Source organism: Synechococcus sp. A10-1-5-9 (assembly GCF_047716785.1).
Classification (GTDB): domain Bacteria; phylum Cyanobacteriota; class Cyanobacteriia; order PCC-6307; family Cyanobiaceae; genus Synechococcus_C.
Genome location: NZ_CP180406.1, coordinates 1778527 through 1890208 on the forward strand (window position 1 = coordinate 1778527; position 111682 = coordinate 1890208).

The 111682-nt window shown below is 58.2% G+C and carries 109 protein-coding genes and 1 tRNA gene (2 of these 110 running past the window's edge); 46 read left to right on the forward strand and 64 right to left on the reverse strand.

The window, feature by feature from the left end; all coding sequences use genetic code 11:
* The 4 genes from ACLM45_RS09660 to ACLM45_RS09675 all read left to right on the forward strand — a co-directional run.
* Window positions 1–473, forward strand: the 3' end of a protein-coding gene (locus ACLM45_RS09660) for an aspartate/ornithine carbamoyltransferase family protein (RefSeq protein ID WP_415409028.1). The gene continues 643 nt to the left of window position 1, outside the view; the window shows 473 of its 1116 coding nt (coding positions 644–1116); its start codon lies beyond the left edge, outside the window; it ends in the stop codon at window positions 471–473.
* Window positions 474–482: 9 nt separating this feature from the next.
* Complete coding sequence (gene asnB / locus ACLM45_RS09665) at window positions 483–2507, forward strand: asparagine synthase (glutamine-hydrolyzing) (protein ID WP_415409029.1); 2025 nt, start codon at window positions 483–485, stop codon at window positions 2505–2507.
* Between the two features lie 104 nt (window positions 2508–2611).
* A complete protein-coding gene (locus tag ACLM45_RS09670) occupies window positions 2612–3892 on the forward strand; it encodes a Zn-dependent hydrolase (RefSeq protein ID WP_415411407.1) in 1281 nt (426 codons plus the stop codon).
* Window positions 3889–4563, forward strand: coding sequence for a DUF1028 domain-containing protein (locus ACLM45_RS09675; RefSeq protein ID WP_415409031.1), 675 nt, complete (start codon window positions 3889–3891; stop codon window positions 4561–4563). The genes ACLM45_RS09670 and ACLM45_RS09675 overlap by 4 nt, the downstream gene beginning before the upstream one ends.
* A gap of 711 nt (window positions 4564–5274) precedes the next feature.
* Here ACLM45_RS09675 and ureC read toward each other — a convergent pair.
* From ureC to ACLM45_RS09695, 4 genes are read right to left on the reverse strand one after another with little or no spacing between them, the layout of a single operon-like run.
* Window positions 5275–6984 carry an urease subunit alpha gene (gene ureC / locus ACLM45_RS09680; RefSeq protein WP_415409033.1) on the reverse strand — a complete coding sequence of 570 codons (1710 nt, stop codon included), beginning with the start codon at window positions 6982–6984 and terminating at the stop codon, window positions 5275–5277.
* A 3-nt stretch (window positions 6985–6987) separates the two neighbouring features.
* Entirely contained in the window at window positions 6988–7308 is a 321-nt protein-coding gene (locus ACLM45_RS09685) for an urease subunit beta (RefSeq protein ID WP_006042763.1), read from the reverse strand.
* Between the two features lie 10 nt (window positions 7309–7318).
* The gene (locus ACLM45_RS09690) at window positions 7319–7621 is read right to left on the reverse strand and encodes an urease subunit gamma (protein ID WP_006042764.1); all 303 of its coding nucleotides are present in this window, start codon (window positions 7619–7621) and stop codon (window positions 7319–7321) included.
* A gap of 18 nt (window positions 7622–7639) precedes the next feature.
* A complete protein-coding gene (locus tag ACLM45_RS09695; protein WP_415409035.1) occupies window positions 7640–8599 on the reverse strand; it encodes an urease accessory protein UreD in 960 nt (319 codons plus the stop codon).
* A gap of 112 nt (window positions 8600–8711) precedes the next feature.
* Here ACLM45_RS09695 and ureE point away from each other — a divergent pair, with 112 nt between their 5' ends.
* From ureE to urtE, 8 genes are all read left to right on the forward strand, one after another.
* Window positions 8712–9233 carry an urease accessory protein UreE gene (gene ureE, locus ACLM45_RS09700; RefSeq protein WP_415409037.1) on the forward strand — a complete coding sequence of 174 codons (522 nt, stop codon included), beginning with the start codon at window positions 8712–8714 and terminating at the stop codon, window positions 9231–9233.
* Window positions 9230–9901: an urease accessory protein UreF gene (locus tag ACLM45_RS09705; protein ID WP_415409039.1), complete on the forward strand. Its 672-nt coding sequence runs from the start codon at window positions 9230–9232 to the stop codon at window positions 9899–9901. Before ureE ends, ACLM45_RS09705 begins: the two co-directional genes overlap by 4 nt.
* Window positions 9901–10524: an urease accessory protein UreG gene (ureG, locus tag ACLM45_RS09710; RefSeq protein WP_415409041.1), complete on the forward strand. Its 624-nt coding sequence runs from the start codon at window positions 9901–9903 to the stop codon at window positions 10522–10524. The genes ACLM45_RS09705 and ureG overlap by 1 nt, the downstream gene beginning before the upstream one ends.
* A 100-nt stretch (window positions 10525–10624) precedes the next feature.
* Complete coding sequence (gene urtA / locus ACLM45_RS09715) at window positions 10625–11920, forward strand: urea ABC transporter substrate-binding protein (RefSeq protein ID WP_415409043.1); 1296 nt, start codon at window positions 10625–10627, stop codon at window positions 11918–11920.
* 98 nt (window positions 11921–12018) lie between these two features.
* Window positions 12019–13173 (forward strand): ABC transporter permease subunit, encoded by a 1155-nt coding sequence (locus tag ACLM45_RS09720; RefSeq protein ID WP_415409045.1) that lies wholly within the window; start codon window positions 12019–12021, stop codon window positions 13171–13173.
* A gap of 4 nt (window positions 13174–13177) precedes the next feature.
* Window positions 13178–14305 (forward strand): urea ABC transporter permease subunit UrtC, encoded by a 1128-nt coding sequence (gene urtC / locus ACLM45_RS09725; RefSeq protein ID WP_415409047.1) that lies wholly within the window; start codon window positions 13178–13180, stop codon window positions 14303–14305.
* Window positions 14302–15054, forward strand: a complete 753-nt coding sequence (gene urtD, locus ACLM45_RS09730) for an urea ABC transporter ATP-binding protein UrtD (protein WP_006042772.1) — start codon at window positions 14302–14304, stop codon at window positions 15052–15054. Before urtC ends, urtD begins: the two co-directional genes overlap by 4 nt.
* Window positions 15054–15764 carry an urea ABC transporter ATP-binding subunit UrtE gene (urtE, locus tag ACLM45_RS09735; protein WP_038004608.1) on the forward strand — a complete coding sequence of 237 codons (711 nt, stop codon included), beginning with the start codon at window positions 15054–15056 and terminating at the stop codon, window positions 15762–15764. Before urtD ends, urtE begins: the two co-directional genes overlap by 1 nt.
* A gap of 19 nt (window positions 15765–15783) precedes the next feature.
* Here urtE and ACLM45_RS09740 read toward each other — a convergent pair whose 3' ends face one another.
* Together ACLM45_RS09740 and ACLM45_RS09745 are read right to left on the reverse strand one after the other, a co-directional pair.
* Window positions 15784–16041, reverse strand: coding sequence for a DUF1830 domain-containing protein (locus tag ACLM45_RS09740; protein WP_415411408.1), 258 nt, complete (start codon window positions 16039–16041; stop codon window positions 15784–15786).
* 109 nt (window positions 16042–16150) lie between these two features.
* Window positions 16151–17446 carry a glycosyl transferase gene (locus ACLM45_RS09745; protein ID WP_415409049.1) on the reverse strand — a complete coding sequence of 432 codons (1296 nt, stop codon included), beginning with the start codon at window positions 17444–17446 and terminating at the stop codon, window positions 16151–16153.
* A 69-nt stretch (window positions 17447–17515) separates the two neighbouring features.
* On the opposite strand from ACLM45_RS09745, the gene ACLM45_RS09750 reads away from it, so the two are divergent.
* Window positions 17516–19246, forward strand: a complete 1731-nt coding sequence (locus ACLM45_RS09750) for an alpha-amylase family glycosyl hydrolase (RefSeq protein WP_415409051.1) — start codon at window positions 17516–17518, stop codon at window positions 19244–19246.
* On the forward strand, window positions 19243–20064 hold the full coding sequence (locus ACLM45_RS09755) for an HAD-IIB family hydrolase (protein ID WP_415409053.1): 822 nt from the start codon (window positions 19243–19245) through the stop codon (window positions 20062–20064). Before ACLM45_RS09750 ends, ACLM45_RS09755 begins: the two co-directional genes overlap by 4 nt.
* On the opposite strand, the gene ACLM45_RS09760 is transcribed toward ACLM45_RS09755, so the two are convergent.
* The 4 genes from ACLM45_RS09760 to queC all read right to left on the reverse strand — a co-directional run bounded on the left by ACLM45_RS09760 (window position 20052) and on the right by queC (window position 24576).
* On the reverse strand, window positions 20052–21629 hold the full coding sequence (locus ACLM45_RS09760; protein WP_415409055.1) for an APC family permease: 1578 nt from the start codon (window positions 21627–21629) through the stop codon (window positions 20052–20054). The genes ACLM45_RS09755 and ACLM45_RS09760 overlap by 13 nt on opposite strands.
* Before the next feature lie 129 nt (window positions 21630–21758).
* Window positions 21759–22595, reverse strand: coding sequence for an aminotransferase class IV (locus ACLM45_RS09765; protein ID WP_415409056.1), 837 nt, complete (start codon window positions 22593–22595; stop codon window positions 21759–21761).
* A complete protein-coding gene (locus ACLM45_RS09770; RefSeq protein WP_415409058.1) occupies window positions 22592–23899 on the reverse strand; it encodes an anthranilate synthase component I family protein in 1308 nt (435 codons plus the stop codon). Before ACLM45_RS09770 ends, ACLM45_RS09765 begins: the two co-directional genes overlap by 4 nt.
* Window positions 23896–24576 carry a 7-cyano-7-deazaguanine synthase QueC gene (queC, locus tag ACLM45_RS09775; RefSeq protein ID WP_038005315.1) on the reverse strand — a complete coding sequence of 227 codons (681 nt, stop codon included), beginning with the start codon at window positions 24574–24576 and terminating at the stop codon, window positions 23896–23898. The genes ACLM45_RS09770 and queC overlap by 4 nt, the downstream gene beginning before the upstream one ends.
* A 33-nt stretch (window positions 24577–24609) precedes the next feature.
* On the opposite strand from queC, the gene ACLM45_RS09780 reads away from it, so the two are divergent.
* Complete coding sequence (locus ACLM45_RS09780) at window positions 24610–25152, forward strand: ecotin family protein (protein WP_006042782.1); 543 nt, start codon at window positions 24610–24612, stop codon at window positions 25150–25152.
* A 16-nt stretch (window positions 25153–25168) separates the two neighbouring features.
* Here the strand turns inward: ACLM45_RS09780 and ACLM45_RS09785 are convergent, their stop codons facing one another.
* The 10 genes from ACLM45_RS09785 to gcvT all read right to left on the reverse strand — a co-directional run bounded on the left by ACLM45_RS09785 (window position 25169) and on the right by gcvT (window position 37865).
* Window positions 25169–26428, reverse strand: a complete 1260-nt coding sequence (locus tag ACLM45_RS09785; RefSeq protein WP_006042783.1) for an HlyD family secretion protein — start codon at window positions 26426–26428, stop codon at window positions 25169–25171.
* Between the two features lies 1 nt (window position 26429).
* Window positions 26430–29384, reverse strand: a complete 2955-nt coding sequence (locus ACLM45_RS09790) for an ABC transporter transmembrane domain-containing protein (protein WP_415409060.1) — start codon at window positions 29382–29384, stop codon at window positions 26430–26432.
* A complete protein-coding gene (locus tag ACLM45_RS09795) occupies window positions 29381–30145 on the reverse strand; it encodes a peptidylprolyl isomerase (RefSeq protein WP_415409062.1) in 765 nt (254 codons plus the stop codon). Before ACLM45_RS09795 ends, ACLM45_RS09790 begins: the two co-directional genes overlap by 4 nt.
* Window positions 30146–30211: 66 nt before the next feature.
* Complete coding sequence (locus ACLM45_RS09800) at window positions 30212–30796, reverse strand: M23 family metallopeptidase (RefSeq protein WP_415409064.1); 585 nt, start codon at window positions 30794–30796, stop codon at window positions 30212–30214.
* 39 nt (window positions 30797–30835) lie between these two features.
* Window positions 30836–31462: a 7-carboxy-7-deazaguanine synthase QueE gene (locus ACLM45_RS09805; protein ID WP_415409066.1), complete on the reverse strand. Its 627-nt coding sequence runs from the start codon at window positions 31460–31462 to the stop codon at window positions 30836–30838.
* The gene (locus tag ACLM45_RS09810; RefSeq protein ID WP_006042788.1) at window positions 31459–33090 is read right to left on the reverse strand and encodes a CTP synthase; all 1632 of its coding nucleotides are present in this window, start codon (window positions 33088–33090) and stop codon (window positions 31459–31461) included. Before ACLM45_RS09810 ends, ACLM45_RS09805 begins: the two co-directional genes overlap by 4 nt.
* 59 nt (window positions 33091–33149) lie before the next feature.
* Window positions 33150–33632, reverse strand: coding sequence for a Dps family protein (locus ACLM45_RS09815; RefSeq protein WP_006042789.1), 483 nt, complete (start codon window positions 33630–33632; stop codon window positions 33150–33152).
* A gap of 29 nt (window positions 33633–33661) precedes the next feature.
* The gene (locus tag ACLM45_RS09820; RefSeq protein ID WP_415409067.1) at window positions 33662–34792 is read right to left on the reverse strand and encodes an RNA polymerase sigma factor, RpoD/SigA family; all 1131 of its coding nucleotides are present in this window, start codon (window positions 34790–34792) and stop codon (window positions 33662–33664) included.
* Between the two features lie 80 nt (window positions 34793–34872).
* Entirely contained in the window at window positions 34873–36708 is a 1836-nt protein-coding gene (aspS, locus tag ACLM45_RS09825; protein WP_415409069.1) for an aspartate--tRNA ligase, read from the reverse strand.
* A gap of 47 nt (window positions 36709–36755) precedes the next feature.
* A complete protein-coding gene (gene gcvT, locus ACLM45_RS09830) occupies window positions 36756–37865 on the reverse strand; it encodes a glycine cleavage system aminomethyltransferase GcvT (protein ID WP_415409070.1) in 1110 nt (369 codons plus the stop codon).
* A gap of 244 nt (window positions 37866–38109) precedes the next feature.
* Here gcvT and ACLM45_RS09835 point away from each other — a divergent pair, with 244 nt between their 5' ends.
* Window positions 38110–38259 carry a hypothetical protein gene (locus tag ACLM45_RS09835; RefSeq protein ID WP_415409072.1) on the forward strand — a complete coding sequence of 50 codons (150 nt, stop codon included), beginning with the start codon at window positions 38110–38112 and terminating at the stop codon, window positions 38257–38259.
* A gap of 118 nt (window positions 38260–38377) precedes the next feature.
* Window positions 38378–38758, forward strand: coding sequence for a cyclic nucleotide-binding domain-containing protein (locus ACLM45_RS09840; RefSeq protein ID WP_415409073.1), 381 nt, complete (start codon window positions 38378–38380; stop codon window positions 38756–38758).
* Here the strand turns inward: ACLM45_RS09840 and speB are convergent.
* Window positions 38752–39636: an agmatinase gene (speB, locus tag ACLM45_RS09845; protein WP_415409074.1), complete on the reverse strand. Its 885-nt coding sequence runs from the start codon at window positions 39634–39636 to the stop codon at window positions 38752–38754. The genes ACLM45_RS09840 and speB overlap by 7 nt on opposite strands.
* The gene (gene speE, locus ACLM45_RS09850) at window positions 39633–40496 is read right to left on the reverse strand and encodes a polyamine aminopropyltransferase (RefSeq protein WP_006042796.1); all 864 of its coding nucleotides are present in this window, start codon (window positions 40494–40496) and stop codon (window positions 39633–39635) included. Before speE ends, speB begins: the two co-directional genes overlap by 4 nt.
* Before the next feature lie 132 nt (window positions 40497–40628).
* Between speE and arfB the strand changes: the two genes are divergently transcribed.
* The 3 genes from arfB to ACLM45_RS09865 all read left to right on the forward strand — a co-directional run bounded on the left by arfB (window position 40629) and on the right by ACLM45_RS09865 (window position 41965).
* The gene (arfB, locus tag ACLM45_RS09855; RefSeq protein WP_415409076.1) at window positions 40629–41063 is read left to right on the forward strand and encodes an alternative ribosome rescue aminoacyl-tRNA hydrolase ArfB; all 435 of its coding nucleotides are present in this window, start codon (window positions 40629–40631) and stop codon (window positions 41061–41063) included.
* A 294-nt stretch (window positions 41064–41357) separates the two neighbouring features.
* On the forward strand, window positions 41358–41516 hold the full coding sequence (locus tag ACLM45_RS09860) for a hypothetical protein (RefSeq protein ID WP_415409077.1): 159 nt from the start codon (window positions 41358–41360) through the stop codon (window positions 41514–41516).
* Window positions 41501–41965, forward strand: coding sequence for a dienelactone hydrolase family protein (locus ACLM45_RS09865; RefSeq protein ID WP_415409079.1), 465 nt, complete (start codon window positions 41501–41503; stop codon window positions 41963–41965). Before ACLM45_RS09860 ends, ACLM45_RS09865 begins: the two co-directional genes overlap by 16 nt.
* A 6-nt stretch (window positions 41966–41971) precedes the next feature.
* Here ACLM45_RS09865 and mazG read toward each other — a convergent pair whose 3' ends face one another.
* Window positions 41972–42817 (reverse strand): nucleoside triphosphate pyrophosphohydrolase, encoded by an 846-nt coding sequence (gene mazG, locus ACLM45_RS09870; RefSeq protein ID WP_415411409.1) that lies wholly within the window; start codon window positions 42815–42817, stop codon window positions 41972–41974.
* Between the two features lie 28 nt (window positions 42818–42845).
* Window positions 42846–43358, reverse strand: a complete 513-nt coding sequence (locus ACLM45_RS09875) for a metal-binding protein (protein ID WP_415409080.1) — start codon at window positions 43356–43358, stop codon at window positions 42846–42848.
* 54 nt (window positions 43359–43412) lie between these two features.
* Here ACLM45_RS09875 and ACLM45_RS09880 point away from each other — a divergent pair.
* Window positions 43413–43484 (forward strand) — tRNA-Val (locus ACLM45_RS09880).
* Window positions 43485–45189: 1705 nt separating this feature from the next.
* On the opposite strand, the gene ACLM45_RS09885 is transcribed toward ACLM45_RS09880, so the two are convergent.
* The 4 genes from ACLM45_RS09885 to ACLM45_RS09900 all read right to left on the reverse strand — a co-directional run bounded on the left by ACLM45_RS09885 (window position 45190) and on the right by ACLM45_RS09900 (window position 47585).
* Window positions 45190–45645 carry a hypothetical protein gene (locus ACLM45_RS09885; RefSeq protein ID WP_415409081.1) on the reverse strand — a complete coding sequence of 152 codons (456 nt, stop codon included), beginning with the start codon at window positions 45643–45645 and terminating at the stop codon, window positions 45190–45192.
* A gap of 315 nt (window positions 45646–45960) precedes the next feature.
* Window positions 45961–46353: a Fur family transcriptional regulator gene (locus ACLM45_RS09890; RefSeq protein ID WP_006042804.1), complete on the reverse strand. Its 393-nt coding sequence runs from the start codon at window positions 46351–46353 to the stop codon at window positions 45961–45963.
* Between the two features lie 11 nt (window positions 46354–46364).
* Window positions 46365–47285 (reverse strand): oxidoreductase, encoded by a 921-nt coding sequence (locus ACLM45_RS09895; protein WP_415409082.1) that lies wholly within the window; start codon window positions 47283–47285, stop codon window positions 46365–46367.
* A 42-nt stretch (window positions 47286–47327) separates the two neighbouring features.
* Complete coding sequence (locus ACLM45_RS09900; protein ID WP_006042806.1) at window positions 47328–47585, reverse strand: hypothetical protein; 258 nt, start codon at window positions 47583–47585, stop codon at window positions 47328–47330.
* A gap of 67 nt (window positions 47586–47652) precedes the next feature.
* On the opposite strand from ACLM45_RS09900, the gene ACLM45_RS09905 reads away from it, so the two are divergent.
* Window positions 47653–48111, forward strand: coding sequence for a hypothetical protein (locus ACLM45_RS09905; protein WP_006042807.1), 459 nt, complete (start codon window positions 47653–47655; stop codon window positions 48109–48111).
* Window positions 48112–48172: 61 nt separating this feature from the next.
* Entirely contained in the window at window positions 48173–48742 is a 570-nt protein-coding gene (locus ACLM45_RS09910; RefSeq protein ID WP_415411410.1) for a 2OG-Fe(II) oxygenase, read from the forward strand.
* Here ACLM45_RS09910 and ACLM45_RS09915 read toward each other — a convergent pair.
* Entirely contained in the window at window positions 48708–49967 is a 1260-nt protein-coding gene (locus tag ACLM45_RS09915) for a mechanosensitive ion channel family protein (RefSeq protein ID WP_415409084.1), read from the reverse strand. The genes ACLM45_RS09910 and ACLM45_RS09915 overlap by 35 nt on opposite strands.
* On the reverse strand, window positions 49964–51292 hold the full coding sequence (locus ACLM45_RS09920; protein WP_415409086.1) for an extracellular solute-binding protein: 1329 nt from the start codon (window positions 51290–51292) through the stop codon (window positions 49964–49966). The genes ACLM45_RS09915 and ACLM45_RS09920 overlap by 4 nt, the downstream gene beginning before the upstream one ends.
* Here ACLM45_RS09920 and ACLM45_RS09925 point away from each other — a divergent pair.
* A complete protein-coding gene (locus ACLM45_RS09925) occupies window positions 51276–54020 on the forward strand; it encodes a valine--tRNA ligase (RefSeq protein WP_415409087.1) in 2745 nt (914 codons plus the stop codon). The two genes, ACLM45_RS09920 and ACLM45_RS09925, sit on opposite strands and share 17 nt — an antisense overlap.
* 17 nt (window positions 54021–54037) lie before the next feature.
* Here ACLM45_RS09925 and ACLM45_RS09930 read toward each other — a convergent pair whose 3' ends face one another.
* A complete protein-coding gene (locus tag ACLM45_RS09930) occupies window positions 54038–55285 on the reverse strand; it encodes a mechanosensitive ion channel family protein (protein WP_415409089.1) in 1248 nt (415 codons plus the stop codon).
* 5 nt (window positions 55286–55290) lie between these two features.
* Entirely contained in the window at window positions 55291–56511 is a 1221-nt protein-coding gene (locus ACLM45_RS09935; protein ID WP_415409090.1) for an extracellular solute-binding protein, read from the reverse strand.
* Window positions 56512–56715: 204 nt separating this feature from the next.
* Here ACLM45_RS09935 and ACLM45_RS09940 point away from each other — a divergent pair, with 204 nt between their 5' ends.
* The 3 genes from ACLM45_RS09940 to ACLM45_RS09950 are packed head-to-tail and all read left to right on the forward strand — an operon-like array spanning window position 56716 to window position 59281.
* Window positions 56716–57696 (forward strand): ABC transporter ATP-binding protein, encoded by a 981-nt coding sequence (locus ACLM45_RS09940; protein ID WP_415409091.1) that lies wholly within the window; start codon window positions 56716–56718, stop codon window positions 57694–57696.
* Window positions 57696–58493 carry an ABC transporter permease gene (locus ACLM45_RS09945; protein ID WP_415409092.1) on the forward strand — a complete coding sequence of 266 codons (798 nt, stop codon included), beginning with the start codon at window positions 57696–57698 and terminating at the stop codon, window positions 58491–58493. Before ACLM45_RS09940 ends, ACLM45_RS09945 begins: the two co-directional genes overlap by 1 nt.
* Window positions 58493–59281, forward strand: coding sequence for an ABC transporter permease (locus tag ACLM45_RS09950; protein WP_415409094.1), 789 nt, complete (start codon window positions 58493–58495; stop codon window positions 59279–59281). The genes ACLM45_RS09945 and ACLM45_RS09950 overlap by 1 nt, the downstream gene beginning before the upstream one ends.
* 15 nt (window positions 59282–59296) lie before the next feature.
* Here the strand turns inward: ACLM45_RS09950 and ACLM45_RS09955 are convergent, their stop codons facing one another.
* From ACLM45_RS09955 to ACLM45_RS09965, 3 genes are all read right to left on the reverse strand, one after another.
* Window positions 59297–60319 (reverse strand): mechanosensitive ion channel family protein, encoded by a 1023-nt coding sequence (locus ACLM45_RS09955; protein ID WP_006042817.1) that lies wholly within the window; start codon window positions 60317–60319, stop codon window positions 59297–59299.
* A 102-nt stretch (window positions 60320–60421) separates the two neighbouring features.
* Window positions 60422–61774: a mechanosensitive ion channel family protein gene (locus ACLM45_RS09960; RefSeq protein WP_415409095.1), complete on the reverse strand. Its 1353-nt coding sequence runs from the start codon at window positions 61772–61774 to the stop codon at window positions 60422–60424.
* Window positions 61771–63039, reverse strand: a complete 1269-nt coding sequence (locus tag ACLM45_RS09965) for an extracellular solute-binding protein (protein WP_415409097.1) — start codon at window positions 63037–63039, stop codon at window positions 61771–61773. The genes ACLM45_RS09960 and ACLM45_RS09965 overlap by 4 nt, the downstream gene beginning before the upstream one ends.
* A gap of 142 nt (window positions 63040–63181) precedes the next feature.
* Here ACLM45_RS09965 and ACLM45_RS09970 point away from each other — a divergent pair, with 142 nt between their 5' ends.
* On the forward strand, window positions 63182–63817 hold the full coding sequence (locus tag ACLM45_RS09970; RefSeq protein WP_415411411.1) for a TVP38/TMEM64 family protein: 636 nt from the start codon (window positions 63182–63184) through the stop codon (window positions 63815–63817).
* On the opposite strand, the gene ACLM45_RS09975 is transcribed toward ACLM45_RS09970, so the two are convergent.
* The 4 genes from ACLM45_RS09975 to ACLM45_RS09990 are packed head-to-tail and all read right to left on the reverse strand — an operon-like array spanning window position 63799 to window position 67662.
* Window positions 63799–63987, reverse strand: a complete 189-nt coding sequence (locus ACLM45_RS09975; protein ID WP_006042821.1) for a hypothetical protein — start codon at window positions 63985–63987, stop codon at window positions 63799–63801. The two genes, ACLM45_RS09970 and ACLM45_RS09975, sit on opposite strands and share 19 nt — an antisense overlap.
* Window positions 63984–65099 (reverse strand): DUF389 domain-containing protein, encoded by a 1116-nt coding sequence (locus tag ACLM45_RS09980; protein ID WP_415409098.1) that lies wholly within the window; start codon window positions 65097–65099, stop codon window positions 63984–63986. The genes ACLM45_RS09975 and ACLM45_RS09980 overlap by 4 nt, the downstream gene beginning before the upstream one ends.
* An 18-nt stretch (window positions 65100–65117) precedes the next feature.
* Window positions 65118–67196 (reverse strand): NAD-dependent DNA ligase LigA, encoded by a 2079-nt coding sequence (gene ligA / locus ACLM45_RS09985; protein ID WP_415411412.1) that lies wholly within the window; start codon window positions 67194–67196, stop codon window positions 65118–65120.
* 34 nt (window positions 67197–67230) lie between these two features.
* On the reverse strand, window positions 67231–67662 hold the full coding sequence (locus ACLM45_RS09990) for a hypothetical protein (RefSeq protein WP_038005324.1): 432 nt from the start codon (window positions 67660–67662) through the stop codon (window positions 67231–67233).
* 91 nt (window positions 67663–67753) lie between these two features.
* On the opposite strand from ACLM45_RS09990, the gene ACLM45_RS09995 reads away from it, so the two are divergent.
* The 3 genes from ACLM45_RS09995 (at window position 67754) to ACLM45_RS10005 (ending at window position 69495) form a co-directional block, all read left to right on the forward strand.
* Window positions 67754–68302 carry a SprT family zinc-dependent metalloprotease gene (locus ACLM45_RS09995; RefSeq protein ID WP_006042825.1) on the forward strand — a complete coding sequence of 183 codons (549 nt, stop codon included), beginning with the start codon at window positions 67754–67756 and terminating at the stop codon, window positions 68300–68302.
* 110 nt (window positions 68303–68412) lie between these two features.
* On the forward strand, window positions 68413–68931 hold the full coding sequence (locus tag ACLM45_RS10000) for an RNA helicase (protein WP_415409100.1): 519 nt from the start codon (window positions 68413–68415) through the stop codon (window positions 68929–68931).
* 42 nt (window positions 68932–68973) lie between these two features.
* The gene (locus tag ACLM45_RS10005; RefSeq protein WP_006042828.1) at window positions 68974–69495 is read left to right on the forward strand and encodes a DUF1269 domain-containing protein; all 522 of its coding nucleotides are present in this window, start codon (window positions 68974–68976) and stop codon (window positions 69493–69495) included.
* Here ACLM45_RS10005 and ACLM45_RS10010 read toward each other — a convergent pair.
* From ACLM45_RS10010 to ACLM45_RS10030, 5 genes are all read right to left on the reverse strand, one after another.
* Window positions 69482–69910, reverse strand: a complete 429-nt coding sequence (locus tag ACLM45_RS10010; RefSeq protein ID WP_415409102.1) for a hypothetical protein — start codon at window positions 69908–69910, stop codon at window positions 69482–69484. The two genes, ACLM45_RS10005 and ACLM45_RS10010, sit on opposite strands and share 14 nt — an antisense overlap.
* An 87-nt stretch (window positions 69911–69997) precedes the next feature.
* Entirely contained in the window at window positions 69998–70558 is a 561-nt protein-coding gene (locus tag ACLM45_RS10015; RefSeq protein ID WP_415409103.1) for a chorismate lyase, read from the reverse strand.
* Window positions 70559–70590: 32 nt separating this feature from the next.
* Window positions 70591–71274, reverse strand: coding sequence for a hypothetical protein (locus ACLM45_RS10020; RefSeq protein WP_415409105.1), 684 nt, complete (start codon window positions 71272–71274; stop codon window positions 70591–70593).
* A 24-nt stretch (window positions 71275–71298) separates the two neighbouring features.
* The gene (gene mnmG, locus ACLM45_RS10025; RefSeq protein WP_415409106.1) at window positions 71299–73278 is read right to left on the reverse strand and encodes a tRNA uridine-5-carboxymethylaminomethyl(34) synthesis enzyme MnmG; all 1980 of its coding nucleotides are present in this window, start codon (window positions 73276–73278) and stop codon (window positions 71299–71301) included.
* A gap of 248 nt (window positions 73279–73526) precedes the next feature.
* Entirely contained in the window at window positions 73527–73775 is a 249-nt protein-coding gene (locus tag ACLM45_RS10030; protein WP_415409108.1) for a hypothetical protein, read from the reverse strand.
* A 176-nt stretch (window positions 73776–73951) separates the two neighbouring features.
* On the opposite strand from ACLM45_RS10030, the gene ACLM45_RS10035 reads away from it, so the two are divergent.
* From ACLM45_RS10035 to ACLM45_RS10060, 6 genes are all read left to right on the forward strand, one after another.
* The gene (locus tag ACLM45_RS10035; RefSeq protein WP_415409110.1) at window positions 73952–74434 is read left to right on the forward strand and encodes a hypothetical protein; all 483 of its coding nucleotides are present in this window, start codon (window positions 73952–73954) and stop codon (window positions 74432–74434) included.
* Window positions 74435–74654: 220 nt separating this feature from the next.
* Window positions 74655–75248, forward strand: coding sequence for a hypothetical protein (locus ACLM45_RS10040; protein ID WP_415409111.1), 594 nt, complete (start codon window positions 74655–74657; stop codon window positions 75246–75248).
* 71 nt (window positions 75249–75319) lie between these two features.
* Window positions 75320–75733 carry a hypothetical protein gene (locus ACLM45_RS10045; RefSeq protein ID WP_415409112.1) on the forward strand — a complete coding sequence of 138 codons (414 nt, stop codon included), beginning with the start codon at window positions 75320–75322 and terminating at the stop codon, window positions 75731–75733.
* Window positions 75685–76143, forward strand: a complete 459-nt coding sequence (locus ACLM45_RS10050) for a hypothetical protein (protein WP_415409114.1) — start codon at window positions 75685–75687, stop codon at window positions 76141–76143. The genes ACLM45_RS10045 and ACLM45_RS10050 overlap by 49 nt, the downstream gene beginning before the upstream one ends.
* A gap of 163 nt (window positions 76144–76306) precedes the next feature.
* The gene (locus ACLM45_RS10055; RefSeq protein ID WP_415409115.1) at window positions 76307–77278 is read left to right on the forward strand and encodes a helix-turn-helix domain-containing protein; all 972 of its coding nucleotides are present in this window, start codon (window positions 76307–76309) and stop codon (window positions 77276–77278) included.
* Between the two features lie 17 nt (window positions 77279–77295).
* On the forward strand, window positions 77296–78171 hold the full coding sequence (locus ACLM45_RS10060) for a neuromedin U (RefSeq protein WP_415409117.1): 876 nt from the start codon (window positions 77296–77298) through the stop codon (window positions 78169–78171).
* A 237-nt stretch (window positions 78172–78408) separates the two neighbouring features.
* Here ACLM45_RS10060 and dnaB read toward each other — a convergent pair whose 3' ends face one another.
* The 3 genes from dnaB to ACLM45_RS10075 all read right to left on the reverse strand — a co-directional run bounded on the left by dnaB (window position 78409) and on the right by ACLM45_RS10075 (window position 81357).
* Window positions 78409–79827 (reverse strand): replicative DNA helicase, encoded by a 1419-nt coding sequence (gene dnaB, locus ACLM45_RS10065; protein ID WP_415409119.1) that lies wholly within the window; start codon window positions 79825–79827, stop codon window positions 78409–78411.
* Window positions 79828–79924: 97 nt separating this feature from the next.
* Window positions 79925–80383, reverse strand: a complete 459-nt coding sequence (gene rplI, locus ACLM45_RS10070) for a 50S ribosomal protein L9 (RefSeq protein ID WP_415409120.1) — start codon at window positions 80381–80383, stop codon at window positions 79925–79927.
* A 41-nt stretch (window positions 80384–80424) separates the two neighbouring features.
* Entirely contained in the window at window positions 80425–81357 is a 933-nt protein-coding gene (locus ACLM45_RS10075; protein ID WP_415409122.1) for an acyl-CoA desaturase, read from the reverse strand.
* A gap of 56 nt (window positions 81358–81413) precedes the next feature.
* On the opposite strand from ACLM45_RS10075, the gene ACLM45_RS10080 reads away from it, so the two are divergent.
* Window positions 81414–82139 carry a hypothetical protein gene (locus ACLM45_RS10080; protein ID WP_415409123.1) on the forward strand — a complete coding sequence of 242 codons (726 nt, stop codon included), beginning with the start codon at window positions 81414–81416 and terminating at the stop codon, window positions 82137–82139.
* Here ACLM45_RS10080 and ACLM45_RS10085 read toward each other — a convergent pair.
* Entirely contained in the window at window positions 82127–83038 is a 912-nt protein-coding gene (locus tag ACLM45_RS10085; protein ID WP_415409124.1) for an acyl-CoA desaturase, read from the reverse strand. The two genes, ACLM45_RS10080 and ACLM45_RS10085, sit on opposite strands and share 13 nt — an antisense overlap.
* Before the next feature lie 120 nt (window positions 83039–83158).
* On the opposite strand from ACLM45_RS10085, the gene ACLM45_RS10090 reads away from it, so the two are divergent.
* The 4 genes from ACLM45_RS10090 to ACLM45_RS10105 all read left to right on the forward strand — a co-directional run bounded on the left by ACLM45_RS10090 (window position 83159) and on the right by ACLM45_RS10105 (window position 88239).
* Window positions 83159–84478 (forward strand): aminotransferase class I/II-fold pyridoxal phosphate-dependent enzyme, encoded by a 1320-nt coding sequence (locus ACLM45_RS10090; protein ID WP_415409126.1) that lies wholly within the window; start codon window positions 83159–83161, stop codon window positions 84476–84478.
* Window positions 84479–84499: 21 nt separating this feature from the next.
* The gene (gene gcvH, locus ACLM45_RS10095; RefSeq protein ID WP_006042841.1) at window positions 84500–84889 is read left to right on the forward strand and encodes a glycine cleavage system protein GcvH; all 390 of its coding nucleotides are present in this window, start codon (window positions 84500–84502) and stop codon (window positions 84887–84889) included.
* 55 nt (window positions 84890–84944) lie between these two features.
* Window positions 84945–87881 (forward strand): aminomethyl-transferring glycine dehydrogenase, encoded by a 2937-nt coding sequence (gcvP, locus tag ACLM45_RS10100; RefSeq protein WP_415409127.1) that lies wholly within the window; start codon window positions 84945–84947, stop codon window positions 87879–87881.
* A 97-nt stretch (window positions 87882–87978) separates the two neighbouring features.
* Entirely contained in the window at window positions 87979–88239 is a 261-nt protein-coding gene (locus ACLM45_RS10105; protein WP_006042843.1) for a hypothetical protein, read from the forward strand.
* Window positions 88240–88245: 6 nt separating this feature from the next.
* Here the strand turns inward: ACLM45_RS10105 and ACLM45_RS10110 are convergent, their stop codons facing one another.
* The 5 genes from ACLM45_RS10110 to ACLM45_RS10130 form a co-directional block, all read right to left on the reverse strand.
* Window positions 88246–88452, reverse strand: coding sequence for a hypothetical protein (locus ACLM45_RS10110; protein ID WP_415409129.1), 207 nt, complete (start codon window positions 88450–88452; stop codon window positions 88246–88248).
* A gap of 662 nt (window positions 88453–89114) precedes the next feature.
* The gene (locus tag ACLM45_RS10115; RefSeq protein WP_415409130.1) at window positions 89115–89864 is read right to left on the reverse strand and encodes a pirin family protein; all 750 of its coding nucleotides are present in this window, start codon (window positions 89862–89864) and stop codon (window positions 89115–89117) included.
* A 24-nt stretch (window positions 89865–89888) separates the two neighbouring features.
* Window positions 89889–90416, reverse strand: a complete 528-nt coding sequence (locus ACLM45_RS10120; RefSeq protein WP_006042848.1) for an NAD(P)H-dependent oxidoreductase — start codon at window positions 90414–90416, stop codon at window positions 89889–89891.
* Between the two features lie 74 nt (window positions 90417–90490).
* On the reverse strand, window positions 90491–92320 hold the full coding sequence (locus tag ACLM45_RS10125; protein ID WP_415409132.1) for a flavin reductase: 1830 nt from the start codon (window positions 92318–92320) through the stop codon (window positions 90491–90493).
* Window positions 92320–94074 carry a diflavin flavoprotein gene (locus ACLM45_RS10130; protein WP_415409133.1) on the reverse strand — a complete coding sequence of 585 codons (1755 nt, stop codon included), beginning with the start codon at window positions 94072–94074 and terminating at the stop codon, window positions 92320–92322. Before ACLM45_RS10130 ends, ACLM45_RS10125 begins: the two co-directional genes overlap by 1 nt.
* 72 nt (window positions 94075–94146) lie before the next feature.
* Here ACLM45_RS10130 and ACLM45_RS10135 point away from each other — a divergent pair, with 72 nt between their 5' ends.
* Complete coding sequence (locus tag ACLM45_RS10135; RefSeq protein ID WP_415409134.1) at window positions 94147–95451, forward strand: NRAMP family divalent metal transporter; 1305 nt, start codon at window positions 94147–94149, stop codon at window positions 95449–95451.
* A 74-nt stretch (window positions 95452–95525) separates the two neighbouring features.
* On the opposite strand, the gene ACLM45_RS10140 is transcribed toward ACLM45_RS10135, so the two are convergent.
* The 5 genes from ACLM45_RS10140 to ACLM45_RS10160 all read right to left on the reverse strand — a co-directional run bounded on the left by ACLM45_RS10140 (window position 95526) and on the right by ACLM45_RS10160 (window position 101119).
* Window positions 95526–95939: an Hsp20/alpha crystallin family protein gene (locus tag ACLM45_RS10140; RefSeq protein WP_006042852.1), complete on the reverse strand. Its 414-nt coding sequence runs from the start codon at window positions 95937–95939 to the stop codon at window positions 95526–95528.
* A 174-nt stretch (window positions 95940–96113) separates the two neighbouring features.
* Window positions 96114–96593 carry an MEKHLA domain-containing protein gene (locus tag ACLM45_RS10145; protein WP_415409136.1) on the reverse strand — a complete coding sequence of 160 codons (480 nt, stop codon included), beginning with the start codon at window positions 96591–96593 and terminating at the stop codon, window positions 96114–96116.
* Window positions 96586–97488, reverse strand: coding sequence for an SWIM zinc finger family protein (locus ACLM45_RS10150; protein ID WP_006042854.1), 903 nt, complete (start codon window positions 97486–97488; stop codon window positions 96586–96588). The genes ACLM45_RS10145 and ACLM45_RS10150 overlap by 8 nt, the downstream gene beginning before the upstream one ends.
* Entirely contained in the window at window positions 97485–100697 is a 3213-nt protein-coding gene (locus tag ACLM45_RS10155; RefSeq protein ID WP_415409138.1) for a DEAD/DEAH box helicase, read from the reverse strand. The genes ACLM45_RS10150 and ACLM45_RS10155 overlap by 4 nt, the downstream gene beginning before the upstream one ends.
* Window positions 100694–101119, reverse strand: a complete 426-nt coding sequence (locus tag ACLM45_RS10160) for a hypothetical protein (protein WP_006042856.1) — start codon at window positions 101117–101119, stop codon at window positions 100694–100696. The genes ACLM45_RS10155 and ACLM45_RS10160 overlap by 4 nt, the downstream gene beginning before the upstream one ends.
* Window positions 101120–101154: 35 nt before the next feature.
* Here ACLM45_RS10160 and alaS point away from each other — a divergent pair, with 35 nt between their 5' ends.
* The gene (gene alaS / locus ACLM45_RS10165) at window positions 101155–103842 is read left to right on the forward strand and encodes an alanine--tRNA ligase (protein WP_415409139.1); all 2688 of its coding nucleotides are present in this window, start codon (window positions 101155–101157) and stop codon (window positions 103840–103842) included.
* A gap of 169 nt (window positions 103843–104011) precedes the next feature.
* Here alaS and ACLM45_RS10170 read toward each other — a convergent pair whose 3' ends face one another.
* The 3 genes from ACLM45_RS10170 to ACLM45_RS10180 are packed head-to-tail and all read right to left on the reverse strand — an operon-like array spanning window position 104012 to window position 108422.
* The gene (locus ACLM45_RS10170) at window positions 104012–105862 is read right to left on the reverse strand and encodes a hypothetical protein (protein ID WP_415409141.1); all 1851 of its coding nucleotides are present in this window, start codon (window positions 105860–105862) and stop codon (window positions 104012–104014) included.
* A gap of 5 nt (window positions 105863–105867) precedes the next feature.
* Window positions 105868–107796: a CHASE2 domain-containing protein gene (locus ACLM45_RS10175; protein ID WP_415409143.1), complete on the reverse strand. Its 1929-nt coding sequence runs from the start codon at window positions 107794–107796 to the stop codon at window positions 105868–105870.
* Window positions 107793–108422 (reverse strand): cyclic nucleotide-binding domain-containing protein, encoded by a 630-nt coding sequence (locus ACLM45_RS10180; protein ID WP_415409144.1) that lies wholly within the window; start codon window positions 108420–108422, stop codon window positions 107793–107795. Before ACLM45_RS10180 ends, ACLM45_RS10175 begins: the two co-directional genes overlap by 4 nt.
* Here ACLM45_RS10180 and ACLM45_RS10185 point away from each other — a divergent pair.
* A complete protein-coding gene (locus ACLM45_RS10185) occupies window positions 108303–108791 on the forward strand; it encodes a DUF3307 domain-containing protein (protein ID WP_415409145.1) in 489 nt (162 codons plus the stop codon). The two genes, ACLM45_RS10180 and ACLM45_RS10185, sit on opposite strands and share 120 nt — an antisense overlap.
* Before the next feature lie 3 nt (window positions 108792–108794).
* Window positions 108795–109484, forward strand: coding sequence for a Crp/Fnr family transcriptional regulator (locus ACLM45_RS10190; protein WP_006042863.1), 690 nt, complete (start codon window positions 108795–108797; stop codon window positions 109482–109484).
* 254 nt (window positions 109485–109738) lie between these two features.
* Here the strand turns inward: ACLM45_RS10190 and ACLM45_RS10195 are convergent, their stop codons facing one another.
* From ACLM45_RS10195 to ACLM45_RS10205, 3 genes are all read right to left on the reverse strand, one after another.
* Window positions 109739–110149: a hypothetical protein gene (locus ACLM45_RS10195; protein ID WP_006042865.1), complete on the reverse strand. Its 411-nt coding sequence runs from the start codon at window positions 110147–110149 to the stop codon at window positions 109739–109741.
* Window positions 110150–110346: 197 nt separating this feature from the next.
* The gene (locus ACLM45_RS10200; protein ID WP_415409146.1) at window positions 110347–111165 is read right to left on the reverse strand and encodes a hypothetical protein; all 819 of its coding nucleotides are present in this window, start codon (window positions 111163–111165) and stop codon (window positions 110347–110349) included.
* A gap of 304 nt (window positions 111166–111469) precedes the next feature.
* Window positions 111470–111682: the 3' portion of a hypothetical protein gene (locus ACLM45_RS10205; protein WP_006042865.1), read on the reverse strand. 198 nt of this gene lie beyond the right edge of the window; only the last 213 of its 411 coding nucleotides appear in the window; the start codon falls outside the window, past its right edge — the gene reads right to left on this strand; it ends in the stop codon at window positions 111470–111472.

Below are 111682 nucleotides of genomic sequence, written 5' to 3' on the forward strand. Positions count from 1 at the left end.
TCGGTTTGCCGTCACGGATGCGCACTGTGCGTTCATTGCTGCGGATCCTCAGCAAATTCCCCCAGATCCTTGAGGAGGTGGTGGTGATTCATGCGGCCGGGGTTGAGTCAGAAGCGCCTCTGTTTGATCCGGGTCAACTGGAGGAGCTGGAAGCGAGCGGTGTGACCATCCGCTGCAGTTCAGATCTGGCGGCTGAGATTCCCGAGCTGGACGTTGTTTACATCAATGCGATCGCCTGGGTTGGCGATAGCTATGAGGTGCACGGCGGTGGATTTCGTCTCACCCGGGATCTGCCGTTCAAGCCTGAGGCGATCGTGCTGCACCCCCTGGCGAGGGGCCCCGAGCTGAGCACCTGTTTGGATGACACGCCGCACAACTGGTATTTCAGCCAGGCGCGTGGGGCGGTGTTTCTGCGCATGGCATTGCTCACCTGCATGGTGAATCGTGCCGAGCGGGTGATGGATGTGATCTGAGGCGAACTGATGTGCGGAATCGGAGGTGTATTTCTGGCGGATCGTCGTCAGACGTTGGATCGTCAGTTGTTGGTCAACATGGCGGCCATTCAGTCCCATCGCGGACCGGATGGCTTCGGTGTGGAATGCATCGACGCTGCCGGTGTCGGCTTCTGTCATGCCCGGTTGTCGATTATTGATCTGAACGAATCGCGGGCAAGGCAGCCATTCCTCAGCGACGACCGCCAGGTGCTGATGGCGCACAACGGCGAGTTCTACGACTTTCAGCGCATCCGGGCTGATCTCACTGCTCAGGGGGTGCGTTTCTGCACCAAGAGTGATTCCGAGATCCTGCTGCGTCTCTATCAACGGCAAGGTCTCGAATCCACGTTGCCCTTGCTGCGGGGGGAATTCGCCTTCGCCTTGTTTGATGCCGTGGATGACTGTCTGTATCTGGTGAGGGATCGCTTCGGTATCAAGCCCCAGTACTGGACGATGACGCCTGAGGGAGTGGTGTTCGGCTCCGAGTTGAAGGTGCTGTTTGCCCATCCATTGGTGGAGAGACGTTTCACCTCGGAGGGTCTGTTTCATCAATTGATGCAGACCATGGTTCCGGGAACGACCGCCTTTGCCGGGGTGCACCAGGTTCAGCCCGGTCATGTTCTGAAGGTGCAACGCAGGGGTGACCGGCTTGAGGTGTCGGAGTCCACCTATTGGGATGTTGATTTTCCCCGTTTGGATCAGCGGGACAGCACCCTCACCGAGGCCGATCACATTGCCAATGTGCGGGCTGCTCTGCTGGAAGCGGTGGAGATGCGGATGGTGGCGGATGTGCCGGTTGGTTGTTATCTCTCCGGCGGCATCGACAGTTGTTCGATCCTCGGTCTGGCGTCGGCGGTGAGTCAGGGTCCCGTCAAGGCCTTCACGATCGGATTTGATGATGCCCGCTACGACGAAACACCCATTGCTGCCGAGATGGCAGAGGCCACGGGTGCCGAACAGGACGTGATGCGTCTGTCGGGTCGTGAGTTGTATGGCCACATGGAACAGACGCTCTGGCACACCGAGCGCACGATCTACAACACCCTGGCTGTGGCCAAATATCTGATGAGTCGCCACGTCAACAACGTTGATTACAAGGTCGTGATGACCGGGGAAGGGTCAGATGAGCTGTTCGGTGGTTACCCAGCCTTTCGGCGCGACATGTTTCTCCATGGTTTGGATGATCTGCCGCAAAGCGACCGCCAAGATTGGGAATCTCTGCTTCAAACCAACAATTCCCTGGTGCAGGGAGCGATGCTGGCGGCTGATCAGGTGGATGATCCCGACCTTGATGCTGTGGTGGGTTTCACCCCCAGCTGTCTGCAGCCCTGGCTGGCCTGCGCGCCGCTTGTGCCTGATCTGCTGGCTGAAGAGCACCGCCAGGCGTTAGCGGAGTATTCGCCGGGTAAGGCCATTGCTGAGCAGTTGAATCCGCAGCAACTCGAGGGCCGCCATGCCCTCGACAAGGCTCAGTACGTCTGGATCAAAACGATGTTGGAAGGCCAGATCCTCACCTGGGGAGGTGATCGCGTCGACATGGCCAATTCCATGGAGGCTCGGCCGGCTTTCCTTGATCACCATCTAGCGGCCGCAGCGGTGCAGGTGCCTCCGGAGCTGCGGATCAAGGGCAAAACCGAGAAATACGTGCTTCGGGAGGCGATGGCTGGCTTGCTGCCGGAGGTGCTCTACAACCGCGAGAAATTTGCCTTCATGGCGCCTCCGGCCCACACCGAGCCTGAGAAGTGGGCGCAGATGAAGCAATTGGCCGATGACTACCTGAGTGATGAGGCGATTGATGCGGCTGGGTTGTTGAGCAAAGAGGGGGTGCGTGCCTTGTTTGCGCGCCATGACGACCCTGCCACCACCGACGCCGAGAGGGTTCAGATGGACGCTGTGATCAACCACCTCCTGGGTGTTCAGATGCTGCATCGGATGTTTGTGGCGGCCGATGTGCCAGCTCAGGCTCGCGAGCAGGCTGATCACCTCGGTTGGCGGGTATTGATGCCCGTTTGAATTCTTTGATGAGGGTTAAAACGTCGCATTGACGACAAGCTCAATTGGGTTCTAAAGCGAAGCTGGGTTTTGGTTTGAACTGAAGGTCACGATCCTTGCCCGAGCTGTTGATTCATCGCTCACAAATCGCTCCAGCTGGAGCCGATCGGGAGCGGTTAGGTGTCCAGCCTCGGCGAGACAGATTGATCGATTCGCTCGAGTCCATGGCGGCCATTGGCCTTCAAGCCGATGGAAGCGTTTGTCGCCGCGGGTTTAGTTCGGCCGATGTTCAAGGCCGGGACCAGCTTGCGTGCTGGATGCAAGAGGCCGGCATGCAGCTGCGTGTGGATGCCGCTGGCAATTTGATTGGCCGGCTCGAGGGGCAGGACCCCTCGTTGCCGGTGCTGATGACGGGTTCGCATTTGGATACCGTCCCAACAGGTGGTCGTTTTGATGGAGTCCTTGGCGTCTTGGCGGGCCTGGAATGCGTCCGTGCGCTGAATGATGCGGGGCAGCGTCTACGACACCCCTTCGAGGTCGTGGCTTTCGCTGATGAAGAGTCAACGATGGTCGGCTGCAAGGGCATGGCTGGCACGGCATCGATGGACCAATCGGCTTACGCCACCAGCAACGGGGATCCGATTGACATCAACCTGGAGCGAATCGGTGGTCACTGGCCATCCCTGCCCTCGGCGGCGCGATCTGATTCAGCCGTTGCAGCCTTTCTTGAACTGCATGTTGAGCAAGGTGCTGTGCTCGAGCAGCGGCGCGATGCCATTGGCATTGTTGAGGGCATCGTCGGGCAAAGACGTTTCCGCATTCATGTAAAGGGTCAGGCCAACCATGCCGGCACAACGCCGATGGGACTCCGACAGGATGCCCTCGCCGCTGCCTCCCGGATTGTGCTGGCGGTGGAAGAGATGGCTCGGTGTCATCCCGGTGATCCGGTGGCGACGGTGGGACGTCTTGAGGTTTGGCCCAATGCCGCCAACGTTGTACCAGGCTCCGTGTCGATGACGGTGGACATTCGTGATCTGGATCCCGCTGTTCTCGACCAATTGGTGTCCTGCTTGCAGGACGAGCTGGAATCCATCGGCTTGGCAACCGGCTGTGCAATCCGGTTGGAGCCGCAGTTTCAGGTGTCGCCCACACCCGCTGACGCGCTGGTGATGGCCACGATTGAATCGGTGGCTGAAGATTTGGGGTTGAGCATGAGTCGGCTTCCGAGCCGTGCCAGTCATGACGCCCAAGAGATTGGGCGGCGTTGGCCCATGGGAATGATCTTTGTGCCCAGCCGCGAAGGTTTGAGCCATTCAGCAGCTGAATTCACCAGTGACAGTCAGTGTCTTGCAGGAATCGCTGTTCTCTTGCACACCCTTGAACGATTGGATCGTGTGCTCTCATGACGTTCTCGATCGTTGCTCGTGATCCCAGCAATGGTCGTTTCGGTGTTGCCGTTGCCACCTGTCATCTCGCAGTGGGCTCCACGGTTCCGCACATCCGCTCTGGAGTGGGCGCAGTTGCGACACAAGCCCATACCAATCCATATCTAGGAATCTGCGGCCTGGAAAGGCTCGAACAGAGTGCTGATGCTGATGTGGTGCTGGCCAGCTTGCTTGCCGATGATCCACTCCGCGAACGCCGTCAGTTCCACCTGATTGATGCACAAGGTCGTACCGCTGCCTGGACGGGGGGGGATTGTGGATTCTGGGCTGGGCATCGCCATCGCATGAATCTCTCTGTTGCTGGCAACTATCTGGTCGGCGAGACGGTTCTCACATCCATGGAACAGGCCTTTCTGGCAAGTGATCCATGCTGGAAGTTGGGTCGCCGTTTGATGACGGCACTGATCGCGGGTGAGGCTGCCGGAGGTGATGGTCGCTCGATACATTCAACTTCGGCTGCGCTGCAAATTAGTGGTGAAGCAGCGTTTCCGTTGCTTGATTTAAGGGTTGATTTTCGGGATTTGGCAGTTTCTGAACTGATGAATGTCTATGAGCGAAGTCAAGAGCTCTGGGCCCAGCAATGGCGTGATTCATTTTCAGAATTGCCACAATTAAATCGTCTCATCGCTTGAGCGGTGATTACTGAGAGTGAATGGATGTTCTCCATTCCACAGAGACACCAGCGATGTCTGCATCGTGTGCAAGATGATGCATGCATTCAGTTGTAAAAGCTGCTTTTCCTCCTATCAGAGCATCCCACTGTTGTTGCGGAAAATGGCATTGAAGCCAAAACACGCCATGAATGCTTGCAGGCTGGAGTTGAACAAAGTTTGACTCCAGTGTTTGTGCGATCAGATCCATGTTGTGTGTGCAACATATTTCCATTACGCCCTAGATTTGATCGCTAAGTTGTTTTATTTGTTACCGAGTTGCGAATCGTTTGGCGGGTTAGGGCAATCTTGCAATCAGTAAGATGAATTGTCTTTTCGTGGCTGTTTGCCGCTCTTGTAAACCAGCTTAGAGGCGATAGCGATCGTTCAGTGGGGGTCGTGATTGTTTTCCGAAGCAAACTTCGTTCCACTTCTCATGGTCTGGCTTGTACTGCGCTTCGCATGAAGGGAAGTGGACGCTTATGGCTAAAAATGCAAGATGCGTTTGCGCTTAAGCCTGTTTTCCTATCATTCATATTGATGCAAATTCATGGCTTTAATTGTTGAGGGTTGGTTTTCAATTGCAATGAGCTCCAGCGCCCGTTGTTAACAGTTGCAGCGCAATATGAAAAAAAGTGTTGGCCCTTTCGGGCCCTTCGTGGTCAACGTGCTGGATGACCCGCAGGGTGGAGCTCAAAGCAGCAGGTAGCGCTGGGCGAGGGGCAGCACTTCGGCTGGTTCGCAGGTGAGCAGTTCACCGTCGGCGAACACCTCATAGGTCTGCGGATCCACGCTCACCTTGGGCAGGGCGGAATTGAGTTTGAGAGCGCTTTTGCCCACGCTGCGGGTGTCCTTCACGGCCATGCAGGTTCGTTCCAGGCCCAAGTGGCGTTGGATGTCGGCATCCATGGCTGCTTCGCTCACGAACGTGAGGCAGCTGGGAGCCAAGGCTTTCCCGAAGGCGCCGAACATCGGCCGGCCGTGCACAGGGCCGGGGGTGGGAATCGAGGCATTGGCATCGCCCATCTGGGCCCACACGATCGACCCCCCCTTGATCACCAGCTCCGGGCGAATGCCGAAGAAGCCCGGTTTCCACAGCACCAGATCGGCGAGCTTGCCGGTTTCGATCGAGCCCACCTCGCTGCTTATGCCATGGGCAAGAGCGGGGTTGATCGTCACCTTGGCGATGTAGCGCTTCAGGCGATGGTTGTCGTTGCGGCTGGAGTCTTGCGGGAGTGCACCGCGCTGCACCTTCATCTTGTGGGCGGTCTGGAAGGTGCGGGTGATCACTTCGCCAACGCGCCCCATGGCCTGGGAGTCACTGGCGATGATCGAGAAAGCGCCCAAGTCGTGAAGGATGTCTTCGGCAGCGATTGTTTCGCGGCGAATTCGCGATTCGGCGAAAGCCACGTCCTCGGGGATTCTGGGGTCGAGGTGGTGGCACACCATCAACATGTCGAGGTGCTCTTCGAGCGTGTTACGGGTGTAGGGCCGGGTGGGATTCGTGCTGCTGGGCAGCACATTCGCTTCGCCGCAGATCTTGATGATGTCCGGGGCATGGCCGCCGCCGGCACCTTCGGTGTGGAAGGTGTGGATCGTGCGTCCCTTGATGGCGGCAATCGTGTCTTCCACGAAGCCGGCCTCGTTGAGGGTGTCGGTGTGGATGCACACCTGCACATCCATCCGGTCGGCCACAGACAGGCAGGCATCGATGGTGGCCGGCGTGGTGCCCCAGTCTTCATGCAGCTTCAGGCCGCAGGCACCGGCGCGCACCTGTTCCTCCAGGGCTTCCGGAGTGCTGGCGTTGCCCTTGCCGAAGAAGCCCAGATTCACCGGCAGGCCTTCAGCGGCCTGAAGCATGCGGCCGATGTGAAAGGCCCCGGGGGTGCAGGTGGTGGCATTGGTGCCGGTGGCCGGTCCGGTGCCGCCGCCCATCAGCGTGGTCATGCCACTGGCCAGAGCGGTTTCAATCTGCTGCGGACAAATGAAATGGATGTGGGTGTCGATGCCCCCGGCCGTGAGGATGTGTCCTTCCCCGGCGATCGCTTCGGTGCCCGGGCCCACCACGATCGTCACCCCGGCCTGGGTGTCGGGGTTCCCGGCTTTGCCGATGCCGACGATGCGGCCGTCCTTCAGACCAACATCGGCTTTGACGATGCCCCACCAGTCGAGGATCAGGGCATTGGTGATCACTGTGTCGACGGCACCGCCGGCTCGAGGGGTCTGGGACTGGCCCATGCCGTCGCGGATCACCTTGCCGCCGCCGAACTTCACCTCGTCGCCGTAGATGGTGAAGTCTTTCTCCACTTCAAGAATCAGCTCGGTGTCGGCCAGGCGAAGCCTGTCGCCGGTGGTGGGGCCGTAGGTCTCGGCGTAGGCCTGGCGGGAAATGCGATAGGGCATGGGTCAGGCGTCGAGGGGTCCGTTGATCTGGCCGTTGAAACCGATCACGCGTCGGTCACCGGCAAAGGGAATCAGGTTCACGTCTCGGCTGTCACCCGGTTCGAAGCGGATGGCGGTGCCAGCGGGGATATCGAGCCGCTGACCGCGCGCGGCAGTGCGGTCGAACTGCAGGGCAGCGTTGGCTTCTGCAAAGTGGAAGTGGGACCCCACTTGCACGGGGCGGTCGCCGCTGTTGGCGACGTGGAGGCTGGTGACGGGCCGGCCTGCGTTGAGTTCGATCTCGCCGGGTTCGGGCAACAGCTCGCCGGGAATGAAGGGTGCCATCGGTTCAGCCTCAACGAATGGGGTCGTGCAAAGTGACGAGCTTGGTGCCGTCGGGGAAGACCGCTTCGATCTGCACCTCCTGAACCAGTTCGGGAATGCCGTCCATCACTTGATTGCGGCTCAGCCAGGTGGTGCCTTCCTGCATGAGTTCCGCCACGCTCTTGCCGTCGCGGGCACCCTCCAGCACAAGGAAGCTCAGCCAAGCCACCGCTTCGGGGTGGTTGAGCTTCAGGCCGCGGTTGAGCCTCCGTTCCGCCAGCAAGGCAGCGGTCACGATCAGGAGCTTGTCTTTTTCCTGGGGACTGAGATGCATGGACTGGCTCGGTCGTTATCAGTGTGTCCTTGCCGCGGGCACAGCAGTGTTCGTTTTGAACGATGATGGCTGCAAAGGCTGTTCCTGCAAAGGCCAGACCCGTGGGATCTGTGGAGCGCTCAAGGCGCGCAGGGCGCGGGTGCGAGCCCAGATGCGGCTGAACCAGAAGCGGGCATCGCGGCTGGACGGACCGGAATAACGGGCCACCAGGCCTTGGTCCAAGGCGCTGCAGTGCATTGTGCCGTTCAGGCCTCTGCGATCGCTGCGGACCAGCTCCAGTAATTGCGTCAGAGCTTCGCCGTTCAATGGCATCGGCGCAGCCCACACCAGCGACCCGAACACCGGCCTTTTGTTCAGCCCGTGCTGGTCGTTGAGGGCATCGCCCCCCAAGTCCAGCCGGTCCACCAGTTCCCAGCGACTGGCTTGATGAGGTTCAACACTGCGTCGGCAGAGGCTCAGGGCTGAGCGCCAGCGACCCTGCTGCAGGGTTTCTCCGGCGGCGGTGCGGCCTAGCCGCACGATTTCTGCGCTGAGAAAGGAGGCGTTGGCGGGTAGTTGCACTGTCAGATGCTGCTCAAAGAGGGCATTGGCATAGAGCACCAGCTCCTGGGGTAGCCATTCCAGATCGCTGCTGTTCGCCAGCTTGCAGTGCACCTGTTGACGGGCCCATTGGCCTTCGGGGTGCAGGCGGCTGCGACCGATGGATCCGTAGACCTTCTGGGCGGCGACGCTGGTGATCAGGCAGCGGCTGTTTGTGTTTAAGTCCAGCGCAATGCTGAGTTGATCGCCTCCCACGAGTCCTCCGGCTGTGTGAAGGATTGGCAGTTCACAGCGGCCGTTTTTGCCCTGTTCAGCCCGCAGAAGCTTGAACGGGGCGCTGCAGCCCCCTTGGTGAACTGTGCCTGCGTCGCCGTGCTCGGTCTGCCGGTGTTCAAACCGCAGCTCGCAGCGGCCATGCCAGGGATCGAGGCGTTGCATTCCCCCACGCTCGGTTCTCGAGCTGCGATGACCTGTAGCAATCAACACCAAATCAAGGCAGACGGCTGGGCAGGCTCAGGGTGAAAGGGGAGCAGCCTTGGACGACAACGCGATGAGTGACAACGTGAGCGATCACAAACCGATCGTGTTGGAGCATCGCCAAGTGGGTGAGGCCGTTGGAGATTTTCCGCCCGACCGCCGCCTGCAATTGCCGCTCACGGCTGAAGAACGCACGGTGCTTCGTGGGCGCCGCTGCAGCGATTGTGGGCGTTCTCTCTTGCTTCAGTTGCCTCGGGAGGGCCCCCTTCAGCCCGGTGATCGCTTGTTGGATCGTTCCCGGAGCTGGGAGGTGGTGGTGATTGCGGCGCCGGAACCGTTGCTGCGGGTGCAGGCGGATTCAGTCTTGGAGCTCCTGCAGGCGGCGTATCACCTCGGCAACCGTCATGTGGCGCTGGAGCTCCACGACGGGGAATTGTTGTTGCTAAAGGATTCGGTGCTGGAGGCGATGTTGCGCAGCCGTGGCTTGCGTGTGAGTCCCTGTGAGCGTCCGTTTCTTCCGGAGGGAGGCGCCTATGGAGGTAGTCCCAGCCATGCCCACAGCCACAGCCACAGCCACAGCCATGAAACGCCATGACCTCCCTGGCGTTGCTCCAGTTGGTGAGCCCGGCTTTGCCGGTGGGAGCGTTCAGTTACTCAGAAGGGTTGGAGGTCTTGATTCAGGCCGGAGCGCTGAAGAGCGAGGCTTGCCTTGAGCAGTGGTTGATCGCCGAGCTGGAGCGGGGAACGCTGCGGCTGGAGGCTGCATCTCTTTCCATTTTGATGACTGACTTGAATCGCTGGATGAACGGCGCTGATCAGTCGGCGCGTTTTCGTTTGCTGGAGCTGGATGGTTGGCTGCTGGCCACCCGTGAAGCTGCGGAGGTGCGGGCTCAACAACGTCAGATGGGGGGGTCTTTACTACAGCTGTTGGCCGATATGGGTCATCCACTGACAGAACCAACTCCCCTGGCCTGGCCGGGGGCATGGGCTTGGGCGGCACTGTCGCTGGGGGTGTCGGAGGCTGACACGGTGGAGGGCTACCTCTACAGCTGGGTCGCTAATCAGCTCAGTGCGGCCGTGCGTCTGTTGCCTTTGGGCCCGACCAGGGCTCAGGTGCTTCAGCACCGACTGTTGCCGCGGATCGCTGCCGAGGCCCAAGAGCTCCTCGCTGCTGATCCACGGACCTTGTGGTCAGCGGGCGTGGGGGCATCACTGGCGCAGCTGTCCCATGCTGAGTTGTATTCCCGTTTATTCCGAAGCTGATGGGGAGCAAATTGCGGCTGGGTGTGGCTGGACCGGTGGGGTCCGGCAAAACCGCTCTTGTGGAGGCGCTTTGCCGGCGACTGCGGGATCAACTGCAGTTGGCGGTGGTCACCAATGACATCTACACCCAGGAAGATGCTCAGTTCTTGACTCGTGCAGGAGCTTTGGATCCGTCGCGGATTCGCGGTGTGGAGACCGGTGGCTGTCCGCACACGGCCATCCGGGAGGACTGCTCCATCAACAGGGCGGCGGTGGCGGAGTTGGAAGCTCAGTTCCCAGCTCTGGATCTGGTGTTGGTTGAGAGCGGCGGCGACAATCTGGCGGCCAGTTTTAGTCCGGAGCTGGTTGATCTCTGTATTTACGTGATTGACGTGGCCGCAGGCGACAAGATCCCACGCAAGGGCGGCCCCGGGATCACGCGTTCGGATTTGCTGGTGATCAACAAGATCGACCTGGCGCCTCTGGTGGGAGCTGACCTGGCCGTGATGGAGCGCGACTCCCTACGCATGCGCGGCGATCGCCCCTGGTGTTTTACCAACCTGCACAGCGGTGAGGGGCTGGATTTTGTGGTGGCATTTGTGTTGCGACAACTACCGAATGTTGAGTCGATTTCCTCGTCTTGAGGGCTGATTGGTCTGTTTGGTAGTCAGCGCTACTAGTCAAGGTTTGCCTCGCTGAGAATGTTCTGAGTGCTAACGCAACTGTCAGCACTCTTAATTCACCATGTCTCAACCGTTGTCAAAACGCATCCTGATCAGCCTGGCGGCGGCCTCTCTTGGCTTGACAGTCACGGCTTGTGGTGGTGGTGATAAGGCCTCCAATGTCGAGTACGACGACACCGTGAAGGTTGGAATTCTTCATTCCCTCACAGGCACGATGGCTATCTCCGAGACCACCTTGGCGGAGACCGAGAAAATGGCGATCGCTGAGATCAATGCCGCCGGTGGCGTTGAAGTGGACGGCAAAAAATACAAGATCGAGTACATCGTCGAAGACGGTGCGTCTGATTGGCCCACCTTTGCCGAGAAGTCCAAGAAGCTGATCGACCAGGACCAGGTGCCTGTCGTTTTCGGTGGCTGGACCTCCGCCAGCCGCAAGGCCATGCTTCCCGTCTACGAATCGAAGGACGCCTTCCTCTACTACCCAATTCAGTACGAGGGCCAGGAGTGTTCCAACAACATCTTCTACACCGGTGCCACTCCGAACCAGCAGTCGGAGCCTGCCACCAAGTTCATGTACGAGAAGTCGCCTGCTGCTGGCAAGCCCTTCTTCCTTGTGGGTTCGGACTATGTCTTCCCCCGTACCTCCAACACCATCACCAAGGAACAGCTCAAGTCCCTGGGTGGCGAAGTGGTCGGTGAGGACTATCTGCCCCTCGGCAACACCGAGGTTGCTCCGATCATCGCCAAGATCAAGAAGGCCCTGCCCGACGGGGGTGTGATCATCAACACCCTGAATGGTGACCAGAACGTCGCCTTCTTCAAGCAGATTCAGGACGCCGGCATCACCCCCGATAACGGCTACTACGTGATGAGTTACTCCATCGCGGAAAGCGAGATTAAGGACATCGGAACTGAATTCCTTGAGGGCCATTACGGTGCTTGGAACTACATGATGTCGATCGACACACCTGCTTCCAAGACTTTCGCGGAGAACTATAAAAAGTTCACCAAGGATCCTGGAGCTGTTGTTGCTGACCCTCAGGAGTCGGCTTACAACATGGTCTATCTATGGAAGGCTGCTGTTGAGAAGGCAGGCACTTTTGATGACGACAAGGTTCGTGAGGCCCTGATTGGAATCGAGTTTGATGCCCCTCAGGGTCCTGTGAAAGTGATGCCTAACCATCACCTTTCTCAGACAGTTCTGATCGGAGAAATCGGTACCGATGGTCAGTTCAAGATTCTGGAATCCACTGATGGCCCTGTGGCTCCTCAGGCCTGGAACCAGTTCGAGCCCAGCTCCAAGGGTTTCGCTTGCGACTGGACCGACGCCTCCAAGGGCGAGAAGTACAAGCTCTGATGGCCCATTGAGGTCCTAACTGCTGAATGATTTCTGGAGGAATCCCAGCAGGGATTCCTCCTTATCTTTTGGTCTAATCGCTTAGTTAACCAATTTTCGTGCAACTGCTTTTTGAGAGCCTGTTCAACGGTGTAGCCATCGGCTCGGTGCTGCTGGTAGCTGCCCTCGGATTGGCGATCGTGTTTGGTTTGATGGGTGTGATCAATCTCGCGCATGGCGAGCTGATCATGCTTGGGGCTTACACCACTTATGTGGTTCAGCTGATCTTCAAGCTGCCTGTGTTTCAGCCTATTTATGACACCTATGTGTTGGTGGCGATTCCGCTGGCCTTCATCACAAGTGGCGTGGTGGGCATTCTTTTGGAACGCACCGTGATTCGCCGCCTCTACGGCAATCCTCTCGAAACACTGTTGGCAACCTGGGGCGTCAGCTTGATCCTGCAGCAGTTCGTGCGCAGTGTTCCACTGGCTCAGGCAGCTGGTGCGGTGCTTGCTCTGGTGCTTGGTTTTTCGTTTCCCTTGCTGCTTCCCAAGGCCCTGCTGCAAGGTTCCCGAGCTCGTTGGATTAGCGCCGGCAGCTGGGGTGTTTCGGCTCTTGTTGGTGTGGTGTTTGCCAATGGATTGGCATCTCAGGTCAGCCGGATCGCGCGTGCCACCTCTCGCAATGTGGATGTGACGGCACCCAAATGGATGCGCGGCGGGCTTGAGTTCGCCGATCTGACCTTCCCTGTGCCTCGTCTGGTGATCATCATGATCACGGTGGTGGCTGTTGTTGGCGTCACTTGGTTCCTCAACCGCAGCGTCTGGGGCATGCGCATTCGTGCCGTGACCCAGAACCGAGAGATGAGTGATTGCCTTGGTATCCCCACCGACACTGTCGACGTGCTCACCTTCGGTATCGGTTCGGGGTTGGCTGGCGTTGCTGGTGTGGCGGTGTCGTTGCTGGGTTCAGTTGGCCCCAATGTGGGGACGTCTTACATCGTGGGCTGCTTCATGGTGGTGGTGCTCGGCGGTGTGGGCAATCTGCTGGGCACGGTGCTCGCCTCTTTCGCCATCGGCTTGCTGACCGACCTCATTGGTGCAGGGCGGTTGCTTTCGATCTGGCCTGGTATGCCCGCCCCCCTGGAGGGAGTGGTGAAATTCTTCGCCACTACAAGCATGGCCCAAGTGATGGTCTTCGCTCTGATTGTCGTGTTCCTGCAGTTCCGTCCAGCGGGTCTGTTCCCGCAGAAGGGACGCATGGTGGAGGCCTGACGTCATGATCCAAGCCTTTCAACGCCGTCGCTGGTCCCTCGTTCTCGTCTGGGTTCTGATCGTTGCCGTGGTGGTGGCAGCACCAGCGGTGCTTCCTGTGTTTCGGCTCAACCTGTTAGGTCGTTTCCTTTCCCTGGCGATCGTGGCCCTCGGCATTGATCTGATCTGGGGTTTTACAGGATTGCTCAGCCTCGGTCAGGGCATCTTCTTCGCTCTTGGTGGATATGGGGCGGCGATGTATCTCCAGCTCAATAGCTCTGCCAGTCATCCCAACGGCATCCCGGAGTTCTTCAGCCTTTACGGCGTGGATCGACTGCCCTTTTTCTGGGAACCCTTCTACAACCCTCTGTTCACGCTGATTGCCATCTGGCTGGTGCCGGCGTTGCTGGCTGCGCTGCTCGGCAACATGGTCTTCCGCAACCGCATCAAGGGGGTCTACTTCTCGATCCTCACCCAGGCGGCTTTGCTGGTGTTTTTCAATTTTTTCAATGGCCAGCAGAAGCTGATCAACGGCACCAACGGTCTCAAAACCGATGTGACCAAGCTGTTCGGCCAGATGGTGGGTTCGCCCGAGATGCAGCGATGGTTCTTTTGGGTCACTGCTGTGATCGTGATCTTGGCCTGGCTGTTTGTGCGCTGGTTGGTTCGTGGTCGCTTCGGCGATGTGTTGATCGCGATCCGTGATGACGAGCCGCGGCTTCGGTTCACTGGCTATAACCCCACCCTCTTCAAGACAATTGTGTTTGCGATCGCCGGGGGGCTTGCGGGTATCGGCGGTGCCCTCTTCACGGTGCAGTCGGGGATCGTTTCGCCCCAGTACATGGCGGTTCCCTTTTCGATCGAAATGGTGATCTGGGTTGCAGTAGGTGGTCGCGGCACGCTGGTCGGTGCCATTCTCGGCGCCGTCTCGATCATGTATGCCAAGAGTCTGGTGAGCGAGGCGATGCCTCAGAGCTGGCTGTTTATCCAGGGTGGACTATTCATTTTGGTGGTCACGGCTCTACCGGAAGGCGTCATCGGTTGGTTCCGCACGGACGGCCCTCGCAACCTGCTGTCCCGCCTGGGTTTGGGTCGTCAAATTGCCACCTACCCCCAGTTGGAAATCGACGGTCAGGAGGAGGTGCAGCCATGAGTGCCCCCCTTTTGGAGTTACGCAAGATCACTGTCAGCTTTGACGGCTTTTTAGCCCTACGCGATCTCAATCTCAGTCTCCAGCCTGGTGAACTGAGGGCGGTGATTGGTCCCAATGGGGCTGGCAAAACCACCTTTTTGGATGTGATCTCCGGAAAGACGGCCCCTACTGAAGGCGAGGTGGTGTTCCAGGGTCGCTCACTTCTTGGTACTCAGGAGTACCGCATCGCTCGGCTCGGCATCGGTCGCAAATTTCAGAGTCCGCGTGTGTTCGAGAAGCTGAGTGTGGAAGAGAACCTGGCGCTGGCTGTCAGTCAGCCCAAACAGCCATGGTCGCTGTTATTTGGTGGCTTGAATGCCACACAGCGTGATCAGGTGCATCATTTGATGGGCATCGTCAATTTGCAAAATCGGGCTCACTGGATGGCAGGAGCTCTCTCCCATGGTCAGAAACAGTGGCTGGAGATCGCGATGTTGGTGGGTCAGGATCCTGACCTTCTTCTCGTTGATGAGCCGGTGGCTGGTCTCACCGATGAGGAGACGGATCTCACCGCTGATCTACTCAAATCGTTGGCAGGAGATCACACCGTGCTGGTGATTGAGCACGACATGGAATTCATCCGCCGCTTGGAGAGCCAGGTAACGGTGTTGCATGAGGGTCATGTGCTCTGTGAGGGAACGATGGATCAGGTTCAGGTTGATTCGCGTGTGATTGAGGTGTATCTCGGAACAACGGAGCAGCAGAAATGATGACAGAACTTCTTGAAATCCACGGTCTGAACACCTATTACGGCGAAAGCCACATCCTTCGGGATGTTGACCTCACTGTGAAGGCTGGTGAGATGGTTTGCTTGATCGGTCGTAATGGTGTGGGCAAGACCACGCTGTTGAAGTCGTTAATCGGTCTCTTGCGGCCTCGTCGAGGTGAGATTGTCTTCAACGGTGATTGCCTCGACCGCCAAGCTCCTTACCAACGTGCCCGCGCTGGACTGGGGTACGTGCCACAAGGGCGAGAAATTATTCCTCAGCTGACGGTCGAGGACAATTTGTCGCTTGGGATGGAAGCGTTGCCCGGGGGGCTCAGGGGAAACCGGAGTATTGATCCGTTTGTTTATGACCTTTTCCCTGTCTTGAAGGAATTTCTGCCAAGAAAAGGTGGAGACCTCAGTGGCGGCCAGCAGCAACAATTAGCCATCGCCCGAGCCCTGCTCGGTAAACCTAAGTTGTTGTTGCTCGATGAACCAACCGAAGGTATTCAGCCCAATATTGTGCAGGATATTGAAGTTGCAGTACGCCGAATCATCGCTGAAACCGGCACTGGTGTACTGCTTGTGGAGCAGCACCTGCATTTTGTCCGGCAAGCGGATCGCTATTACGCGATGCAGCGTGGAGGCATTGTGGCCAGTGGTCTAACCAGTGAATTAAGTCAGTCGGTGGTCGATCAATTTCTCAGTGTTTAATCCACTATCAAGTGATCGATCAGCATGCCCAGAGAGACGTGGTAGGAGACTCATCGACTGATTTTTTATTTAATGCATAATCAGATACATCGGCGCGAATGTGAAGCATTTGTCCTTGTGTCGACATCCGCCAAATCTCAAGTCTGCTGTCGAATGGTGCCTCGAACCAGAACAATTCTTTAGGCATTAAAACCTTTTCTCGATAGAATTGTCCTTCGCCAATGCACTTCAATATGACCATTCGGTCGGTGTCATTGTTGTACATGCATTCGATCATGAGCATCAAGAGGTTGGAGACAAGGATCGTATTTTTGAGCAGATAAAAGTGTTGGTTTGGCGACCGAACTTCACTTGCTTTAGCTTTTCTTCATGACTCATGCTTGCGCTCAGGCCGCAGTGCTGGCGGCTGAGCGGCGTTCAGCGGGGGAAGTCAAGGTGGGGCAATTGGGCCGACGTGGACGCCTTGCTCCCTGACTGCGCATGGTGGACGCTCGGTCGGCACGTCCTGCCAGGGCGAGGTCGGAGGCAAAGGACGGATTGCAACTCTGCAGCCTCGACCAGCTCGGCAGTTGATGGGCGATTGGCGATGCCATTAAAGACGTGAGGCCAGGCCTCAGGAGTTCGGAGAAGCGATGGACCGCCAGTTCTTCTCCATGTCGGTCGTAGGGCAACCGATTGATCGCTGAGTCGAGTCCGAACTGACGCACCCTGTCTTCGCCAACCCGTCGGTACAGCACTTCCAAGGTTGGCAGTTGATCCATGGACACCACGCATCCTTCGTGTTCCATCAGGCTGCGCAACACCGTGCAGAAGATTTCGCTGGCCATGCGTTGGAGTCCCTCATTTGGACGTTGACCCAGGCTCTTGTGCTTGTGGTCGAAAAGACCCAGGTCCACCTGGGCGATTCGGCTGGGTGCTACGTGTCGATACACCTCCGAGAGCAAGCCCATTTCCAGGCCCCAGTCCGATGGGATGCGCAGATTCATGGCGAGATCCCTTGTAAAAGCGAACTCCCCTGCCAGTGGGTAGCGAAATGTCTGGAGGTAACGGAGGTAGGGCAGTGGTCCGAAGATCTGCTCCAGGCTCGTCAGTAATGGGCCTACAAACAAACGGGTGGCTCGGCCCTGAAGGGCTTGGGTTTCCAGGGAAAGCCTGCTGTAGAAGGCTTTCACGTACGCCATTCCGTGGGATGGGTCGAGCAGGGGTCTGAGCATCCGTTCCGGATAGCCGGAGCCAAAGGTGCGAATGTCAGCGTCGAACAGGCCGATGACTTCAGCGTGCTGACAGGCAACGCCCAGGCCTTGCCATACCGCCCAACCCTTGCCGGGAGGACCAGTCAGATCGAGGCCATGCTGGTCCATCGACGTCAGGATCTCTTCCACGGCCGGACCGTTCGTCCAATGCACCTGCACTGGGAAAGGCATGTCGGCGAAAAACTCTTCTGCAGCCTTCACATCGGCTGCGCTGTCCGCTGACAGTGCGATCACCAGATTGGAGAGTCCCGTGAGCGAGGAGAGTGTGTCGCGGATCAGGCGCAGAGCGGGTCTGCTGAATTCCTCCATCAGGCAGGGAATCAGCAGAGCGGTTGGTCTCTGCTGAAGCTCCTTGTTGAAGGCGATGGCATTGAGATTGCCCAGGCTGTAGTCGTGAACCGTGGCGATCAGGCTCTGCTGAAAATCCATGCGGTGTTCGATGCAACAACGGAAAGAAGGCCGCTGCTCCATACCTGAAGAATGTTCAGGTGAAACAGAATGCAGCTTCAGAGCGAGCGAACGCTGCGAAATCTGCTGTCAGGCCTTTACTCAAGCCATCTTTCCTGGGATCTCGAGGCGTTGTCGTCGCAATTGCTGCAGATTCTTAGCTCCGCATCAGGAAATGGCGATATCCCCACCAAAGGCAATCCCTGGACTGTCGACGATGTTGTGCTGATTACCTACGCCGACACTGTCGTTGAGGCCGATCAGCCGGCTTTGGTGAGCCTTCGCACTTTTATCAACAGCCAGCTCTCCGATTTCGCAGGGGTCATCCACGTCTTGCCGTTCCTGGAAGCCTCGAGTGATGGCGGATTCGCCGTGGCTAGTCACGACTGTCTGGAGTCCCGCCATGGTGATTGGAATGACCTGGCTGATCTTGCTGAGGGGCGCAAGTTGATGGCTGATCTGGTGTTGAACCATGTCTCGGCATCCCATCCCTGGGTGCGTCAGTTCTTGCGTGATCAGGAGCCGGGTCGGTCCTGCGTTTTGGAGGCGTCTCCTGATCCTTGTTGGGACAACGTCGTCCGTCCCCGCAGTTCTGCCCTTTTTACCAAGCTTCAAGGCCCCATCAGCATGCGTCAGGTCTGGACCACCTTTGGACCTGACCAGGTGGATGTGGATTGGAGCCATCCCGAGGTTTTGCTTGGATTCACCCGTTTGCTTGCCCGCATGGTGGCCTATGGGGTGAGATGGATCCGTCTTGATGCGGTGGGGTTTGTCTGGAAAGAACCAAACACCAGTTGCATTCACCAACCTCAAGCCCACCAGCTTGTGGAAATCTTGCGTCAGTTGCTGACCATCGCTTGCCCCGACGGAGTGGTGGTCACGGAGACCAATGTTCCCGAACAGGAGAATCTGTCGTATCTGCGCACAGGGCGAGAGGCCCATCTGGCCTACAACTTTCCCCTGCCACCGCTGCTGCTTGAGGCGGCTGTCAGCGGCTCCGCTGATTTGCTCAATCGCTGGTTATCGCGCTGGCCATCGCTGCCGGAGTCGACGTCGTTGCTCAATTTCACCGCCTGTCATGACGGCGTTGGGTTGAGACCTCTCGAGGGATTGATGCCGCCCTCACGTCTCATGGACCTCTTGATCGCGTGTGAGCAGCGCGGGGGCTTGGTGAGCCATCGCCGGTTGGCAGATGGTAACGAGGTCCCCTATGAGATCAACATCAGTTGGTGGAGTGCCATGGCGGATGGGGGCCTCGACCCCAGCTACTGGCAGAGGGAACGCTTCCTGCTGACGCAATTGATGGTTCTGGCTCTGCCCGGGGTGCCTGCCTTGTATCTGCCGGCTCTGCTCGCCACTGCCAATGATCTTGGTCGCTTCAGGCGCACGGGTCACCGACGTGATCTCAACCGACCCCAGTTCAAAAAATCGTCGGTGGAACGGCGTCTGCAGGATCCTGACAGTGATGCTGCAGCCGTTTTGGTTGCGCTCAAGCAGGCGATTGCGGTGCGGGCGACGCAGCCGGCGCTGCATCCGGATGGCCAACTTCAGGTGCTGACCCCGGACCGGGTGGATCGCGTTGTGCTGCATCGATCCCATGCGGGTCATGACCTTGTGGCGGTTCATAACGTCACATCGACCCGTCTCACCCTGGATCCCTTTGGCTTGCTGGATTTGGAGGACACAGACCCATGGGTCGATTGCCTCAGTGGTCGCACCCTTGAACCTTGCAGACGACATCTGCTGAACCCTTATGAAGTGCTTTGGCTGGTGAGGTCATGACGACGGGACTGGAGCGTCAGTGGTGGGTGGTTACCGACCTCGATGGCACGTTGATGGACCATCGCTACGACTGGGCGCCGGCTTTGGACACGATTCGTCTCCTTCAGCGTCGAGGAATTCCCGTCATCCCCTGCACAAGCAAAACCGCCGAAGAAGTCCGTCGTTTTCGTGAACAAACCGGTCTCAGGGATCCGTTCATCGTCGAGAACGGGGGAGCCATTCATGGTGAGAACGCCGATGGCAGCCTCTGGCAGCAGATGCTCGGTCCGACGTGGAAGGAGCTGCGCCCGCAGCTCTCGCAGTTGTCACGGGATTTAGGACAACCTCTGCAGGCGCTTGATGATCTCAGTGATCAGGAGGCTGATCGCTTGCTGGGCCTCGGCGGGGAGGCATTGCGACAGGCCCAGCGTCGGGCCTGCAGCGTGCCGTTCGTGTCTCCAGTGGATTCCGAGTCCCGCAGGCGTCTGCAACAGCTTGCGAGGGCCCGTCAGCTTGCGATTGTGCAGGGAAATCGCTTGGGCCATCTGCTGGGAGCTGACGTCAGCAAAGGCCGGGCACTGGCGGTGCTGAAGCAGCGCCAGGGTGCATCTGAAGTCGCTGTTCTGGCTTTGGGAGATTCGCCCAATGACCTTCCTTTGCTGCATGCCGGCGACTGCTCGATCGTGGTGCCAGGGGTGGAGGGACCACACCCCGCTCTGCAAGACGGGCTGCACAACGGCTGCTTCCAGTTGGCACCAGCTCCCCATGCGCTGGGGTGGGCTGCAGCCGTTCAGCGCTGGCTTCCAGGACTTCTTGATGACCTGGATCAAGTGGATTGAGTGCTGCCGGTCGGTTCCGTCAGCGTGGTGATGGCATGGGGTGAGGCTTCCGTGAGCGCACTGTTCACCGCCAGTGGCATCACTGCCATAGCCAACCCTGCCAGCACGGTGAGGTGCCAGCCCATGGGCAATTCCAGGGGCTGGCCTGTGCTGAACAGTTCCATGTCGAGAATCAACAGACCGAGATACAGCGCCCACCACAATGCGCTTGTCAGCTCAATCGGTTGGCCTTTCCAGGCGTTGCTGAGGGCGTAGATCAGGCTGGGAACCGTAATCACCAGCACGGCTCCTTCCAAAGCCTCGCGCCCGCTCCAGCTCGTCGCCCAGGTGGCCATCACGAAGGCCATGCCGCTGAGCAGCCAGGGACAGGGAATCTGAAAGCGCCTGGGAGCATTGGGAAGTTGGCGGCGCAGGGCCAGCAGGCTCACCGGGCCCATGGCCAGGGCGATGATCAAAGTGGAGGTCAGAAAGCTGACCACTTTCTGCCAGCTCGGCGCCATCCATAGAAGGATCGTACTGATTACCAGACTGCTGATCAGCGACCAGTAGGGGACCCCCCGATTGTTTAACCGCCCGAGAGCGCCTGGAAGCAGTCGGCACTCTCCCATCATCCAGCTCACCCGTGCGGAAATCCCCAGGTAGGCCATGCCTGTGGCGCCGGGGGAGGCCACGGCATCGATGAGCAGCAGGGTGGCCACCCAGCCCAGGCCAAGACCTGTGGCCAGCGCCACGAGCGGCCCCCCATGAGCACTGAGGCTGAGACGGCTCCAACCCTGCTGCAAGGCCTCCGGCGGGACGCTGACGAGAAAGCCGAGCTGCAGTACGAGATAAATCAGCAGACACAGGCCAAGTCCGACCCCCATGGCCAGAGGGACATTGCGCTGGGGATTGCGCACTTCCCCGGCGAGGTCCATGGCGGTGCGGAAGCCCAGCAGGCTGAACAGGATGCCACCGCTGCCAATCGCATCCACCAGCGTGTCTTGCTGTCCTGGTGCAGGGATTTGAAGGTTGTCCCAGTGGCCTGCAATCAGCATCAGGCTGATGGATACCAGCAGGGGAACCACCAGCTTCCAAAGGGTGAGGCCATCAATCCAGCGCGCCAGTTGGCTGACGCCTGCAAGGTTGATCCAGGTAAACAGCACCAGCAGGGCCACCGCCACAAGCTGGCCGGCGCCAGTGAGGTACTGGGAGCTACCCACATCGCGGGTGAGCCAGGGGAGAACACTCGAGAGGTACTGGAGCAGGGCGAGCACTTCGATCGTGGGTAGCGATACGTAAGTGACCCAGGCACTCCATCCGCCGATGAAGCCGGATAAGCGACCGTGGCTGAGCAGGGGAAGCTGGGCCAGGGCCCCGGAGCTGTTCACCAGTGCGCCAAGTTCAGCGAACACCAGCGCCAGCAGAAAGGCCATGGCGCCGCCGATCACCCAGGCCAGCAGGCTTGCGGGGCCTGCGATCCGGGCGCAGAAGTAAGGAGCGAACAGCCAGCCTGAGCCGATGGTGCCGGTCACCACCGTGAGAATCAGGGATGTGACGCCCAGGTCGCGTTTAAGAGTCGCTGCCAAGGATCAGGATCTTTCGGTGGATCTGGGATGGGAGAAGGTTGGCAGATGCCATGGGGTGGCGCATGGAACAACCGCAAAAGCACGTTTTCGTGTTTTTTGGGTAACGAATTTAACGCTATTGCGTAACGCTTAGGCCTTCAAGAGTCCTCGCCAGAGTTGTTCTGGATTCGAGCACGGTCGCAGTGCCTGTTCATTCAGCATCTGCAGGGGCCGACAGCTCAGGCTGTTGATCAGCAGAGCTTGATCCCCGGTTTGAAGGTCGGGGCCAAGGTGCGCTTCCACGGCCAGACCCACCTCCAGAGCCCGGGCCCGCATCACCCCGGGCAAGCAGCCGCTGCTCAGAGGTGGTGTGAGCCACTCCTCCTGCCGCCGCACGAGCAGGTTGGCGCTGTCGCCGCAGCAGAGCTCTCCGCTGGTGTTGCGCAGCAGGGCCAGTTCAGCCCCGTGCGTTTGGGCTTCGCGGCGGGCCTGAATCGCCTGGCCGTAGGCAAAGGTTTTGCAACGGCTCAACCGGCTGGAGGCGTTGCGTTGCTCTTCAACGCTGATCCAGGCTTGGGCAGGTGTGAAGCAGGGGTGATGGCGCTGCAGGGTGAGCCAGAAGCAGTGTGCGTTGCGATCGGGTTGGCCAGGGGGCAGGCCAATGCCTCGGTTGGCTGCCTGGCCTCGGCTCCAGTTCAGCCGCAGGGTGCCGGCCCGGCCAGGCCTGTTGAGGTCTGCCTTGGCGATGCCCTCTTGAATCAGCGGTTGCAGCCAGGACTGGCATGGTGGCGCTGCCATGCCCAGAAGGGCTGCGCCGTGCTGCCAGCGCTGCAGATGAGCGCCTAGTAACTGGGCGTTCCCGTTGAGGATGAGCACGGTTTCGAACAGGCCGTCTGCGAGTTGCAATCCCCTGTCCGTCAAGGGGAGACCCAAGGTCTTGGCTTCGCGCCAGTGGCCGTTGATCCATCCCAGTACCGGAGCGCTCATGCCAGCGCCTCCAGCAGGGGCAGAAGTTTCCAGTCGAGTTCCTCGGCTTCCTCTGCAGGATCGGAGTCGGCCACGATCCCGCATCCCGCGTGCAGGCGGAGCTGGTGGTCCTTGCGCAGGAGGGAGCGAATCAGGATGTTGCTGTCGAAGCCGCCATCCCAGTCGATGTGCAGGATCGAGCCGCAGTAGGGGCCTCGACCCAGAGGCTCCAGCTCCTGCAGTCGCTGGCAGGCGCGCAGCTTGGGAGCGCCGGTGATCGAGCCCCCCGGCCAGCTGGCCTGCAGCAAATCCACCCAGGAGGTACCAGGACGCAAGTGGCCTGTCACCACTGAGGTGAGGTGATGCACTCGCGCATAGCTTTCAAGCCGCACCAGTTCCGGCACCTGAACGGATCCCGGTTCGCAGACGCGACCGAGATCGTTGCGCAGCAGATCCACGATCATCACGTTTTCGGCCCGGTCCTTGGCGCTGCACACCAGCTCCGCTGCGAGGGCATCGTCGATCAGAGGGTCGGCATCGCGTGGACGGGTGCCCTTGATCGGTCGTGTCTGCACAGAGCCCTCCGGATCCACTTGCAGGAACCGCTCCGGGGAGGTGGAGAGCACCGCTTCGCCGGCGGCCGCTCCGCTGCCGATCAGCACACCGCTGAACGGGGCCGGGCAGCGCCGACGCAGGCGTCCATACAGGTCCAGGTTGCTGATTGGGGCCTGCAGCTCAGTCGTGGCACAGCTGGTGAGATTCGCCTGGAACAGATCGCCGCTGGCGATCAGTTCCCGGATGCGAATCACGCCGGCCATGAAGGTGTTTCGATCGCTCTGGCGTTTCCAGGTGCAGCCCAGGGGATGTGGAGGGTCTTCAGGAACCGTGTCCTCGCCCAGGCTGCCTAGGAGGTTTTCCATTGCTGAGTAACGATCCGGGTCGACTCCTTCGAGAACAAGCTCTTCCGTACCGAGATCGAAGCGCAGGACAGGGTCATGGCGGGCAATCCAGAGGCTGGCCATGTGGTCCCTGCGCCAGGGGTTGCCGGGTTCCGTCCAGGCGGCAGCGTCAAAACTCAGCCAACCGGTCCAGTGTCCCGTCGTCAGCTCCCGCAGGGTGGTGAAGGGATTGCGGGCGTCGGCATCTCCAGGTAATCCGCGGCAACAGTGTTGCTCGACGGGGTCCACCGCAAGGGTGATGTTTCGCCCAAGGGCGCCGCCGTCGCCGTCGAGCCAGATCAGTCCCTGCTCACCGTGGCGTTGGGCGAGCGCTGCGGCGGCCCTGGCAGGATCAATCCAGCGCATTGGCCTGCGCAGCAGGGTCATCGTCTGGAGGGACTGCAGAGGTCGTCCCGACCGGCCGCGCTGAGGGCTGCATCGCGGATGCGACAACTGTCGCAGCGACCACAGGGCACGGCACCGCCGCTGTAACAGCTCCAAGTGCTCTCGATCGGCACACCGAGGCGCAGGGCTTCTTCCACGATGCGTTGTTTGCTCCACTCCACCAAAGGAGCCCAGAGCCTGGGCCCCCGGCCTTCCCTGCCGACTTTGCTGCTGAGATTGGCCAGAGTCTGGAAGGCACGCAGATAGTCAGGCCTGCAATCCGGATAGCCGGAGTAATCCACGGCATTGATGCCCAACACCACCTGCTCGGCACCGCGGGCTTCCGCCAGACTCAGCCCGATGCTGATGAACACCGTGTTGCGACCAGGCACATAGGTGCTGGGAATCGCATCCTCTTGAACCCCGTCAGTGGGGAGGGATAGCGTGGTATCTGTGAGGGATGACCCTCCCCAGCTGGCCAGGTTCACGCTGATGGTGTGATGTTCGAGCAGGTTCAGGGCCAGGGCAATCTCCTTGGCGGCCTGTAGCTCCCGGCGGTGGCGCTGGCCGTAGTCGAACGACAGACCGATCACGCGGCAGCCGGCTGCTTTGGCCAGCGCGGCGGCGGTGGCGGAGTCAAGCCCCCCGGAGAGCAGGGCGATCGCAGTGGTATCGGTCATGCTGGACATTCTGTTGCCGCGCTGGTGTCGACGATGGCGTTCACTCAGTCCCTGAAGACGATTTCCGGCTGTGGAATCTGGGCCTCACTGCTCCTGGTCAGCGGTCTGGAACCTGCGTCAGCGATTCCTCGCCTGAACCTGAGCGGTTATCCCCAACCCGCACCAGGTCTGCAGCGCTGGGTGATTCAGCCATCCGGGCTGCTGCCGAAGAGCAGTGATCCGACAGTGTCCTCCCATCCGCTCGACTGGCGCATTCAATTGATTGTGGGTCAGGAGGTGACATTGGACTGCAACCAAAAGCAGCTGTCTGGCCCTGGGATGACCATGCGCATGCTGCCGCAGGCTTCGGGTAAGGCCCTGTTCGAAGTGAAGGCACCGTTAAGGGTGATAAGTACAAAAATGGCCTGCTCTCCTGAACAGCCGGTGAAACGCTCGTTCCTTTCCCTCGGCCGTCAGCCCTACTTTGTGCCCTACAACCCATCTTGGCCGATTGTGGTGGATCTACCGAAGGGTGCAGAGTTGCGTTGGCGACTTTGGAAAGCGGAGACGTTGCAAAAAACAGCGATCAGCCTTTAAGTGATGACTGGCGTTGTCAAATTTGACGGAGCGAATCAGTTTTATTTTGGAAAGTTTGTAACAAGAGCTGGAGGTAGCTAACGCTGCGCAATTTGATATTGGCGGTTAAAGACATGCCTACTTGAAGGGGTAATTCTTTGCCGTCATTGAGTTTGAGTTGCTGACTGTCAAGCTTGATCGATGCCGGGTAGGTATATTCCTGGCGCATTTGTTGAGGGTCAGGCGCAAGGGCGTCAGAACCTACAGATTTTACGGTTCCAGAAAGCACACCGAAATCTGTGGCGGGGAAAGAATCGATGCTGATATCTGCAGATTGACCAGGACGTACAAAACCTATCTTGCTACTGGGGATCTCAACATCGGCTTCCAGGGTGTTGAAGGGCACGATTTTCATTGCCACCTCTGAAGACATCGCCATGGAGACATAGCCTGGATTATTGAGTTTTAGATCAAACACAATGCCATCGGCCGGTGAGCGAAGGGTCTGATTTTTATTGGTGACCCGCACATCGGTGAGATTTGCATTCAATTGAGCCCGCTCGCTGCGAAGTCCTGCCAGTTCTGCATTCAGTTGTTCAATTTGTTGGTCGATCAGGTTGATTTGACGACGACCATCTAATTCAAGCTTCGTGACTTCGCCCTTGATCTCCTCAACTCGGTTGCGCTGTTGGAGGTACTGGATGTCGGGGGTTGCTCCGATCTTTGCCAAACCTTCGAGGCGGTCGAGGATCTGTTTTTCAAGTTGGAGATTGGCGCGGGTGGTGCTCAATCCCTCTCGATTTAGATCGAGTGTTCGTTCCCTTTCCAGTAATTTGAGTTGAAACTGCTGTTCCTTTTGGATGATCTGGGAGGCTTTCTCTTCAACACCCTTGGTCAGTGATTTCAACTGTTCGGCTGTACTTTCCTGATCAAGGCGGATCAAAGCCTGTCCCTTTGTGACCCTTTGCCCGCCCTTGACGAGAATTTCCTCAACGATGCCACCGGGAGGGATGCGGACATCCTTCACGTTGCCTACGGGTTCAAGTTTTCCAGTTGCGATAACAACTTCTTCTGTTCTGGCGATGGCAAGCCAACCGATCCCGAGCACTGTGGTGCCAATGAGAGTCCAGGTGACTGATTTCATCCAAAAGCGGCTCTGCCGCAATACTGGTTCCTGATTGGAAACGTTTGTGACGCTGGTCTCGAGAGCGGAGCGGGCCTGTTGGATTAGCTTTCCACCTCGGTTTGATTGCTCCTGATCGTCAGGCTCTGGCAGGTTTTGAGGAGTCATCGTCATTTTAGTTGGAGTCCTGCTGGCGGTAGAGGGCGTAATAACGACCACGTTGATCCATTAATTCATCATGCGTTCCCTGTTCAACGACAGCACCCTGATGCATGACCACAATCAAATCTGCTCGGCGCACGGTGGTGAGTCGGTGAGTGATGAAAAAGACAGTACAGTCGTGTAGAGATTGAATGAGATTTTCGCAGACTTTTCTCTCTGTTTCGTAATCGAGAGCGCTTGTCGCCTCATCCATAACCAGGAGTTTGGGATTGGCCAGGAGGGTTCGTGCGATCGCAATACGTTGGCGCTGTCCGCCACTAAGTGAGGCACCTCGTTCTCCTACCGGAGTGCTGTATCCGGCAGGTAGATCCATAATGAAGTCGTGGGCACAAGCCACCTGGGCGGCTAAAACAATTTGTTCACTCGTGGAATCTGGTTCCGTGAGTGCGATGTTTTCACTGACGCTGCCTGAGAACAAGAGTGGGTCTTGTGGCACGATGCCAATCTGGCGTCGTAGAGAATAAAGTTCTACTTTGTCGATGTCATAACCATCAATCAGAATGCGGCCTTCGCTTGGTTTGTACAAACGAGGGAGGAGTTTCATTAATGTGCTTTTACCGCTTCCACTTTGTCCAACAATTCCAACGAAAGTTCCCTGTTTGATTTTTAGGGATACATTCGACAAAACCGGTGGAGTTCCAGGGGAGAAGCCGAACGTCAAATTGTCAAAATTGACAGCTCCTTCAATGGGGGGAAGAGGAACTTTAGCTTTGTCTTGATCATCTGATTCCTGAGGAGTGTCGATGACATCAGCAAGACGTTCAAAGCTCACCCTCAATTCCTGAATCGTTTGCCAGATGGATGAAAGCCTTAGCAGAGGCTGGGTCACATAGCCAGAAATAATTCTGAACGCAATTAGTTGACCCAGGGTTAAATCGCCTGAGAGAACAAGTGAGGCTCCAACCCACAAAACCAAAAGCTGTGAAATCTTTTGCAAGACCTGCGAAGTTTGGGTTAGCGCTGTTCCAGTAATTGTCTTTTCAAACGTTCTGTTAATGTATTGGCCATAGCGTTCCTGCCAAGTCCAACGGCTAATCATCTCGACGTTTTGACTCTTGACAGTCTGAATTCCGGTTAAAACCTCAACAAGATGACTCTGTGTGGAAGCATTTGCTTCCGCTGATTTTCGATATTGTCTTCGAAACAAAGGTGCTCCCAGCAATGTGAGTGCAACTTGAATGGGCAGTACTGCGAGTGCAATGAGGGTGAGAAGCCAGCTGTAAATCACCATCACGACGATATAGATCACCGAAAAGGCTGCATCTAATATCGTGGTGAGAGCTTGACCGGTGAGGAAATTGCGGATCTTTTCGAGCTCACTGACACGTGAGCCCAGTTCTCCTACCGGACGACGATCGAAATAGCCGAGAGGAAGCCTCAGTAAGTGGTCGATCACTTCAGCACCCAATCGTTGGTCAATTCGGTTCGTGGTTTCAGCGAACAGGTAAGTTTTGAGGCTTCCGAGAACGCCTTCCAGCAGGGTGACCGCAACAAGGGCGAAGCCCAAAACCTGCAGGGTGTCCAAGCTTCTCTGGTTGATCACCTTGTCGATGATCACCTGAATCAGAAGCGGGTTGGCCAAGGTGAACAGCTGGACAACGAAGCTGGCTGCCAACACCTGGATGAGAACACCTCGGTAACGGTTCAGGGCTGGCCAGAACCACGAAGGGCCAAACGTTTCTTCCGGGGTCGTGCTCGTGCGATCGAGAAGCAGAAGATCAATTCCCTCCGGGAAAGAACTCTCGAGCTGATCAGGAGTGATTTCAAGAAATCCTTGGCTGGGTGAGGCCAATACGAGGCCTCGCTGATCACTACGAATGGCGATTGCGAAGGATTGGCCCCATGGGATCAGGGTCGGTGTTTGCAAGCGCACCCCCATTGAGGCGGCCACTTTGGCGCCTGCAACGTGTAGTCCAAGACTGGCAGCAATTTGCCCGCAAAGACGCAGTGTTGGGGTTTGAGATCTTCGCACTTGATCACGAAGGACCCGCTCAATTGCATCGCGTCGGAACGGAAGCTTCATGAGCTTCGTGAGCATCTGGAAGCATGCCAAAGTCTCCTCAAGAGGACCTTCGCCAGCCACGAAAAAATCACGGCTTTGATCACCCTGTTGATTGAATCGACTCACCGGAGGGCTCAATGGCGCTTGCGGGATCAGATTTTGATCTGTGGCGTCACTGCTTGGTGAGCTAATCACCTCTGGTTCCAGCACTGCGGATGGTGCATGGACTTCGAAAATCTCTAAAGCCTCGTCAGGCAGGGCAATCAATCTCAGCGGAAAACCGTGAATATCTTTCGGCCAATCATGAATCGCATCGATGTCAGTAATTTCATCGCCGAGCTTGCCAAAACTTTCGTTTTCGGGACGGCTGGCAACAAAGAACCTCAGATTATTGTTAAAAGCGCTTTGGATGGTTGGGATGTCGTCAGCAATCAGGAGCTGAGCATCCTGTTTCAGTTCACTCAGCAAGCTCTTGGTTACATTGCAATGTTTTGGAGATCGGTTCGATAAAATGCAGAGTAGGTCAGCAAGTTCTGCATCCCAAAGCTTTTTTCTGCAGATGTCTGCAATGGCTTTGTCCTCATGAAGTAACGCCAGTAATTGGTCGTCGCTTAAAGACCTTGCGACAACTTCTGATGCGGCGCGTACTGTTTCACAACCGGCACCACGCAATAGCGAAACAACTCCGATGAAGCTGCCCGTTTCAAGTCGGTTCAGGGTGCTAAGTCGACCTTCTTCTTCGCCGAGTAATCGAGCGTTACCACTTTCTATGAGTAAAACTTGTCCAGGAATAAAACGCCTTTCGCAAATAGGTTGACCTAATTCGTATCGTTGTTGCTTGCCAAGTTCAAAGAATTTCTGGCTTAGTGGGGCTTCGCCTTCAACAATTGTCGTATTAGATGTCATGGTTTCGTAGCCACCTCTGAATTATGCCGACTATTGAGGGACGACAGAATTAAATTTGTTTCGATGCTCATCCAATTCTGAAGAAGCTCTGTGGCCATGCGCTGTCGCATTGTCTTGTCAAAATTGGCTTCCTGACGTTCTTCCAAGCGAGTCACAATCCACCATTGCTCGATTGGTATCGGCTCCAGAACAACTCCTATCTTGGCTGTGCGAAGAACATTGCGCAACGCTGGATGTGCACGCATCAGACTGGCAGGCCCCACTTTGCCGCGATTGTTTTTTTCTGGACCCTCGCTGTACTGCCTTGCCAGACTCTCGAAATCGGCTTCACCTGCTTCAAGTTGTAAATAAAGCTCGTGTGCTAGTCCGGAGTCTTGAACCCGCAATAGGCTGTATGTCGCTTGGTCAAGTGACTCCTTGCGCTCTAGGAAACGCGTTTCTGCCTGGGAGTCAAACCAGTCAATGGCAAGTTGAGAGAGTTTTGAGGGCAGGCTTACTTGTTCTAAAAGCTCTTCTTTGCTTAAAGCGTGTTCTTCCAGCCAGGTTTTAAGTTCTTTTTCATCTCGCAAGCCTTCTTGCTGACAATGATTTTTAAGGCAGTTCATGATCAACTCATTCGGGAGGTTGATGTTTTTTGTGGCTTCTTTTATGAATAGCCTTTGAACTAAAGATTTCAGAAGATCACAGCGGCGGAGCAGTTCAATGCTGTCGGCACCTAGGACAGCAAGAGAGGCTTCGACTTCAGTCTTGAAATTATCCATCGCTTTTGCTTTTCTAAAATTGTCTGACTAGAGTATAATGAGTATATCGGTTTAAGCTTTTCGTAACTAATCGAGAAGCGGGGCTAGATCCAGGGCATAAGCCTGCTGGCCTTGAAGGCGTCGCAGCTCTACGTGCAGATGATCTGTACTTGCTGATCCGCTGCGTCCAACGCGACCGATTTGCTCGCCGGCATGCACCAGCTGCCCTGGTCTCGCATCCGCTGTTTGCAGATGGGCGTACACGGTCTGCCAGCCACGGCCGTGGTCGATCAGAACCGTAAGGCCATAGCCACTGATGGCCTGGGCTAGGAGCACCCGGCCGGAGAGCATGGCGAGTACGGGTGTGGCAGCTGGAGCGATCAGGTCATGTCCAACATGCATCCGCCAGCGCTTGCGCTGGTCTGAGTAGCGCCAGCCATAGGGCTGCACTTCTTTGGCGCGCTCGTCGAGTGGATACCGCAGTTGGAGCGTCTCCCCTGGGCGGAACGGCCTGTGAGAGGTGGGTAGCTGCCGTGGCCGCGAGGAACTGAGCAGCGCCAGGTTGGAGACTCCTGTGCGCTTCGGGACCCGTTGTGGGGGTTGCGGTTGTGCGTGCCCGCGGAGCCCCTGTCCGATGGCCAGCATCAGTGCCATGAGCAGCGCCAGGCGCATGGGGGCATCCGGTGTTGATGACCTGCCGGTTGTATCGGCTCAACGCACCCCAAGCCACTTGTGACTTTGCAGGCTGAGTCTCCAGCGGCCATCGCGGCGTGCAGCATCGAGCGCCAGCTGTTGCCCTTCGGCACTCTCCCATCCGGGTTGCAGCAGCCAGGTGGCCTGCGGTGCCTGTGCTGCCACCACGTCAGCGAAGAGCAGGTCGGCGGGTTCATGAACCACCACTTTCAGTTCATGGCAGCGCCTCAGCAGCTCTGCCCGGGGAGGCGCGTGTCGTTTTGGCGAAAGGGTGATCCAGTCGGGATCGCCACTGAGCGGGTCAACACCGCTGGTTTCCAAATGCAGGGGCATACTGCGGAGAGAGCGCAGGGCCTGCGCAAGAGCGTCGAGGTTGTGATGCAGCGGTTCGCCGCCGGTGATCACCACAAAAGCCGCACCATCGCTTGCTGCAGCTGCTGCTTCTGTTGCAAGTCTGTTGATGGGCCGCAACGGATGTGAATCGGCTGGCCAGGAGTGTTTGGTATCGCACCAGCTGCAGCCAACACGGCATCCCGCCAGGCGGATGAAGAAAGCACTGCGGCCGGCATGGAGACCTTCTCCCTGGAGTGAGTGGAAAGTCTCCACCACAGGGAGAGAGCCGGAGGCCGGTGGATCCTGGCTCACGCTGTGGTTCTGATTTCGCTGGGACTGTTGGGCAGTCGTTGTTGGGCGGCTTCGATCAAGCCACGGAACAGGGGATGGGGTTGGCCCGGCCGGGAGAGGAATTCAGGGTGGTATTGGCAAGCAGTGAAGAACGGATGCTCCGGCAGTTCGATCAGTTCCACTAGGCGGCCGTCGGGAGAGCTGCCGCTGATCCGATACCCCGATTCAAGAAAGAGATTGCGGTAGGCATTGTTGAACTCGTAGCGATGACGGTGCCGCTCATACACCACTTCATCGCCATAGAGCCGATCGGCCATGGAGCCCTCGGCGATCCGGCAGGGGTACACCCCAAGGCGCATGGTGCCGCCCAGATCCACCACGTCCTGTTGTTCAGGCAGGAGATGAATCACCGGATGACTGGTGCCGGGCTCCAGTTCGGCGCTGGTGGCATCTGGCAAACCAGCCAGGTTGCGGGCCCATTCGATCACCGCGCACTGCATGCCCAGGCACAACCCCAGGAACGGAATGCGTTGTTCCCTGGCCCAGCGGATGGCCGCCACCTTGCCATCTACGCCACGGTTGCCGAAGCCACCTGGCACTACCACGGCATCCATCCCATGCAGTAGTGCATTAGCGCCACGGTTTTCGATCTCTTCTGCGCAGACCCAGTGCAGATCGAGGGAGGCATCTTGGGCCAGGCAGGCATGACGCAGGGCCTCGACCACCGAGAGATAGGCGTCATTGAGCTGCACGTACTTGCCAACCAGCGCCACCTTTACGGCCGGACCGGGGTTGCGCATCTTGTGCACCAACTGCTGCCATGCGCTCATATCGCTCTCATGGTCGGTGAGATTGAGAACATCCAGTACTTCTCGGCACAGCCCCTGTTCTTCGAGGGTCTGGGGCACGGCATAGATGCTGTCGGCATCGAGTGAGGGGATCACGGCCCGTTCGTGCACGCCACAGAATCCGCCAATCTTGCGTTTGAGTTCAGCGTTAATCTCTCGGTCGCTTCGGCACACCAGCACGTCCGGCTGGATACCGATCGAGCGCAGCTCCTTCACGGAGTGCTGGGTGGGTTTGGTTTTCAGTTCGCCGGAGGTGCCGATGTAAGGCAGCAATGTCACGTGGATGTAGGCCAGATCATGGCGACCCACATCGCCCCTGAATTCGCGGATGGCCTCGAGGAACGGCAGGGATTCGATGTCGCCGACTGTGCCGCCGATTTCTGTGATCACCACATCCGCATTGCTGTTGGCGGCCACGCGGTGAATGCGATCGCGGATCTCACCTGTGATGTGTGGGATCACTTGAACAGTGCCGCCGTTGTAGTCGCCCCGGCGTTCTTTGTTGATCACCGATTGATAGATCGAGCCCGTGGTCACGCTGTTGAGGCGAGACATTGCCGTGTCGGTGAAGCGTTCGTAATGGCCGAGGTCAAGATCGGTCTCGGCACCGTCCTCGGTGACGAATACCTCACCGTGCTGATACGGGCTCATGGTGCCTGGATCAACATTCAGGTAAGGATCCAGTTTCAGGATCGACACGCTGTACCCGCGTGACTTCAGCAACCGCCCAAGGCTGGCGGCCACGATGCCTTTGCCGATGCTGGAGACCACTCCACCGGTGACGAAGACGAACTTGGCCATGACCCCTCGGGCGATTCTTCAATGTACCGAGCACCCCAAGGGGTGAGGACCCCTTCGATTCATCCCTCCAGCAGGCTGCGCAACATCCAGGCTGTTTTCTCGTGAATCTGAAGGCGCTGGGTGAGCAGGTCGGCCGTGGGTTCATCACTGGCAGCCTCAGCCACTGGGAACACGCTGCGGGCCGTGCGGGCCACCGCTTCGTGGCCAGCTACCAGCTCTCGCACCATGTCGAGCGCTGCCGGTTTCTGATCGGCTTCCTTGATCGATGCCAAGCCAGCCAGGGTGGATCCGCCATGGGGTGCAACCACGCCCAGCGCCCGGATCCGCTCGGCGATCACATCAAGAGCATTCCAGAGTTCGGTGTACTGCTCCATGAACATCAGGTGCAGGGTGTTGAACATGGGACCTGTCACGTTCCAGTGGAAACCGTGGGTTTTGCCGTACAACACGTAGGTGTCCGCGAGCAAACGGCTGAGGCCTTCAGCGATCTCATTCCGTTGGGCTTCGGGAATACCGATGTCGATGGAGGGCGTGCTGGCCATGGTGTTACCGGTGATGTGGCGGTTCTAGCTCAGGAATCCAGTCCCTGGATGTAATCGCGCACCTTGGAGCGGCGCTGGGGTTGCCTCAGTTTGAGTAGGGCGCGTGTTTCGATCTGGCGCACTCGCTCCCGGGACAGGGCCATGGCCTCGCCGATCTCGGCAAGGGTCCGCGGTGTGTCGTCTTCGAGTCCAAAGCGACTGCGGATCACTTCGGCTTCCCGAGGGCTTAGTTCTTCCAGCAGATGTTCGAGATCATCGTGGAGTGAGTCCCGCGTGAGGGTCTGCTCTGGCGTCGCATGACCATCCTCCAGCAAGTCTCCGAGCTGGGTGTCCTGGTCTTTTCCCACGCGGGTCTCCAATGACACCGACCGCGGCACCCTGGCGAGGGTCTGACGCACGGTCTCCTCGCTGACCCCCAGCTCTTTCGCCAGGTCGCTCACGGATGCCAGACGCCCTCTCTCGCTGGCGATCTCCTGCTGCACGCGTTTGATCCGGTTCAGTTTTTCGGTGATGTGCACCGGCAGCCTGATCGTGCGGCTCTGGGTGGCGATCGCCCGGGTGATGCCTTGGCGAATCCACCAATAGGCGTAAGTGCTGAAGCGGAAACCGCGGGTGGGATCAAACTTCTCCACGGCCCTTTCCAGTCCAAGGGTGCCCTCCTGGACGAGATCCAGGAGCTCCATCCCACGCTGCTGGTATTTCTTGGCAACGGCCACCACAAGGCGCAGATTGGCTTGGATCATCCGGTCCCGGGCCCGGCGACCCTCGCGCAGTCGTTGTTGCAGTTCCTTGGTGTCCAGGCCACTTTCTTTAGCCCAGAGGGTGTAGCCCTCGTTCAGGAGTCGGTTGAGCTCACTGAGGGGTAGCTCCGCAGCCCGGGCCCATTCCTGGCGTGTTGGCCAGTGGCTGATGTGATTGGCCTCACGCTGCTGCAATTCCTCGAGATCCAGCAGCACCCGGATGGCTGCGATGCGCGTGCTGAGGTCACGCTCCTGCACAAGCAGTCGCTCCCGCTGCTGCACCTGGCGGGAGAGCGTCACTTCCTCTTCGCTGGTCAGGAGGTCAACGCGGCCGATGTCCTGGAGGTAGAGGCGCAACAAGTCGTTGCCGCCGCTCCAGCGGATCCGGGCCTTCCCCGTCGTTCGAGCCTTCTCAGACAATGAACCGGCACTTTCGGTATGAAGTCAGGTTCAGCTGTTTTGCTGACAAGTGCTCCGAACCGCCGGTTTCTGTTCGGGTTCTAGTCAGAGTCCCCTTCGGCTGGATCCACCCAGGTGCTGGCCACATGCAGTTCCTCCAGCTGTTTGTCGGCCACGCCCCCAGGGGCATTGGTCATCAGGCAGCGGGCCTGCTGGGTCTTGGGGAAGGCGATGGTGTCGCGGATTGATTCTTCCCCAGCCAGCAGCATCACCATGCGATCGATGCCGAAGGCCAGGCCACCATGGGGCGGGGCGCCCACATCGAGAGCATCCATCAGGAAGCCGAACTGCTTCTGAGCTTCTTCCAACGGCAGGCCAACAGTTTGCAAAACCTGGCGTTGCAAGGATGAGTCGTGGATGCGCAGGGAGCCACCGCCCAGCTCCAGGCCGTTGAGGACCAGGTCATAAGCCTGGGCCCGGGCGGTGGGAAGGGTTGTCTCCCATTCCGTCTCGTTGCTGCCGAGATCCTCTTGGTTCGGTGCACAGAAGGGATGGTGCAGTGCTTCGTAGCGGTTCTCTTCGCTGTTGAATTCGAACATCGGGAAATCCACCACCCAGAGGAAGTTCCACTGGTCGTTGTCCCGGTCGGGTTTCACCATGCCCAGCTCCTTGGCCAGGTACTGGCGCACCCGGTCGAGGGCCTTGTTCACCGTGGCGGTGTCGCCGGCGCCGAACAGCAGAAGGGTGCCGGGTTCCGCCCCGGTGCGGCTGAGCAGCTCCTGCTTCTGCTCGTCGCTGAGATTGTCCTTGATGGCGCCGATGGTGTCGATCTCACCGCCGTCGCGCACGCGGATGAAGGCCAGGCCACCGGCTCCGGCCGCCTGGGCTTCGCTGAACACATCGCCGCCGGGCTTGATCCGCACGTTGGAGAGGGCGTCGTTGCCACCGGGAACAGCAATGCACTTCACCGAACCGCCGGATTTCACGGCGCCGCTGAACACCTTGAAGCCCATGTCCTTGACGATGTCGGACACGTTGGTGAGCTCCATGCCGTAGCGGGTGTCTGGGCGGTCAGTGCCGTAGCGCTCCATGGCGTCATGCCAGGTCATGCGCGGGAAGGGGCGGGGCAGCTCGACGCCCTTCACTGCTTTCCAGATCGAACAGATCAGAGATTCATTCAGCTGCAGGATCTGCTCTTGATCCATGAAGCTCATCTCGATGTCCAGCTGGGTAAATTCCGGCTGACGATCAGCACGCAGGTCTTCGTCGCGGAAACAGCGGGCCACCTGGTAGTAGCGCTCGATGCCGCCCACCATCAGCAGTTGCTTGAACAGCTGTGGCGACTGGGGCAGGGCGAACCACTCACCACCACAGACACGGCTGGGCAGAACGTAGTCGCGGGCACCCTCGGGGGTCGAACGGGTGAGAACCGGGGTTTCGACTTCGATGAAGCCTTCGTTCTCCAGGAAACGGCGAGCGGCTTGGATCGTCTGAGCCCGCAGGCGCAGGTTGTCATTCATCCGCTTACGGCGCAGATCCAAATAGCGGTGGCGCAGCCGCAGTTCTTCGCGGGTGTTCTCCTCGTCGTGCACCGAAACGGGGAAGGGCAGATTGCCTTTCACGCTGTTGAGCACGCTGATGCCGCTGGCCAGCACCTCCACCGCGCCGGTGGCCAATTTCTCGTTGAGCGATTCAGCAGGGCGAGCCCGGACCTTGCCGCTGATCTGAAGCACGGTTTCGCTGCGCAGGTGTTCTGCGACAGCAAAGGCTTCAGCTCCCAGGTCGGGATCCACCGTGATCTGCACGGTGCCGGTGCGATCACGCAGGTCTATGAAAATCACACCACCGTGATCGCGTCGGCGATCTACCCATCCGCAGAGCTGCACGGTGTCGTCGATGTGCTGTTTGCGCAGGTCGCCGCAACCGTTGCTGCGCATGGGATCTCTCAACTCGTGACAGGAGATTTTCCCACAGCCCGGATCTCTTAGGGATGGCGGTAAAACGGACGTTTGACGACCGTGGCGGTTTGAATCTGGCCGCGGATTTCCACGCCAAGTTCCTGCCCCACCTTGGCCAGGTTGTTTGGAACGTAGGCGAGGGCAATCGCTTCCTGGAGTGTGGGTGACCAGCTGCCGCTGGTGATCGAACCGGCCTGTTCACCGTTGTGGATCACCGGGTAACCGTGGCGAGCAATGGCGCGTCCCTTCAGCTTCAGGCCCACCAGTCGACGGGATGGTCCGGTTTCAACAGCCCGCTCGAGGGCAGAACGGCCGGTGAAGGTCGCGGGCATCTCCAGGTGCACGAGCCACCCCAGGCCCGCCTCGAATGGCGTGGTGCCAGCGTCCATATCTTGGCCGTAGAGATGCATGGCGGCCTCCAGGCGAAGAGTGTCCCGTGCACCGAGGCCGCAGGGGGTCACTCCTTCCGCAACCAGACGGTTCCAGAGGCTCCGCCCGTCATCACGTCCGAGCAGCAGCTCCACGCCGTCTTCCCCGGTGTATCCGGTTCGGGCACAGAAAACAGGACGAGACAGACCCGGGACTTCAAACGTGCGGTGCGCGAAGCGGGGCAACTTCTTCAGGTCGACGCCGCTGAGGTGCTGCATCCATTCCAAGGCTTCAGGTCCTTGGAGGGCGAGCAAGACACCATCAGCCTTTTCATCGGTGATCTGCAGTCCCCAGGGCGTGAGCTGTTCTGTAATCCAGGCGGTATCGGCTGCAGCACAGGCGGCGTTGATCACCACGATCAAACTTGCTTTCCCATGGTCTGCGGTCGATTCGCCCAGGTCGTAGATGATCAGGTCGTCGCGGATCCCTCCGGATTCGTTGAGAAGCACGGAATAGCAGGCCTGCCCAGGGCCAATGCGATGCAGGTCGGTCGGTACCAGGGTTTGCAGGGCGTCCTTGGGGTTGATGCCGTGGATGCGCAGCACTCCCATATGAGAGATGTCGAACAGCCCCATCTTCTTCCGCACCGCTGTGTGCTCGTTGATCAGACCCGAGAACTGAACAGGCATGTCCCAGCCGGCAAACGGCACCATCCGGCCACCGTTAGTTACGCAGAGGTCATGGAGCGGGGTGCGGTGCAGATCCATGCCTGTTGAACGTATGCACGAAGGTTCAGTTGAATCCTATGGACGTCTTCGGAATTGCGTAGGAAGTGGAAGTAAAGCCGCAGATTGTCCTCTTTCGCTGGACCGCTTTCATAAGCGTCCTTATCTTTAGTTCTCCTTCTGGTGGGTGTGATTCTGCCGTCATCAACCTGCCAGTCTTGTGCACATTGCGCTGCGCCTTCGACCCATCAAGGCGGTTGGTGCCGCTTGCGTCATCTGCCCGTTCATGCCGAGCTGGCCCGTCTGGTTTGGTGCCATCACTGGACGGCTCAACGGCCATCTCTGCCTGAGCTGGGGCCTGGAAAAGCTCACCTCCCCAGGGGCGATCGCCAACTTGACCTTGGTGCTTCCATCGAGGGGGAGCTGTTTTCGGTGAATTCTTCTGGTTTGCTTTAAGGAAAGAATAATTGTCTTACTGGCAACATTCTCTTTCGCCTCTTCACTGGAAGATGGCTAATGATCTTCCATTGAGTCTGTTGCCAGCGACAACGACAATGCCGACTGCTGTGCAGCTGATTGCCGAGCATCGCAATCACGTTCAGTTGATCCTGCCTACCGGTAGCCTCCTGTTCACTCGTGGTACCCCTGCCAGGTCGATTTACGCGATTGAACGCGGTCTTGTTGAGTTATCGAGTGGGGGGCGCGATCGACTGCGTTACGGAGATGGTGAGATGTTTTTCTTTGAAGATCTCATCGGTGAGGCTCAGAGACACAGCCGAACCGCGACGGCCATCACGCCGATTCACGCTTTCTCGTTGGATCGCAACAGCTTTATGGAGCTGATCCATCAACACCCGACCCTGGTAATCACCCTGTTGGGCCGTCAGCACGCCAGGCTGAGGGAGCAGCGCATGGATGCGGCTCACTTTTATTGAGCCATCAGCAGCAGCAGGCTTCGGGTGACCTTGGCAGCGAGCACACTGCTGATGCCGCTGGGATCCAGTTGAGGGGCCAGTTCAACAACATCCGCGCCCACCAGGTGGTGATGTTGCAACTCATTGATCAGAACAGCGAAATCAGCCCAGGTGAATCCCCCGGGTTCAGGTGTTCCGGTGCCTGGCATCACCGCAGGGTCGAACCAGTCGAGATCCACGGTGAGGTAGATCGGTCGTCCGCGCAGATCGCTGAGCTTTTGGCTCATCTGACGCAGTGGAATCAAGCGGCCACTGCGATGCAGTTCTGAGAATTCCTCGGCCGTTCCGCTGCGGATGGCGATCTGAAGAAGATCGCCGCTCGGCAGCACGTCCAAGCAGCGGCGCATGGCGCAGGCGTGGCTGTGGCTTGCGCCGAGCCAGGACTGCCTCAGGTCTGCATGGGCATCGAGTTGCACCAGCACCAGATCAGGATGGTCTTTGGCCACAGCGGCTACGGCGCCAGAGCTAATGGAATGCTCTCCACCGAGCATCAGCGGTTTGAGGCCCAGGGCAAGAATTTCTGACGTTGCCCGTTTAACGGCCTCCACCACAGGCTCGGGTGCTCCGAAGGCGATGTTGAGTGTGCCGAGATCGGCGTAGTCCAGGGTGTCAAGGTCTCGATCGAGCTGCGGGCAGTACGTCTCCAGACCGGGGCTGACCTCGCGAATTGCTGCAGGGCCGAACCGGGTCCCAGGGCGGAACGATGTGGTTCCGTCATAGGGCACGCCGAATACACCGACCTGACAGCCGGATGGATCGCGGCGAGCGCCCATGAAGATCCCTCCGTCTTGGTCAAATAACTCCTCAGCTGCAAAGGTGTCCAATCCGTTTGTCTTCATGCGGAGAGCTCCCTCTCGATGCCGGCAGGGATGGCGTCAAAAGCGCCTTCTTGCCAGCGTGGACTCCAGATGTCACAGCCATCGCAGATCGCTGCGGCGCGTATGGGGTCGGGGTTGCGGTAGCGGGGACCGTCGCTGGCTGCGAAGGTCCAGCTCCACCAGCCGCTGGGATACATGGGAACCCAGCCATAGAGAGGGTCTGCGTAACCGAAGACCTCACGCAGCATCCGTACGGTTTCGATGTGAACGTCGCGGAACGCCTCCGGTGATTCGCTCTGGGTCGCGAACACTCCACCGGGCTTGAGAATGCGGCGGCAGTGCTGGAAGAAGCTGCGGTTGAACAACCCCTCGGCCGGCCCCGCAGGATCTGAACCATCCACCAGAACCACGTCGTAGCTGGCGTCTGAAGCCTGACTTACCCAGGCGATTCCGTCTCCCACGGTGAGCTGAAAGCGCGTGTCGCTCCAGCATCCCCCTCCGATGGCCCCCAGGTATTTCTGGCTGAGCTCCACGACCCGACCATCAATTTCAACAAGATCGACGTGCTTCACCTCCTTGTGACGCAGGCATTCACGAGCCGTTCCGCCATCGCCGCCGCCAATCACCAGGATCCGATCGATGGCGTTGGCCGCACAGAGGGCGGGATGGACCAGAGGCTCGTGATAGTGCCGTTCTTGATGTTCGGCTGTCATCCAACAGCCATCGAGTAAGAGCCCGTTTCCATAGCGATTGCTATGGATCACAGTGATGCGTTGGATGGTGCTCTGTTCGTCAACGATCACCTTGCCCTGGAGTCCGTAGCGCACCCCGTTGTGGTGTTCGTCGATCCAGTCGCATGCAGTCGAGGGGGCTTCGCTCATGATGTGGCGCCCAGGGTTTCCAGGTTCCAGCTAAGGGCACCACGGATTTGCCACCCCTGAGCGGTGGCCTCAGACTGATATCCACGACTCCGGCGGCGTCGTGGATGTCGCAAGGCAAGGAGGCGCGTTGTTTTGGTTCAGGAGCTGCGAATCAACGAACGCTTGGTGATTCCAGCTGCCGAGTTGCACTGGCGCTTCTCCCGCGCATCCGGCCCAGGAGGGCAGGGGGTGAACACCACCGACTCCAGGGTTGAGCTGCGGTTTGATGTGGAAGGCTCCCGGGTGCTGGGTCCTTTTCGCAAGGCGCGGTTGAAGGAGCAGCTGGCGTCGCGTCTGGAGGATGGCTGCCTCAGGGTTGTGGTCGCTGAGGAACGATCGCAGTGGCAAAACCGTCAGCGGGCGATGGCTCGTCTGGCGGATTGGTTGCGGGAAGGGCTGAAGCCACCCCCACCCCAGCGCCGCGCCACCCGTCCTGGGCGTGCAGCTGTAAAACGCAGGCTCGATGCCAAGGGCCGGCGCAGCGAGCTCAAGCGCCGCCGACAAACGCGTCCATCCACGGACGACTAAGTAATTCTACTGATGGATTGCTTGGTTATGACCTGGTTAAGGTGCAGATGGATAGAAGGTTTGGGTATGACGAATGCGAGCGATAGGCGACCGGTGGATAACCTCCTTGATCTGCTGCTGATCGAGGAGAGAGCAAAGAGCTGCTCCACACGAGCTCAAGCGCGATTGCTGATCAAAGAGGCCGGTCAGGTCAAGCGTGCTCTTTGGGGTTCCCAAGCTGAATCCGTCAACCCGCATTTCTGATGCCATCGGGCATCAATACGGCCTACTTTCCAGTTATTGGCCAGCCACAGTGTGCAGATCAGACGAGACACCATCGGCCTGACTGTGAATGGAAGCTTGATGCGTCTCTACGTCGCACAGCCCCAGCCTGAGGGTCGCTGGGCTGGTCTGCTGTTCTATCTCGATATCTTCAGCTTGGTGATCCGATCACGCGCTTGGCGGATCGCCTAGCGGGCTATGGCTACGTGGTGGCCGCTCCAGAGATCTTCCACCGCCGTGAATGGATCGGTGCGGTGATCAAGCCCGATGCCATGGGTCGGCTGCGGGGGAACAACAACGCCAGAAACACGCACACTGCAGCTCAGGCCACCGCCTGCATCTATCCCACTGGACTCCAGGATGGTGTGCAGTGCTCAGACCGAGCCGATTCCCTTCAGCGCGCGACAGAGATCCAGGGGGCCTTGCTCACGATCTTCGGAAGCCTCGACCCCCATGTGCCAGAGCCACCCCGCGAGTCGATCCTCGCCAAGCTGGCTGCAGTGCCTGGACTGCGGCAGAGAACCCGTCTTTACAAGGCGAATCACACCTTCATGCGTGATGACGGTGAACGCTGGGACCCCCAGTGTTCAGACCAGGCGTGGTGGGAAGTGATCGCCTTTCTCCAGAAGGAGCTGGGTTGAGTGTGATCAAGGCGACTGGGCGTTTTCAGCGCGGATTGCAGCTTTCGCTTGCTGCCACAGCTCCTCGAGCTCTTGAATGCTCCGGCCTTGCAGATCTCCTTTCAAAGCACTCTCAACTCGGGAGAAACGATCCAGGAAGCGGTGATTGGTTGCAGCCAGTCCTTCTTCGGGATCAAGGCCGCACCAGCGGGCCACATTCACCAGAGTGAACAGCACATCACCGAGCTCATCCTGGGCATGGCGGCGATCCCCCGAGGCGATGGCGTCCTTGAGCTCGTCGAGTTCCTCCTGCACCTTCCCCCACACGCCGTCCATGGCATCCCACTCGAAACCGGCCTTGGCGGCCTTGCGCGAGATGGTCATGGCAGCGGCCAGGGCCGGTTGCCCTCGCACTTTTCCGGCTAGTTGATCGCTCAGCGGGCTGGAGGATCGCTCCCCTCCCGTCAGTTCCGCCCGTTCCGCGGCCTTGATGGCCTCCCAGCTCAAACGCACGGCGTCACTGCTCTCCGCCGTGGCCTCGCCGAACACGTGGGGATGGCGGCGGATCAGTTTGTCGCTGATGGCTGTGGCGATTGCATTGAGATCGAAGCGGCCGTCTTCTTCACCGATCCGGGCGTGCAACACCACCTGCAGCAGCAGATCGCCCAGTTCCTCTTTCAGATGCCGGTCGTCGCCATGGCGAATTGCATCTGCCACCTCATGGGCTTCCTCCAGCACGTAGGGCACCAGGGAGGCATGGGTCTGCTCCAGGTCCCAGGGACATCCGTTCTCTGGATTCCGCAGGTGTGCCACCACGCGTTCGAGGCGGCGTAGGGGATCCTGATCACCAGGAACCGTGGCGTGCTGAGCCATGGAGCTGTCGGCGTCTGGCGCCACCCTCTCACCGACGCCGTCTGCGAGGCCAGCATCGGGGCCATTCAGCGGGCAGAGGATCACCATCAAGGATCAGATGCAGCCAAACACTGGTTTCCAGCCCAAGGAGAACAGCGAGTAGTGGACTGGGATGTTGGCGCACCCATTGAAGAACCACCGGAAGTCCCTGGCTGGGTGTGGGGTACAACCAGCCAGGGAGGGCGGTCAGTCCGAACCAGACCACCATCGCAATGGTCATCAACCAGGTCAGTCGCAGTCCTGTGCCGATCAAAGGTCCATGGGAGAACAGTGACCGATGCGGGATCAGCGTTCGGTATGGACGCCAGATCCAGCCCAGTGGTCCCCACCGCTTCAGGGCTCTCGAGCGGGTATCGAGATCGGGAGAGAGCCAGAGCCCTCCCCAGGCGAAGGCCGCGGCTGTGAGTACGCCCATCCCCAAGCCCAGCCAGAACCCCGAGAGCAGGCCAGCGGGCACACAGACCATCAGTGTGGCGCGGTCATGATCCCGACCCAAGGCCATCGCAGTCGTTCATCCGTGACCCAGCCTGCCGCGATCAGGCAGAATCTCAACATCGGGCGATTAGCTCAGCGGTAGAGCACCTCCCTTACAAGGAGATTGTCGCTGGTTCGATCCCAGCATCGCCCACTCCGAGATCAACTGCAGTCACTCCGTTTTGGGCGAACGCCAAAACTGGTTTTGTTGTTTTGCCCATTGTTTTCCGCTCAAAAAAAACGCGCAAAGGCTGGATGCTCAAAAAAACCTGAGACCTTCACTACGACTGAGATCGGTGCAGCAGTGGTGCCAGGAGGGCTGGGGCTTGAATCCGTGACACACGCATCAGTCAGGTTGTTTGTCCACCGGGAGGGGGACTTTCTTCTTTGTTTGGGAGTTATCCAAAGACCTTTAACACCAAGATGAGTTTGTGAGGGGCATCCTTGTCGTTCGCGAGAAATCCCCATGCAGCGCACTCCTGACAAGACCAGAGAGGCACTGCTCAAGCTGTTGTCGATTGTTGCTGGACCTGCATTGAATGAACAAAAGCCGAAGCTTCCGAGAGTTCTGCCCTGATCGATGCCCGCGCTCCACATGGACGGGCCTTACGCATGAAAGCGCATGAAAAACTTCAACACTTTGAAGCTCTGAAGATTCTTGAGAGTGTTCTTCCTGAAGCCTTTGGGTTGCGGTAGGCAATCAAAACTCTGCCATTTCTGACGGTGTGAAAGTTCTGTCGGGAGATGAATAGCGAGAACCACTCGCCCTGCTTGCCCTTGTCGGCTTCTTCTGCCGTGAGGATTGGCGTTTTTCAGTCCACCATCAGCGCAATGACAGCAGGTTTTCTTTTGCCCTTTGCTGAGGAGTACAAGAACGATCAGGAGAGATACTGAGGACCCTTCAGGGTTCGGCTGCCCGCAAGCAATAAAAAGGCGGCAGGTGATGCCACCTTCTAGAAGGTGCTAAGGAGTGGATTGGTGAGATCTTCTACCAGCATCACTCGGATACGTTTGATTCCTGATCTCACCGACTTAGAAAATCCAGAATAGGCACATTGGATTGCCTCGTTATGCGCTCTGAATGCTTCCAGAACTACTGCATCGAGGTGGTCGAATGAATTTCGCCATTCCATCAATCAACTTTGAGGTTGAGGATTCTATTCAACTACTGAATTGATCTTAAGTATAAAAGGAGCTGGAGGGAAAACCAGGCGTTTATTTTGTGACGACTAGAATTGCAGTTATAAAGTGTTTGTTTTTTTAAAAAGCAATTTTCATAGCACATTATGGACTGCCTGTGCAAGAGGGTGTAAAAAATTATACAGCAATTGAAATCGAGTTGCTGGTATAATTATTGATTATTCTAATCAAAACCAGACAGTTTACTTCGTGGAGAGTCTTTCGAGCATTCAATATGAAAACTTTGTTTTTGCTCGCAGGGGCATCTGGCAGTGGTAAAACAACTCTTCTTCGCAAATCATATTTGAATAGTTTGAGGATTTTTGGCGAAAAATACCACGAACTATTTTTGTTGACGAATCAAGACCGCAGTGGAAAGGAGTACAAAAAATATGAAGTTGCAAAAGGCAAGCATTCTTACTTCAAATCATATCACATACCCAGGCTGAGATTAGAGGAGTCTCTCCCGTCTTGCGTTCTCATTCATATAGATATTACTTTCGTCTTAAGGAAGCTCGTGATAACTCATTCTGAGAAAATGGATCCATGTCTTTTAAAGGACAATCCATTGTTTTCTGCTAGGAGGCGTGAGGATGACATTCTTAATAAAAAAAAGAATGATGTGCTTCTTAGAAATTACTTCAACGATTCTTTTTTTGGCAGATTCGATGATGTCGTTGTCAATACATTGTTTTGTGAATTTCGTCGTAATTGCCGGCAAATAATGAAAAGAAGTGATGAGATAATGGCCTTGGACCCCGACATTCGGGCTGCCAAAAAAGTTCATTCTGAGTGCTATAATTGCTGGCAGAGGAATCTTGATGTTCTTTCTGCAAGTCATTGCTTTTCATCGAGAGTTGTTGGTAGAGATACTCTTCTAGTTGACGGATCTCCTGTAACGAAATCTTACTCAGAAATGCGATAAATTTCCTGCCGATTGCCAGTATTTTTGTTGCTGTCTTGTGAGAAGTATGCAAAATCCCTGCGAGTTCTCCTCGTTGAACGTTGTCTCGAGCACTCGCAAGCCTCTCCATCGCCATTGTGATCTCGGTAAGTAAATCTCTGATTGAGCACGATCTGCGCCCTACTCCAGAAGCCGATCTCGCTGCAGCGATACCTTTCACTTCTGGAGCCATCGCTGCCCCAAAATGACTGTGATGGCAGTGCTGTTTTACTACGTGATGCTTTTGTTGCAGATCCGACGGCTGCTCCCTTCTTGCTGTCAGGAATGACGACGAGGGATGCCTCATGTCGCGTGATTGTTCCTTAAAGGTTAATCAGTGGCCCTGCGGTTTTGGCGACGCGGCCTGTTTGTGCACACTTCTGAGCACAGTTTTTCAAGTTTCCCCGAGACTTGTTGCAGTGAAGTAAAAGTTAAGCTCCCTTACAAGGAGATTGTCGCCGGTTCGATCCCAACATCGCCTACTTCAATTCAGGGTTTGGCTGTGTGTTCAGCGCCGATCTCGGCAGCTGTGACAGAGGCCGAAAAATTCCAAGGTGTGGAAGATCACATCGAAATCCTTCGCTTCTGGGGCCTCCACGTGCAGACCATGGATCGGGCAGTGTTCAAGACGTTCCGTCTTGCCGCAGTCCACACAGGTGAGGTGATGTTGGTCACGCTCCACTGGCGCATAGAGGGCTTCACCCGTGGGCAGATGACGACAGCGTACTTTCCCTTGCCGCTGCAGTTGGCGCAGGTTCCTGTACACCGTGGCCAGTCCCATCGCTCCAGGTTTGTCCTGGAGGCAGCGATAAAGCTGCTGGCCTGTCATTTCCTGTTCGGAGCGTTGCAGTGCCTCTAGCAGTTTCAGCTGGCGATCACGGCCAGCATTTCCACGTTCCATCCTCGTTGTGTTCACACTGCAGCGCTGTGATGCTCAGTCAGTGATTCACTCACTGTCCAGAGGCGCTGCCTCTGGTGTTGATCCTTGGCGGCACGGGCCACCGGCTGTTGTTTGGGGGCACCGCGCATTCCGCCCAGCTGACCGGGGCCGTAGTGCTCACCGCCTCCGGCAGCGCTTGCCGTGGCGGCATAGAGCTGGGGCAGGGCTCCTTGAGCAGCGCTCTGGAAGAGAGGATCCATCAGTCGATAGGCCAGGGCTTCCTGCCAGGCTCCTGTAGCGGCTACCGACACCGGTTGCAGGTTGGTGCGAGCCAGTCCTGGGTGGGCTGCGAGGGATCGCACCGCACTTCCGGAGGCCTGCAGCCGCTGATTCAGTTCCAAGGAGAACATCACATTCGCGAGCTTGCTCTGGGAATAGGCCTTCCAGCGGTCGTAGCGCTGCTCTCCCTGGAGGTCGTCCCAGGCCATCGCTCCGAAATATTGGGCACCGGAGGTCACCGTGACAACCCGCGCCTGCGGGCGGTTGTTCATCAAGGGCAGCAGAGCTTGAGTTAGGGCGAAGTGACCCAGGTGATTCACCGCGAACTGCATTTCATGGCCCTGCTGGCTGAGCATGCGTGGAGGAGCCATCAGCCCGGCGTTGTTGATCAGAAGGTCCAGACGTCCATAACGGTCCGCCACGTCCCTCGCGCAACGCGCCACGCTGGTCAGATCCGAGAGATCCAGCTCAAAAAGATCCAACCCTGAACCGCCTGCCTCGAGCAGCAGGGCACGGGCTGCTTCACCCTTGCGAGCGCTGCGGCAGCCCATCAGCACGGTGCAGCCACGGCCGATTAGTGCCCGCGTGGTTTCCAACCCAAGGCCGCTGTTCGCTCCTGTGACCAGGGCGACCCGACCTTGCTGATCAGGCATGTCTTCGATGGTCCAACCCATGGAGTGGGAAAGTCAGCGTTGGGTTCAGTCTCGCTGGTTGGATCAGTCCTCGGGGAACAGCAGCCCTGCCAGTTCGTCCGCATCCACGTCGTAGACCCTTGCCAAAGAGGTTTCGATGGCACTGGTCACTTCACCGGGAAGAAAGCGCATCGCGTTCAGGGCATCTTCGGTGATCTCGTCCGTGAGGAGGGTGTCCTCGCTGTCCAGTTTTTCGTCGTTGATCACCGCCATCACCCAGCTCTGATAGGCGTACACCAGATCCGAGAATTCGAGTTCGGGATCGTTGAGATCCAGGGTCATTGTCAGGCTCAGCGCGCTGCACCAGTCTGACCTCCGGGGAGGAGGATGTCTTCAGCTGAGCATCAGGATGGGTTTACCGGATTCCGAACAGCTCCAGGGCACCCTGGTGGATTTCGCCTTTGGTGAGCTGATTCGACAGAACCGCGAGAGTTTTCAACCGCTTTGGACGGTGGACAGCTGGGCCAAACTGATGATCTGGCTGGCTTTGAACTGCGGTCTGTCAGGTGACACCGAAAGCCTGGAGCATTTCGCCGTTGCTCTTGGCGAACGGATCACATCGCGGTTGCGGCGCACGTTTTTTGAACGGGAGCTGCCTGATCTTGAGCTTCAGGTTCTCGCGGATCCGGCTGAGCAGCAGGTGTTGCTTCTGTCCCAGGATCCGGGTGATCCCTCGGTTCTGGCCCCCGATCGCCTCCAGAGGGCACTCGAGAGAGTCTCTCTGATCCAAAAGGTGGTGCAGGATCAGGGGCGATGGCAGCAGCTGGAGGGGGTGGTGGCCATTCCCTGGGAGGACGACTGTGATTGAGCAGGCCCCCTTAATCGCTTCTTACCGCAATGCCGGCTTCGAGGCTGTCGCTGATGCCGTGATGGCCTTCTTTGATCGTCGTACGGACCTCCAACGACCAGGCATTGCCTTCGGCTCTGACGGCGATGCGGAACCCGCGAAGGTGAGCACAGACATCAGCCTCGTGGCCATCGATCGCACCGATGCGGAGGCCTTTGCCCTTGCAGAGGTGATTCTGCGTGGGGTCAGTGCCGCGCTTGTCCGCTACTTGGACGAACGGCCCCTCTTTCGGCAGGTGTGTCCGGATCAGGAGTTGTTCGTGATGCCCATCTTCAATCTGCAGCGTTATGCCCCTGGGGAGGGTTTCCGGCAGTGGCATTGCGACTGGACGATCAGCGATGAGGCCACCGAACCGGTGCACCGTGTTCTCGCCTGGATTCTTTATTGCGACACCGTGCCTGAGGCTGGTACCGAGTTTCATTGGCAGCACCATCACGAAGCCGCCGAGCGGGGCAAGTTGATTCTTTTCCCGGCTGGTCCCAGTCACATTCACCGGGGCCGTATCACCAAGACCCACAGCAAAACAATTGCAACGGGGTGGATCAATGCCGGGGCTTCTAAGGCCTTTCTCGCCCGTCTGTCTCGCTCATGAGCTGTCGATTCTTTTGAATCGTGTTCACCTGCTGCGGGAAAGGAATTTCGATACCTTCACGTTTGAACGCCGTCCAGATCGCCTGATTCACTTCGCTCACGATGGTGATGTTGGTCATGGGATCGGCGATCCAGTAGCGCAGCGAGTATTCGATTGCCGATGCTCCATACGTCATCTGCAGGGCTCTGGGGGCGGGATTCTTCAACACCTTGGGAACATTCAGGGCAGTTTCCTCCAGCAGCTGCAACACCTGGCGTGGATCGTGCCGATAGGCGGCATGAATGCGAATCTCGCTCCGGCGTAGGCGGTCAGTGGCGGTGTAACTGGTGGCCTGAGCCGTGAAGAACATCTGATTGGGAATCAGGAGTTCCGCGTTGTCGCGATCGCGCCACAGCAGGGTGGCTCTGAGGCCAAGCTTTCGGACCTCACAGGGGTCGTTATCGACCATCAGCACTTCGCCTGGACGGACGGATCCTTCAAACAGGAGCCAGATGCCACTGATGAAGTTGGAAAAGACTTCCTTGATCCCGAAGCCCAGGCCGACGGAGAGTCCTCCAGCGATCGCTACCAGGGCGGTTCCATTCAGGCCGATGTGAAATCCCACAGCCGTGACTCCTATACCAACGACCACGTAGCGGATGATCAGTTCAATAGCCTTACGACTTCCCTCGGAATAGCCGAGTATTTTTTGCATCAACCAGGAAACACCAGCCGTGGGGGGACCTGTGCCCACGAGCAACAGATAGCTCACGAGTAGGGATGTGAACAATTTGCCCAATGTGAGCGAAACGCCGAACACCTGGCCGAGTTCAATCACCGATAGATCTTTAATGCTGTCAAGCCGATTGATGAACATCAGCACCACGGTGGTGAGGTACAGAGGCTTGACCAGTCGACTCTGTAGTTCATGCACCCTCGGTGCAGGCATCAGTTGCTGGAGTAGACCATCCATCAAGCTCAGAAAGTTCCACCCAAGCCAGCTCAAACCCAGGTAGCTCAGCAGCCCTGCATCCCAGCCCAGGCTCTTCGCCAAGGCACTGATCAGCCCCAGTCCAGCTGGGGCGATCAGGAGGCTCAGAGGCTTGGGAATCGTCTTCAGCCTGGGGTGTTGTCGCAGAAAGCGCCAGGCCATCACCAGCGCAATAATCAGCAGCAGTTGAAACACGATCGAGGCGCGCTGCAGATAACCCAGCCAACCGATGATTTCCCAGAACAGCTGATTCATGACTCCTGGCTCAGAATCGAAATGAGTTCATCGGTAGTGGTTTGAGGTTGGCTGACGCCAAACACGAGCGGAATCAGAAGATTTGTCATCGTCTCGGTGGTCGGTCCGTCTCCCTCGATGGCGGTTAGGTTGTCTCCCTGGATCTGTGAATCTTTCAGGGCCAACTCCAAAGCGGCTAGGTTTTTTGAACTTTTCGTGGCAATCATCACGTCAGGATTCACGGGCACGAATGACGTTGACAACAGCGAAAGATTTCTCTGTAAAAGTGGATTTGTGACGTAATCACTCAGGGCGATTGCGATTGAGCGTTGGTGTGCACTTGAGTCTTTGCCTAAGGCCAGAACACGAAGCAAATTCATGGGTGCTGCCGATCCGTTGGGTCCACTCGGCAACGGAGCAATGCCGAGGTCGTCGCCGAGTCGGTCTTTCAGACGAAAGAGCATGTCTGAGGTGCAGCTGATCCAATCCAGTTCTCGATTGCCAAGCAGTGTGGTCAGCTGACCTTGGTTTTCAAAAAAGGTGAGATTCCGTTGATTGCTGGCTTGTTGCAACCAGGTCAGCCAGCCGGTGATGCGATCGCGTTGGTCGGCTGATAGGGATTGGTTGCGGGCTGCAGCAGCGAGTGCTGGTAGAGCATTGAGACTCCCTGCCGTCCACAACACCTCATTCATGGCAACGGAAAGGCCTACGCGAGCGCCTGCAGCACCAACCTGAAGCAGTTCGTTCAAAGTCTGCGGTGGCGCTGCGATGGCCTGGGTGTTGAAGCAGGCGATCTGGGGATACAGCACCAAGGGCTGCCCTGCCAGTCGTCCATCTTGAAGGCGCACGTGTTTGAGAATGCCGGAGTCTGTCTGTTTGCTGCTGCGTTCGGTTTGTGGCAAGGGATCCGTGAGCCCCTCGCGAAGGAGTGCTTTCGCTTGCTGTGCATCAGTTAGGACTAGATCCGGTCCAAGATCTGCCTTACTGCGACTGCGCAGCTCAGCCATCAGCATCGAGCGCCGGTAAAGAGCCAGCTGCACCTGAACATTTGGGTACAGCTTCTGAAAATTGGAGATGATCAGATCGACCCGCTGTTTCGCGTCTTTCTGCGTGTCACTGCTGATGCGGTCGTCTTTGCCGATCACCATCGCCACGTACAGCATCACAGGCGTTGCCGTTGATAACGCGCTGCAACCACTCAGGGCCAGGGCAACAAGAAGCAGTCCTGCTGTGATCCGCAGGTTCACGATCAAGGGTCGAGATGCTGGCGCCATTCTGAGTTGGCCGTTCTCTTCTTTGCGAGCATGGCCCACGCATTGCACCGTTTCCGTGCCCGAACTGGCCAAGACCTACGACCCGGTTGGTACGGAAGCGCGTTGGCAACAGGCCTGGGACGACCAGGGAGCCTTCCATCCGGACCCCAAAGCGCCTGGTGAACCGTTTTCGGTGGTGATCCCGCCACCGAACGTCACCGGCAGCCTGCACATGGGCCATGCCTTCAACACAGCACTGATTGACACGATCGTGCGTTACCAGCGTTTGGCTGGAAAAAACGTGCTCTGCCTGCCTGGCACCGACCACGCCTCGATCGCGGTGCAGACGATCCTCGAGAAGCAGTTGAAAGAGGAGGGCAAGACCCGCCACGACCTCGGCCGCGACGCCTTCCTGGAGAGGGCCTGGCAGTGGAAGGCCGAAAGCGGTGGCCGCATCGTGGGCCAGCTGCGGCGCTTGGGCTACTCCGTTGATTGGAAGCGCCAGCGCTTCACGCTGGATGAAGGCCTGAGCGAGGCGGTGAAGGAGGCCTTCGTGCGCCTGCACGAGCAGGGCCTGATCTACCGCGGTGAATACCTGGTGAACTGGTGCCCCGCCTCCGGTTCGGCGGTGAGCGACCTGGAGGTGGAGATGAAGGAGGTGGACGGGCATCTCTGGCATTTCCGCTATCCGCTCAGCAGCGGCGACGGCCATCTGGAGGTAGCCACCACCCGGCCCGAAACGATGCTGGGTGATACGGCGGTGGCGGTGAATCCCACCGATGAGCGCTATGCCCACCTGGTGGGTCAGACCCTCACGCTGCCGTTTGTGGGTCGTGAGATTCCGATCGTGGCCGACGACCACGTGGAGAAAGACTTCGGCACCGGTTGCGTCAAGGTGACGCCCGCTCACGACCCCAATGATTTCGCCATCGGCCAGCGCCATGGTCTGCCCCAGATCACGGTGATGCGCAAAAACGGCACGATGAACAGTGAGGCCGGTCAGTTCGAGGGGCTCGATCGCTTTGAGGCCCGCAAGGCCGTGGTGGTCGGCTTGGAGGAGCTGGGTCTGCTGGTGAAGGTGGAGGACTACCGCCACAGCGTTCCCTATTCCGATCGCGGCAAGGTGCCGGTTGAGCCGCTGCTCTCCACCCAGTGGTTCGTCAAAACCGAGCCCCTAGCGGCCCGCTGCCGCGAAGCACTGGAGAAGCAAGATCCACGCTTCATCCCCGAGCGCTGGGAGAAGGTCTACCGCGATTGGCTCACCGACATTCGCGACTGGTGCATCAGCCGCCAGCTCTGGTGGGGCCATCGCATCCCCGCCTGGTTCGTGATCAGCGAGACCGGCGGTCATTACACCGATACCACGCCCTATGTGGTGGCCCGCAACGAAGCCGAAGCCCTGGAGAAAGCCAAGGCGGAGTACGGCGCTGCGGCGGAGATCGAGCAGGACGAAGACGTGCTCGATACCTGGTTCTCCAGTGGCCTCTGGCCCTTCTCCACCCTGGGTTGGCCCGATGCCGATAGCGCTGACCTGCAGCGCTGGTACCCCACCAGCACCCTGGTGACGGGCTTCGACATCATCTTTTTCTGGGTGGCCCGGATGACGATGATGGCCGGCGCCTTCACCGGCGAGATGCCCTTCCAGGACGTCTACATCCACGGCCTGGTGCGGGACGAGCAGAACCGCAAGATGAGCAAAAGCGCCGGCAATGGCATCGATCCGCTGCTGCTGATCGACCGTTACGGCACCGATGCCCTGCGTTTCGCCCTGGTGCGGGAGGTGGCGGGTGCGGGTCAGGACATCCGCCTGGACTACGACCGCAAGACAGACACCTCCGCCACGGTGGAGGCCTCGCGCAACTTCGCTAACAAGCTCTGGAATGCCACCCGCTTCGCCCTGATGAACCTGGGCGGCGAGACGCCGGCCCAACTCGGTGAGCCCGTCCCTGAGGCCCTGCAGTTGGCGGACCGTTGGATCCTCTCGCGTCTAGCCAGGGTGAACCGGGAGACGGCCGAGCGCTACAGCAGCTATGGCCTAGGTGAAGCGGCCAAGGGCCTCTACGAGTTCGCCTGGAACGACGTTTGCGACTGGTATCTGGAGCTGAGCAAGCGCCGGCTCAATCCCGGTGAGAACCCCTCAGCCGAGGCCCTGGCTGATCAACGGGTGGCCAAGCAGGTGCTGGCCAAGGTGATCAGCCAGATGCACCTGATGCTGCATCCGCTGATGCCCCACCTCACCGAGGAGCTCTGGCACAGCGTCACCGGCGAACCGGAGACCAGTTTCCTGGCCCTGCAGTCCTGGCCGGCTCGGGATGAGAGCGCTCTGGATGATGCCTTGGAAGCGTCCTTCGCGGAGCTGATCGGTGCGATCCGCTTGGTGCGCAACCTGCGGGCGGTGGCGGGCCTCAAGCCCTCCCAATCGGTGCCGGTGCGCTTCGTCACCGGCCGCGGCGAGCTGGCGGCTGTGCTCACCAAGGGTACGGCCGACATCACGGCGTTGACCCGGGCGGAGTCGGTGGCGGTGATGACGCCGGCGGAAGCTGATGCGGCTCCAGTGGCCAAGGCCCTGGCGGGGGTGAGCGGTGAGCTGCAGGTGCTGTTGCCGATCGAAGGGCTTGTGGATCTCGATGCGCTCAAGGGCCGCCTGGAAAAAGACATCGCCAAGGCCGAGAAGGAGATCAAGGGACTGGCAGGCCGGTTGGGCAACCCCAACTTCGCTGGCAAGGCCCCGCCAGAGGTGGTGGCGGAATGCCAGGCCAACCTGGATGAGAAGCAGGCCCAGGCCGATCTGGCCCGCAAGCGTCTGGCCGACCTCAGCTGATCTCGACCTGGCCTTTGTCAGCCAAGTGTTTTCTTGTCCTTGGGAGGCCATTCCATGGGGTACACCTGGCGCTGGGGAAAGGGAATGGTGATGTCGTTCTCTTCGAAGGCAGTCCAGATCTGCTGACGCAGTTCACTGCTGACTGTCAAAGCATCAAGTGGATTGCGAACAGAGAATTTGAGTATGTAGGTGATTGATGAGTCGGCAAAATCGATCGTGAATGCTTTCGGCATCGGCTTTTTGAGAACCCGGTCGTGAGATTGTGCAATCTCCTCCAGCAAACCAATGATGAGTTGGGGATCATGGTGGTAAGCGGCTCCAATTTCAATTGTTTCTCGTCTGTTATTTTCTCCTACGGTGAATGATTCCGCTTTCGCTTGAAAAAGGATTTGATTGGGAATCAGCAGTTCCGCGTCATCACGCTGTCTGCTTAGGTAGATGACCCTTAAGCCAAGCTTCTTCACCAAACAAGGTTCATTGTCGATCATTAGAACTTCGCCAGGTTTGATAGAACCCTCAAGTAAGAGCCAGATTCCAGTAACAAAGTTCAAGACTGGTTGTTGTAGCCCGAGTCCCAGGCCAATGCTTAATGAGCCGAAGATAACGAGCAGAGTGCTGCTGTCAAAATTTGCCCATAATGCAAGCGCTACCAGGCCACAGGCAATGATCAAATACTGGAAAAGAGGTTGAAGTAGTTTGCGTGTCCGATCATCGTATTTGAGAATTAGTTGAATCACATAGGCTGTAAGTGCTGCAAAAGTTTGACTCGTTGCTAAGATTAAGTACAATCCAATGACAAGTAAAAAGGTGTTGCCGATGGCGAACTCAGTGTTTGAAAAATTGCCTATTCCAACAATGCTTATGGCCGACAGGCTGCTGAGTCTTGCAATAAAATAAGTAATCGCCCAGACCAATATTGCGGGCTTCGCGATTTTGCTGAGTAACGCTGCAAGTTGATTTTTGCGGTTATTGATTTTTAGTTTTGATTCAATCCAGCTGACAGTATTAAAGAGTGCCCAGAAGAGTCCCACTTGAAGAATAATGCCAGATGGGATTGGCACGATCCCAAGAAGCAGTCCCGTGCCCACTAGGGTTAGAGGGCCAGCAAGATTGGCAAGTGGTTGACTGTTGTTGAAGAGTGTCGTCGTCCGGCGGGTGAATGCAACTGAAATCGCAACAACAAGGATAAAAGCGATCTGCCAGCTCACGCTCCACCTGTCCAAGTAGCCCAGCCAACCCACGATCTCTGTCTTTAGTGCCTCCATGGTGATCAGTTTGTTTGTGGTGTGGTGAGGATTTTCAAGGCTTCATCGACGTCGACAGAGCCATCAATAAGATCTGCAATTGTTTTGCTTTGATCTCCATATCGTTCTCCGTAGCTTTGTATTCCAGGTTCCTCTTTAGAGTAAGACTGCCATTGCTTGTTATAGGATGTATTGATGGCGGATTGAATTTTTGAGATTTCAGGTGGAATGGATACGTTTTGATTGGCTGCTAGGAGTCCTAAATCGTCGAGCTGAATCTTTCTCTGTGCGATGACGTTCACATTGGATGTGATGAATTTCAATGCCATAGTCCGTTGGGATTGGCTGGAATCTTTCCCTAGTGAGAAGCCGTAAAATCCTTGAGTTGGATATGCTTTTGAGCTGCTGCCGTTCGGGAGTGCGGCGACTCCGAGCTTGTTCCCCATCGTCTTTTTGAGATCTTCCAGTGCGGCGCCGCCCCAGCATGTAATCCAGTCGAGTTGATTGTTTTTCAGCTTGAGACTCAATTCTCTGAAGCTCTCATGGAATGAGATGTTCTTGTAGAGGGCGGCCCGTTGTAGCCATTCAAGCCACGCCTGGATGCCTGGGTATGCTTGATTTGATGTAATTCCTCTTCCAAGTGAGCTGAATTCTGAGATCGCTCCCTGCGTGCCCGCTGTCCAGAAAAGCTCAAAAGGCTTGGTTACCAGTCCGAATCTTTTCCCGCTGGCGCTGAGTTCTTCTAGCTCTTGAATCGTGCTTGGAGGGTCTTTTATTTTTGTTTTGTTGAAGCATGCGATTTGTGTGTTGATTAGCCATGGTGCAAACAAATACCCAGCTTTTGTTTTGGCTACTGATTGGATGGGCTGGTTATAAATGGCATCAAAATCTTGCTGACTAGGGAGTGTCATGATGAGGTCGCGAGCGAGCAATTCAGGCGCTGAAAATTGATTTGTAATGACCAGGTCGGGCCCAAGGTTGAGGCTGCTGTCTCTGGCGACCTGGTCGTAAAAATTCTTTGACTTGTAGTTAATGAAAACAACGTTCACGTCTGGATTGGAGCGTTGAAATGCTTCGGTGTATTTATTCAGGAGCGATCGTATTTGGGTTGTTTCGGCTCTGAAATCTTCTTCGTCAATCGCGTAAGTAATAAAGAGTGTCCTTGGCGCCTTCAGGCTTGCGCAACTGCTCAGCAGGATTGCTAGTGATCCTGCTAAGAGTCTGTTGAAGGTTTTCAGGCAGCGCACGGTAGGAGCCGCAGGGTTCATATTGCTTGTGAATTTAACTTGGTTTTATTGGGCTGCCGATCCGTTCTGTACTGTCTGGCAGTCCAACTGTTTGTGTTTTCCGAGAAGAGATCAGCAATAGAACATCGTGAAGCCACCCTTGCTCAAGCGGCTTGTCAAAATTGATTTAGTTACAGTTTTCGCAGCAACCCGGCAACGCGAGGCATGGCGCTCATCAGCGTTTCGGAGCTGTCCAAGATCTACCAGGTTGCTGAGAAGCAGCCAGGGCTAGCTGGCACCCTTCGCCATTTCGTCCGCCGCCGCACCCGGGACGTGACGGCGGTGCAGAACGTGTCGTTTGCGATTGAGGCTGGCGAGATGGTGGGTTTTCTCGGCGCTAACGGCGCCGGCAAAACCACCACCTTGAAGATGCTCTGCGGCTTGATCCACCCCAGCGCCGGGGACTTGCAGGTGGCGGGCCACCGGCCCCAGCGCCGTCAGGCAGAGTTTCTTCGCCGGATCACCCTGGTGATGGGCCAGAAGCAGCAACTGCTATGGGATCTGCCGCCGATGGATTCGCTGCGGGTGAATGCGGCCGTCTACGGCATCCCCGATGCTGTGGCTCGGCGACGGATCAGCGAACTGGCTGATCTGCTGGAGCTGGGGGAGGAGCTCACCCGGCCGGTGCGCAAGCTCTCCCTGGGTCAGCGGATGAAAGCTGAGCTGCTGGCAGCGCTGCTGCACGAGCCGGAGGTGCTGTTCCTCGATGAGCCCACGCTGGGTCTGGATGTGAATGCCCAGGCCCGGGTGCGCCAGTTCCTCGCTGAGTACAACCGCCGTACGGGGGCAACGGTGCTGCTCACCAGCCATTACATGGCTGACATCACAGCCCTGTGCCCGCGGGTGTTGCTGATCCATCAGGGACGTTTGTTTCACGATGGGCCGCTGGACTCCCTGGCTGAGCAATTGGCGCCGGAGCGGGAGGTGCGACTGGAGTTGGAATCCCCTGTTGCCCCTTCGGTGTTCGCGGGTCTGGGGCGCTTGGAGCGGATCGAAGGCTGTGATGTGCGGCTGCTGGTTTCAAGGGATCAGCTCACCGCCGTGGTGGCCCAGCTGCTTGAGCGCTTCGAGGTGCGCGACTTGGATGTGACCGATCCGCCGATTGAGGAACTGATCGGTGGGCTGTTCCGGCAGGGGCGCGTCTGATGCGGATCTTCGGGCTGAACCGGCGGATCATCCGCGTGCTGCTGGGCACCCAGTACGCCCACATGCTCGAGTACCGCGCCGAGATCGCTCTCTGGGCGCTCTCCGGTGTGTTGCCGTTCATCATGCTCAGCGTCTGGAGCGGCAGTGATGCGCGCTCGGGGCTGGGTCTTGATGGGGTGGCCCTGGATCGCTATTTCCTCAGTGCCTTTCTGGTGCGCCAGTTTTCGGTGGTGTGGGTGGTGTACGACTTCGAGGAAGACGCCCTGATGGGTCGGCTCTCCCCTTACCTGCTGCAACCGCTGCACCCGCTCTGGCGCTACGTGGCGGCGCATCTCGGTGAGCAGCTCACGCGTCTGCCCTTCGCGGCTCTGATTGCGGCGGTGTTCTTCGTAGTGCAGTCCCAGGCGTTCTGGTTGCCGTCGGTGGGCGGGTTCCTGCTGGCCTGGCTCGCCACCTGGATGGCCTTTGCCATCGCCTTTTTGTTTCAGAGCCTGATTGCGGCTTTGTGCTTCTGGAGTGAAAAGGCCAGTGCCCTGGAGCGGCTCCAGTTCATTCCCTTTCTGTTTCTTTCGGGCTTGTTGGCGCCGCTCACGGCCTTCCCGCCGGCGGTTCGCGCCTGGGCCCAATGGACCCCGTTCCCCTATCTGATCGATTTCCCGGCTCGGGTGCTGGCGGGCCAGCCGGTGGATCTGCTGGCGGGTTTTGGTGCGCAACTGGCCTGGATCGCTTTGTTGTTGCCGCTGGTGCTGCTGCTCTGGCGGGCCGGAGTGCGGCGCTACAGCGCCATGGGGGCCTGATGGGGCGCTATTGGAGAACCCTGCGTCGCTTTTGGAGCACCGCTCTTGCGGTGCAGCTGGAGTATCAGGCCAATGTGTTGATCGAGCTGCTGGCGGTGGCGATGAGCCTTAGCGGCAGCTTGTTTCTGCTTTCGCTCTTTTATGGACCGCAGCAGACTCTGGGGGACTGGAGCTGGGCCCAGGCTCTGATGGTGCAGGGGCTCTATACCGTGTTCGACGGCATGGCTACCACCTGGCTGCGCCCCAATCTCGGCGCGATTGTCACCCATGTGCGTGAGGGCACCCTGGACTTTGTGCTGCTCAAGCCGATCGACAGTCAGTTTTGGCTGTCGCTGCGCACGCTGTCTCCGGCAGGGCTGCCGGAGATCGGTCTGGGGCTTGGGCTTTTGGCCTGGGGCAGCCATCAGGCCGGTGTGGTGCTCACGCTTTCCTCCTTTTTCTCCGTGCTGGTGATGCTGCTGGCCGGTGGCTTCATTCTTTATTCACTGTGGTTTCTGATCGCTGCCACCAGCATCTGGTTCGTCAAAACCTGGAATGCCACGGAGGTGTTACGAGCTCTTCTGGCCTCTGGCCGCTACCCCCTCAATGCCTATCCGCCGGTCCTGCGCCTGCTCTTCACATTGGTGCTGCCGGTGGCCTTTCTCACCACGGTTCCCGCCCAGGTGTTGCTTGGACAAGCCGCTGCACCGATGCTGATGGCGGGTTGTGGTTTGGCTGTGCTGTTCTTTGCGGCGGCGCGAGCCTTCTGGTTGTTTGCCCTGCGCTCTTACACCTCAGCGTCGAGTTGACATTCCCGGGCGTGTTCAAGATGCATCTTGCGGAATCAATGCAGTCCATTGCTTTGGAGTGCTGGACGACGCTGGGTAGAGAGTCATGCAATTGAAGGCAAAATCGGCCCCACTCCGCCTCACAATTCCTGCTATGTCGAGGAATATGGATTGCTGAATTTCAAGCCATTCGGCCCAGACCGTTGTCTTGGTGAAGCAATACACCATCATGTTGATGGATGATGCATCCCACTGATTGAAATTCACAAGGATGATTTGTTCCTGATCGATCTGAGGATGATGCTGGAGATGTTTTTTGACCTCATGAGTGATTCCTGCGACTTTGTTGATATCTTCATAGCGCAGACTGATATTGGCAAGAATGCGCCTGTTGTACATCTGGCCTGGGTTTTCAATCGGTTTTGTCGCAAAAATCGAGTTAGGGATGTGCAGTGGCCTGCGATCGAATGTGCGGATTCTTGTGTAGTACCAGCCGATTGATTCCACGGTTCCCTGCAGGTTGTCAGTGTTAATCCAATCGCCTTCTTTAAAGGGTCGATTGAAGAACAGCATGAAGCCTGAAAGAAAATTCTGGCTGATCTGTTGCGTGGCAAAGGTGAAGCCGATTCCTGCACCACCCAGCAGGGTTGCAATGGCCGCAGAGGGAATACCGAAGTTCACCATTAATACGGCTGTTGTGATCAGCAGCGCGACAATGGTGTAGAGACGACCCAGCAGGTTGACAAGCATGGCTTCGTCTTGTTCGTTGTCCATCTGCAACCAGCGGCGCATGGACGCCGATTCCAGAATTGTGTTTCCCACATTCAGCACTGCCCAGCTGATCGTGACAATCACCAAGGACGCTGCAAGACGGTTCAGGAGTTGCTGTTCCATCACATCAACACGCTGGTTGATGTGATGGGTGATCCAGGTTCCATAGAGTGTGAGCCCTAGGCCAATCAGCACTGGCCTCCTCAAGCTACGGCTGATATTGCTCCCGAGGTTGCGACCATGGCGGCTGAGAAGTTGCAGACACAGCCACGCACCCACCAGCACCAAGGACCCCACCACAAGGCCGGTGTTGGTGTGTAGAAATTCAACGCGGTTGACCGCAGTTGTTGTGAATTCCCGAATGGGTCTAGAGCGACAGGGGTTGAGATTTTAGCTGTTGTTTTCTTGCTTTGGACTCGTCCTGTTTTCTTCTGTGGGTGCATTGGTGCTGAGGCTTTGTTGAAGACTTGGTGGCCACTGCATGGGGTAAACCTGGCGTTGGGGGAAGGGAATCGTGATCTCTTCTTTCTCGAAGCGTTTCCAGATCTCCCTGCGTAGATCGCTGCCGACGGCGAAGGCATCCAGAGGGTTGGCCACCCAGAAGAGCACTTTGTAGTTGATCGATGAATCGGCGAATGCCGTTACGAAAGCCGACGCTGGTGGGTATTGCTTCACTTTGGGATGGTCTTCTGCAATCGCGAGCAGCAGCTCAATCACCCGATCGGGGTCGTGGTTGTAGGCAGCGCCGACTTCAACGCTGTCGCGACGTGCCGTTTCAGCAGCTGTGTAGGACGCTGCTTCTTGTGTGAAGAAGGTCTGATTCGGGATCAGCAGTTCGGCGCCGTCACGGCCACGCTTCAGCTGTGTTGCCCTAAGGCCGAGCTTGCGCACGGTGCAGGGATCTCCATTGATCATCAAGATTTCGCCTGGGCGCACGGAACCTTCAAATAACAGCCAGATGCTGCTAATGAAATTGGAGATGATTTCTTTGGTTCCAAAGCCGATGCCCACTGATAAACCACCGGCGATGGCGATGAATGCATTGCCATTGATGCCGATGTAGTACGCCACGCTCATAATGCCGATGGCGATCACGCTGTAGCGGAACAGCAATTCCATGCCACGCCGGTTCTGCTGACGCACCCCGAAGATCGTGCCACTGGCCCAGGCCATCAGTGCTGCAGGCCGCGATGCAATCGTCACGATCAGATAAATCGCCACGATCGCCGTATAGACCTTGCCCAAGGTGATCTCGACTTCAAAGAGGTTGGCGATTCCGATCCGCGCCAGATTTTCACGGCTGCCGAGCAGGCTGAGCATTGAAACAGTGGCCGTGATCACATAGACAGGTTTGAAAAATGTGCTTTCAATCTCTTCGATTGGGAACCTCGGATTGACCTGCTTAACGAGTGATTTAAAAGGTGTGAACAGATTCCAGCCCAGCCATAGCAGTCCGAAATAACGCAACAGCCCGAAGGGTGCTTGGCATACAGCAAAGACAGCCGCAAGGATCAGGATTAGTGCAGGGCCAAGCAGAACACGGATCGATTCTGGAAACAGTGCTTGCAACCGGTAACGCTTGGGATCGAGTTGGATGCTGCGCGTGCGTGCAATCACCACGACAACGGCCAGTACTAGCAACTGGGACAGAACCGACCAGCGCTGCAGAAAGGCCAGCCAGCTCAGCATTTCGATGAGAATGTCGCTGGGGGACACCGAGAGAATGAGAGAGGTGATGGTCATGACGACGGTCCCAGTTTGGTGTTCAGTGTTGCGGCAGCTTGGCTTGGAGTTTCTGTGCCAAAAATCACATCATTCAGTGTGAATTGCATCACTCGTTCGAGTTTTGGGTTTTGATTTAGCACTGCCCTGATTTCATCACCAATGCGAATATCATCCTGGTCTGTGCTGAGGTAAAGGTCTTCGAATCCAGGGATTTCGCGATTGATGATTTGTGCCGCTGCTGGGTTGACCGGGTAAGAGGTGCGGTACCGCAGGGCCCATGTTTTCTGTGCCCAGGGCAGAACAATGAATTGCATCAGTTCCAAGCTTTTCTGCCGCTGTTGACGGCTGGAATTCCGTCCGAGGCCCCACACTTGCAGCCGGCTTACCGGTGTGGCTTTCCCGGCAGGTCCTGCCGGTAACAGCCCAATGCCGAGATTGTCCTTTAAGGCTTCCCGCAGTTGGGGCAGCTGGGAGCTCCAGCAGCTGATCCAGTGGAGTCTTCCATCGATCAGTTGTTTCCGGAGGGTGGCCTGATCGTTCATGAACAGAACGTTCTGCTGAAAGCTTGCTGCCCGTAGCCAGGTGAGCCATTGCACCAGCTGGTTCACATCCTGCGTTGTCGGTGTTTCTCCACGCAGGGCGCTGATCAACGCGTTTCCAGCGCCATAGCTGCCCACACTCCAATAGAGATTCTCGAAGTTCTGTGTGAGGCCGAAAATCCTTCCTTCACTGCTTTGTTGGGCCAGTTCGCGCAGAGTTTTGGGTGGACTTTTGAGTTTGCGTTTGTCGTAGCAGGCCAGTTGGATGTATTGGGACACCGGCAATCCAGTGATTGCCCCGTCGCTCGTGCTCACGCGCGTGAGTAGCTCCGCTGGAATGGACTGGCGTTGTTCAGGTGTGACCGGGACGGAATCCAGAATGCGTGCTGTGAACAGAGCCTGGATGGTCTGGGCATCGCTGATCACCAGATCAGGCCCCAGTCCACTGTTGGTCTGGCGTTGCAGTTCCGATTGGACACTGGATGCCGAGTAAAGGGAGGGCTGGATCCTTATCCCAGGGATGACAGCCCGCAAGCTGGTCTGAAAATTGCGCAAAACATCGCGGTCTCGTGAGCTTTCTTCGCTGGTGACCACCTCCTGGGAGGGCAAGGTGCGCACGACTCGGATCAGGGTGGGACGGGCTTCGTCCGTGCTGCTGCATGCGCTGAGCAGGCCAATCGCTCCTGCCAAGCCAAGGAGCTTGAACCTAAGGATCAATAAACGTTGCCCAAGCTCTCGTTTCATCGGTCTTCTATTGCGTCCGCAGGGTGTCGCTATCGGTTGTAACCGAGCTCCATAGTGACTCCAGCGATCCCGTGATGCCAAATCGTTGGCACTTGCGCTCAACGCCATGCCCATGGAACGGTTGTTGGGCTTGGGAGAGGGAATGGTGAGCGATCTGCTGAGTACGGAGGCCGTTTTGCAGTGGCTGCAGACACCGTTAGGAGCTCTGGTGTTCATCCCCCTGTATGCGGTTTGGGTCACCGTGCTGTTGCCTGGTCTCTGGGCTTCGATGCTGGCGGGAGCGCTGTACGGCACCTGGTGGGGCAGCCTGATCGTGTTCGCTGGAGCCACGCTCGGGGCGGAAGCCGCTTTCTTGCTGGGGCGTTATCGATTGCGTGGCTGGGCACAAGCTCGCCTCAAGCGCTTTCCAAAACTGCTTGCAATCGAAAAGGCGGTGAGCCGTGAAGGCTTCCGGCTGGTGCTGCTCACCCGGCTGTCTCCGGCCTTTCCTTTCTCTCTGCTGAACCTCGCCTATGGGCTTAGCGACGTCAGTCTGAGGGACTACAACCTTGGCCTGATCGGCATCATCCCTGGCACGATCTTGTTTTGCGCGCTTGGTGCGCTGGCTGGAAGCGCTGCTCGTTTCGGGGAGGTGTTGGCGGGGGAGACGACTCCTCAGGCCTGGGTGTTGCGGGTTGTCGGTGTGCTGGCCACCGTTGCCGTTGTGTGGCTGGTGGCTCGCGCTGCTCGCAAGGCCTTGCAGGAGGGATCAGAGCTTGATCAGGAGCCGGCGGGTTGATCGGGATCCGGGAGGCGCCAGTCGCGGACTGCGGCGATCAGCACAAACCAGATCAACCGGCCTCTGGCCCGCAATCCCTTTCGTGCACTCAGGTCGGCATATTTGGCGCGACCGCAGTCGGTTTTGATCCAACGAAACACCGAGGGCCTCTGATAGTCCTGTTGGGTCATGAGGATGGCTCCGAGGCTTCTTTGTATTTAAAGATCTGATTGGGAATCACGCTGATGGTGGTCCTGATGTCATCCAGGCCTAGATCAGTCCGGGCACGTTTGGAAATGCGGTCATTCAGCTCTTGTGCCACTCCATCGGTGACCAGTCCTTTCGGTGCACTGAGCACCAGATCAACCGTGGCTTTGTTATCCACAACACGGACGTTGCTGTAAAGCACGCGCACCCTCTGCCAGAGATAGGGATTTTTCCGGGTGAGTTCAAACTGACGCACCCGCCCGGCTTTGAAACTGGCGAACTGGCCATCCAGTTGTTGCTTGTTGCTGAAGTCGCGCAGGGATGAGGACAGGGGGATCGCGAGCAAACCCAGAAGACCGAGCCACACCAGAAGATTGCGCCAGCTCTGGGCCACCGATCCGTAGTGCTGGATCAAGAAAATGAACAGGCTGGCCACGGTGATCCCGATCAGGTTGGCCAGGAACAACAGGAGCGACCCCTCGGCGATCTGATTGGTGATCCCCGCCACTGTTCCCCGTCCGAACACTGCCACCACTTCCTGGCCCAGGCTCAAGCCGATGCCGCAGACGCAGAGGGGAGGCACGAGGGCCACAGCGATGGCGACACCGGCGATCGAGTTCGACAACCCCGCTCTCGTCATGCTGAAGGATCCGGCAACGGCCGCGGCGATGGCGATGCCGAGATCGATCAGGTTCGGGGCTGTCCGGGAGATCATCTCCCGATTGACTTCGCTCACATCGAGCAGCATCGACAGGAATGCCGCTGTGCCCACCACCGTGAGTACACCAAGGAAAATGGTGAGCAGGGAACGTTTCGCCAGGGTGTTGTTGCTGATGGCCAGAGCAAAGGCCAGGCTCAGAATCGGGTCCATCAACGGGGCCACGATCATGGCGCCGATCACCACGGCGGTGCTGTTGGAAATCAGCCCGAGAGTGGCAATGACCGCTGAACACAGCAGCAGCAGAAAGAAGCCCAGGGACGGTTTTGAGGAGGCAATGCGTGCTTTGTAGAGCTCTTTGCGTGGGACGCGCTGCTCGAGGTTGATCTGCCATTCCCCTGTGAGTGCTTCGACCGCGACAGAGATCAGATTTGGCATCGGTTTTGTTTTCTCAGTTCAAAGCGGATGAATGGAGTCGGCGCTGTCTTGGATCAAGAGCATCAGTGCTGCTTCATCGAGCACGCTGACACCGAGTGATTTCGCTTTTTCCAGTTTGCTGCCCGCTTCGTCACCAGCCACCACGAAACTGGTTTTCTTGCTCACAGAACCGCTCACTTTGCCCCCTGCGGCTTCGATCAAGGCCTGCGCCTGGGATCGGGAGAGCGAGGGCAGGGTGCCAGTGAGCACAAAGGTCTGACCGCTGAGCTGTCCGCTGCCGTTGCTGCGATCCGCCAGTGCTTGGCGTTCCTGGTCCGAGGCGGCCAGCGTGAGACCGACATCGCGCAGTTGCTGAAGCAGATCCTGGTTTGCCGATGTGCTGAACCACTGCTGCAGACTCTGGGCGATCTCCGGGCCGATGCCGTGCAAATCGGTGATCGCCTCCGGCTGGAGAACGGCTGCGTCAGCGAGGCTGTCCGCATCAGGAAAAGCGGAGGCCAGGGCCTTGGCATTCACCTCACCAACGTGATGGATCCCCAGGCCGTAGAGCTGGCGTGACCAGGGCTGAGAGCGGGATTGCTCGAGAGCAGCCACCAGATTGCTGGCACTTTTCTCACCCATGCGCTCCAGGCTTGTGAGTAGGGCGGTGTCAAGGCGGTAAAGGTCGGCGATCGAGCGCACAAGGCCCCGCTCCACAAGCTGTTCAATCAGCTTGCTGCCGAGGCCGTCCACATCCAGCGCACCCTTGCTCACCCAGTGGCGCAGGGCGCCGCTCAGGATGGCGGGACAACTGCTGTTCACACAGCGTGTGGCAGCTTCACCGCTTTCGCGCACGAGATCCGAGCCGCAGGACGGGCAGTGACGCGGCAGTTCCAGGGGCAGGGCACCCTCCAAACGCAGTTCGGGGAGTACTCGCAGCACTTCAGGGATGATCTCCCCTGCCTTGCGCACGATGATGGTGTCGCCGCTATGCAGGTCAAGCTCCTGCAGTCGATCGGCATTGTGCAGGGTGGCGCGACTGACGCTGGTGCCCGCCAAGGAAACCGGCTCGAATTCGGCAACGGGTGTGACCACGCCAGTGCGACCCACCTGGCAGGTGAGTTTGAGCAGGCGGCTGGGAGCCTCTTCTGCCGGGTACTTGAGAGCGATGGCCCAGCGAGGCGCTTTCTGGGTGAAGCCAGCGGCGTCCTGCAGGCGCAGGTCGTTGAGTTTCACCACAACACCGTCGGTGGCGTAGTTGAGATCGTGGCGGCGGCTGTCCCAGTCGCTGAAAAACTGCTCAACGGCCTCCAGGTTTGGGAGCAGGGCGGCGTTGGGGTTCACGCGGAAACCTGCATCCTCCAACCAGCGCAGGCTCTCCCACTGGCTGGCGGGGCGTTGTCCCGACCACTCCTCGGGGAGGTGAAGGGTGTAAGCGAAGAAGTCGAGGCGTCTTGCGGCCACCACCTTCGGGTCCAGCTGACGCAGGGTGCCGGCGCAGGCATTGCGGGGATTGGCGAAAAGGGGCTCGTCGCGAGCAGCCCGCTCCCCGTTAATGGCGGCAAAGGTGCTGTCGGGGATCAGAGCTTCCCCGCGTACATCCACCCAGGCGGGTGGATGATCGAGATGCAGGCGCAGGGGAATGGAGGCGATCGTGCGCACATTGGCTGTGATCTCTTCTCCTTGATCGCCATCACCACGGGTCGCGGCGCGCACCAAAACGCCGTTCTCATAGCTCAGTGCTAGAGCATTGCCGTCGATCTTCAGTTCTCCCACCATCGCCAGAGCCGGCAGGGGAGAATCCGATGGGGGCTCGCGGTCGAGCACCTTGATCAGCCGGGTGTACCAGCCCCGCAGCTCGTCAGCACTGAAGGCATTGTCGAGGCTGAACAGAGGGACGCGGTGGGTGACACTGCGAAAGCCTTCGGCTGGAGAGCCACCCACCCGTTGGGTGGGGCTGTCGGCCTCAACCAGCTCTGGATGCGCTGCTTCGAGGTCAAGCAGTTCTCGGTAAAGCCTGTCGTAAACAGCATCCTCGAGGTCGGGAGCATCAAGCACGTAATAAGCGTGCGCGGCTCTGTTGAGCAGCTGCCTCAGTTCGGCGGCGCGCTCCTGCAAACCCTGCGGGATTGAAGTGGACACGGAGGGGCAGTCAGCTCTTGACGTTGGCGTTGACGGTGGCGATGCGGTCGATCTTCCAGTTGTCGTCCACCTTGGTGAAGGTGAAATCGAGCGGCATCTCCTCTTTGTCTTCGGCGATCAGTTTCACCGTGAGAATCATGTTGCCTTCCTGAAGCCGGGGACGGCCTGATTTGAGGTTGCGGAAGCGATTGAGTTTCAGTCCGGCCAGATAGCGGATGAACTGCTGGCGGTTCACATGCTGGCGGTAGGTCTTAGTGGTGAGGAGGTAGGCCGCATCCACCCGTCCAGCGGCCACCTGGGTGAAAAACTGCTTGATCAGGGGATTGATGCCGCGGGCGCTGAGCACCAGCTTCACGGCGGTGATCGTCCAGTAGAGGAGCAGGGCGCCACCACCGGCGAGCAGTGCCTTGCTTCCGATTTCCCGCACCAGACCCAGATCCATCAGCCCATGCCATTTGGACCGTGAGTCTGACTGACGATCCGCTGGATGGAGGCAGACTGGGCCGACCTCCCGCGTCCGGCGACTGCCGACCATGCCGCTCGAGCCGTTGTTGCCGTTGTTTCATCGGCTGAACCGTGAACACTTCGAGGGCTCGCTCACCCAGGGGCATCAGCCCCTGGTTGCCGTTCGCTGGAGCGATGGCCGGCTTCGCCGCACCGCCGGTCTTTATCGGCGTGGTGTTTCCGTGGCACCCCCCCTCGGCAGGGAGATCGTGTTGTCGAGGCCCCTGTTGGGGCAGCTGCCGCGCGAAGCCACGGAGAGCACCCTTTGCCACGAGATGATTCATGCCTGGGTGGATCTCGTGCTGAAGAGCAACGAAAGCCATGGCCCCAACTTTTTGGCGCGCATGCAGGCCATCAATGCGGATCAAGATCGCTTTGAGGTAAGCGTTCGACATCGTTTTCCGGTTCCGCAGCAACCACCGCGCTGGATTGCTGTTTGCCCGCGCTGCGGACGGCGGACGCCCTACCGGCGGCGCGTGAAACAGGCCGCTTGCCGCCAATGCTGCAATCAGCATCATGGTGGTCGTTGGCATCCCAGTTGTCTGCTTGGCTACGTGCCGGCCCAAGAGGAGAGCTGACGTTCATGGATCTGTTTCTCTGGGTTTTGGAAATGGGCGGTGTGTCCATCGCTTTGATCGGCTTGCAACGGGAACGTTGGTTGGAGCACCGGCGTCGGTAACGTTTAAAGATGGATGCACGTCGACAACGCCGCCAGCGTGGTGCTGAGCCATTGGATTCGAAGTTTGATCAATGGATTGAAACGGGTCGGCAACTGGTGGATGGAGTCTCCGGTGCCCGTCCGGGTCGACGTGGTTTTGGGCGGCCGCAGTCCGGATCGCGCTTCGATGCCGTGGGCCGCTGGGTGGGTGATCGGATGGATTGGCTTCTGGATGAAGAGGACGACTGGAGTGAGCGGCCACCTGCCCCTGAGCCATCAGCTGTGGCGAGGCCTCGTCCCTCAGGGAAGCGACCATTGGATGCGATGTCGCGGCGGCAACCGCTGTTGAAGTCTCCTGCCGAGATGAGTCCTCCGCCGTTTGAAGAGCCCGCTCAGGAGGATTGGCCCGACGATGATGACTTTCGTGTGGAACGCTGGAGTCGCTCGGACGGTGCACCTTTACCCCCATCTCCACCCTCCGCTCCAGCTTCCCGGGCCTCGGGGCGACGCTCCCTTCCCCGCTCCAGTCGTCGGCGCGACGGACCCTGACGTCCGATAGCCCCTAGGCTCCGCCCAACTGAATCAACCGACATGAGCAACCTGGTGGTTGTGGGCTTCCCGAAGGTCACTGAGGCTGAGGAAGTTAGGCGTGAGCTGGTCACCATCCAGCAGGAGCATCTGATCACCCTGGAGGATGCGGTCGTGCTTGAACACGGTGACGATGGTCATGTGCATTTGCGCCAAGCCATCAACATGACCGCTGCCGGTGCCATGGGCGGCACCTTCTGGGGTCTGCTCATTGGTCTGATCTTCGCCAATCCCCTGTTGGGTGCGGCCGTTGGGGCTGGCGCCGGTGCCGCTTCCGGTGCTCTCAACGACATCGGAATCAACGACAAGTTTCTGGAGGAACTGGCGGAGACGTTGCCCCAGGGCAGTGCAGCTCTGGCTCTATTGGTGCGAGATTCCACGCCGGATCGGGTGATCGAGCGCCTGCGCCGCCATGCACCCCATGCCCGGTTGATTCACACCAACCTCAGTCACACCGATGAAGAGGCCCTCAAGGAGCAGCTGGAAACAGCTCGCAAGCAGGCTGAGGCTCTCAGGCTTGCGTGACTTGCCGATGCACCCGATATGGGCAACCGCGCCGGTTCAGCTGCTGGTTCACCGCGTCAACGAGGTCAGGCGGCAGCTCCTCTGCCATCTGATCGGCGCTGGTGGTGATTGACGGTGATCCATCAGCCATGGCTTCAAGAAGATCCGTCCATTGGTTCACGTGCTGCGCACGGCTGACCGGGTGATGTCCGTGACGCTCCAGAACTGCCGCACAGAGATCGGCATTCCAGAGGGCTGAGCGGCCTTTGCTGTGAGGAGCACGTTGCTCGGCGGCACCAATCTCGAGTGCTGCAGGGGTTGGACATCCATGGCGGTCTCGCCATCCTTCCTGCTCGAGCATGCGTCCGCAGTGACTTGCTGAGATTCCGAACCTGCGGCCGAGATCGTTGAGGTTCAACCAGGTGGAAGTGGCCATGGAATCGATACCGATAGGTGCATGATTGCCCGTGCATGACATGCGGCAAGTTGTCAAGTTCAAATCCGCACTAAACGCTTGGTTTCTTCATGACGTTGTTTGAAGCGGTCGACGTGGAGCTTCCCCAAGCCAGCGTTCGAGGGCTGGGTTGAACACTTCGCGGATCACGGTCAGTTCCCGCCCCTGTCGGAAGAAGCGGTAATGGCGGCTCCAGAACGGTCCTTGTTCACCAAAGCCCTGTTCCAGCCAGGGAGCTGTCACTAGAGCCAGGCCATCCACTTCTCGGAATAGTTCCGAGCGTCCCTGGGTGAGGCTGAGCCAGATCGGCAGGTTGCGGTCCTGAAGATGCTGCTCCGCTTCCGTCTGGTTCCACCAGCTTTCCGCCCAGGCAAGGGTGGCGCCCCCGCACTCCAGCCAAACCTGGCGTCGCAGCAGGGGATGGCTGAGTTCACGCACTTCTTGTGGCGCGCCGTTCAGTGCTTGATCAGCCTCCATGGCAATGACGCGCACGGCGACTGGATGGCTTGTCAGCAAGCGCAGGTGCCTCGTTGGACTGCCATCACCGAGCAGCATCAATCGCCAGGGGCCAGGAAGCCAGCCGGGTTCTTCTCCCGCCAAAACAGCCGACGTGGGTGCTTCCCAGAGCACAGCTGGCGAGGGGGTCAGGGTTTCGGAGGGGCTCAGAATGCGCCTCCCACTGAGAGTGATCGGAGGGAACCGCCACGTTCGATCACCGCACCGTTGGCCGTCACGCTGCGCAGGGACCAGCCACTGTTACCGATGCTCTCTCCTGGTGCTGCCGATAGAGACTGGTCACCGAGTTGAAAAATGGCGGATCCCTGGCCCCCGCCGCTGTGGACCACACCCACGAGGAGGGGCTCCGGTGTGGCTGGCACCAGTGCTGCTGCCTCAGGTGGGGATTGGGATCGAATAGGAATGGTCACCGGCTCCAGTTGCTGAATGGTTGACGGGGCTTGAATCGGCTCCTGGGCTTCCTGAACCGCGGTGGTTGGATCTGCGGGCTTGGTTTCCAGCGCGCGCTGGCGCAGCTTTTCAATCAGCGCCAGGTTGCGTTCCTTTTGCAGTGCCTGTTGGGCGTTCCACCACTGGAGACCCAGGGTGAGGGTGCCCAGCACTCCCATCAGGGTCAGCACCAGCAGGCTGATTGGGACGCGCGAACTTGGCTGTGTGTCCTTGGACTTGGGCGTTATCGGCGTGGCGCCAGCTGACGGTGGCGCATTCACTTCACTCATCTGCACCTGAACAGCGTCGAGCGTGCGTTCCCCGCCGCTGAACACCCGATCCATCACCTGCTCAGCACGCAGGTTCCAGTAGGCCCGGGATGTGGAAAGGCGTGGCGACACCGCAGGTCTTTAGCTCCCGTAACGCTATCGAGCCTGGCCGGTGGGGGCGAGGTCTGGAGCGTTCGACGGATTACGCCGCTGTTGAAGCTCCAGCCACATCAACAGAGCGGTGAGGTCGGCCTGGCTCACGCCAGGGATCTGGCTGGCTTGCCCCAGGGTGATCGGGCGAACGGCCGTGAGTTTTTCACGCGCTTCCCGCGACAAGGTGCTGATCTTGGCGTAGTCGATGCTTGCGGGAAGCTTGCGCCGGCTCTGGCGTTTCACCTGATCGATCTGCTGCTGTTGGCGCTGCAAATAACCGCTGTATTTGATGTCGATTTCCGCGCCTTCTCGAACCGGCAGGGGGAGGTCGGCATCGGCAAGGCCGTGGTGCACCAGATCGTCCGCATGCATTCCGGGTCGACGCAGTAGGTCGGCCAGAGTGATGGAGCCCTTGATCGAAGCGCCAGTTTGCGCTTCCACTGCTGGGGCCACTGGATCGCTCACTTTCAGTCGTTGAGTTTCCAGCCGCTGCTTTTCGCTTTCCAGGGCGGTGAGCTTCTGTTCAAACATCTGCCAGCGCCGGTCATCGATCAGGCCGAGCTCACGGCCCAGGGGCGTCAGCCGGCGGTCGGCGTTGTCACCCCGCAACACCAGGCGGTATTCGCTGCGGCTGGTAAGCACCCTGTAGGGCTCGCGCAGATCCTTGCTCACTAGATCGTCGATCATCGTGCCGATATAGCTGCCTTCCCTGGGAAAGTGCACGGCGCTCTGTCCGCGGATGCGTCGCGCGGCATTGAGGCCGGCCACCAGCCCCTGGGCCGCGGCTTCCTCATAGCCCGTGGTGCCGTTGAGCTGTCCGGCGCTGAACAGCCCCTCCACCCGTTTGGTTTCCAATGATGGAAAGAGCTGGGTCGCGGGCAGGTAGTCGTAATCCACGGAATAGGCCGGGCGCAGCATCACGGCTTGTTCCAATCCCGGCAGGCTGCGCAGCAGCTGCAGCTGAATCGGTTCTGGCAGCCCCGTGGAGAACCCCTGCACGTAAATCTCTGGGGTGTCGCGTCCTTCTGGTTCCAGAAAGATCTGGTGGCTGTCTTTGTCCGCGAAGCGAACGATCTTGTCTTCGATCGAGGGGCAGTAGCGGGGCCCTTTGCTGTCGATCACGCCGCCGTAGATCGCAGTGAGGTGGAGGTTGTCTTTGATCAGTTGATGGGTGGCGGTTGTGGTGCGAGTGATGTGGCAGCTCATCTGCTCCCCACTGACCCAGGCGGCCGGATCAAAGGAAAAGAAGCGATCAGCAGCGTCGCTGGGTTGCTCTTCGAGTTGATCGAGGGCAATGCTGCGCCGATCCACCCGCGCCGGTGTGCCGGTTTTGAGCCGATCGGTGTGGAAGCCCAGTTGCTGGAGTGCTTCGGTGAGGCCTTCAGCGGCCTGTTCACCGGCCCGTCCTGCGGCCATGGATTGATGCCCCACCCAGATGCGGCCCCCGAGGAAGGTGCCGGCGGTGAGCACCACGGCTTTGGCCCCGTAAAGGCTGCCGAAATAGGTGTGTACACCGGTGATGCGGGCGGCTGGTCCTTGGCTGGGATCCCAGCTCTCACCGCCGCCGTTGGGATCGCCTTCGATCTCCAGCCCTGTCACCATGGCTTCGCGCAGGGCCAGGTTGGGGGTGTGCTGCAGCAGCTGCAGCATCTGGCGGGAGTACTGGCGCTTGTCGGTCTGCGCTCGCAGGGCCCAGACGGCGGGGCCGCGGCTGGCATTGAGGATGCGTTTCTGAATCGCCGTGGCATCGGCGAGTCGGCCGATCACTCCGCCCAGGGCATCCACCTCGTGAACCAGTTGGCTTTTGGCTGGGCCGCCAACGGCGGGGTTGCAGGGCTGCCAGGCGATCCGATCAAGGTTGAGCGTGAACAGTGCGGTATTCAGACCAAGCCGAGCTGAGGTGATGGCGGCTTCACAGCCGGCATGGCCACCGCCAACCACGATCACGTCGAAGGATTCGGTGGGGGCGGCGGAGAAGCTCATGTCCCCATTATCAATCGCTGTCCCTGAGGCAAGGGTTGAGTGGGTCGCTGCTCAATGCGACTGGAGCAGTGGTCAGATTTCGGTCGTGGGTGTAAGCACTCTGAAGAGTGTTGCCTGGCTGATGGCGAACAGATTCGCTCGTCTCTGAGGAAGCACTTGCTCCATCGGCAGATTTTGGTCAAAGCCCATCCTGATCAGCTCATTGCTGTTGGATCAAGTGGGCCAGTTGGTTTGGAAACGCTTGGCCCTCAATACACAAGGCAGGTGATCTGTCGGTCGGCATTCCTGCTGTTCCAGCTGAAGTGTTGCAGTGAGGTGGGCGCATCAGCCGTGCGATCAGAGCCTTGATGCTGTTGTTGCTGGTGGCAGGTGGCTGGTACACGTCCAACAAATCGGACGCTGGTTGCGCGGATCCGTGCTGATCCTGCTTGGCCAACGACCATCGCGGCAATCAACAAAGCCAAGTGCCACAGGATGGGGCTTCTTGATGTGCCCATTTGTTCAGGCTAATGAGCCTAAATTTTAAATGAGCCCATTTGTTCAAGGTGAAAGGCCAAAAATATTGCATCGAAACTGAAACTTGTTCGACTTGATTGTTCAATCAATGCTTGATTGAGCAACAGGCGCTCTCATCAAGCTCTCAGTTGGTCAAGATTGGTCAAGTTCTAAATTCATGATGAATTTCAAGCGCATTTCACTTGCTGCATTGCAGGCCGTTGGTTTTGGCTTAATGCCAGCTTCTGCATTGGCTCAGATCACTGACACCACAACTTTCACAGGTCAAGTTCCTGGAACTTGCACCTATACCTCTGGTACGAGCCAAACAATTGAAATGAGCTACAGTGCCGAAAACAATGGGACATTTACTGGGCAGACTCAGAATCTGACTATTTCTTGTAATTTTGCAACGAGTGTCACTCTTGGCGCGGTAAATGCTGATCTTTCAAATCCTACTGAAACCAATAACACCGCAAGTTTGTTTGTTGGGGGCAGTGGTGATGCACTCGTGACCAGTGGTGTTTCCGCTTCTGCGGAAACATCTCTCGGTAATTCGCCCGGTGTTGCCACCAATGTTCAAATTGGTCTCGAAGTGCAAGGCGCATCCACAGTGGGTGATTACTCCTATACAGTTGTTTTGACGACTTTAAGCTCATAATAGTCAAAGTTTAAGCCTTAAGACTTTTCGGGAGTTTTTGGAAAACTAAAAGCTCCCTTCAACATTTCAGCATTGACTAACAGTTGGATTTTATTTCTTTTTAGATGTTGTTTTCACGAATCAATTTTTCATCTCTTGCAGACTGTGTTGTTTTATTTTGAGCTGGCTTTGTGGTTGAAGTTCAACCCTCTGGCTGCTCCGCTTGATTAATCTGAGAGTGATGAAATTAAAGCGGCAAACGGATGTTTTGAATCCTGACGAAAGAGTAGATTTCTGCTTCTTCAGGGACAAGCAAAAGTTGATTGGTCTTGTGTTGCTGGCGATGGCGTATGCATTTGATTTAACTTGCTCGAGGGTTAATGCGGCCATCGAAGATGTCACATCCTTTACTGCAACAGTTCCCTTTGCGTGCTCATTTTCAGGAGGAAGTGATGTTGTAGAAATGGCTTATACAAAAAATGATAATGGTTCAAGCGGGTTGTTGTTAGGTACAAGTGAAGCGCTATCAATTACATCGAACCAGCTACCTCGATTAAGTGTAACTTTAAATACTGTGTTGGCCCCTCGAAATATTGGGTTCAGAGGTGTCTTTATTCGGTCAATCCAGCAGAACAGGCAAATTCAGTCAAAGACAACCGGTTCAGTTAGTAATGCTCCGATATCGACAACAATATCGGCTTCAAAATTTTCACAGTTCGGGTTTGCCACTGATAGTTCTTATGATATTAATCTGACTGTTTCAGCCCTTTTAAGCAACAGTTTTCCGTTTGAAGAGTATCAGTTTGATGTTCTTCTTACATGCTTGGCACCATGAAAATATCGCATGCTTATGAACTGATTCGAGGTGATCCACTGAGAGATATGGAGTTGTCTTGCTGATTATTTATGTTTTCTCTAATTCTCCTCGCTGCCGCTTTAGGCCTCAATCCAAACAACAAGGTTATTTCACCTGGTCTTGGTTCTCGTGTCGTTGTGCGCACACAAGCGTTTTTGGCCGGTTCAGAACCGGGACAATATCGAGTTGAAGCATTTCTCAATGCTGATGGCAATGTTCCTGGAGAGCAAATTAAAAATGTTCGTGTTACCCCTCCTAAATTATTTTTGAGAGATAACAAAGCGCGTCGTGTTCTTCTCAGTATCCCCACTGCATCTCTTACTCCAGGTCCATTATGGATTTGTATTACCGAAACCCCCACCGAAAAAGGCGCAAAACCCTCCTCTGGAGCGCAATTAACTCTTTTAACACGATCTTGCTATCAGCGTATTCTGCAACTGCGCAAACCAACTTTCCTGCGCTGAACAGATTAGAGAGCCTCCCACTCAGAGATCTTACAGGTTTAGCCTTCCCCAATGCTGTTGGATCAAGTTTTACGGTCGATCTCCCTGATGGAACACGCTGTTCAAGTGAAGATGGAACGCCAACCACATTGAACTTTTATAGTGGTATTTCGCAACGAAAAGACAAGATCAATCAGTCTTCTTCTGCTATTCAGATCTTGAATGGCAATGGCGGTGGGTTCGCTCTGGGCGCAGTACTATCAATTCCGTTATCCACTAAGAATAAGAGAAATTGCGATAAAGCCTACGCGCTTTCAGTCTTAAATAAAAAACTTGAATTAGCTAAATTACTTTATGAGGAGGGTCTGTTGAGTGATCAAGATCTTTCTGAGTTTCTTGGCCAAGTAAAAAAAGTAATTTTGGCGGAATAGAAGCTGTCTCGTCTAGGTGATAGGTTTGCCATTGCGGGTTTAACAACCGAGACAAGAAATCAGCGATTTTGTTCATACTGAACATTCAGGGCTTTAGTCTTGAACATATGGGCTCATGAGCTGGATCAAAGTATTGTAGATTTTTAAAAAAGGCATTCTCTTAATGCCCGTTCTGCGGCTGCCACTAAAAAGTACGGCTGATTTGTCGGCTATTTTTAATCGTCAGCTTCGTAATACCTCTGTTCTTTCCCTTGAGCCGGGGATTATTCAAGGATTTGTTGATGTGCTTCCTCTTGCCAATTTAAGATTATTTCGAATAAATCTCAATAGGTCTATCGCTATTCATGCTGATCGTAATGCGGGCAAAAAAATATTTTCCCTCGATCTTTCGCCGTCTTCCGCCTCTGATTGTATCCGAGCTCAAGGTGTTTCTTTGACACGCTCTGCATTGTTTGGATTTAATAATAATCTCAAGGATATGGATCTTGTTCTGCCTGTATGCAGTGATATGTGCGCAATTGCAGTGTCGGACAACTTTTTTTTCAGCCAGTTGCAACGTTTTGATTGTTTGCAAGTGCTTGACACTCTTGAGAGATTTAATGTCCTGGCCAATTCTTCTGTGTCTCGCGATTTGATGACTGCTTTGAATCAATGCTGGGCTATGCCGTGCCTCGTGAACGACGACGTTCTTGAGAGTGAAATTGTTGTTGCTTTAATTCAGTGTTTGATGGATGCAAATGAGCGAAAAGTTGCTAAGCCCGTTTCTCGTAAAGATCGGCATAATGCTGCACTACGTGTTTTGTCGATTGCATTCGCTGATCCAAAAAGGCCTTTTGAGGTACAGGATTTGTCCAATTTGCTGCATCAATCGAGGACATCGATCTTCAGTGGTTGCAAAGAGAAGTTTGGTATGTCTCCTGTTCAAGTGGTTCGCTCAGTGCGATTGCATCAAGTGCGTCATGCGCTGCTTGATCTTGAATTCAGTGTTGAAAAGAATTTAAATGGTGTTGTTGATACGGCTGAGTATTTTGGCTTTGTGGGTCGCTCTCATTTTGCTAAATATTATAAAAGTGAATTCATGGAAACTCCACGGCAAACTTTAAATCATCGCCGCAAGGCTGAGCAGATTTTTTAGATTGTAATAATACCCTTATGTATAGTGTTGTGGTGAATAAAATTATTTTTGCTTTTTTTGCGGCTCTTCTGTTTGATTCTTTCGAGGTATTTGCCAGGCCAAGAGTTAATCCCATAACATCTTACAGTCGCTTGTGGTTGGAGTGGAATGTCACGCCCAATGTCAAATGGGCTCCAAGATCTGTGGATCCGGAAGCGGATCCTGATCGCACCCTCAATGTTCTCAAGCTCCAGCCTGTTGTTCCGTTTCAACTGAATGAAGACTGGACGGTTCTGACGCGGACGATATTTCGGTTCGTTTCCTCGCCTTCGGCGTCCCCGGAGGTTGGCTTGTCGCCCTTTGGCGTGCCAACAGTCTTGGGCTTTAACCAACGCAACCGTACAGGCCTGTCAGATGTCAGTCCAACTGCTTTTGTTGTGCCAAATCTTGGCCCTGATTGGACCATCGGTCTTGGGCCCTCGTTCGTGATTCCAGCTGCAGACGTTCCCACGAACAGCGGCAAGCTGTCAGTGGGACCCGCGCTCCTTGGCTACTACCACCGGGGGCCTTGGATCGTCGGCGCCAGGATGCGCAACATCTGGTCTGTTGCCGGTGATCCTCAGCGCGCTGATGTCAATCGTTTCATTGCCCAGCCCTTAATCCGCTATCAATTCAGCAAGAATTGGTACTTCACGTCTTCTCCGATCATTGCGTCCGATTGGACGCGTCCAGATGGTGATGGTTGGACCGTTCCGGTGGGTGGTGGACTTGGTTATTCCTTCAGGCTGGCCAGTCAGCCGATGCAGATTTCGTTGGAGGGTTACTACAACGTTGTGAAGCCATCTGTTGCTGGTGAGAAACTTCTTGGTGATTGGACGATTCGTACCCAGTGGCAAGTGTTATTTCCGCAGTGAGTTGTTGTTCGATCGGCCTTTTCGATTGGATCGGCTGAGTGTTGCGACAAAGGTGCGTTTGCAAAAACGCCGAACCTTATGTCGCCAAGGTGGCAAATATTTGGTGGTTCTGCGCAAAGCCTTGAGCCAACCTGCAACGTAATTCCGATGGCCTTGCGGGCTTAGAAACCAACGGGCGATGTAGGACGAGCCAACACCAATCAGCAGAATTCGACCGATCCACATGATGAGATCATCTCAGGCCGCCAGGTTGCGGAAGCGGGTGAACTGGGGCTCAAACAGAAGCTTCACTGTTCCCACCGGTCCGTTGCGGTGCTTGGTCACGATCACTTCGGTGATGCCGCGGTCGGGGGTCTCTGGGTTGTAGTACTCGTCGCGGTAGATCATCAGCACCAGGTCGGCGTCCTGCTCGATCGAGCCCGATTCGCGCAGATCGCTCAGCATCGGCCGTTTGTTGGTGCGCGATTCCACACCACGGCTGAGCTGGGAGAGGGCAATCACCGGCACGTTCAGTTCCCGGGCCATGCCTTTGAGGGCTCGGGTGATCCGTGAAATTTCCTGGACACGGTTGTCGGGACTGGATCCCTCCATGAGCTGCAGGTAGTCGATCACCACCAGACCCAGTTCCTTGCCCTGTTCAGCCATCAGGCGCCTGCAGAGGGAACGCATCTCCAGCACGCCAGAGTTCGGTTTGTCATCGATGTAAATCGGTAGTTGCCCCAGGGTGTTGATGCCTTGGCCGAGCAGGGGCCACTCCTCCTGCTGCAGCCTGCCCGTGCGTAGTCGCCCTGCCTCGATGCCCACCTCCATTGACAGCAGCCTGTAAGTGAGCTGCTCCTTGCTCATCTCCAGGGAGAACACGCACACCGGAAGATCGTGCAGCTGGGCCACGTTTTTGGCCAGGTTGAGCACGATCGAGGTTTTGCCCATGGCTGGGCGTCCGGCCACGATGATCAGGTCGCTCCGTTGCAGGCCCTGGGTCATGGCATCTAGGTCGTAGAAATTCACCGGGATACCCGCCACCGAGGTGCCGAGGGAACGGCTTTCGATCTCGTTGAATGTGCTGGTCAGGATTTCAGCGGTGGGTGTGAGGCCCTTGGAGGGTTTCTCCTGACTGATCGCGAAGATCGTCTGCTCGGCTTTGTCGAGCACCTGCTCCATCGGCAGGCTCTGATCGAAGCCCAGCTGGATCACCTCGTTGCCGGAGCGGATCAGCTGCCGGCGGAGGAACTTGTCCATCACCAGGCGGGCCACCTGCTCGATCGAGGCCGTGGAGGCCACCCGTTCCACCAGCTCCACGAGCCTGCTGCTCCCTCCAACCTTCTCCAAGGCACCTGTATCAGCCAGCCAGGCGGTCATGGCTGTGAGGTCTGTGGGTTTGCCCTGGCTGTGGAGCATCACGGCGGTGCGAAAGATCTCCCGATGCGCACCGAGATAAAACGCCTCGGGCTGCAACACATCGGCCACCCTGCCAATGGCATCGGGGTCCAGCAGGATGCCGCCTAGTACAGCTTCCTCTGCCTCAACGTTCTGGGGCGGCACGGAATCCGGCAGGGCTTCGAAGTTGGGTTCGTCCCGCCGACGTCCCTTGCTATAGCCGTGGCGATCCCCATCGGCGGACTCGCCGCCGGCATCCGTCAGGGGAACGCTCACCATGGGCCTGACCTTTCAACGCCGATGCCCACTCTGGCGTACTTGGGAACACGCAACAGAGTGGGCTGTGACGGCCTCACGCATTCAGCCGTGACCTGGGTCAGTAGCTGACCACTTCCAGGTTGATCTCAGCGGTGACTTCACTGTGCAGCTTGACACTGACCTTGTAGTTGCCGGTGCGGTGGATGTCGGGAACGGTGATGTCGCGTCGATCCACTTCTTTCTTGGTGGCTTCCTCGACCACTTCGGCTACGTCGCCGTTGGTGACGGTGCCAAATAGCACGTTGTCATCGCCTGTCTGCTTCTTCACGGTGAAGCGACCGATGGTGTCGAGGGCGGTGCGGAACGCCAGCGCCTCTTGCTTGAGTGCGGCCTGGCGCTCAGCCTCCTTGGCCCGACGATGCTCCACCTGCTTCATCACCGCTGGGGTGACTGGGACGGCTTTGCCATAAGGGAGAAGGAAGTTGCGGGCATAACCAGGAGCAACTTCCACCATGTCGCCATCCCGACCGAGGCTGAGAACGTCCTCATTCAGAACGACTTGTACGCGCTTGGCCATGGTGATGATTCCGGACGACGTCTAATGAGCGATCGAGAATTTTACGATGCCACGGGTAGGCGTACTTTTGTGGCCAGTCCCAGGGCCCGCATCAGGCGGATGTGCTCCCAGGTGAGGTCGATCTGTCCCTGCTGCAGTCCGTGGCGGGCCGAGTGCGGATACGCATGGTGATTGTTGTGCCAGCCTTCGCCGAAGGTGAGGGCTGCGACCCACTTGTTGTTACGGGAGGCGTCGCCGCTGTCGTAAGCCACGGTCCCCCAGCAGTGGGTGGCGGAATTCACAAGCCAGGTGACGTGATACACCAGCGCCAGGCGCAGGGGGATGCCCCACAGCACCAAGGCCCAGCCGCCGGCTCCGGTGGCCGTGCCAATCCAGAACAGCAGGCCGGCCAAGGGTAACTGCAGCAGCAGGAAATTGTTGTTCAGCCAGCGGTAGTAAGGATCCTGTGCCAGGTCGCCGGTCATGCGGGGCACGGCCTGCATGGCTGTGACGGGCTCGAGCATCCATCCCATATGGCTCCACCAGAAGCCGCGATGGCTGTTGTGGTGATCCGCATCCGTATCGGAAAACTTGTGGTGATGGCGGTGCAATCCCACCCAATCAATCGGACCGTGCTGGCAGCTGAGGGCGCCGCAGGTGGCGAAGAAGCGCTCGAGCCAGCGAGGGAGTTGGAACGATCGGTGTGACAGCAGGCGGTGGTAGCCGATGGTCACGCCCAGGCAGGCGGTGACCCAGTAGAGCACCAGCAGGCAGGCGGCGGCTTGCCAGCTCCAGAACATCGGCAGCAGGGCCAACAGGGCCAAGCTGTGGATCACGATCATGAAACCGATCGTCACCCAGTGAAGACCTTCTGCCGGTGCTCCGGGGGTCTCGCCGTTGCGGGGCCGGCGCAGCAGGGTTGCAAGTGCCTGGGCCCGGTGCGAAGCTGCTGGTCGACTGGGTGGTGATGGCGCAGTGATGACGCTGGAAGCCATGGCCTAATCCGGTTAATACTCGAAAGTTTATACCCGATACGGATCCGTATCAACCAATGAGCAACGTCAGTGATACTGATCCTGTGACCAGGAGTTACCGCGACCAGCTTGAGGAGGGCCGGCGGGCGATGGCCCATCTCCTTCACGTCTGGCATGAGCGCAATGGTTGGTCGCACAAGGTGTTGCCTGCCTTGGCTGACGCGCTCGATCTAGGGCGTGTGCATAACTCCCAGATCTCCAACCTCCGCAACGGCAAGCTGGCATCACCAGGCCCAGAAGTGTTTCTTGCTCTCGGTCAGGCCAATGCTGTCCTACATGCCGGTCTTGCTCCGATCCAAGAGCACCTCGCTGAGGTTCATCCCGATCTGCTCAAGGTGCTGACAAACGGAGCCGTGCCGTTGCTCGATTCCCAATCGAATCCTCTCGGTGCCGGTGACCTTTTCGAAATCTTTGTCGGTTTGGCCTCCCTTCCACCTGGTTTTGATTGGCGAATTGCACCGGAGGAGTCGGCTGTCCTCAGTGCCTCCATCGCTGAAAGGCTTTGTCGCGGGCAGTCCTGGCGTCAGTGCCGTGATGCCGTGATGGAGGCCTATCCGGTCACCAAAAGCCAACGCCGTGAACGTTTCGCAGAAGTGATGGCAGGAATGCGGGACTACAGCGCTGAGGAACTCGATGGTGAGTTCCTCGATCTCCATGCCACTCATCTCAAGCTTGAGGGCCGGCAGGGGCTCAGCGCTGAAGACTTTCTTGCTGAGCTTCGCTCGGGCTCTCAACCGGGGTAGCGAGCCTGGCGAACACGGCGGGTCAATCCCAATTTCTGAAGCAATCGGATGTGCATCCAGGTGATGTCGAGTTCGAACCAGCGCAGACCATGCCTGGCGCTGGCCGGATGGGCGTGATGGTTGTTGTGCCAACCCTCACCGAAGGACAGCAGCGCTACCCACCAGCAATTGCGGGATAGGTCCGGGCAATTGAAATTCCGATAGCCGAATGCGTGGGTGGCGGAGTTCACCAACCAGGTGACGTGATACACGACCACGAGTCGTAAAGGAATGGCCCAGAGCACGAGTCCGAGTCCCCCGCCGTGCACATCAGCCGCATTGCCGTACCAGTACAGAGCAAGACCGAGGGGGATCTGCAGCAGCAGGAACCAACGATCAAGCCACACATAGAAGGGGCTACTCAGCAAATCTCCGGCATAGCGCTCCTTATGTTCCAGAGCCGGGATTTCATGAAGCATCCATTCGCTGTGGCTCCACCAGAGACCGCGACCGGCGTCGTGGTGATCATTGGGCTGGTCGGAGAAGCGATGGTGATGGCGGTGGAGCGCAATCCATTCGATTGGACCGCTCTGGCAGGCAAGGGTGCCCATGAGCACCAAGGTTTTCTCAAGCCATGACGGCACCTCGAAGCTGCGGTGCGCCACCAGTCGGTGCAAACCCAGGGTTACACCGAGCACCGTCATCCAATACAGAACGGCGAAGGTGGCGATGCCTTGCCAGCTCCAAAACCGGGGCAGCAGGGCCACTGTGGCGAGCACGTGCATCACCACCATGAAGCCTGTGGTTCCTCCCTTCAAGCGCCGCTGGCGCTGCGGCAAGGGTGCACGGGGTGCCATGACGGCTGCGCGCATGCGCAGGTCCCGTTGGCTGCCGCTGTCGACTGGGTTGGTGGTGACCAAGAAAACTCTCCATGATCCGATCCAGCTGCTGTCCGAAGGGATACAGAAGGAGCGAAAACAGACGGTTGGAGATGTGAATGTAAAAGAACACAGCAGGTTCTTCGCGGGTTACCGATGGCAATGGGTTCAGAACGGTCGGGGACACGTCCCTCCCAAGCGCCCTTGGAACCCAGCCAGGCTCTGGCTTTGGCGCGAGCAAGGGTTGAAGCCGTTCGCGAGCGCTTGGAACCTGTCGCCCGAATGCGAACAGCCGCTGTTGCTCCTCGGTTGCGACGGGTTCTGGACGCTTTTGCGGCGGAACGGGTGGGTCCGCAGCACTTCGCCTCGGTGAGCGGTTACGGCCATGGCGATCAGGGGCGGGAGGTGATCGACCGGGTGTTCGCCCGGGTGTTGGGTGCAGAAGCCGCAGCGGTGCGACTGCAATTCGTCAGCGGCACCCATGCCATTGCTGCAGCGTTATTCGGAGTGCTCCGTCCAGGGGATCGCATGGTGTCGATCACCGGACGCCCTTACGACACCCTGGAAGAAGTGATCGGTCTGCGGGGTGAGGGGCAGGGATCCTTGAAGGACTTCGGCGTTGCCTACGAGGAGCTTCTCCTGCGTCCGGACGGGTCGGTGGATGAGCAGGGAGTGGAGGAGGTGCTTGATCAGCCCTGCCAATTGGTATTGATTCAGCGCAGTTGTGGGTACAGCTGGCGCCCCTCTCTCAGCGTGCAGACGATTGGCAGGTTCTGTGAGCGGATCCACCGATTGCAGCCCGACTGCATCTGCTTTGTCGACAACTGCTATGGCGAGCTTGTGGAAGAGCAGGAACCGCCTGCCGTGGGAGCCGATCTGGTGGCCGGTTCTCTAATTAAGAACCTCGGAGGCACGATCGCCCCTGCCGGTGGTTATGTCGCCGGCCGCAGTGATCTGGTGGAGCAGGCCTGTTGCCGCCTCACAGCTCCTGGTATCGGCCGGGAAGGCGGAACGGGCTTCGATCTGCATCGGTTGCTGCTCCAGGGGCTTTTTCTGGCTCCGCAAATGGTTGCGGAATCTCTGATCGGAGCCGATCTGGTGGCTGGAGTGTTCGCGGATCTTGGCTTTCGCGTGCAGCCTGCGGCCGGGGCGTTGCGCAGTGATCTGATCCAAGCCGTGCAGTTGGGTGATGCTGAGGCGTTGAAGGTGGTGTGCCGTGCCTTTCAGGCCTGTTCACCGGTGGGCTCCTATCTCGATCCGGTGCCGGCGGCGATGCCCGGTTATGCCAGTGATCTGGTGATGGCAGGAGGCACGTTCATCGATGGCAGCACCAGTGAATTTTCCGCTGATGCCCCATTGCGGGAACCCTTCAATCTTTACGTGCAGGGCGGGACACATCGCGCCCACGTGGAGCTCGCTGTGATCGATGCCCTGAAGGCACTGGCTGCAGCAGGACGGCTGGATCTGGCCCACACTGGTTAAACATTGCCAAATGCCGGCCCGATGGCCTTCGACTTCCCCGATTCGTACCGTTACGCCGACAGCCACGAATACGCCTGGCAGGACGCCGACGTCGTCCGGATCGGGCTCAGTGCCTACGCCGTTGACCAGCTCGGGGACATTGTTTTTGTGGATCTGCCGGAGGTCGGGGCTGAACTCAACCGTGGCAGCAGCTTTGGAACCGTGGAGTCGGTCAAGGCCGTTGAGGAGATCTATGCACCACTAAATGGGGCTGTGCTGAAGCGGAACGATGCCTTGTTGGCGAATCCGGAAGAACTCCAAAATGACCCTCATGGCGAGGGTTGGCTGCTGGTTATCCAACCCAGTGACCCGGCCCAGATGGATCAGCTGATGGATGCGGCGACCTATGCGGCCAAAGTGGCAGCAATCTGACACTCAGGGCACTTGGATTGGATGTTTCTTACAGTCGATTCATTGCTGAGGCCCCATGACCCTGCTCGATCAGCGGACGGCGGCCTCGAAGACTGTTCAACCAATTTCTTCCTTCGTCCGTCGCCATATCGGGCCTGAGCCTCAGGCTGTGGACCAGATGTTGCAAGCCCTTGGATTTGCAGATCTCGACGCCTTCATCCAAGCGGTTGTTCCAGGCGACATCCTCGATCCAGAGCCGCCTTGTGCAGATCTCCCCGAGGGAGTCGATGAAGCTCCTGCCTTGGCTGAATTGCGAACGATTGCCAGTTGCAATCAGCTGAGCCGTTCCCTGATTGGCCTTGGTTATTTCGAGACGGTCACACCGGCTCTGATTCAGCGCCAAGTTCTGGAAAATCCATCTTGGTACACCGCTTACACCCCTTACCAGGCGGAGATCGCCCAAGGGCGCCTGGAGGCGCTGCTGAATTTTCAGACTCTCATCAGCGAGCTGACGGGACTGCCGATCGCCAATGCGTCTCTGCTCGATGAGGCCACGGCCGCCGCTGAGGCCATGTCGATGAGCTTTGGCGTATGCAAACGCGAGGGGGCAAACCGCTTTCTGGTTGATGCTGCTGTTTTGCCGCAAACCTTGGCGGTTCTGCGCACCCGCTGCGAGCCCATCGGAGTGCAGCTGGACGTTGCTGAACCGGAGGCCTTCCGCTGGGGGGATGACGTTTTTGGGGTCTTGCTCCAACTTCCCGGACGTTGCGGGCGGCTTTGGGATCCTCGTGCCTGCATTGAACGTGCCCACGCCCATGGTGCGCTGGTCACCGTTTCGGTGGATCCACTCGCGCAGGTGCTTTTAGAGCCCGTGGGCGCACTCGGTGCGGACATTGCAGTGGGTAGTGCCCAGCGCTTTGGGGTTCCGATGGGTGGGGGCGGACCCCACGCAGCGTTCTTCGCCACCCGAGATGCTTACCGCCGTCAGGTGCCTGGCCGGCTGGTGGGTCAGTCCCGCGATGCCGAGGGGCGTCCTGCCCTACGGCTGGCCTTGCAAACCCGTGAGCAGCACATCCGCCGGGACAAGGCCACTAGCAACATCTGCACCGCTCAGGTTCTGCTCGCCGTGATGGCGTCCTTCTACGCCATCCATCACGGCCCCGAGGGTCTTGAGACCATCGCCAACCGGATTGTGATGTTGCGCTCTCGTCTGGAGCTGGGGTTGGGTGCGCTCGGTTTCCCTGTGCCAGGTGGCGTTCGCTTCGATAGTGTCGACGTGCATTGCCCTCAGGCTCCACTCGTCCATCGTCTGGCTGCTCGCGAGGGTTACAACCTGAGAGTGCTGCCCGACGGTGTGCCGGCGGACGAAGCCCATGGTTTTGGCATCAGCCTTGATGAGCTCAGTGATGAGGCCGAGATTCAGAGCTTGCTCTCCATCTGCGCAGAGGTTGTTCAGATGGTTCCACCTGTGTTTTCGCAGCCATCGTCTCCAGCGGAGGTGATGGCTGGGGTGCCTTTGCGTCAGCGTCCCTGGCTTCAGCAGAGCGTGTTCCATCGCTATCGCAGCGAAACCGAATTGATGCGCTACATCCAGCGCCTCGTCAGCAAGGATCTGTCGTTAGTGCACGGCATGATCCCGTTGGGGAGCTGCACGATGAAGCTCAACGCGGCGGCCGAACTAGCCCCTGTGAGTTGGCGTGAGTTCGCTGCGATCCACCCCTTTGCTCCCGTGGCGCAACAGAAGGGGTTCCAGGCGTTGATCCGTGATCTGGAGCGTTGGCTTGCTGCTCTGACGGGCTTCGCCGGAGTTTCACTGCAGCCCAATGCCGGATCCCAGGGGGAGTATGCCGGTCTGTTGGTGATCCGGGCCTGGCATCGTTCCCGCGGGGAGGCCCAGCGGGATGTGTGCCTCATTCCCACCAGCGCCCATGGCACCAATCCCGCCAGTGCGGTGATGGCTGGACTGCGTGTGGTGGCCGTGGCCTGTGATGAGGAAGGCAATGTGGATGTGGAGGACCTGCGATCTAAAGCCAGGGAGCACGCTGATGTGCTGGCTGCACTGATGGTGACCTATCCCTCAACCCATGGTGTGTTCGAAACCCGGATTCGAGAGATCTGCTCTCTGGTTCATGAGCATGGCGGCCAGGTGTATCTCGATGGCGCCAACCTCAATGCCCAGGTGGGGTTGTGCCGCCCCGGTGCCTTCGGCGCCGATGTCTGCCATCTGAATCTGCACAAAACTTTCTGCATTCCCCACGGTGGAGGTGGCCCCGGGGTGGGTCCGATCGGGGTTGCTGCTCATCTCCAGCCTTTTCTGCCGGGCCATCCGCTGATGCCGTGCGGAGGCAATCAGCCGATTTCATCAGTGTCAGCGGCGGCCTGGGGCAGTGCTGGAATCCTGCCGATCAGCTGGATGTATCTGCGCATGATGGGTGCTGAAGGGTTGCGCACCGCCACCGCGGTGGCTCTGTTGTCGGCTAACTACCTGGCCCATCGCTTGCATGCGCACTATCCCGTGCTGTTTCGGGGTGAAGGAGGTCTGGTGGCCCATGAATGCATCCTTGATCTGCGTGGACTCAAACGCAGCGCAGGGCTGGAGGTGGATGATCTCGCCAAGCGTCTGATGGATTACGGCTTTCATGCCCCCACCGTGAGTTGGCCTGTGGCCGGCACCGTGATGGTGGAGCCCACGGAGAGCGAAAGCCTGGAAGAACTCGATCGTTTCTGTGACGCCATGATTGCCATCCGGGAGGAGGTGACCCGCATTGAGAGCGGAGAGAGCGATCGTGACAACAATCCCCTGAAACGCTCACCCCACACCCTGGCAGCCGTGATAGACGACCACTGGGAGAGGCCCTACTCGCGTCAAGAGGCAGCTTTCCCCTTGCCTGGCCAGCAACAGAACAAGTTTTGGCCGGCCGTAGCCCGCATTGACAATGCTTTTGGTGATCGCAACCTGATCTGCACCTGCCCGAGTGTGGCCGAGCTGGCTGAATCGCTCCCAGTGCGATAAATTTTTACTGAAATCGGAAATTAAACGTTCGATTTTTGTTTGTGCAAATGGTTTCATCTCCACACTGCACAGCATCGCGTCGCATTTAAGGGGATTCATGATCAGCGACACACCCAACGGGTCATCGTCATCCACCCAGGACGGGGATGGTCTCCAGCTTCCTGAAATTCCTGAATGCCTCGAGGCGGCGTTTGGTCGAGGTCACACACTGCCTATTGAAGGCACCAATGTGTTGCGCGTTCCGTTTGGAGTGCGCCAAGCTCGTCGTCAGCGTCCTCAGCGCCCAGAGCGTTGGGCCACTTTGGTGATCCCTTTCCAGCCCCAGGGTTCACCGACACCGCCTCCTCAGGCCGCCTGAGCGACTTCAGGCAATTGAAAGCAGGCTCCTTTCCTGCTGAAGCTTCCAATCCACCAGTGCCTTGACATCCTCCAGCGAGCAGGTGGGTGTGCGGAATGGGAGCAGTTTCATCGGGCTGCGTTCTGGTCGGACCAGCCAGCTGTGGTTGCGTTGTTGCAACAGAACAAACCCGCGGTACCGAACCGCGTATTGATGCTCTTCTTGGAATCCCATTCTCGAGGGGATAGCGTGTGGTGACGCTGCCATTTCAGGGCACAACATGTGGGGTGTGTGCGAATTACTGATTCTCTTTGGGATCGGGTTTCAATTTGTTTATCGCATCGGCGTTGTGTTGCTCTCGAGGCAGTTGATTGCAGGTTTTCTGATTAAGTACCGGTAATCAATGTGCTTCCTTCTGCCTGGAATCTCAAAGGCACTGTGTCGATGAAGGCCCTACACCTGGTGTCTTGGTCAGGGGCATGCTGATCCGCCAATGGGGTGGTGTGAATCCGCCAGAGTTACTTTCTTTTCAAGCTCTTCATCATGGCTGCTCGACTCAGGGCGGGTTGGTTTGAACATGATGATCGTCATGCCGAGGATAATCACGGCCGCTCCCAGCAGTCCGATCAGTGGTCCTGGTGCTGCTCATCGGCCCATGCTGATTGTGCTTAATGATCGTGATGATTGATACCAGAGGTATTGCGAAACAACGCTCATCAGAGCGGCACATCGAAGCATGATTAACGAAAAGAACCCTTGCTGAGGGGCGCAAACTGTTGAAAAACAAGAAGTGACCCGGTAATAACAAAGAACAGCAGCAGTTGAACTTGCATCGATGCCATGGAGCGCGACACCAGCACCGCGATCTGAGGAGAGATCAACCTCTGTCATTGCCATCACTGCAGTGCGAACAGCAGCACATCGCTGTTTTCGCTGTGGCTTTGCAGGATCTTGAGATCGGACGATGATCCCTTGAATCCCAGACCGTCGCCTTTGCGCAAGCGGATGCTTGCTGCCGATGGTCGCGTCAGCTCAATCTCGCCCTCAATTATCTGGATCCAACCGCGTTCGATGGATTGGGCAGGCCACGGCAGTTCCTGATCGGCACTGGGCTGAGCGCGCCAAACGCTCACTGGTCGTTCGATCGCCATCACCGAAGGGTCGTTCGGGGCTAGCAGGGGTGTCCAGGTGCTGGATCCGATGCTGAATGTTCGCTGTTCGTAGGCCGGTGAGAGTCCTTCTGCGCTGGGCTCGATCCAGATCTGCAGCAGTCGGCAGGCCTCGTGACCTTCATTCATCTCGGAGTGAACGATGCCGGTGCCGGCACTCATGCGCTGAACATCGCCTGCGTTGATCACGCCGCTGTTGCCCATCGAATCCCGATGGTTCAACTGGCCCTGGATCATCACCGTGATGATTTCCATATCGCGATGCGGGTGCATGCCGAAGCCCCGACCTGCAGCAATCGTGTCGTCGTTGATCACTCGCAGGGGGCCAAAGCCCATCCAGTCAGGGGAGTAGTGGCCTGCGAAGGAGAAGCTGTGCCAGGACTCGAGCCAGTCGTGGTGGCTGTGGAAGCGTTCTTCGGCGCGGCGCAGCAGAACATCGGGGATGCGATCGGCTGGAGGTGAAACCGGTTCACGCATGGGGGGAATGAAGGAATCGATCGCTCAGAGGCTCAGTGGTGCCATCTGCATCAGCCGGTTCAGCAGATCCTGCAGGGAGCTGTCCTGGGGAGGACGGTTCTGGTTGCCTGCCAGGGTGCGGCCCACAACCTGGGCGCCGAGATGGGTGAGCTGGGTGCGCAGCACCATCAGCAGTTCGATGCCAGGACCTCCGGAAAAGCTAGCCATGGCCACGGGACGACCGTTGAACAGGGAACGGAAATCGTCCCCCTGCACCGACAGCCAGGCAATGGCGCTGGTGAGTACCGGGGGAATGGACCCGTTGTATTCGGGGGCGCAGATCACCCAGCGCGGGGCTCCCATCAGTTGCTCATGCAGGGGACGCACACCATCGGGGATGCCTGCTTCCTTCACCCGTGGGGTGAACAGCGGCAGATCCAGGGTGGTGAGGTCCAGCAGGTCAGCGGACTTGCCTTGCGCTTTGGCTTCGTCGACAAAACGCTGCGCCAGCTTGAGGTTCTCGCCATTGCTGGCGGCGATCACCAGAACGTCTGGGTTGCTGGCGGTGCTCATGACCGGATGATCCGTTGAAAACACTGCATTTTGTTGGGTTTTGCCAAGGCCTGCCCGATGTCATCCAGCCAGGCTCAGTAGTTGGCGCCACTACGGCGATGGTGCACGGCTGTGTTGGCTTCACTGTCAAACAGGCCCCCATGGAGAACTTCCGCATACACAAGCCAGTGATCGCCGCATTCCATCCGTTGCTTCACCTCGCCTTCCATCCAGGCCAGGGCCTCAGGTAGCAGTGGTTGCTCGGAGGGACTCGACTGCAGGTCCAATCCATCAAACCGGTCGGCCCCGGGTTCGAAGGGTTGGAGGAACTGCTTCATCGGCCCACTCTCCCGACCTTCCGCCAGCACGTTGAGGGCAAAGCGATCGCCTTTGTGAAGCAAGGCCTCCACAGCCCGATCTTTGGCGACCGCCACGGTGATTCCCGGAGGCGCAAAGCTGGCCTGACTCACCCAGCTCGCCACCATGGCGCCACTGAGGGAGCCCTTGCGCGTCGTCAGTACGCAAAGGGAGCCCACCACGCGTCCGAGGGCCAGCACTGCCGGGTCACTGCGACTCTCACGCAGACCACCACCACCGCGCCGCTGTTGTTTGCGCTGTTCCTGGCGCAGGGAACGGCCGAAGCGCGTTCCGGTTTCTTCAAGGGTGCGCACGGTGGCCGCGTCAGGACTGAATTTGATCCGAATTGGCTCGAAGGCGAAACGAAATCCACCGTCCTTGAGCTTGGTTTCCAGGAGGTCGATTGCTTCGCCGCTCCAGCCGAAGCTGCCGAACACACCAACGGGCTTGCTGCGGTCTCCTTCAGCCAGCAGGGTGCCGAGAGCCGAGACGATCGGCGTGGGGGCGTGACCTCCCAGGGTGGGAGACCCGATCAGCAAGCCATCGGCCGTCTGAATCGTGCGCACCAGTTCATCCGCTGGGGTGAATTCGCAGTTCAGGCTTGTGACGCGTACCCCTGTTCGGCTGACGCCCTGGGCGAGGGCATCGGCGATGGCTGCGGTGTTGCCATAGGCGCTGGCAAAGAGAAGAGCGACCGAGAGCGAGGCCTGCTGTTGGCTTTCACCCCAGCGCCGGTAGTCGTTGAACAGACTCCGCCAGCTGGTGTCGATCGCCGGTCCATGGCCTGGGGCCACGGTGCGGATGTCCAGTTCCTCAAGGCGCTCTACCAGGGCATCCACCTGGCTGGCCATCGGCGCCATCAGGCAGTCGTAGAAATGGCGGCGTTCCTCTTCGGTTTCGCTGCGGTTCAACTCGGCCCATTCCGATGTACAGATGTGGGCACTGAAGAGCTTGTCGCTCATCAGCAATCCGAGGGTCTCCTCAAAGGCCAGCAGTCCACCGGGCCAGCGAGGGGTCGGGGTTGGAAGCACATGCAGCTGATGACCGTGGCTCACGGGGAGCGTCTGCTCCTGACGGATGATCTTGATCTCCGGTAGATCCGGTACCGGCGGCTGGGGGGCCCCATCTCCAGGGGCCTGTGGGCGGCGCAGGCTCCACAACTCCCGCAGCAGCTTTGCTCCTGCATTGGAGGCCACCAGTTCCAGGCCGGCATAAGCCGAGACCAGATCCCTGAGCAGAGCCACGCGGTTGGGATTCACATGACCCACCACCACCACCAGCTTGGACGCTGGATCTGGCAGAGCCTGCTGAAGTACCGGCAGAAAGACGGACGCGTAAGCCGCTCCCGGTGGGTGCACGAGAACGGCGGGTTGCGTGACTTCTGCGGTGTCCGGCCCCGCTGCAAAGAGGAAGCTGTTGGCCGTGCTTCCCCGTTCCAGGGCGTATTCCAGTTCAAACCGCGAGCGCTTGGGGCTTAGGCCGCGAAAACAGGTAAGACCCTCTGCGATCGGCAGTGTGATCATCTGTCGCTCCGCGCTGGCCGCTGCTGGAGATATGGAAGCGGTCATCAGTAGTGATTTCCTACTTTGCGGTGATGCACCGCTGTGGTGGCATCGGCATCGGCCACATTGCCTTGCTCCACCTCGGCGTAAATGATCCAGTGGTCTGGACCTTCGAGCCGCTGCTCAACCCGGCACCCCAAGTAGGCCAGTGCATCACCGAGCACCGGTCCGCCTTGGGCCTCATGCTCAAGCAGATTCACTCCTGCAAACCGATCGGCTCCGGGTGGGAAGCGCTTGAGGAAATGCCGCATTAGTTGCTGGTGATTGTCTTCGCGCAGGATGTTGAGCACAAAACGGTCACCGACCTGCATGAGCGCTTCGATGGCCCGGTCTTTGGCCACCGCCACGGTGATCCCCGGTGGCGAGAAGCTGGCCTGACTCACCCAGCTGGCCACCATGGCGCTGCGTCGCAGGCTTTCACCCTCCCCCTGGCTGGCGGTCACCACGTAGAGCCCACCGCTGAGACGGCCCAAGGCTTTGTCCAGATCACCATCGAGACTTTTCATGGCCGCGATGGTTTTCTCCCGTGTGAGCAGTTGCCCGAGATCGGTCCCCGCTTCTTCGCAGCGTTGGTAATCCGCTCCTGAGGGGAGCTGACGAATCCGCAGGGGGGCAAAGGCGGTTTTCTGGCCCTGGGCCCTCAGCTGATCAGCCACAGCATCGATCGGCTCGTCGTTGCCGCCGAAGGCGTCGTACACCCCCACCAGCTGCTTGCTGTGAAGGGCTGCCAGCAGGGTGCCAATGCTGCTCTGCAGCTCGGCATCCGGTTCTGCCGGCCAGGTGGGAACGACCACGGCTTTGGCTTCCCCAACCAGAGCTGTCAGTTCCTGGGCATCGGTCGCGCGCAGATCGACGAGCTGAACCTGGGCGTCAGCTTTGCCGATGCCATGGGCGATCGCCTGACTGAGTCGGTCGCTGAAACCGTATTGACTCACATAACAGACCGCCGCATAACTGTCGCCCTTGCTGCGCTGGCTGCTCCACTCGCGGTAGTCATTGAGCCAGTGACTGAGGTGCTGACGCAGAAGCGGTCCGTGGCCCACAGCGATGGTGTTGATCGCCGGCAGTCCATCCATGCGTTTCATCGCTTGGAGCACGCTGCGAGCGTTGGGACCCATCAGGCATTCGTAGTAGAAGCGAAAGTCCGGTGCAATCGCACCGGGGTCACTGTCGAACAGCTCCTCCGAGCAGTAATGCAAGCCGAAGGCGTCACAGGTGTAGAGGATGCCGCTGCCGTGATCAAAGGAAAAGATCGTGTCGGGCCAATGCAGGTTGGGAGCGCTGAGAAACTCGAAGCGATGCTCCACCCCGCTCTCTGGATTCGTTCCGAGATCCAGGCTGTCGCCACTTTTCACGGCACGGGAGCGAAACGGACGGTGCACTTGATCTTTCAGGAACTGCAGCGCCACCTTCGATCCCACAATTTCGATCTCGGGATTCAGATCAAGCAGATCACCGATCAGACCGGAGTGGTCAGGCTCCGTATGGCTCACAATCAGATGATCGATGGCCTGCGGGTCGATTTGCTCCTGAAGCAGGGGAAGCCAGGTCTCGCGGAATTTGGCGTGACTGGTGTCGATCAGCGCCGTTCGCTCGCCCCGCACCAGGAAGGCGTTGTAGGTGGTGCCGTTGCGAAGGCCGAACTCGATGTCAAAGCGGCTGCGATCCCAGTCAAGGGAACGGATGGCTGTGCAGTCCGATGCGATGGTCTGGCACTGAAGGCTCAGACGTCCGGCGACGGCCTGGGTGGAGGCGGCCATGGCGGCAAACACGACGGTTCTCGACTGTAAGAACTCCAGGTTGGAAGATGGCAAGCAGTGCGATTTGCTGTCATGACCTCTAGCGCCGCTGCTGCGATCTCGGGATTGCGGCGCAGCATCGGTCCCGGGATCCTGCTTGCGGGGGCCTGCATCGGTGGATCTCACCTGATGTCGTCCACCACGGCAGGAGCCCGCTTCGGTTTCGCTCTGGTCGGTCTCATCCTGATCACGAACCTGATCAAGTACCCCTTCCTCAGGGTGGGCAGTCGGTTCACCGCCGCGACCGGGCTGTCGCTGTTGGAGGGATTTCAGCAGCGCAACAGGACTTATCTGCCGGTGTATCTGCTGGTGAGTCTGTTCACCGGCACGTTCACGATCGCCGCGGTGAGTTTTGTTGCCGGGCTGTTGCTCACCAATGTGCCTGTCCTGGCCCAGGTCAATCCCTTCGCTTTGGCGATCGCCGTGCTCGCCGCCAGCGGTTTGATCTTGTTCATGGGCAAGTACAGGGCTCTCGATCGGCTCTCCAAGTTGCTGGTGGCTCTGCTCACCCTGCTCACGGGAGTGGCGGCCTTGTCTCTGTTACTGCGTGGTCCTGCTGGGGATGTGGCGTCCAGTTGGTTAGCGGCCGATCCGTCGCCCTGGCAGATGGCAGATCTCGGTTTTCTGATCCCCCTGATGGGCTGGATGCCAGGACCTGTCGAGATGTGCGTGTGGCCTTCGCTCTGGATGTTTTCCCGAGCTCGTGACAGCCAGCACACCGCTTCGCTGAAGGAAGCAGAAGCGGATTTCAATCTCGGCTACGGCATCACGGTGCTCACGGCAGTCTTTTTCGTGATCCTGGGTGCATACACCATGTATGGAAGCGGCGACGGCCTCTTCCAGGGCAGTGGCGTTGCTTTTGCTCAGAACCTCATCCGTTTGTACACCGAGGCCATGGGTTCCTGGGCGGCCTGGATCATCATTCCAGCCGCTTTCGCTGCCATGTTCAGCACCACGCTCACCTGCCTGGATGCCTATCCCCGCAGCATCTCAGCGATTCAGGGGCTCTTGCTGGGTGTGGACCGTGGCGATGCGGCTCCCGGCCCCCAGAGTCGACGTATCAGTACCTGGATTCTGATGCATTTACTGGCCGCTCTGGCGGCGCTGCTGTGGGCCTACAGCGGTGGCATCGGTGTGAAGGATTTTGTGTTCGGGGCGATGACGGGCAGCTTTCTCACGGCTCCGGTGTTCGCCTGGATGGCCATGGACACCATGAACTCTGAGCTTGTGGCACCAGACCACCGCGATGGTCCTTTGATGCGCGGCCTCAGTTGGTTTGGATTGGTGTTTCTGATCGGTTTCAGCCTGCTCTTTCTCGGTTGGTCCCTGACGCGCTGAGACCCCAAAAAACCCCCATCGGCTGATGGGGGTTGGGATTTCTCGTTCTCAGGCCTCTACCGCAGGCATCCACTTCAAGCGTCCACTGCCACCGTCACGCTGGTGTGGCTTTGGGCCTTGGCGGCGGTGATCTCCAGCACGCCATCCCGGTAACTGGCCTGAACGGCATCCCGGTTCAGCCCTTGGCTGAAGCGGAAGCTGCGGCTCCAGGTGCCGTAGCGGAACTCGCTCAGCCGGGCGGTGTCCTCGCTTGGGCTCTCTTCAGATGCATTGTTGCTGTCGGGACGACGGCGTTCGGCACTGACGCTGAGCGTGCGATCGGTGGCCTTCACGTCGATCGATTCGCGGCTCACTCCAGGCAGCTCAAGGCGAATGGTGTAGTGATCGGCTGTTTCGTGGATCTCTGCTGCTGGAACACGCTCGGCCTGCGACAGCTGCTGGTCCAGCCGTTCAAAAAGATCAAATGGTGATTGACGAAGGGTGATCATGAGTGACTCCTCAGGAACGGTATGTGGTGGGTGTTTGAATCACCCGCACAGACAATCTGCGTGTAGTTGATCAATCTGATCAGGGTGAGAACCGTCTTTTTTTGTACGGTCTCAACCACCCAGTTCGGTCGTCACAACTGGGATGTCGGGTGAACCGAACAGCGGGTGCGCTGATTACAGCCACCACCAACTGGAGAAAGCAGCCGCCTGTCCACAACGACGACCTTCCTCATCCCAGAGCGTCCAGATCCGGGCATTGCGGATCATGAATTGACGCCCGTGTCGATCGATACGGATACCGGAATAGGTATGAATTGCATCGTGGGCGAGGGCCTGTTTGAGAGAAGCCGCCCGTTCCCGTCGTTCCGACTGCGCTGCGGTCAGGCGCGAGGGCATGCCGATCATCTGCAGCCAGGTGCGTTTCCAGAGCTTCAGTGCGGTGGCGTTGGCGTAGATCAGGGCTGGGTCACCCGTGTTGTCGTGGGCCAGCACGGCCATGCTGCTGTTGAACAGCTCCTGTGCGCTCAGGCGCCGCGATGTTCCCTGTCGGTCGCTGGCCAGCAGTGGGCTGTCGAAGGCGCGCCGATGGGAGAGCAAAAGAATCGTCACGAGACCCTGGATCTCCAGGGTCTGCCAGGGGCTGGTTTCAGCCACCTGCTGTCATGGCTTCCACCATGGCCTGTTGCGCAAGCGCCTGTCCTTGGTCGCGTAGATGGGTCAGGAACCGAGGCCGCGCCTCTGGAAAGCGCGGTTCCTCAGCGAGAGGGAGATCCCCCGCCGCATCCAGGCCAGTGTCGCCCTCCATTGCCGGTGTGATCACCACAAGATCACCGTCAAGGCTGGCGTCATAGCGCCACCAGAGCGTGGGATCGAGGACAGCAGGGTGGGGAGGAGGCGGTGTGTCGGCCGTTGGTGTTGTGGCCTCCTTGGTTGAACCTTCACTGTCGAGCTCATCGCTGGCCAGCCTGGTGTTGAGCGCTTGCAGCCGATGCTCGGCCAGGTCCTCCAGCAACTTGGCCCGCGTGCGACCCCGCAACTGGAACAGCACGAATGGATCCTCGCTGAACCGCTCCCCCATCAGGAAATACACAGCACTGATGTGTTTGCAGGGATTGGCTTTGTCGGGGCAGCTGCACTCGCTGCGGACCTCTTGAAGCTTGAAGGGAAACAGTCGCCGGCCGCTGGCTGCAAAGGCACGCTCGATGTCGGAAGGCATGATGCCGGCCAGCAGCTGGGCGGACCAACGGGCCTTCTGGGTCAGCGCCTCCAGCACGTATCCCCAGTCCTCGTCACTGAGCACGTCCAGCCAGAGCTTCACCTTGTAGGGGTCTTCGCCGGTGCCCTGCACCCTGGCGTGCACCCGTCGCCCCTCGAAGCGGATCGAGGTCACATGCCCCTCTCGGGCATAGGCCCAAGCACGCTCCAGTCGTTTCTTGAAGCGGTAGGAGTTGATCAGCTCCATCCACTGTTCCACCCACCAGGGCTGCTGACCGAGGCCGTCGTCCCCGAGGGAGGTGTTGATGCCGTTTCCGTTGGGAGTGATGGTCATGGGTTGCGTGTTTCGTTGTCCTCGAGGCTCACCAGCTCCTTGAGTTGGCCCATGTCGAAGCCACCGAGCCACTCCTCGCCGGAGCCCACAATGTCTTCCGCCAGTCTGGACTTCTCCCGGATCATCCGGTCGATCTTCTCTTCCACTGAGCCACTGGTGATGAACTTATGCACCATCACCCGATTGGTCTGGCCAATCCGGTAGGCACGGTCAGTGGCCTGGTTTTCAACTGCAGGATTCCACCAGCGGTCGATGTGGAACACGTGGCTGGCCCGGGTGAGGTTCAATCCCACACCGCCGGCTTTGAGGGACAACAGGAACAGCTGGGGGCCGCGCGGGTCTTCCTGGAAGCGATCCACCATGGCCTGACGTTCTCCTTTGCTAGTGCTGCCGCTCAGGAACGGCACCTCGCTGCGCCAGCGGCGTTGCAGGTAGCCCTGCAGCAGATGCCCCCATTCCGCGAACTGGGTGAACAGCAGGGCTCGATCCCCCGCTGCAATCACCTCTTCGAGAATCTCTTCGAGCCGCTGCAGCTTCACCGATCGCTGCAGGAAGTCGTCGCCTGCCACCTCTTCCTTTAAGGCCAGAGCTGGGTGATTGCAGATCTGTTTGAGGCGCGTCAGCAGTCCCAGCACCTGGCCGTGACGCTTGCCTCGGGGGGCTCGGGCGATGGCATCGAGGGTGTTCTCCACGGTTTTCGCGTAAAGGGACTTCTGTTCCTTGCTCAGACCCACCCATTCACTCAGCTCCACTTTTTCGGGGAGGTCGGAGATGATCGCCTTGTCGGTTTTCAAGCGCCGCAGAATGAACGGTCCCACCCGCGACTTGAGATCGCGAAGCGACGACATATCGCCATAGCGTTCGATCGGCATGCGGTAGCGCTGCCGGAAAAATTCCTCTTCCCCGAGCACGTTTGGATTGAGGAAATCCATCAGGGCCCAGAGCTCGCTCACTCTGTTTTCAACCGGTGTGCCAGTGAGGGCAATGCGGAACCTGGAGCCCTTGCGGGTGCGAGCCAGATCACGGGCTGCCTGGCTTTGCTTGGCCGAAGGGTTCTTGATCGCCTGAGCTTCATCGATCACGGTTCCCTGCCAGTCGAAACTTTCAAGCAGTTCACTGTCTCTTTGCAGAAGCCCGTAGCTGGTGAGCACCAGGTCAACGTCTTTCAGGGCTTTTTTCAGTGCTCCTGGGGTGGAGGGTCGTTTGGGGCCGTAGTGCTCATGCACTGTGAGCTCGGGGGTGAAGGCCGCGGCTTCCCGTTTCCAGTTGGTGAGCACGGAGGTGGGAGCTACCAGCAGCACCGGCCGTTTCAGTTCTTGTTCCATCTTCAGGTGCTGGAGGAAGGCCAGCAGCTGGATCGTCTTGCCCAGGCCCATGTCGTCGGCTAGGCAGGCTCCCTGATCGAAGCGGTGCAAGAAGGCCAGCCAGCCCAGGCCTCGTTCCTGGTAGGGGCGAAGCTGACCGCAGAAGCCCTCGGGCGCAGGAAGTGGATCCGGAGCTTTTTGCTGGTGGTATTGCTCCAGTACTCCTTGAAGGCGAGGGCCAGCATCAAAGGCATGCACGGGGAGGCGCATCAGCGTGTCCCCTTCGCTGGCCGTCAGGCGAAGGGCATCGTCCAGGCTCAGATCAGGATTGGCGGCACAGAATCGTTCTGCATTTTTGAGATCATTGGGCCTGAGTTCGATCCAGGCCCCCTTGTGGCGCACCAAGGGGCTGCGCTTGCCGGCCAGCCGTTCCAGCTCCCGCAGTGTCAGGGTGACGCCCCCGATCATCAGCTCCCAGTTCCAGTCGAGATTTTCCCCAAGGGTGAACCCCCGCGAGCGTTTGGGTAGTTCGGCCTTGATCGCCAGACCGAGGCGGCTGGCCAGGCCTCCCGAGAGGCTGGGGGGGAGATCCACACCAACGCCCACGTCCCTGAGCTGACGTGCGGCGGTGCGCACCAGCACGAAGGCTTCCGCCGGGGTGAGCTGCATCGCTTCCGGCGTGGCGCTATCCAGGCCCCGTTCGATTGGTGCGAACACCGTGAGAGCACGGCCCATGCCTTCGAGCAGCACCTCACCGGGATGCTCCACAGGAATCTCCCCGAGTTGAAGGCCTTCGGGTCCAGCGGCCCAGGCTGCTCCGGCCGGTACCTTCAGCGTTGGATCGGCTTCGGCCTGCAGATAGAAGCGCAGATCCCAGAGCTCTTCCCCCTCGTTCGGTGTGGCGAGTTCAAGGCAGGCCCTGGCAGCCGCCACATTGCCAGCCACTCCCTCGCGCCAGTGGTGGCTCGCCGTAGCAAGGCGTTCGGCATCTTCATCATTCAGATCGATCACCCCGGTCTCCGAACTCAGGGCGTTTTCCCAGGCGCAGAGCAGGGGGTCGAGCCCCTCGTCATCGGGATGGAAGCCCTTGCGCAGCTGGGCATCCACCAGATCCTCAAGCAATGTGGCCACACGCAATCGACCGCTGCGGGGACGACAGCAGGCCACGGGATTGGCAGCGCGCATGGCCTCTGGGCGCAGCCTGGTGATGCGATTGCTGCGCTTTCCTGTGGGCTCTCTCCAGGGCAACGCACACGTGGCAACCAGGGGCAGACGGGCGGCAAGGTCCTCCAGGCGGCGCCGGTCTTCCTCTCGATTGAGAAGCGGGACCCAGCGGGCCCGGTGTGGATACCCCTCACCTCGGCTCAATTCCACCTGGGGCAGCCAGCGCCCCCTAGCCACAAGACTGAGGGCCCATCGCTGCATGTGACTCCACCAGCGCAACTCATCGGCCAGATCAGGGTGATGGCCTGACAGTGGAAGCTTGGCCAGCCATGCCGTGGCGGCCATCGGTTCGATCGCCAGCCCCTGCACCTGCCATGGCCACCACTCGGTGGTTTTCGGGATCGGTTCGCCGGCTTGCAGCGGCAGCCCGCACCAAGGGGGCTGCTCTTCTGATGAGGGGGTGGTGGCAGCTGAGCCACGGGACCGCCGTGGTTTCACACTGCGGCTCGGCAGGGTGAGGCATGCGGTCGCATCGATGATTCCGTCCGGAAGCAGATCGCGCTCTGTGAGCCAGGCGCGCAGATCCTCCGTGCTCAGGGTGAACGGATGAAGGGCGGGTGTGGCCCCGGGGCCGAGGGGGTCGGCCACACGCCAGGTGTCAGCCCATACCAGCAAAGCAGCCCTTCCGGAGCTGCTGGGAGTGCGGATGGCGGGTAGCCAGGTGGCGTGCAGCAGGCTCATGGCCGCGACGCAGACAACATGCGTTGGGTTCCGTGGAGCAGGAGTGCGCTGCCGACCAGTGGCAGCCACCCCACGAAAAGATCCACTACTAATGATGCCAGGGCGCCGGAACCCCCCCAGGGAACCGCAAGGGGCATGCCGAGGCTGCGCACCCCGCAGATCGCGCCCACCAATCCAGCTTGCAGGTGGGAATCCTCTGGATCAACCCGTTCGAGATGAAAGGCGAGCAGCCCATAGAAGAGCCCGCAGCCAGTGGATCGAACAGCTTGATCCAGTCCAAAGGGGAGGCTGATCAGTCCGGCGCTGAGTCCGGCCAGCAGGGCCCAGCACACCGAGCGCCAGCGCAGGTTCGCCCGGTTCAATTCTTTGCTGCTTTCCGCGCTGCTGTCGGCCAACGTGATCGGCGGCTGAAAGGCGATCATGGCTGCTGGACCCGCTTTTCGAGCCCGAACCCGCCATGGCTGTTGCACGACCGTCGCGAACCGATGCAGCGCGTCCCCGTACGGGTGCGGAGATCCGAGAAGCGTTTCTGTCTTTTTTTGAGCAGCGCGGTCATCGGCGGATGCCCAGCGCTTCGTTGGTGCCTGAGGACCCCACGGTGCTGCTCACGATCGCGGGGATGCTGCCGTTCAAACCGATCTTCCTCGGCCAGCAGGAACGTCCAGCGCCCTGTGCCACCACCTCCCAGAAGTGCATCCGCACCAACGACATCGAGAACGTGGGGCGCACCGCTCGTCACCAAACATTTTTCGAGATGCTTGGCAACTTCTCGTTTGGGGATTACTTCAAGCAGCAGGCGATTGAATGGGCTTGGGAGCTGAGCACCGAGGTGTTCGGTCTTGATCCCAAAAATCTCGTGGTGAGCGTCTTCCGAGAAGACGATGAAGCGGAGCAGATCTGGCGCGATGTGGTGGGTGTGAACCCCAGGCGGATCATCCGCATGGATGAGGAAGACAACTTCTGGGCCTCCGGTCCCACCGGACCGTGTGGGCCCTGTTCGGAGATCTACTACGACTTCAAGCCGGAACTTGGTGATGAGGGCATCGATCTCGAGGATGACGACCGCTTCATCGAGTTCTACAACCTGGTGTTCATGCAGTCGAACCGCGATGCGCAGGGGGTACTCACGCCGCTGGCCAACCGCAACATCGACACCGGCATGGGCCTGGAGCGCATGGCGCAGATCCTTCAGAAGGTTCCCAACAATTACGAAACCGATCTGATCTTCCCGTTGATTCAGGCTGCGGCTGATCGGGCCGGTGTGGACTACTACCAGCTCGACGAGAAGGGCAAAACCTCGCTCAAGGTGATCGGTGATCACAGCCGTGCGGTCACCCAGCTGATCAGCGATGGCGTCACCGCAAGCAACCTGGGCCGCGGCTACATCCTGCGGCGCCTGCTGCGCCGGGTGGTGCGCCATGGCCGGCTGCTTGGCATCGACAAGCCCTTTCTCCAGGCCATGGGTGAGGCATCGATTGCCCTGATGCAATCCGTCCACCCGCAGCTGATCGAGCGTCGTGAGGTGATCCTGGCGGAACTGCAACGGGAAGAAGCCCGTTTCCTGGAGACGCTGGAGCGTGGCGAAAAGTTGCTTGCGGATGTGCTGGCTGCCAAGCCGAAGCAGATCAGTGGTGAGCAGGCCTTTGAGCTCTACGACACCTATGGCTTCCCCCTTGAGCTCACCCAGGAAATTGCTGAAGAGCATGGCCTGGCGGTGGACCTCGCCGGCTTTGAGACGGCAATGGAGCAACAGCGCCAGCGTGCGAAAGCCGCCGCGGTGAGCATTGATCTCACCCTGCAAGATGCGATCGATCAGGTGGCTGCAGGACTGCAAGACACCGAATTCCGGGGCTACGAGCAGCTGGAACAGAGCAGCAGCATTCAGGCCCTGGTGGTGAACGGTGAGCCGGCCCAAAGCGCTTCAGCAGGCGATGCCGTTCAGGTGGTGCTGGATGTCACGCCGTTCTACGGCGAGGGTGGTGGCCAGATCGGTGATCGCGGCACCCTGGTGGCGGATGGCCAGGCCGGTGATGGCCTGATCGTGATGGTCGAGTCCGTGAGCCGCAATCGCAGTGTGTTTGTGCACAGCGGTCGTGTGGAGCGCGGTGCGCTGTCGGTGGGCGATGTGGTGCATGGCCGGGTGGATCGTGCCTGCCGTCGTCGGGCCCAGGCCAACCACACCGCCACGCACCTGCTCCAGGCTGCGTTGAAGCAGGTTGTTGATCCCGGCATCGCTCAGGCCGGCTCTCTCGTGAGTTTTGATCGCCTGCGTTTCGATTTCCATTGTCCTCGGGCGGTCACCACTGAAGAGCTGGGACGGATTGAGAGCCTTATTAATGGATGGATCGCCGATGCCCACGCGCTTGAGGTGCAGGAGATGGCGATCGAGCAAGCCAAAGCCGCCGGAGCGGTGGCGATGTTCGGTGAGAAATACGCCGATGTGGTGCGCGTCGTTGATGTGCCCGGGGTGTCGATGGAGCTCTGTGGTGGCACCCATGTGCGCAACACCGCTGAGATCGGTCTGTTCAAAATCGTGAGTGAAAGCGGGGTCGCCGCTGGAATTCGCCGGATTGAAGCTGTGGCAGGAGCAGCGGTGCTCCCTTATCTCAACGAGCGGGATGCGGTGGTGAAGCAGCTCGGTGAGCGCTTCAAAGCCCAACCCGGCGAGATCATCGAACGGGTATCGGCTTTGCAGGACGAGCTCAAGGCCACCGGCAAGGCCTTGGCTGCGGCCCAGGCCGAGTTAGCCGTAGCCAAATCAGCAGCGTTGGCCGCTAAAGCAGTCGCCGTTGGCAACTTTCAGTTGCTAGTGGAACGTCTCGATGGTGTGGATGGCTCTGGTTTGCAGGGAGCTTCGCAGAGCCTTGCTGATCAGCTCGGTGATGGTGGTGCGGTGGTGATCGGCGGTCTTCCGGACCCTGCCGATCAGGGCAAGGTGATTCTGGTGGCGGCCTTCGGGAAAGACGTGATTGCTGCCAAGCTCCAGGCCGGCAAGTTCATTGGTGGGATCGCCAAGCTCTGCGGCGGCGGCGGCGGTGGGCGTCCCAACCTGGCTCAGGCTGGTGGCAGAGATGGGGCCTCATTGGATGCGGCATTGGCCGCTGCTCATGAAGAGCTTCAATCTGCTTTTCAGAAATCTCGATAAATGATTAGCCGTCAAGGTCTTCAAACGCCTCACCTCTGCTGTTCACATAGGATGAGGAGAAAATGATCATTTCGCCTTTATGCAGTAATGAGCTGCTATCGCGCAGCGATTATTTCATATTCTTTGGTCAAGTTTGATCGGAGTTTGTCTGTTCTCTCTTGGTTTTTATTTAAGACAAGAACTGCGGACTTGTTGGTTCAAGGCCCTCTGATCCGGCTCCTCTGCCGCTGCAGGATGCCTCAGATCGGGAGGTTGTTTGGAAGCGAATAGCGTCCGAAAGCGTCCCGCCAGTTGTTCCGCCTGTGAAGTAAGGGAAATCAGGGTTGCCCCCATTCGCTCGGCAGACATACGTCAGCTCAATGGATTCAGGCTCAAGTTCAGGTTCATCTACGTCCACGATATCTTCCTCGGGCTCTTCAACTCTGTCTTCTTCGTTGGGAAGTTTGTTGTTGGGTACAACGAGATTGTTGGCACCGCGAAGGCGTGGATATGGCGTTCTGGCTGCAATGAGCCAGTCAGAACCGAGAATGGACAGCAACGTGCGGTCCGGCAGGCCATAAAGCTGTTGATAAATGAGGTTGATAACATTGCTTTCAGGCAGCAGGTTCTGTCCACTCATGGTTTCGATGATCAGTTGCGAAAACCTTTCCTGGCTCATCATTCCCTGACTCAGCAGGACTCCGTCCGAGCTGAATGTGGCCTCTTCGCCAGCTTTCAGGCGAACGATCGTGTCTGCCTCGTTGATTAGGTTATTGAAGTTTGTGTTGGCAATTGGCGTTGTGTTCGTTCTCGGTTGTGTGGGTGTAGTGCCACGGCTTCTGTTGAGTGCAATTTGCATTGGCCTGCCGGTGTTGAACTCGCTGGCCTGCCATGGCAATGGTGATGACGGTCTCTGAGGTCGACGATTCGGATCGTTCACAAACCCGCTGTTCGTCGCGAAGCGATAGCTGATTTGACCACCTACGACGGTGTCGAGGAGTTCGTCGTACTGGCCATAGGTGGAGAGTGTGACCTGATCACCGATGGGCACATTCAGGCCAACGCGACCACCTCCATAGGAATCGCCGATACCTCGAAGCACATAGGGAGACAGTGACAACGTGATGGATTGGTCACCCACATCAGCTAAGGGGATGCCCACTTGGCCGATGGCGAACCCCAGATTGTTGGCGCACTGATCCAGTGGGATGCCGCCCGTGACTCCGAACTGCCAGCGTCCTTGCTGCCATAGTCCTCCCAAGGCCAACTGAGATTGGAAGCAGCCAGCCCCGTCCCAGCCGTCGTAACCGACTAACAAGGAGCTGATGCTTCGGTTATCGGGGTTAAACCATTTGTATCCCAGCTCGGTGCTTGCACCCCAAGCCCCATCAAAGTTGCTGCTGGCAGTTGAGTAGCTGTAAAGAAGATTGTTACCCATGCTCTGGCTGAGGGGTACGAATACCGAGGCATCACCGAGGATCAGCCCTGCGGCTTCACCCAATGATTCCCCAGAGCTGTTGCTTCCCCAGGCACTCGACCCAAAGCCGACCACTGGATTCAACGTCGGATACATCGAGAGGATGTCCGGCGTGTTTTCGTTTTCGGGAGTCTCAACAGCGTCCCCCACGGTGGCTTCGCCGCTCAGCACCGCCAGCTCATAACTGCCATCGTCCTTCACGCTCAGCACGTAGGTGGTGCCTCGTATTCCCAGCACTTTTGTTCCCAGACAGGTGTTTTTGGGGCCATTGATCAGAACCTGCCCGCGATCCAGACGAAAACAGTCGTCTCCGAGGCGGATCAAGCTGTTGTTCCCTAGGAAGCCGAGCGCGCGGCGATCAAACAGCACCTCCGCTCTGCTGCTGCCCGTGCTGAGCTCCTGACCACGGTCTGCGGTGTCATCAACCGTTGCTTCTCGCCGATCAATGAAGACTTCTCTGCCATCGATGATGCGACGAATCGTGGCACTGTTAAAGGAAGCTGCTGAGGCTGTAACTGGCAAAAAAGTTGCCGCGAATGCAATCCCCAACAGCTTCCTGAGCATGTGCATCAATCATCGGCTTCTGATTGTTGATACTGATCTCTGTCTGGTGGGGTGTCCTCCCGAGTGTCAGTTATGAGTGCGAACACTCGTTGATCATGCTGGCCACGGATCGGAAATGTCCCTAATTCCAGCATGGGCCAGTCGTCGGGTAGTTGTTCTGCCACGGCAGAACTGATCACAATCGTCTGACCACATTGCTTGGCAATCGCTTCCAATCGGCTGGCTGTGTTGACTGCATCGCCGATCACGGTGTAGTCCATACGACTGGCGCAGCCGATGTTGCCACTCACAACCCAGCCGTAGCTGAGGACCACAACCTGATTCCAGGGTTGTTGCCCTTCAGCAATCCAGGCACGATTGAGATCAGCGAGTCTTTCCTGCAGTGCGATCGCTGTTTTGACTGCAGCCAGCACGTTCGAGCGGCGCGTTTTTTGCAGTGGTGCTCCAAACACGGCGAGCACCGCATCTCCGATGAATTTGTCGACTGTGCCTTCTTCTGAGTGCACAGCATCCACAACCTCGCTGAAATAGGTATTAAGACGATCGACAAGCTGTTTCACCTTGCCCTGTTCGGTCATCGCCTGGGTGAACGCCGTGAATCCACGGATGTCGCTCATCAGGATCACCACATCCATTAATTTCCCGCCTAACAGTTGATCCGCCTCCTCGGGCTGATCGGCGATCTCTGCGGCGACTGCGGGAGAGAGATAACGACCCAGTGTTCGTCGCAGCCTTCGTCGTTGCCACTGCAGACGAACTGTCGCGTCGGTGCTGGAGACAATGCCTGTCAGCGCCAAGCTGCCTGCGGGACCCAGAACAGGAAGCAACAAACCACCCCACACGATCAGCCCTGCGCCCGCCATGACGAGGATCCCCGAGGCTGCCAAGAGCAATCCAAGGCGAGGGAGGGGGCGTTCCAGGCGTGATGCTGCAATGCCTGCAAAGAGCACAATCATCGCCACCAATAAATTCCAGCCCGGTGGCGCAGGCACCCAGCGAAGAGATCGATCTTCAAGGCGGTTGGCGACTTCCGTGGCATGCAATTCCACGCCAGGCATGCCTTGTGCACCTGAGAAGACGGCTGGATGGAGGTCTTGAAACACAGCTGCCGTCGGTCCCACGAGAACCGTGGCATCGGTGATCAGGCCACTGCTCTTGATCGCGGTGAAGGCGTTCGCGTCGAGAATTTCCCAGATCGAGAGTGTTGGAATCGTTCCAGGAGGTCCGTAGGGATCCAACAGGTCGGATGGCCTGGCCTTGAGGTCGACCTCGGCGTCCCGCTGCTTGAGCAACGCCACCGCGAGCCCGTCCGGTACGGCTGAACCCAAGTGCTGGCGCATCTCCACAGCGCTGTGTCCAGGTCGCTTCCTGATCACTCCGTCCCCATCAGGAGATCCATTGAGCAGGCCTCGATTCAGTGGCTTGCTCGCTGATTGAAGGCTCGGCGTGAGATCCAACATGGACATGCCTGCCACGGGGCCGCGGCTGCTCAGCACTTGCACGCCCAGGACCACCCGATCGCGATGGCGCCGTAAGGCCGTGGCAAACGCTGCATCGTCGGCCGTCCCATGGCTGCTGGGTGCTTCGAACAGAAGATCAAAGCCAACTGTGGAGGCACCCGCTTCGAACAGACGGTTCAGCACCCTCGCGTGCACGCTTCTGGGCCAGGGCCATTGGTTCAGGCGTTGAAGTAAAGGGTCTTCGCTGAGGTCGGCGTTGGCCGCTTGCTGGAGGCTGAAGTCATCGATGGCCACGATCACCACATCGTTTGGTGCGCTCCGAGGGCCACGGGTCTCCTGCACCCAGCCGGCAAAGCGCAGGTCTATGCGGCTCAACCAATCCCGGCCGAACCCTCCGGCAGTCGCGACCAATCCACTGAGCAGCAGCGTCGCGCCATGACGGCGAATCCAACGGAGATGGCGTGGCCCTTTCACGGCGTTTCCGATGCCTTCGCTAGTCCTTTCAACCGTCGTGCTGCGCTGAAGAGGGCTGGATTACAGCCGCGCTCTAGTTCATTGCAGCAGCGTTCCAGGGCGGAGGAATGCTGTTGATCCAAAGCCTCCAGAGCTTCCAGGATCAAGGTCAGGTGCCTGTTTGTTTGACGGCAGCGGCTGCTGCTTAGGGCCAGCAGTTCCATGACCAGGTCACTGTCGTAGATCGCAGCCTGCAGCAGATCATTTGACTGCACCACCAGGATCTCGGCCGGACCGCGACTCACCGTGACGGTCGCGCTGTGTTGTTGATCGCCGATCAACGCCATTTCACCCACCAACTCATCGGGACCGACGCGTGCGATCACCTGAGGCGTGCCACCTGCTTCGCAGCGCTCAACTTGCAATTCCCCGGTTTGCACCAGCAGCACCCGTTCGGCCGGAGCGTCCTGTTTGATCACCACATCGCCCACCGCTGCCACGAGTGTTTGATGGTTGAGCGTGGCGAGATGGGTACCAAGAAGCATCCGCAGGCGATCACGCATCAGGCTGAGCTGTCGGTTCTCGCTCTCCATGCGTGGCGGTGGAGCCGTTCCCGGCATGCTGGCCGCTTTTGGCTGATCAGGCATCGCGCCTATTGCCGTAGCGTTACGAATCGACGTTGCTTGGCAGCAATCACCCTTACAGATCTATTGATCTCGCTGGTGCTGGCGCACCTCGTTTGCGATTTCACTCTTCAGTCTGATCGGATGGCGCTCGAGAAAGTGCCGGGGAACGACGTCACCCTCAATTGGCGCTGGTGGCTGATTGCTCATTCCGCTACCCATGGCTTGGCCGTTGCCCTGATCACAGGCATTCCTTTGCTGGGACTGGCTGAGCTGATTTTGCACGCCATCATTGATTGGCTGAAGTCCTGTCTTCGCTTCTCTCTTGCCTGCGACCAGGCTCTGCATTTCGCCTGCAAGCTGGTCTGGGCCTCTTTGGTCATTCTGCTCTGAATTATGTCCGCGCTCACGCCTGAGGATCTCGGGGCCATGCCCCTGTTCGCTGAGCTGGTCGAAGAACAGTGCATTCTCCTGCTGGATCGGCATCGGGAGACCAGCCACCAGGTGGATCAGGTGATCGTGATGGAACAGGACTGGGGTGAGTCGTTGTTCTTGATTCGTGACGGGGTGGCCAAGGTGCGCACCTACACCGCCGATGGTGATGAAGTGATCATGTCGCTTCTAGGTCCAGGCGATGTGTTCGGCGAAATGGCCGCTCTCGATGGAGCTTCGCGTTCGGCCGATGTGGTGTCGCTCACGCCGTTGCATTTGCTCAAGATGCGGTCGGCGCCTTTTGCGTCTCTGCTCGGACAGCAGGCCTCGTTTGCTCTCGCATTGGCACGATTAGAGGCGTCTCGTCTGCGTGATCTCAATCAGCGCTTTGCGCTTCAAAGTGCAGATGCCACCACCCGCCTGCTTGATGCCCTGGCTTATCTCGCCCGCAAAAGTTCGGCTGGGCAGGACCCGCAAGGTGAGATCCCGCCACTGGCCCAACGGGAGATTGCTCTGCTGGCTGGACTGGCCAGGGAAACGGCCTCCCGCACTCTGAGCAAGCTGCGCAATCGTGGCACTGTGGTTGAAGCGGATGGGCGGCTTCGTATCGCTGATCTGCAGCCATTGATTAAACGTGGATTGCTGCCTGGATGAGAGCTTCAGGCCTGTAGGTAGGTGCTCTGTTGCAGCTCATATGAAGTGTTCAATGTCGAGACAGGCCTTCAATGGCGGGCCTCAGCTCGACCAGTGTCAAAGCGCAGACCAGTTCCTCGATATCACGACCGAGTGGATGATGCAGGCGATTGCCAATGTGTGGATCAGAATGTGAGAGGAAAGTGAGGATGTTTCAAGCAAAAAGGGGGGCAAGGCCCCCCTTTTGAAGTGTATGGATTGAGAGTTGGTAAGGATTACCAGAGTCCAACTTCGCTGCGGACATTGGTTCTGACGTTATTGGTTCTCTGGTTGTTCCAGCGCTGGTTGTTGGTGTGCTGATTGCTGTAGCGCTGATTGTTCCAGCGTTGGTTGTTGGTGTGGCGGTTGTAGCGTTGATTCTGGTTGAAGGCGTTGTTGTAGCGGCGGTTGTCGTAGCGGCGATTGTCTTGATTGTAGGAACCGACGGCAGAGCCGTTGTAGGAGCCAACGGTGTTTCCAGAGTTGTATGTGTTTCCAGAGTTGATGCCACCGACGGAGTTTCCGTGACCGCAGATGGTGCCTGTACCAGAGCATCCACTGCCAGCATTTTGTGCGAGGCCTGCCATGGGTGAGCCGGCGAGTCCGAGGGTGGAGAGAGCGACGGCGAGAGCGATTGATTTAATCATGATGGAGCTGTTGTGAGGAGAAAGTCATCAGGGCTCGTTGTCCTGATGTTTTCAGTGTGTTTGTTTTAGATGTGTATTCCTGTGATTTGAGTTGTGTTGATGAGTGATGTTGGTCACAGGTTGTAAGGCAATAAAAAAGTCCTCCTTTTGTGGGAAGGAGGACGTGTTGTTGCCTGAGCTGAGGTGTCTTTGCGGATCTATTTAAAGGTGTGCTTGATGGGTTGCATGATCCGCCTGGTGTTGATGATATTTGCAGTTTTGGCTTTAGTTTTTTGTGTGGATCGTTTGGTGAGAATTGGCTTGATCAGTTTGGGTGAGATGGTGGCTTTGGTCTTTGTTTTTCTGGTTTGAATGGTGGGTTTGGTCTTGAGATTGCGTAGAGCGTTGATGGTTGCTGGGTTCAGGCTTGGTCTTGCTGGCCTTGGCCGAATATTTTTGATTGCGGGGAAGACGGTCATCCCGGTGTTGTTGTGTTCGACAACGTTTGTGGAGCTGGAAGTATTGCCCGAATTGGAGGTGTTGCCTGAATTGGATGCATTGCCGGAGCCAATGTCGCCGACGCCATTGCCGTCTCCGCAGATGGTGCCCATGCCATCACAGCGATCACCGTTGTGGATTTCTGTGTGATTGGTGTTGATTGTGCCGCGGTCATAGGTTCCAAACAGAGCTCGGAATCCCTCCTGGACGGCAGCGCCGAGGATGATTCCCCCGATGTCGGTTCCCCCTTGATGCGGAGGATGAACCTCGACGTTGGCTTCTGCATGGGCCCCGCCGTCGATGTGATCCATGTCGTCCATGGCCGGATCTGAGTCGGGGTAGAAGGCCTGATCGGGAATGGGCAGGCAGCTCAGTGCTGGAGTGGTGATGTCTGCAGCGCTGCGAGCAACGAGCGCTCCAGAGCTGCGATCGAAGCATTCGAAGGCCATCGGGGCGGTTTGTGCGGAAGCAGCTGTTGCACTGAAGAGAGAGGAGCCTGCGAGTGTGATGGCAGAGAGAACTTTGAGTGAAGCGTGCATGGTGGAGAGGTGTGTGAGGGGCCATTGGTTTGGCTGTGTTCACACCATCTCTGGTTTGAAGGTTGGGGGTGATGAGCATGATCTCAGCGATTTGTGAGATCGATCACAGGGGTTGTGAGCGGCAAGTTGCGTGTGCTGTTTCGGCTTGTATTTTGCGGTCGTCTTGGTCTTGGAGCGTCAGTTTCTCCCTGTCAAAAGTGAATGCACCTGTGGGAGTGAGGAGGTGAGCCCCGTATGGATGTTTCAAGCAAAAAGGGGGGCAAGGCCCCCCTTTTGAAGTGTATGGATTGAGAGTTGGTAAGGATTACCAGAGTCCAACTTCGCTGCGGACATTGGTTCTGACGTTATTGGTTCTCTGGTTGTTCCAGCGCTGGTTGTTGGTGTGCTGATTGCTGTAGCGCTGATTGTTCCAGCGTTGGTTGTTGGTGTGGCGGTTGTAGCGTTGATTCTGGTTGAAGGCGTTGTTGTAGCGGCGGTTGTCGTAGCGGCGATTGTCTTGATTGTAGGAACCGACGGC

Excerpts from the sequence above, each read along its gene's own strand:
- asnB (WP_415409029.1), top strand. The coding sequence starts at position 483 with ATGTGCGGAATCGGAGGTGTATTTCTGGCGGATCGTCGTCAGACGTTG.
- ACLM45_RS09675 (WP_415409031.1), top strand. The coding sequence starts at position 3,889 with ATGACGTTCTCGATCGTTGCTCGTGATCCCAGCAATGGTCGTTTCGGT.
- ureC (WP_415409033.1), bottom strand. The coding sequence starts at position 6,984 with ATGCCCTATCGCATTTCCCGCCAGGCCTACGCCGAGACCTACGGCCCC.
- ACLM45_RS09685 (WP_006042763.1), bottom strand. The coding sequence starts at position 7,308 with ATGGCACCCTTCATTCCCGGCGAGCTGTTGCCCGAACCCGGCGAGATC.
- ACLM45_RS09690 (WP_006042764.1), bottom strand. The coding sequence starts at position 7,621 with ATGCATCTCAGTCCCCAGGAAAAAGACAAGCTCCTGATCGTGACCGCT.
- ACLM45_RS09695 (WP_415409035.1), bottom strand. The coding sequence starts at position 8,599 with ATGCAACGCCTCGATCCCTGGCATGGCCGCTGCGAGCTGCGGTTTGAA.
- ureE (WP_415409037.1), top strand. The coding sequence starts at position 8,712 with ATGAGTGACAACGTGAGCGATCACAAACCGATCGTGTTGGAGCATCGC.
- ACLM45_RS09705 (WP_415409039.1), top strand. The coding sequence starts at position 9,230 with ATGACCTCCCTGGCGTTGCTCCAGTTGGTGAGCCCGGCTTTGCCGGTG.
- ureG (WP_415409041.1), top strand. The coding sequence starts at position 9,901 with ATGGGGAGCAAATTGCGGCTGGGTGTGGCTGGACCGGTGGGGTCCGGC.
- urtA (WP_415409043.1), top strand. The coding sequence starts at position 10,625 with ATGTCTCAACCGTTGTCAAAACGCATCCTGATCAGCCTGGCGGCGGCC.
- urtC (WP_415409047.1), top strand. The coding sequence starts at position 13,178 with ATGATCCAAGCCTTTCAACGCCGTCGCTGGTCCCTCGTTCTCGTCTGG.
- urtD (WP_006042772.1), top strand. The coding sequence starts at position 14,302 with ATGAGTGCCCCCCTTTTGGAGTTACGCAAGATCACTGTCAGCTTTGAC.
- urtE (WP_038004608.1), top strand. The coding sequence starts at position 15,054 with ATGACAGAACTTCTTGAAATCCACGGTCTGAACACCTATTACGGCGAA.
- ACLM45_RS09740 (WP_415411408.1), bottom strand. The coding sequence starts at position 16,041 with ATGATCGAATGCATGTACAACAATGACACCGACCGAATGGTCATATTG.
- ACLM45_RS09745 (WP_415409049.1), bottom strand. The coding sequence starts at position 17,446 with ATGGATTTTCAGCAGAGCCTGATCGCCACGGTTCACGACTACAGCCTG.
- ACLM45_RS09750 (WP_415409051.1), top strand. The coding sequence starts at position 17,516 with ATGCAGCTTCAGAGCGAGCGAACGCTGCGAAATCTGCTGTCAGGCCTT.
- ACLM45_RS09755 (WP_415409053.1), top strand. The coding sequence starts at position 19,243 with ATGACGACGGGACTGGAGCGTCAGTGGTGGGTGGTTACCGACCTCGAT.
- ACLM45_RS09765 (WP_415409056.1), bottom strand. The coding sequence starts at position 22,595 with ATGAGCGCTCCGGTACTGGGATGGATCAACGGCCACTGGCGCGAAGCC.
- ACLM45_RS09770 (WP_415409058.1), bottom strand. The coding sequence starts at position 23,899 with ATGACCCTGCTGCGCAGGCCAATGCGCTGGATTGATCCTGCCAGGGCC.
- queC (WP_038005315.1), bottom strand. The coding sequence starts at position 24,576 with ATGACCGATACCACTGCGATCGCCCTGCTCTCCGGGGGGCTTGACTCC.
- ACLM45_RS09780 (WP_006042782.1), top strand. The coding sequence starts at position 24,610 with ATGGCGTTCACTCAGTCCCTGAAGACGATTTCCGGCTGTGGAATCTGG.
- ACLM45_RS09785 (WP_006042783.1), bottom strand. The coding sequence starts at position 26,428 with ATGACGATGACTCCTCAAAACCTGCCAGAGCCTGACGATCAGGAGCAA.
- ACLM45_RS09790 (WP_415409060.1), bottom strand. The coding sequence starts at position 29,384 with ATGACATCTAATACGACAATTGTTGAAGGCGAAGCCCCACTAAGCCAG.
- ACLM45_RS09795 (WP_415409062.1), bottom strand. The coding sequence starts at position 30,145 with ATGGATAATTTCAAGACTGAAGTCGAAGCCTCTCTTGCTGTCCTAGGT.
- ACLM45_RS09800 (WP_415409064.1), bottom strand. The coding sequence starts at position 30,796 with ATGCGCCTGGCGCTGCTCATGGCACTGATGCTGGCCATCGGACAGGGG.
- ACLM45_RS09810 (WP_006042788.1), bottom strand. The coding sequence starts at position 33,090 with ATGGCCAAGTTCGTCTTCGTCACCGGTGGAGTGGTCTCCAGCATCGGC.
- ACLM45_RS09815 (WP_006042789.1), bottom strand. The coding sequence starts at position 33,632 with ATGGCCAGCACGCCCTCCATCGACATCGGTATTCCCGAAGCCCAACGG.
- aspS (WP_415409069.1), bottom strand. The coding sequence starts at position 36,708 with ATGCGCAGCAACGGTTGCGGCGACCTGCGCAAACAGCACATCGACGAC.
- gcvT (WP_415409070.1), bottom strand. The coding sequence starts at position 37,865 with ATGGATCTGCACCGCACCCCGCTCCATGACCTCTGCGTAACTAACGGT.
- ACLM45_RS09835 (WP_415409072.1), top strand. The coding sequence starts at position 38,110 with ATGCCGAGCTGGCCCGTCTGGTTTGGTGCCATCACTGGACGGCTCAAC.
- ACLM45_RS09840 (WP_415409073.1), top strand. The coding sequence starts at position 38,378 with ATGCCGACTGCTGTGCAGCTGATTGCCGAGCATCGCAATCACGTTCAG.
- speB (WP_415409074.1), bottom strand. The coding sequence starts at position 39,636 with ATGAAGACAAACGGATTGGACACCTTTGCAGCTGAGGAGTTATTTGAC.
- speE (WP_006042796.1), bottom strand. The coding sequence starts at position 40,496 with ATGAGCGAAGCCCCCTCGACTGCATGCGACTGGATCGACGAACACCAC.
- mazG (WP_415411409.1), bottom strand. The coding sequence starts at position 42,817 with ATGGCTCAGCACGCCACGGTTCCTGGTGATCAGGATCCCCTACGCCGC.
- ACLM45_RS09875 (WP_415409080.1), bottom strand. The coding sequence starts at position 43,358 with ATGGCCTTGGGTCGGGATCATGACCGCGCCACACTGATGGTCTGTGTG.
- ACLM45_RS09885 (WP_415409081.1), bottom strand. The coding sequence starts at position 45,645 with ATGGCTCCAGAAGTGAAAGGTATCGCTGCAGCGAGATCGGCTTCTGGA.
- ACLM45_RS09890 (WP_006042804.1), bottom strand. The coding sequence starts at position 46,353 with ATGGAACGTGGAAATGCTGGCCGTGATCGCCAGCTGAAACTGCTAGAG.
- ACLM45_RS09895 (WP_415409082.1), bottom strand. The coding sequence starts at position 47,285 with ATGGGTTGGACCATCGAAGACATGCCTGATCAGCAAGGTCGGGTCGCC.
- ACLM45_RS09900 (WP_006042806.1), bottom strand. The coding sequence starts at position 47,585 with ATGACCCTGGATCTCAACGATCCCGAACTCGAATTCTCGGATCTGGTG.
- ACLM45_RS09905 (WP_006042807.1), top strand. The coding sequence starts at position 47,653 with ATGGGTTTACCGGATTCCGAACAGCTCCAGGGCACCCTGGTGGATTTC.
- ACLM45_RS09910 (WP_415411410.1), top strand. The coding sequence starts at position 48,173 with ATGGCCTTCTTTGATCGTCGTACGGACCTCCAACGACCAGGCATTGCC.
- ACLM45_RS09915 (WP_415409084.1), bottom strand. The coding sequence starts at position 49,967 with ATGAATCAGCTGTTCTGGGAAATCATCGGTTGGCTGGGTTATCTGCAG.
- ACLM45_RS09930 (WP_415409089.1), bottom strand. The coding sequence starts at position 55,285 with ATGGAGGCACTAAAGACAGAGATCGTGGGTTGGCTGGGCTACTTGGAC.
- ACLM45_RS09940 (WP_415409091.1), top strand. The coding sequence starts at position 56,716 with ATGGCGCTCATCAGCGTTTCGGAGCTGTCCAAGATCTACCAGGTTGCT.
- ACLM45_RS09945 (WP_415409092.1), top strand. The coding sequence starts at position 57,696 with ATGCGGATCTTCGGGCTGAACCGGCGGATCATCCGCGTGCTGCTGGGC.
- ACLM45_RS09950 (WP_415409094.1), top strand. The coding sequence starts at position 58,493 with ATGGGGCGCTATTGGAGAACCCTGCGTCGCTTTTGGAGCACCGCTCTT.
- ACLM45_RS09960 (WP_415409095.1), bottom strand. The coding sequence starts at position 61,774 with ATGACCATCACCTCTCTCATTCTCTCGGTGTCCCCCAGCGACATTCTC.
- ACLM45_RS09965 (WP_415409097.1), bottom strand. The coding sequence starts at position 63,039 with ATGAAACGAGAGCTTGGGCAACGTTTATTGATCCTTAGGTTCAAGCTC.
- ACLM45_RS09970 (WP_415411411.1), top strand. The coding sequence starts at position 63,182 with ATGGTGAGCGATCTGCTGAGTACGGAGGCCGTTTTGCAGTGGCTGCAG.
- ACLM45_RS09975 (WP_006042821.1), bottom strand. The coding sequence starts at position 63,987 with ATGACCCAACAGGACTATCAGAGGCCCTCGGTGTTTCGTTGGATCAAA.
- ACLM45_RS09980 (WP_415409098.1), bottom strand. The coding sequence starts at position 65,099 with ATGCCAAATCTGATCTCTGTCGCGGTCGAAGCACTCACAGGGGAATGG.
- ACLM45_RS09990 (WP_038005324.1), bottom strand. The coding sequence starts at position 67,662 with ATGGATCTGGGTCTGGTGCGGGAAATCGGAAGCAAGGCACTGCTCGCC.
- ACLM45_RS09995 (WP_006042825.1), top strand. The coding sequence starts at position 67,754 with ATGCCGCTCGAGCCGTTGTTGCCGTTGTTTCATCGGCTGAACCGTGAA.
- ACLM45_RS10000 (WP_415409100.1), top strand. The coding sequence starts at position 68,413 with ATGGATGCACGTCGACAACGCCGCCAGCGTGGTGCTGAGCCATTGGAT.
- ACLM45_RS10005 (WP_006042828.1), top strand. The coding sequence starts at position 68,974 with ATGAGCAACCTGGTGGTTGTGGGCTTCCCGAAGGTCACTGAGGCTGAG.
- ACLM45_RS10010 (WP_415409102.1), bottom strand. The coding sequence starts at position 69,910 with ATGGCCACTTCCACCTGGTTGAACCTCAACGATCTCGGCCGCAGGTTC.
- mnmG (WP_415409106.1), bottom strand. The coding sequence starts at position 73,278 with ATGAGCTTCTCCGCCGCCCCCACCGAATCCTTCGACGTGATCGTGGTT.
- ACLM45_RS10030 (WP_415409108.1), bottom strand. The coding sequence starts at position 73,775 with ATGGGCACATCAAGAAGCCCCATCCTGTGGCACTTGGCTTTGTTGATT.
- ACLM45_RS10035 (WP_415409110.1), top strand. The coding sequence starts at position 73,952 with ATGATGAATTTCAAGCGCATTTCACTTGCTGCATTGCAGGCCGTTGGT.
- ACLM45_RS10040 (WP_415409111.1), top strand. The coding sequence starts at position 74,655 with ATGAAATTAAAGCGGCAAACGGATGTTTTGAATCCTGACGAAAGAGTA.
- ACLM45_RS10045 (WP_415409112.1), top strand. The coding sequence starts at position 75,320 with ATGTTTTCTCTAATTCTCCTCGCTGCCGCTTTAGGCCTCAATCCAAAC.
- ACLM45_RS10055 (WP_415409115.1), top strand. The coding sequence starts at position 76,307 with ATGCCCGTTCTGCGGCTGCCACTAAAAAGTACGGCTGATTTGTCGGCT.
- ACLM45_RS10060 (WP_415409117.1), top strand. The coding sequence starts at position 77,296 with ATGTATAGTGTTGTGGTGAATAAAATTATTTTTGCTTTTTTTGCGGCT.
- dnaB (WP_415409119.1), bottom strand. The coding sequence starts at position 79,827 with ATGGTGAGCGTTCCCCTGACGGATGCCGGCGGCGAGTCCGCCGATGGG.
- rplI (WP_415409120.1), bottom strand. The coding sequence starts at position 80,383 with ATGGCCAAGCGCGTACAAGTCGTTCTGAATGAGGACGTTCTCAGCCTC.
- ACLM45_RS10075 (WP_415409122.1), bottom strand. The coding sequence starts at position 81,357 with ATGGCTTCCAGCGTCATCACTGCGCCATCACCACCCAGTCGACCAGCA.
- ACLM45_RS10080 (WP_415409123.1), top strand. The coding sequence starts at position 81,414 with ATGAGCAACGTCAGTGATACTGATCCTGTGACCAGGAGTTACCGCGAC.
- ACLM45_RS10090 (WP_415409126.1), top strand. The coding sequence starts at position 83,159 with ATGGGTTCAGAACGGTCGGGGACACGTCCCTCCCAAGCGCCCTTGGAA.
- gcvH (WP_006042841.1), top strand. The coding sequence starts at position 84,500 with ATGGCCTTCGACTTCCCCGATTCGTACCGTTACGCCGACAGCCACGAA.
- gcvP (WP_415409127.1), top strand. The coding sequence starts at position 84,945 with ATGACCCTGCTCGATCAGCGGACGGCGGCCTCGAAGACTGTTCAACCA.
- ACLM45_RS10105 (WP_006042843.1), top strand. The coding sequence starts at position 87,979 with ATGATCAGCGACACACCCAACGGGTCATCGTCATCCACCCAGGACGGG.
- ACLM45_RS10110 (WP_415409129.1), bottom strand. The coding sequence starts at position 88,452 with ATGGGATTCCAAGAAGAGCATCAATACGCGGTTCGGTACCGCGGGTTT.
- ACLM45_RS10115 (WP_415409130.1), bottom strand. The coding sequence starts at position 89,864 with ATGCGTGAACCGGTTTCACCTCCAGCCGATCGCATCCCCGATGTTCTG.
- ACLM45_RS10120 (WP_006042848.1), bottom strand. The coding sequence starts at position 90,416 with ATGAGCACCGCCAGCAACCCAGACGTTCTGGTGATCGCCGCCAGCAAT.
- ACLM45_RS10125 (WP_415409132.1), bottom strand. The coding sequence starts at position 92,320 with ATGACCGCTTCCATATCTCCAGCAGCGGCCAGCGCGGAGCGACAGATG.
- ACLM45_RS10130 (WP_415409133.1), bottom strand. The coding sequence starts at position 94,074 with ATGGCCGCCTCCACCCAGGCCGTCGCCGGACGTCTGAGCCTTCAGTGC.
- ACLM45_RS10135 (WP_415409134.1), top strand. The coding sequence starts at position 94,147 with ATGACCTCTAGCGCCGCTGCTGCGATCTCGGGATTGCGGCGCAGCATC.
- ACLM45_RS10140 (WP_006042852.1), bottom strand. The coding sequence starts at position 95,939 with ATGATCACCCTTCGTCAATCACCATTTGATCTTTTTGAACGGCTGGAC.
- ACLM45_RS10150 (WP_006042854.1), bottom strand. The coding sequence starts at position 97,488 with ATGACCATCACTCCCAACGGAAACGGCATCAACACCTCCCTCGGGGAC.
- ACLM45_RS10155 (WP_415409138.1), bottom strand. The coding sequence starts at position 100,697 with ATGAGCCTGCTGCACGCCACCTGGCTACCCGCCATCCGCACTCCCAGC.
- ACLM45_RS10160 (WP_006042856.1), bottom strand. The coding sequence starts at position 101,119 with ATGATCGCCTTTCAGCCGCCGATCACGTTGGCCGACAGCAGCGCGGAA.
- alaS (WP_415409139.1), top strand. The coding sequence starts at position 101,155 with ATGGCTGTTGCACGACCGTCGCGAACCGATGCAGCGCGTCCCCGTACG.
- ACLM45_RS10170 (WP_415409141.1), bottom strand. The coding sequence starts at position 105,862 with ATGCTCAGGAAGCTGTTGGGGATTGCATTCGCGGCAACTTTTTTGCCA.
- ACLM45_RS10185 (WP_415409145.1), top strand. The coding sequence starts at position 108,303 with ATGGGTACCAAGAAGCATCCGCAGGCGATCACGCATCAGGCTGAGCTG.
- ACLM45_RS10180 (WP_415409144.1), bottom strand. The coding sequence starts at position 108,422 with ATGCCTGATCAGCCAAAAGCGGCCAGCATGCCGGGAACGGCTCCACCG.
- ACLM45_RS10190 (WP_006042863.1), top strand. The coding sequence starts at position 108,795 with ATGTCCGCGCTCACGCCTGAGGATCTCGGGGCCATGCCCCTGTTCGCT.
- ACLM45_RS10195 (WP_006042865.1), bottom strand. The coding sequence starts at position 110,149 with ATGATTAAATCAATCGCTCTCGCCGTCGCTCTCTCCACCCTCGGACTC.
- ACLM45_RS10200 (WP_415409146.1), bottom strand. The coding sequence starts at position 111,165 with ATGCACGCTTCACTCAAAGTTCTCTCTGCCATCACACTCGCAGGCTCC.